The sequence below is a fragment of the Campylobacter sp. RM12651 genome (genome assembly GCF_022369475.1).
In the GTDB taxonomy this organism is placed as follows: Bacteria; Campylobacterota; Campylobacteria; order Campylobacterales; family Campylobacteraceae; genus Campylobacter_E.
Window position 1 is genome coordinate 1,672,472 of sequence record NZ_CP059600.1, and the last position, 115,343, is coordinate 1,787,814.

Below are 115,343 nucleotides of genomic sequence, written 5' to 3' on the forward strand. Positions count from 1 at the left end.
CTTAATTTTAAACATAAATAAAATCATAAAACTAGACTTTTATATCTAAGATTTTGTTATTTACTAAATCTTCTACCACACTAATACTCAAATCAATTTCTACACTATTTGCAATCGCATTTGCACTTTTGCCTAATTTTTCTAAGATTTTATTATCATCACTTGTAAGTGAATTTAAGCCTTGTTGTTTGATTTTTTGAGTTATTTGCATAAGTTTTGCTAAAAGCTCGGCTTGTTCTAATTCTTTTTCTTTTTGCTTGTTTTTGATTTCTTCGGTACTTTGACCTTCTTTTGCAAAATAAGCAATTGACCTTTGAAATTCATTTTGATAGCGTTTTATATCTGTATTTTTCTCTTTTAATTCACTTTTATAATCTTGTTCTTCGCTAATATTTTCAAAATTAATCTCAGCAAAACTCAAAACCCCATCAAAATCCCTATCACTAGATATTACACTATCTAAATACTCGCTAATACTTGTGCCAATTTCTAAAGTTAATTTATCATATGTTTTAGTATTTATAAATCTTTCATCACTTAATTTATTTACTACATAAATATATCCATTAAACTCGCCATAAACCCCAACTTCAAGCCTTGCATTACTTAATTCATCATTATTTATCCTACCATCTTGATTGCTATCAGCTTTTGCAAGTCCTAAATCATAAGCAATTGTTTTAAACCAGCTTGAGACAAAATTAGCAGCATTACCATTTAAAATAAGCTTATCATCACTTAAGATAAAATCAGCTTTATCAAAATGAGCCATTAATTTTTCAATAGTATTTTTACTAAGATTAACTCCTTGAGTATTATTATCAAAACTAAAAACAACATTTATATTGTCTTTATCACTTGTTTTTAAAGCATAATTTTGATTTGTTATATCATCTTTTATAGCATTAATTTGCTCTTGATTTAAATTGTGAAAATTACTCAAATTCGCCTTATGATAGCTAGTATCAAATACTTTTGAAATATCAACATCAAAACCACTAATTCTCATAAAATCTCCTAATATCAAACCTTAATATCAATTAATTTTGTATCGCTTAAATCTTTTTTAAATTCTTTCGTAAAATCTATAAAATCTCCTAGCTTATCACTACTTATTAAATCTTTTAATTTATCTTCGCTTATTTTTAATTCATTACTTATGTTTTGGATATTAAATTTTTGTAATATTTCTTTTTCGTTATTATCTAAAGATTGTGATTTTTTAAGTTTTTCAATTATATTATTAATTTTAATTTGTTCTTTTACTCTTTTAATTTCTTCTTCTGCCATATCAACATTAGCTTGTTTATGGAGTGGAATACTTGTAAAAGGTTGATTATCTAAAAATACTCCGTATTCATAAACAATATCTTTAAAATCATATTTTTCAGCAATTGTTATATAACCATCAAGATTTTTATCCATACTAATAGTTTTATCAAGTACTTTGCTAATACTGCTTACATTATCTTTATTGATAGCAAAAATACTTGGAATATAACTTGCAACTTTAGTAGCTTGTCCTGAACCATCTTTAGTTGGCTCTATATATAAAGCAAATGCATAGATAGTATAATCAATTTCTTTTTTATCTACTTCTCCATCGTTATTTCTATCGGCTGCTAAAAAATTACTCTTATACGCTACATCGCTAAACCACCCAGCTACAAAACTTGCTGCATCTTTATCTAAAATAATGCCTTTGCTAGTATCAATGAAATTATCTTCATTAAAAAATTCTTTTAATCTATTAATATTCTTGTCGCTAAGTTTTACTCCGATATTATCTTTATCAAGTCTAAAAAACACATTGTAATCTTGCTCTTTATTTGTCTTAATCTCAAAATTATTTTTATTTATATTATCTTTTAAATTGCTAATATCTTTAGTATTTAATTCTTTAGTTTTAACATTATCAGCCCAAGACATTGCTATATTTTTTACTTGCGAGATATCTATTTTCATAAGTTTTCCTTAATACTTTTACTAAAGTAATTTAGTAAAAGTATATTAATTTATATTTTAATATCTTGGTAATCTAGGTGGTTTCCAGCCTTCTTTTTGTGGCATTACTCTATCTCTTGCTGAAGAATTAAAAGCTGAACCCCAAGCACCTGACCAAGTAAGAAAGCTATAACCATTTGTATAACTATACCAAGAATACGCACTTACATTCGTAATAAAAGCTAAAATAGCTAAAACTGCTTTTTTCATTGAAAATCTACTTTCATTAATGATTTGAATTATTATAATTTGATTTTAATTAATACTATTATTATTTTATTTAATGTTTTGATATATTGTAACTTTTAGTAATAATTAATTAAAAATAAAAAATTACACCTTAATATCAATTAATTTTGTATCGCTTAAATCTTTTTTAAATTCTTTCGTAAAATCTATAAAATCTCCTAGCTTATCATTACTAATTAAATCTTTTAATTTATCTTCGCTTATTTTTAATTCATTACTTATGTTTTGGATATTAAATTTTTGTAATATTTCTTTTTCGTTATTATCTAAAGATTGTGATTTTTTAAGTTTTGCAATTATATTATTAAGTTTAATTTGTTCTTTTAATCTCTTAAGCTCTTCTTCTGCTATATTAAATTTAATTTTTTTATGTGGAATACTCATAAAAGAGTGATTTTCATCATCATATACAATCCCAAACTCATTTATATAATCTTTATCTTCCACATTCCAATATTCACCCGCTGTAACTTTACCATCTAAGTCTTTGTCCATATCAATTATAATATCTAATGCCTCACTTAAATCAGACTTACCTTCAATACTATGAGCTATTCTATTTGAATCATAAGTTTCATCTATATTTGTTGCCTTTAGGAAATATTCTTTATTTTCATCTTGTAATAATTCATAATTTACATTAACTAAGTCAAACAAATTCCAAGCTTCTAAAGCCGTAATTTCTCCATCATTGTCTTTATCGGCTGCAAGATAATTTCTTGTATATGCCGTATCAGCAAACCAACCCACTACATAAGACGCTGCGTCTTTATCTAAAATAATTCCTTTATTAGTATTAATAAAATTGTCTTCATCAAAAAAGTCTTTTAATCTATTAATATTATTTTCACTAAGCTTTACTCCGATATTATCTTTATCAAGTCTAAAAAATACATTGTAATCTTGCTCTTTATTTGTCTTAAAGCTAAAAGAATTTGAATTAATACTTGCATTTAATTTATTTATATCAAGAGTGTTTAATTCTTTAATTTTTATATCACTTTTCCTAGCAATAGCAGTATTTTTTACTTGCGAGATATCTATTTTCATAAAGTTCCTTAATGTTTATTACCCTAAACTAGCCCATTTTATTACAAAGAATTTAAATTAAAAATTAAGCTTTTATATCAAGTAATTTTGTTTCACTAAGAGTTATTGCAAAATTTCCACTAAAATTTACAAAATCATCTAATTTATTTTCACTTGCTAGGCTTTCTACTTTATCAGGACTTATATTTAGTTTATCACTTATAATCTGTTTTAATTTAAATTCACTCTCATAAGGTGCAGGGTCAATTCCTAGTTGAATTAATACATCTTTATCACTTTGGTCTAACTTATCAACCCCAAGCTTTTTAATCTTTGCTATTACTTCAGTTAATTTTTCTTCAGCTTTTTCGGCAAGCTGCCTAGAATGCTTGGTAAGTCCATTTATCAAATCATCAAGGCTAATTGCAGGAGCACTAGAACCACTTTCGCTCATAAAATCTTCAAAATATCCCTTTTCACCTACATCCATAAACTCACCAAATGTAATAATACCATCAAGATTTTTATCATCTTTTATAGCATCATTGATAGAATTTGAAATATCTGAATAATAACCATCATTTTTTGGTAAAAAATCACTTTTCTTATAAGTTTTTGTAATAGAATTTGAAACTATATATTTTTCTTTGGTTTTTTCATCGCTTATAAGAACTGCATCTTCATCAAATCCACTTAATGTATTCCTTGCTTCTTTGTGAGTTAATTCTCCGTTATTGTCAATATCTGATTCAAGAAATTTTTGTTTATATGCAATATCACTAAACCATCCAGCGACATAAGAAGCTGCATCTTTATCTAAAATAATTCCTTTATTAGTTTTAATGAAATTATCTTCATCAAAAAAATCTTTTAATTTTTCAATACTAGCTTCATTTAATTTCACTCCAATGTTTTCATTACCAAATTTAAAATAAGTATTATAATCTTGTGTTCTATTTGTTTTAACGCTAAAAGAATTGCTCTTTATACTAGCATTTATACTTGCTAGTTCTTGTGTGCTTAACTCTTTTTTAGCAATATTATCTTGCCACATAATTGGAGTGTTAGAAGTATTGTTAATATAGTGTTTCATAAATAATCCTTAATGTTTATTACTTTAATTAAATATTTAAAAACATAACGGCAATAAAGTCTGCCATTAAATCAATAATTCATACACATATACTTGCGATATTTATAGCTATAACCACAATTAATTGGTCTTTAATATCTTTTAGAATACTTACAAAAAAGCTATCTTAAAATACCAAAACTTATGATACGAACTAGTATTTTTGTGAAATTAAATATATTAAAATTGATTTGAATTATTATAATTTGATTTTATTTAATACTATTACTATTTTATTTAATATCTTGATAAATTGTAACTTTTAGTAACATTAAATTAAAAAAAATATTTTAAACCTTAATGTTAATTAATTTTATATTATTTAATTCTTCTAAAAAGTCTTTAGTAAAATCTATAAAATCATCTAATTTATTATTTTTAACTAATTCATTTATTTTATCTTCACCTATTATATTTATTAGATTAATTTCTATATTTAAAGAATTTAAGATTTTTTTCTCATCTTCACTAAGCTTACTATAATCATCATTATTTATTTTTATAAGAGCATTGGCTAAATCGCTTTGTCTTTTAATGTCTTCTTGAGTTGCTTTAGTAATACTTTGTTGCAATTTATTTTTATCAATATTATTCATAATTATTTCTACTACATAATTAATCCCAGCTACTCCGTTTTTCTCCAGACCTGTTATTGCTAAATCATAATTTTTATCATCTTGAATATAATAATTCATCATATTACTAATACTTGTATAGTTTTGCAATTCTCCTAAAAGCTCCAGACAATCTATATCAGTTTTACTAATATTAGTAAAAACATTGCTATTTGGAAATTGAAGTTTTATATCTAACATTTCAGTTTTATTTAAAACACCATTTTTATTAATATCTGCATTTAAATAGTTTTGCTTAAAAGCAACATAATTAAACCAAGAACCAACATAAGAAGCAGCGTCTTTTTGCAAAATCAATTTATCATCAAAATATTTAAAATTATCTTCATTAAAAAATTCTTGTAATTTTTCACGATTTTTATTGCTTAAATCAAATCCTATTGTTTTTTGATTAAAAGAAAAATAAGTATTATAAAAATCATTTTTATTAGTTTTATACTCGGTATTATATATGCTTTTTACATCAGTAGCCTTTACTTGCTCTGCTTGATTAAAAACAACTTGGTTTAAAGCTCTAATATCTTTACACACAACATTCAAAATAGGCTTAGTAATATTAGTATTTGATAATCTCATTTAAACAACCTATAAATATATTCAAATAAATTAATATTATTTATAAAATAATTTTTGCATTATAACTCAAGCTTTATAAAATTATTAATATTATTTTATGATTTATAATTATATTGTTTCGTTTAGTAATAAAAAATATTTAATATTAATCCATAGCAATGCTAGAAATGTTTTAGAATATATCTTATAGCTGTGTTAAATTGATTGTTAATATTAAAATCAGCACTGAAAATTCTTTCATAGCCTAGATTTAATCTCAAATCGTTATTTAGATTATAATCTTAACTAATATTAAAATAAAATTGATTGTTTTTTTGCTTTATAAATTCTAACGCTATAAAAAGGCTTTTTAATAATAATTTTAAAAAGCCTTTTGAAATTCAAATCTCTTTGCCTAATTTAAAGCCAAGTTCTTCTAAGCATTTGCTAAGATAATCTTTATCATCGCAATCAATGATAATTGTTTTTAAATCATCACTAAAAGTAATATTATTAAACTCATCTTCTAAATTATCTTTAATTTTTTTAACACAATGAGAGCAATTTACATTAAATATTTCATATTTTTTCATGAACTTGCTCCTTTTAATTGTTTTCCGTATTTAGGGAATTTAAGTTTTTTAATAGCTGTGCTTTCTATTTGTCTTACACGCTCACGAGTGATTTTTAACTCACTTCCTATCTCTTCAAGAGTTCTATCACTCTCATCATCAGTTAGTCCAAAACGAAGTTTAATAACGGTTTTTTCCCTTTCATTAAGTTGCTCTAAAACTCCATTTATTTGCTCTTTTAAATCTTCTTTTAAAATATGCTCAAGCGGACTAATACTGCTTCTATCTTCTACGCTATCACCAAATCTTCCATCATCATCACTTCCAACAGGTGCGTCAAGACTTACAGGTTCTTTTGCTATTTTCATAACTTGCTTAACCTTATCTTCACTCATACCGATTTCTTTAGCAATTTCATCAATTGTAGGCTCTTTTCCACATTCTTGAACACGCTTTTTACTAAATTTATTAATCTTATTAATCGTATCAATCATATGGATTGGAATTCTAATTGTCCTTGCTTGATCAGCTACCGCACGGCTAATTGCTTGTCTAATCCACCAAGTAGCATAGGTTGAGAATTTATATCCACGCTTATATTCAAACTTATCAACCGCTTTCATAAGACCGATATTTCCTTCTTGAATAAGGTCAAGAAATGCTAAACCACGATTAGTATAGCGTTTAGCAATACTTACAACTAATCTTAAGTTTGACCTAGCCATCTTACCTTTTGCAGTATCGCTAATATTTTTACCACGCTTGATTTGCTCTAAAATCTCTTTTAATCTTTCTTTATCCATATCAAAGCAATTTTCACTAGCTTCTTTTGTCTGGAATAGCTTTTTAATCTCCATATAAGTGCTAACCATAGTATTTTCTAAAGCTAATTCTGTGATTTCTTCTTTACTTAAATTAGTAATATTATCTAAGATTTTTTTATGTCTTTCTTTTAATTCATCACTAAACATAGGCAAACGATATTCTAAGCGTTTTAATTCTTTATCAAAATCTACATCACTTTTTAAAACCGTTTCCATAGATTTTACGATTTCATTAATTAGTTTAGAAGTTGGCCCTAAAGCTAATAATTTTTCTTTTAAAATATTCTTTTTGAAAGCAATATTTATATGATTTTGCAATTCATCTTTGCTAAGTTGCTCTTTATGTGAGCTTTTTAACCATTCTTTTTTTGCCTTTTCTAAAGCTTTAAAGCTTTCAATTACTTTAATTGCTCTTTTATCTTCCTTTAAAGATTTTACAGGCTTTCTTTCTTCATCGCTATCATCTAATTCATCTTCTTCTAAATCTTCTTCATTTTCATCTTCATCATTATCAAAATTCTTAAACAATTCTTTCACACGACGCTCGCGATTAATTAAAGCATCTTTATAGTCTAATATGAAATCAATTAGATAAGGAACGCTACAAAAAGCGTCAATTATAATATCTTCGCCAAGTTCAATTCTTTTGCTTATTTCAACTTCTTCTTCTTTGCTAAGCAAATCAATCTGCCCCATCTCTCTTAAATACATTCTAACAGGGCTTTCACTTCTACTAATTTCGCTTAAATCATAATCTTTGCTTAAATCGCCTTCTAATTCATTTTCTCTTAATAATTCTCTTTGTTTTGCTCTTTCTTTTGCTTCTTTTAGATTTCTCATTTTAGCAATTTCTGCCGAGCTTAGAAGATTTACATTATATTCTTTTACTAAATTCTTAATAGTCTTTATATTTGCTGCTGTTGGAGCTTTTTTAAATAACTTAACTATCATCTCATAAGTTAAATAATCATCTGTATTGTCCTTAAACAAAACCTCTAATTCTTTATCTAAATCTGCCATTTTTGCTCCTTTTTGAAAAAACTTACATTATACAAAAGATTAATAAATTAAGCATTATTAAAAACTATTCTAGCCAATTAATTAGGCTTTTATTTTTTGATTTTAAGTATTCATTACACTTTAAAAAATGTTGATTGTTAAAAAATTTACCCCTTGCAAGTGGGCTTGGATGGGCCGAGCTTAATATTAAATGCCTTTTAGTATCAATATATTTTGCATAATTATTTGCAAAACTCCCCCATAACATAAAGACTAAATTATCATAATCATTATTAATCCTTTGTATAACATAAAGGAAAAAATCTTCCCATAAATGCTTGTGAGAATTAGGTTTGCTCTTTTGCACGCTTAAACTTGCATTTAATAATGCCACGCCTTGTCTTGCTAAATAGCTCAAATCACTTTGTAAAAATACAGCTTCATTTGGATAATCATTTAAGATTTCTTTAAAAATATTTCTTAAACTAGGTGGAATTTTAATACTAGATGAAAACGCTAAACCATCAGCACTTCCATCGTGATATGGGTCTTGTCCTATAATCACTACTTTTGGAATTTTACATAATTTAAAGGCTTTAAATAAATCCTTTTTTTGTGGATAAATTATATTATTTTCATATTCGTAATCTAAAGCCTTTAAAAGCTCTTTACCCTTAGCAGTAGCTAAATAATCATCTACTATATTTAGCACAAAAGCTCCTTCTATGTAATAAACTTAGGCCGTGAATTTTAATAGCTTCTATGTGAGTTTTGGTTCCATAGCCTTTATGAGATTTGTAATCATATAAATTATCATCTAAATTAGCCATAAAATTATCCCTACTAACCTTAGCTAAAATACTAGCAGCCATAACGCAAGGCTCTATCTCATCAGCATTTATTAGAGTTTTTATACCCATTCCATAATCAGTATTACCATCAAATAATAATTCATCTTTTTCAAAATGCTCTATAATTTCTCCTAAAGCTTTTTGATAAGCCGCTCTAATTCCATTTAAATCTATATATTCATTATCAACAAAAACTACTAAATAATCAGAGTTTTGTTTAATTATCTCATACAAATTCTCACGCTTTTTTGCACTTAGTTTTTTACTATCATTTAATTCGTTTATATTTATTTTTAGCTTACAAGCTGCAAGCACTAATGGACCTGCAAACGCTCCACGCCCAGCTTCGTCAATCCCAATCATTTAATTCCTTTGAAATTAGCCAAGTATTTAAAGTAAGTCCTATAAATCTAATTTCATCATTAACGAAATTAAATTGCTCGTTTAATGATAAAACTAAGATATTTTTAAGACCTAATTCTTTGGCTTTTTTGCTTAATTTTTTGCTTTTTAGTTTTATAAAATCTTTATTAGTAAAAGCTTCGCATAGTATTCCTAAACTAGCCGAACTAATAATAAAATTTATATCATCATCATAAAAAATCTCATCATAAACCATCAAAAGTTCATTAGCTATTAAATTCTCATAAGTTTTAGAAAAATCCTTTTTAAAACTAAGTGAGTTTTTTATTGAAAAATCATAAAAATAAGGTTTTTTTAGATTTTTTTTAATATGCTTTACCCAATGCAATAAAAATCTATCTTCTAAAGAATAAACGCATTTAAAAAAATCATTTTTTGCTATTTTTTTATGCTTTAAAAACTCGCTAAAAAGACTTAAAATACTTGTTTGAACGCCTATTTTTAAAGCTAATTCTTTAAGAGTGATTATTTCGTTTTCGCTTAAATGCTGTTTTAAAATAGCTTGAGTATTTAAAGCAGCATTAAGTGGGTCTAAATCCACATTGGCAGGATTTTGCCCTAATAATAAATAATTTGATAAATGCTCGCTAGGGCTATAATTTTTCTTTGAAAATGAAATAAATTCTTCATAATCTAAAAAATTAAGCCTTATTTTAATAAAGTCTTTATAAGAATAATTTTTATTAGAGCTTAATATATAACAACGCTCTAAATTTCCTAATTCAAATTCTAAAAAAGGCTCATTTATTATTAAATTTTTGATTTTATTTTTTTCTATGAAGCTTTTAAAATCAGCATTTATAAATCTTAAATCACTCATATTAATATAAGTAAATTCATCTAAATTATAAAATGCTAAAGATTTTTTACCACTAGAAATTGCCCCATAAATTAGGGCAAATCGTGGTAAGGTATCTAGTTTTCTTGGTTTTAAACCATCTTTGTTTATTTTAAATTGTAAAAAACTATCTAGACTCATAGCTTAGGACTAGCGTCTAAAAACTCATTAGCCTTATCGCCGTATCTTTTGAAATTCTCTATAAACATTTTTGCTAACTTATCTCTTGTAGCTATGAAATCAGCTTCATTTTCCCAAGTTTTAATAGGATTTAATAATCTTTCATCAACCCCATCCAAGCTCTTTGGCACTGCTAAATTAAATACATCATAATTGTAATATTCACAATTTTGAATAGAGCCGTCTAAAATAGCGTTAATGCAAGACCTAGTTGCTTTTATACTCATTCTTTTACCAACGCCATAACTTCCACCGCTCCAACCGGTATTTACTAAATATACATTTACATTGTGTTTTTTAATCTTTTCGCCCAATAATTTCGCATAAACACTAGGACTAAGTGGCATAAATGGTTCGCCAAAACAAGCAGAAAATGTAGCAACAGGCTCTTTTATACCACGCTCAGTTCCTGCAACTTTTGCAGTATATCCACTTAAAAAATAATACATTGCTTGAGTGTTGTTTAGTTTTGATACAGGAGGTAAAACGCCAAAAGCATCAGCACATAAGAAAATTATATTAGATGGATGACCTGCTTTTAAGCTTGGTTCGTGATTTTCAATATGCTCTATTGGATAGCTTACACGAGTGTTTTCTGTCTTACTAGCATCACAAAAATCAACTTCTTTAGTGCAAGTTATAACTACATTTTCAAGTAAAGCATTTCTCTTAATCGCTGCGTAAATTTCAGGCTCACTATTTGGGTCAAGATTAATACATTTTGCATAACAACCTCCTTCGTAGTTAAACACACCATTATCATCCCAACCATGCTCATCATCACCTATTAAAGCACGATTTGCGTCTGTGCTAAGAGTAGTTTTACCTGTGCCACTAAGACCAAAGAATAAGCAAACATCTCCATCTTTACCAACATTCGCACTGCAATGCATACTCATCTTACCTTGTAAAGGCAGCCAGTAATTCATCATAGAAAACACACCTTTTTTCATCTCGCCACCATACCAAGTGCCAAGAATTAATCCTATGTTATTTTCTATATCAAATCCTACGAATACATCGCTATTTAAATCTTGATATTTATACATTTCATTTTTTAATTTGCACGCATTTATGATTACAAAATCAGGTTTGAAGTCTTTAAGTTCTTCATCACTTGGGCGAATAAACATATTTTTAACAAAATGCGCTTGCCACGCAATTTCTGTTATAAATCTTATTTTTTTTCTACTATCAAGGCTAGCTCCACAAAATACATCCATAACATAAAGCTTTTTGCCATTTAAATATTCTTTTGCTCTTCTTAAATTATCATCAAAAATATCTTTAGTGCAAGCCCTATTTACATTGCCCCACGCTATATTTTCACTTGATGGATGAGAATTTACAAAATACTTATCCTTAGGGCTTCTACCCGTAAAAATACCTGTATCAACTGCAAATGTGTCATTTTGACAAACTTCACCTTCACGGCACTCTAACTCGTGAGCTCTTAACTCATCATAACTTAAATTGTAAAAAATCTTCTCCGGCTTTATGCCTAAATCTTCTAACATTTTTAACTCCTGTAAATAAAAATTGCCTAATTCTACTTTAAAAAACTTCCTAAGGGGTAAAAATTATTAATTAATATCAAAATTATTATAATTGGTGTTACAAATCTTAAAAAAATAAAATAAAACTTAGTTAAATTTTTGCCAAATATAGGTAAAAAGATTTTAAAGAATGAATATCTTTTCATTAAAAATCCAGCATAAATACTAGAAAACAACACTCCTAAAGGAAGCATTATATTACTTGTGAAAAAATCTAAAGCATCAAAAGTATTAAAGCTAAGCTTATTCGCCATTCCAAGAAGAGCTAAAATACCTATTATATAAACAAAAATTCCAATAATAATCAAAGCTTTTTTTCTACTCATTTTATTTTCAAGATAAAAAGTAAATGGCTCAATCATAGAAACAGCACTCGTAATTCCTGCAAAAAATAAAGCTATAAAAAAGCTAAATGATAAAATTTCGCCTAAAAAACCAAATTTTGAAAATAAAGTAGCAAGGCTAATAAATACAAGTCCTGCTCCACTCTCATTAGGATTTGCTCCGAATTTAAATACAAAAGTAAAAACAATAAGTCCCATCATAAGACCTATTAAAAGATTTATAAACACTACAAATAAACTTGATTTTAAAATATTAGTTTTTTCATCTAAACTAGCAGCATAAGTGCTAATACAACCTATCCCAAGACATAAAGTAAAAAGACTAAGTCCTAAAGCATCAAGTAAAGAATTAAGCCCTAATTTAGAAAAGTCAGGTTTAAATAAAAACTCACACGCATCTAAAAATCCATCTTGAGTAAAGCTAAAACCTAGCATTAATAAAAGTATTACAAATAATGCAGGCATTAAAATCACATTTAATTTCTCAATCCCATTAATTATCCCGCGACTAACTATATAAATAGTCATAAAAAAGCAAATGCTAAAGCAAATTATGCTAATAAATAAATTCTCGCCTATTGCATTATTAAAAAGCGCTCCTGCTTCATCTAAGGTATTAGGTAAAGAAAAACTTAAAAATATATAGTGAAATACTAAAGATAAAACCACTAAATAAAACGATAATACAAGTATGCCAGTAAGCATAAAAACTCCACCCATTTTGCATAATTTTGGCTTAAATCTAGCAAGGGTAAAATAACTCGTAGCTAAATCACTTTTAGTAATTTTTCCTAATGCAATTTCTGCTAAAAATAAAGATAAACCTAAGGTTAAACATAAGAATAAATAAAGTAAAACAAAGGCAGAACCACCATTAGTCCCAACCATTGTAGGAAATTTCCACGCATTTCCAAGTCCAACAGCACCACCCGCAAGGGCTAAAACAAAACCTACTTTAGAAAAAGTGCTCCTAGCTGAGCCAAAGTAAACTCCTCATAATAATCTCCTTTTTTAAAAAATAAGCCAAAATAATAACCTAAAAGATAGCAAAATGCAAGGAAATTAAAAATTATTTGTATATTTGTAATAAAAATATTAATTTTAATGATATTTTAGGGTTAATTGCCTAAATCAATAAGATAAAAGCTTTAAATAATTTCAAAACTAAGCAAAATAGAATAAGCCGTAAATGTCAATAAACCTACTAAAATCAATACAAATATGATAATTTTGAAAATATTCAAAACAAATTCCTTAGAATATAAATAATTTATTAAATTTTTAAATTGATAATGATTATAATACCCCCCCCCATTAACAAAAGTAAATAAATTAAAAATTTTTTGAAATATTTTTATATTGGAATTTAATTTAAAATAAGAACTTCAGGTTCTAAAAGTATGTTAAATTGCTTTAAAACCTCATCTTGTGCTAGTTTTATCAAATACAATGCGTCTTCAAAACTAGCTTTATTAAAATTTATTAAGAAATTTGCGTGCATTTCACTAATCTTTGCACCGCCTTTTACCTTGCCTTTAAGCCCTGCTTTATCAATCAATGCTCCTGCACTAAAGCCTTGTGGGTTTTTAAAAATACTACCAAAACTAGCACCTTTTGGCTGATTTTCTCGCATTTTGCTAAATTGCTCTACTAATTCAAGGCTAAAACCTTTGTTTAATCTAAGTCTAATAGCATAAATTGTGCCTTTTATATCACTATTTCTATAAGTAAAATTTGGCTTAATCCATTCATTATCAACATTTACTTCTAAAATATAATTTTTTATTTCAAATTCTTTCATTCCTGCATTCATTTTAGTAATGCCGCCCATTTGTCCTGGTAAGTGTGATAAGAATTCTAAACCTGTTAGGTTGTTTTTCTTACAATAATTAAATAATTTATATGAGCTAGTTCTAGCCCCTATTTCTAAATAATCATTATATTCTTTAATATATTCGTATTTTTTGCCTAAAATTGCAAGATTTTTAGGCTGATTGATTAGCAAATTACTAGCATTTCCAATGACTAAATAATCGTGTTTAATCATCTCATCAATTACTTTTACTTCACAATTTGCGCCGATTTTTACGCTTGAGTATTTTGAAAAATCAATTATCATAATCGCCTTGAATGCTTAGCAATTCAAAATAATCTTTTTGCAATTGTGCATTGGTTTTATTAAGCTCGTATATTTGATTTTTTAGCTTTTCTATCCTTGTATCTAGCATCATAGTTGTCTCTATTGATGATTTAGAAAACAATATCGCAAAAAGCCCAAAAAATAAAATAAATACATAAAGGGCAATTTCTAAAATGCCCTTTGTAAAAATCTTTAAATTAGACTTTTTATAATTATGGTTGTCTAATAATTCTTGCATTAAAATCCTGCTTCAATTTCAAGCAATCTATTATATTTAGCTGTTCTTTCTCCCCTTGCAGGAGCACCTGTTTTAATATACTTGCAAACTAATGAAAAATCAGCTATGAAATTATCTTCACTCTCCCCACTTCTATGGCTCATTATAGTATTATAGCCATTTGCGTGAGCTAGTTTAATAGCGTCTATTGTTTGAGAGATTGAGCCGATTTGATTAGGCTTGATTAAAATCGCATTTGCCATACCTTCATCAATGCCTTTTTGTAATAATTTAACATTAGTTACAAATAAATCATCTCCTACTAATTGTGTTCTTGAGCCGATTTTTTTAGTTAAATTAACCCAGCCTTCATAATCTTGCTCTGCAAGTGCATCTTCTATGCTTAAAATAGGATATTTTAATAATTTTTCATACTCATTAATCATCTCATCGCTACTTAGCTTTTTGCCCTCATAATCATATTTTCCATCACTATAAAGCTCACTTGCTGCAACATCTAATGCTAGATTGATTTTGCCACTAAAACCTGCTTTATTAATAGCTTCTAGTAATAATTCAATAGCTTCTTCATTGCTTCTTAAATTAGGTGCAAATCCGCCTTCATCTCCTAATGCTGTGCTTAAGCCTTTTTTCTTTAAAATATCTTTTAAAGTATGATAAGTAATTGCACTTGAGAATAATTTTTCTTTAAAAGTATCAAAACCTGTTGGAAGTAACATAAACTCTTGAATATCTATATTATTATCAGCATGAGCTCCACCATTTAATACATTTAGCATAGGTGTAGGAAGTGCGTTAAACTCTCCACATAAATATCTATATAATGGTAAATTACTAGCATTTGCCCCTGCTTTTGCAACTGCCATTGAAATTCCTAAAACTGCATTAGCACCTAAGCTAGAATAATTACTCGTGCCATCAACTGCTAATAAATGCTCATCAATTTCTCTTTGATTAAATACGCATTTGCCTATAAGTCCAGCTGCAACATGCTTAGCATTATTTACTGCTTTACTTACGCTTTTACCGAAGAAATAGCTCCCACCATCTCTTAATTCTAAAGCTTCATTAATCCCTGTGCTAGCACCACTTGGAACTATTGCTTCGCCACTAATACCATTTTCTAAAACTACTTTAACCTTAACGCTAGGATTACCCCTGCTATCTAGCACTTCAAGTGCATCAATCTTCGCTATTTTCACCAACTTCTCCTTCTAATGTAATATCATCGCCTATACTAGCTTTGATTTTTTCTGCAATTTCATTTGCTATTTCTTTGTTTTCTTTTAAGAAAATTTTAGCATTTTCTCTACCTTGACCTAGTTTATTACCACCATAGCTAAGCCAAGCACCACTTTTATCTACAATATCAAGCTTAATACCATAATCAATTAATTCGCCTTCATAGCTAATGCCTTCTCCATACATAATATCAAATTCTGCTGTTTTAAATGGAGGTGCAACTTTATTTTTAACTATTTTTGCTTTTGTTCTATTTCCAATAGGCTCTTCGCCTTGTTTTAATGTAGCGGTTTTTCTAATATCAATTCTTACACTTGCATAGAACTTAAGTGCATTTCCACCCGTTGTTGTCTCTGGACTTCCATAACCTGTTTGACCTATTTTCATACGAATTTGATTTATGAAAATTACCATTGAGTTCATCTTGCTAACTACTGAAGTAAGTTTTCTTAAAGCTTGGCTCATAAGTCTTGCTTGAAGACCTACATGAGTATCTCCCATCTCTCCATCAATTTCAGCCTTAGGAGTAAGTGCAGCAACACTATCTACTACTATAAGCTCTACCGCTCCACTACTTGCTAAGCGTTCTACAATCTCTAATGCTTCTTCTCCGCAACTTGGTTGAGATACTAAAACATCATCAATATTTACGCCTAAATTCTTAGCATACACAGGGTCAAGTGCGTGTTCAGCGTCAATAAAAGCACAAGTATAACCCATCTTTTGAGCTTGAGCTACGATTTGAAGTGTTAGCGTTGTCTTACCACTACTTTCTGGTCCATAAATCTCTACTATTCTTCCTTTAGGAACTCCACCAATTCCAAGTGCAATATCTAGCCCAAGTGAGCCTGTAGAAATTGGCTCAGCCTTTATTATAGGCTTATCTCCAAATCTAACAATAGCACCTTCTCCACAAGCTTTATTAATGCCTTTTAATGCAGCTTCAAGGGCTTTTGCCTTATCTTCAATTACTGCTGTTTCTTTTGCTTTTGCCATACCTTTCCTTTTTTTAATTTCTTAATTTGATTTTTAACCTAAGATTATAAATAAATAAGAATATTGCAATAAACATAGCTATTAAAAATGCGTCTCTTGGATGATGAAGATTGAAAATATGTTCTAATAATTCATCTATTAATGGACTAGAAAATTGTCCGCTAAATGTCGCAATACTAGCTAATGCCATATTTGTAGCTAGGTTTTGTTTTTTACTTCTAGTGCTAATTTGTGAAAACAAAAATGGTAAGCTAAAGCCAACTGCAAGACCATTTAAAATAGCTGCAATTATTCCTATTATTAGCATTAAATTAATTCCTGCGATTTCTATATGTTCGCTAAATCTTATAGCAAAAAGTAAAAAGGCTAAAATATAAATAAATGCTCCTAAGATTTTGATTTTTGTTCTAATTTTTTTAACAACTTTATGTAAATTTATAGAAGCAATTGCACCAAACAAGCCATTAAATCCCATAATTACACCAATAAAACTTGCGCTAATAATTTGCTCTTTTTGATAAATTATTGAAAAATTATTCGTAAAATTAAAAAACAAAACTTGGACTAAAAATAAATTAATATAAATTCCACTAAGATTTTTTATATTTCTTAAATCTAATTTCTTTTTCTTCTCCGCTATTTTTATATTAGGTAAAAAAATCATATTTAAAACAAATAAAACCAAAGCAAAAAGATATATTAAAAAGCTATATTGCCAAGAAATTGACGCTAAAAAGCCAGAAAAACTAACGGTAATAACTGCTCCTAATTGATTACACATTGCACTAAGTCCCATTAGTTTTCCTTGCTCTTCTTTTTTAAATAAAAAGCCAAGTAAAGAAACGCTTAATGGCATTAAAAAGCCAGTGCCTAAGCCTAAAATCGCTCTAAACACCAAAACCTGAATTATGTCATCTAAGAAAAACGGAGCAACCCCGCCAACTATAAACAATATAAAACCTATAAAAGCAAGTTGCTTAACGCTTAAATAATTTGCTAATTTTGCAAAAATTAAGCTTGAAAAGATAATAAAAAGTGAAGGTAAAGTAATAATTAATTTAATAAGTAATTCACTATCATTTGAAAAATGCTTAGCAATAAGTCCTAAAGCAGGTGCAACGGCAGCTCCACCTGTAACGGTTGCTAAGGAAATACTTAAAATTGAGATTTTTAGCATATTCATTGAAGTTTCCTTAAGATTTATATAAAAAAACTATAATGAAAAAAATCAAATTAAAGGCAAATAATGAGAATTACACTACTTAATTACACCCCACTAAATATCTGTTCTCACGCTATGAGAACTTGTTGGCAAAGCTTTGATAAAGGCGATAACGGAGGAGAAAAAGACTGCGAACTAATAAATCGTATCGGAAATATTTATAAGCATTCTAGCACGCTTGAACATTTAAATTATAATTTTTATATTCAAGGCATTTCAAGAGCTTGTTTGCAAGAATTAGCAAGACATCGCCACGCAAGTTTATCAGTAAAAAGCACTAGATATACTCTAAAAGAACTAAGAAATGAAAGTGAGTTTAAGGAATTTGATTTTGCTAATGCACAAAAATATATTGTGCTAACTGGAAATCGCTTGGTTGATAATGCTAGTATTTGTGCTTTAGAAAAACTAAGAATTATTTTAAATACCGAAGGAATGACACAAGATATTGCAAAATATGCCTTGCCAGAATGTTATAAAACCGAGCTTACTTGGAGTATAAATGCAAGAGCTTTACAAAATTTCTTAACTCTTAGAACTAGTAAAGCTGCACTTAAAGAGATTAGAGAGCTAGCTTACAATATCTATGAAGCTTTACCTAAAGAGCATAAATTCATTTTCAAAGGTTGCTTACAAGAATAAGTGTTACTTATTGTATGTAGATAAATAATCTCTAAGCTGTCATAATCTATAAAAAAATTATGGAGCTTAGATGCAAAAATTATCATATATTTTTTCAAAAAATCTTAAAAAATATAGAACTACTGCTAATTTATCACAAGAAGAATTGGCATTTAGATCGGGATTGCATAGAACTTATATCTCAGCTGTAGAAAGAAATCTTAGAAATATATCTATAAATAATATTGAAAAAATAGCAAATGCATTAAATATTAAAGCTTCTCAATTATTAGAGGAGTAACAATGAATACTCATAATAATTCTCATGGTTTTAAAAATGAAATACAATTTGTTGATTATTTAAATCAAACACACATAAATGATTTAAATTTAAATATGAAAAATTTTATAAAAGATTTATGTGATTACCAAAATATTAGATTTTCAAATGAATTAAAAATTAGTGCAAAACTGGTAACAAATAATAAAGTAAAACAAGATTTTTATATTTTTATAAATGATGTTAAATATGGAATTAGTCTAAAGCTTGGAAGTGGCAATAGCTGTCATCAAGAAAAAGTAGATGAATTTTGTAATTTTATAAAAACCAATTTAAATGCAAGTGATGATATATGTAATTTAATTAAGTTTTTTGTTTATTCAGATGAGACATTTGATGGAAGTGGCGATATATCTAATAGAATTAATAGTAAAGTATTTAAACTTAAATACCCAGATAAAATCAATAGTATTCAAAATTTTTTAAATAAACATAAAAAAGAATTAATAGAACGCTTTATATTTGTAGGAAAATACAATTCAACTGTAGATTTCATATATCATGGCAATATTGAAAATGGAGTATGGTTAAGTAAAACTGAAATTATTAATTTTTTGATAAATACAAACAATAAGAGTAAATCTGCACTTAATATATCTCACTTAAGTTTTCAATCTTGGAATTTATCATTAAGTGGTAACTCAGAACACAAAAGAGGTCAAATTCAAGTCAAATATTCTTCTATGAAAAAAGATTTAAACCAACTTATGATGAAAAAGAGTTCTAATATTGGAACATTTTTTGGTGATAAAGAAGAAGATTTTTTAGTTTCTACTTTAAATAAAAATAAAAGTGATAGCAAATGGAAAACCATATTGCCAAATATAAATAATTATGAAAATATATTTTTAGTCCGTGTCAAAAAAAGAATATATTCTAATCTAAGCCATAAAAATGTAATGCCAAAGGCTGATGTGTATGCTGTTTATATCAATAATATTAATAAAAGCAAATTGTTGCTCAATCAATATATATTGTATGAAAATGAGCAATATAAAAAAATTGAAAAAACAGGAATTTCAATCAAATTAAAAAATTCAAAAAACTACACAATTTGCAAATTTAGCAAAGAATCGTTTATAAAAGCATTTTCTAAATATTGCGATTTTGCGCTTGAATTATTTTTTGCGAATTTAATATATGTAAATGAAAGTGAATTGTTTAAAAATAAATTTATATTAGATAATTTAAAAATTAACTTAACAAACCTTAATAAGTTATTTAATAATAATTACTTTCATGATATAAAATATTATACATATATAAAAAAAGAAAGTGAAAATATTTTAAGAAATATCATTGATTCTGATATAAATTTAAAAAAAGCTATTTTTCAAGGTTTAGGATGGTTTAACGAACCTTATGTAGCACATTTTATATATAAAAATTCAGAGTTAACTAAAAATATCATAACGAATTATACAATAACAACAGGCTCGGGAAGAAGCAAAGGTAATTATACAATTATTATCAAATAAGGATTTTTTTGAAAGTTGTTTCATTATTTTCAGGTATTGGTGGTTTTGAAGAAGGCATTAAACAAGCAAACATAAAACATAAGCTTATATTTTCATCAGAAATTGACAATTTTGCACAAGCTTCATATTTAGCTAATTTCCCTAAGGCTAGACTTTATGGAGATATTACTAAAATAAACGAAAATGATATACCAAAACACGATATTTTATTTGCTGGTTTTCCATGCCAACCATTTAGTATTACAGGTAAACAAATGGGGTTTAGTGATACCCGTGGAACATTATTTTTTCATATAGAAAGAATTTTAAAATCTAAAAAACCAAAATATATAATTTTAGAAAATGTAAAAAATTTAATATCACACGATAAATCAAGAACAATTAAAACGATATTAAAATCTCTTAATGATATAGGATATACAGTTGATTTTGATATATTAAATGCAAAGGATTTTGATATTCCACAAAATAGAGAGAGAATTTATATCGTAGGTATATACAAATACACACAAGAACAAACTCCAAGTACTGATACCATATACAATATAAAAAAAGATTTCACATGTTTTAATTTTTTTAATACATTACATAAATCAAATACATTTAAAGTATTAAATGATATTGTTCTAGATGATTTGGAAAATCATTTACTGCCAAATAAAGTTCAAGAATTTATAAATACAATTAAAATTGATTTAAATATTACAAAGAAAAAAGAAATTATAAAATTATTAGACTTACCAAAAGAAATTCATAATGATTTAGAAAGACAACGAAGGGTTTATTCTGTGCTAGGTTTATCGCCTACAATTTTAGCAAGATCAGATTCTCCAAAAATACTAATTCAAAAAAATACTTCAAAATATATTAAAAAATTAAGTCCAAAAGAATGCTTTTTAATCCAAGGTTTTTCTACAGAGTTCATAAAAAATATCCAAAATTCAAAAATAAGCAATACACAAATGTATAAACAAGCAGGCAATGCTGTAAATCCACCAATAGTATCTGCTATCTTAAAACATTTATTAGGCGATAAAAATGTTTAAATTTATTGATTTATTTTGTGGTATCGGTGGATTTAGAATAGCATTAGAACATTTAAACGCCGAATGTGTATTTAGTTCTGATATTGATAAGTACGCAAGGCAAACATACTATGACAATTTTAATGAATATCCAGCAGGAGATATTACTCAAATAAATGAAAATGATATACCAAATCATGATATTTTATGTGCTGGTTTTCCTTGTCAACCATTTAGTATAGCTGGTAAAAGACTAGGATTTAACGATACTAGGGGAACATTGTTTTTTGACATTTTAAGAATAATAAAAGCAAAAAAACCTCGGGCATTTATACTTGAAAATGTTGCTGGAATAATAAATCATGACAATAAAAAAACAATCAACACTATTTTAGAACTTTTAAAACAAGAAAATTACGATATTTTTTACGAAATAATAAACGCCACCGACTTAGGTATTCCACAAAATAGAAAAAGATGGTATTGTGTGGGAATTGATAAAAACTATAAAGCTAATTTTATATTTCCTAAAAAACTTCCAAAACAAATCAATTTAGAAAACATAATTGAAAAAAAAGAAATCAAAGAATATGAAATTACAAAAATAGCTAAAGAAAATATAAATAAATTTAAAGGCAATATAATAAACAATCAAGATTTAATACTAGCCTATGAGATTAGAAAATCAAGATGTAGTTTCAAAACAGACAAAATATCACCTTGTCTTACTGCAAAAATGGGAACAGGTGGTAATAATGTGCCAGTATTGGTTAATTTTAACAGAAAATTAACCGAAATGGAATGTTTGGGTTTAATGGGTTTTCCAAAAGAGTATAAAATAAAAAGAAATTATTCTCAAAGCTATAAACAAATTGGAAACAGTGTTATTGTTCCTATAATTGAAGAAATAGCAAAGGAATTATTCCAAATTTTAAGGATGAAAAATGAAGCAAATTAGCCTAGCTCATAGCCCTGATGCTGATGATATTTTTATGTATGCAGCAATTCGCTATGGTTGGATAAGTTCGGAGTTTAATTATACTAGCGTTGCTGATGATATAGAAACACTAAATAAAGCAAGTTTAAATAATATTTATGATGTTTGTGCAATTTCTTTTGCTGTGTATCCTAAAATTCAAAGCGAATATGCCTTGCTAAGATGTGCTACTAGTTTTGGCAATGGCTATGGTCCAAAACTAATCACTCTAAAAGATAAGGTTTTAAAACCTAATTTTAAAGTGGCTTTAAGTGGGGAAAATACCACAAATGCTTTAATTTTTAAACTAGCATATCCTAATGCAAGAATTACTTATATGAACTTTTTAGATATAGAAAAAGCTGTTTTAGATGGTAGTGTAGATGCTGGGGTGTTAATACATGAGAGTATTCTTAATTTTAGTGATAAATTAAGAGTTGAGCGTGAGATTTGGGATATTTGGGCGGAGTTTTGCAAGGCTGAATGTGGCGAAGTGCTTACCTTACCACTTGGTGGAATGGCAATACGCCGCTCTTTAATGCTAAGCGATGCAATTAAAATTGAAAATGAGCTAACTCGTGCAGTAAAAGTCGCTACTCAAAATAAAGCTTTATTAAGTCGTATATTGCTTGGCAAAAACGAAGTGAGAGTAAATGAAGATGAGCTTAATAAATATCTAAGTCTTTATGCAAACGATGATAGTATTAGCTTAAAGGATGAGCAAATAAAATCACTTGAAGTATTGTTTAAATTAGGTGAGCGAGTTGGCTTTAGTCCTTGTGATGTAAGGCTTAATCTAATTCCAAGCGAATACGAAAGCTTAAGAAATTCATGAAAAATCTTTTAATAATAGTAGATTTTCAAAATGATTTTGTAACAGGCTCTTTAGGGTTTTTAAAGGCACAGAATTTAGAAAATATCATCTTAGAAAAATATGAAAAATATCTTAAAAACAATGATGAGATAATCTTTACTATTGATACACATAATGATGATTATTTAGACACTATAGAAGGGCAAAATCTACCTATTAAACATTGTATTAAAGGCACAAATGGAATAGAAATTTATGGGAAATTAAATGAGTTTTCTAAAAATCATTTATGCTTTTATAAAAATACTTTTGGCTCAATTGAACTTGGAAATTATCTAAGCAATAAAAATTATAAAAATATTGAAATTGTTGGACTTGTAAGTAATATTTGCGTCTTATCAAATGCAGTGATTGCAAAATCTGCACTTCCTAATGCAAATATTTTTATAGATAAAAACGCAACTGCTAGTTATGATGAAGACTTGCACCAAAAAGCTTTAGATATTTTAAAAAGTCTTCATATAAATATTATTTAAAAAATACTTAATTCAAATTCTAAAATTGAATTTGAATTAAATAATATTAATTTATGCTAGTTTATCTAGTGTTTTATTCTTTAGCAAATCTTTTACTATATCAGCACTATCGTGAGTAAAATCACCTAAAAACTCATCACTTTTTGCCATTTTCTCATCTATATAAGTCTTATCAACATTTAAAAAATTAGCGTAATGCTCGTTAGCTTTATCACTAGCTTTGTTAAATTTCTCTAAAAGTTGAGGATTTTGCAATGAATTTGGGTCAATGTTTAAGATTTCAAGCTTATCTAAATCAGCCTTACTAAGTGCTTTTACCCCGTTTGTATTAATTGTATTTTTAATCCTTGTTAGGCTTGATAGTGCGTTTGCGATTTCTTGCTTTTTCTTTGCTTCTTCATCATCAACATTAGTGCTTTTTATTTCATTTGATGCTAGATTTACATTTTGAGTGCTTGTATTTTGTGTGTTTAGGTTTTGTGGATTTTTATTAGCTGCAAATTCTTCGCTCTCACCTAAAGTTATCGTATCATCAAAATCACTATTTGATAATATTGTTTGATTTAATGCTTCATCAATATTTTTAGGCACAGAATCTAAAATCGTAGTATTATCAGCTAAAAAACGCTCAATTTTTTGATAGCTTTGATAATTTTGCGGATTTGTTCCATCTAAACTAAACTTAGCTACTACATTAAGCTCTAATAATTCATCTTTATTTAAAAAATCATTATTGTTTTTATTAGCAGCTACATATCCCCTAGCATAAGCAATATCACTAAACCAACCACTTATATATTTTTCTGCATTACCATTTAAAATAATACTGCCATCTTCACGCTTATAAAAGTCTTTGCTATCAAAATGGCTTTTTAATTTATCTAAACTCTCATCACTAATACTTGCAGAACTTATGCCATTTTTACTTTCAAAATAGATTTTATTGCCACTATTATTGCCTGTTTTTATATCATCAATTTTATTATTTTTGATATTTTCATCAATTTGTTTTAATTCGTTTTCGCTCTTTACTCCACCAAAACTCTCGCCCATTTTATGATAAGTATTATTATAAATATTAGATAAATTAACTTGCATTAAATCTCCTTTTTAAATAATTAATTTTCGTTTAATTTTATTTAATGATACTTAAAAATTTTTGAAAATTATTACAATAATTACTTATATATTTATATTAAATTTCATTCTTTAAACAAAATGAAAATTCTTTAGCAAAAAAGTTTATATTGATATTTCCTTTTTCACAAGGAGTGATTATTTTGCAATTTTGATAACAAGGCAAAATCCCATAAAATTCTAATACTTTAAAATTATCATTACGAACACTAATTTCATTAATGCCTTGTGATTTTAGCTCTTTTGCTAATTCTTTATTTAAATGATAATTTTTAGCAAAATGCTCGTTTTCATCAACAAATCTATATAAAAATGGATTAAATATCACAAATAAAAAGCTAATCACTAAAGAAATTAATACAAAAAATAATATCACATTATGTTTTGCTCTAAATTGTGGTAAATGCACTTTAAAAGAAGTTAAAAAATTAGCAATTATTAAAGGTATAGCAGGTAGTAAAAATGGTAAAAACTCGGCAATTTCTGGCTTTTGTCTAAATGATAATAATAAGCATATTATAAAAGCACTCGCACTTATACAATATAGCAAGTCCTTTTTACCCTTAAAACTAATATAATAAATCGTATAGAAAAAATACAAAAATAAAGGCGGAGAAAACACAGCCGACATAATAGCAAGTGAGTCTAAAAAATACCCCCTAGGTCTGCCTGAAAAATCATATCCATACATTATAAAAGTAGCAAACATTAGTAAAATTGATAAAATTAATAACTTTGATAATCTATTAAAATAAGCATAAAAAATACAAGCAATATATAATGAAATCATAGCTTTATCAATATAAATACAAGCAATCAATACTCCATAAAATATATAAAATTGCCTTTTTATAGCAAGATATACAAGAAGTAATGAAGTAAATATAATAATTCCTGCAGGATTAATTAGTAATGCTGAAGCAAGGCTTCCTGGAGTAAGATTAAAGATAATATTAGATATATAGGCGTTATTTTTAAGGTATTTAATTGATATTTTATATAGCAAAATATTGCTTAAAATATGCAAGATTATATAAGCAAATCTTATATTTTCATTGCCAAAAACACTTAAGGCAAAATTAGCAAAAAGCCCATTAAAACTATTTGAGCTAAGCTCGTTTAATTCATAAGGGCTAATACTTAAAAAGCTGTTTTGCCACAATAAAACGCATAAATCAATTAATAAAATAACGCCTAATTTATAATTCATCTAATTCCTATTTTAAATTCTCAAGCTCAAGCATTAAATTAAGCCACAATTTAACACCATTTTCTAAGGCATTTTTATTTAAACTCATTTCAGGATGATGAAGTCCAGGAGCGCAATCAACTCCTAAGCCCATAAATGCTGATGGAATGCCTAGTTTAATAGGATAGAAGAAAAAGTCTTCTCCACCAGGTGTAAATTGCTCTTTGATTAAATTCTCTTCTCCTAAAGTATTGCTTATAACTTTTTCGCAAATCTTAGCTAAATCTTTGTTAATTACAGCTGCGGGAATATTGATTAAGTATTCAAAACTCACCTTAGCATCATAAGCATTTGCTATATTTGTTATGATTTTTTCAAGTTTTTCTTTCATCTCTTGCATACTATCATTATATTGAGCTCTTAAATCAAATACCAAAATAGCTTCACTAGGAATTGAATTAGTAACCCCACTATCACATATAAATCTAGTTGCTTTTATACTACTTGGTTTATTTGGGTCTATATAAATTTTTCTCGCAGCATCAATAATACTAACACCTACATCAATTGCGTTAATTCCTAAATGTGGTCTTGCTCCGTGAGCTGCTTTGCCTTTAATAGTAATTTTTATAGCTGAACTTGCTGCATAATACATTGAAGCTATTGCTTTAGGACTTGGGCATTCTTGAATTGGGCGAATATGCATTCCAAAAATAGAGTTTAAACCTTCACAAGCTCCTAATTCTATCATCTTTAAAGCTCCACTGCCTAATTCTTCAGCAGGTTGGAATATAAATCTTATTTTGTTATTTTTAATGATATTTTGCTCTTTTGCCCTTAAAGCTGCACTAAGTAGCATAGACATATGTGCATCATGCCCACAAGTATGCCTTGCACAAGCTTTATCATCAATTATATGACCTAAAGCATCAATATCAGCCCTAAGTCCAATTATCTTGCTACCACTTCCTAACTCCGTATAAAAACCTGTATCTCCTATATTGGTTATACTAAAACCTGCATTTTTAAGAGTAGTTTTTAAATACTCACTCGTTTTAAATTCTTTAAATCCAAGCTCTGGAATTTCGTGTAAATACTCATAATGTTTGATAACTTCCATATTAACTCCTTTAAAAAATATAAATACTAATAACTATTTCTTATTGTTTTCTTAAAAAATATTGTAGAATAAAAACTTTATTTTATTTAAAAGGAGTAGTATGCAAAAAGCTACAGAATTTGAAGTAGGAAAAGTAAAACCTAGTGCTTATCTTGCTTTAATATTTTTAATCTTATTTTTTTCAGGACTTTTAGCAGGACACGATATGCTAAAGGCTTTTGATTTTTCTACTTTAACAGGTGGTTTTGGTAAAATCCCAAAAATCTTAGATGAAGCTAATATAAAAGCTACGACCTTCATAGGAGATGGTGGAAGTGGTGCTAGGGCTGGATTTTTATTTGCATTTAGCTTAATTCCTGCTGTAATGCTTGCACTTGGAGTAATTGAAGTAATGGAGCATTATGGAGCTATTAAGGCTGCTCAAAAATTATTAAATCCTATTTTAAAACCTATTTTAGGAGTTCCTGGATTATGTGGGCTTATATTAATTACTGATTTACAAAGCACAGATGCAGGTGCTGCTATGAGTAAAGAAGCAAGAGATAAAAATTATATAAACGATAAAGATTTAGTAGTAATTTGCGCTTGGCAATATAGTGGGGCTGGTATGATTAATAACTTTTTTGCAATAGGTTCAGCATTATTAGGACATTTAGTATGCTTACCAATAATTCCACTTGTATTAATGCTAATTATGAAATTCGTAGGAGCTATTTTTGTAAGAATAGTTTTAAATACATTTTATAAAAAGGATTTTGAATGAATAATGAGAGCAAAAACCCATTAGATATTTTTATAGTAGGTGCTAAAAAAGGTTTTAATATCGCTTTATATAATCTAATTCCTAATGTTTTAATGGCTTATGTAATAGCTGAAATGTTAAAAATCTTAGGAGTTATGAAATTCTTAGGAGATTATTGTGGCGTTATTATGAATATTTTTGGCTTACCAGGAGAAGCAATTACTATACTTTTATCAGCGTGGCTTAGCACTTCAGCTGGAGTTGGAATTGCTGTTAATTTATATGCAAATGGGATTATTGATAATATTGGCGTTAGCATAGTTTTACCTGCTATATTTTTAATGGGAGCTCAACTTCAGTATTTAGGAAGATTATTAGCTGTTGCAGGAGTTGCTAAAAAATACTGGATACTACTAATAATAACAAGTATTTTAAATGCTTTTATTTGTATGTTTATGATGAAAATTGTTGTTAGTTTGTAAAAGAGTTCAGGATTGCTCCTGAACTTAAGAATTATTTTAAAGTTACGATATAAGCAGCTAATGCTTTCATATCATCTTCGCTAAGATTTTTAACTTGTAATTCCATAGTTTTCTTAGCTTTTCCGCCAAATGTTCCAGCTTTATAACCTTGTAAAGCTTCTAAAATTGTTTTTTCATCTAAAGTATTGATGATAATTTCTGCACCTGGAGCTTTTTTCTCAGCTGCTTTACCATGACAGGCAATACATTTTTTAAATAATGTAGCTCCATCATTAGCCATTGCTGCAGTGCTTAATAAAGATAATGCTGCTAAACTTAATAATACTTTTTTCATTTTGTCTCCTTTTTTTAAAAATGAGTGAAATTGTATTCCTTTTTGATAAACAAACCAAAATTAATTTAATATTTAGAATTTATTTAAATTAATAATTATTTTCATATTATTTTTCTTACTTATTTTTTGTAATATTTTCAATATTTTTTAATTAGGATAACTTATGCAAGATTTACCTTTGGTGTATGTTTTAGAAGATGATTTAAGCATTAATAACTTAATAAAATATGCTTTAGAAAGCAGTGGTTTTAAAGTCATTAGTTTAATTAATGCAAAAGAGCTTTTTAGCGAATTAAACAATCAAATTCCACATATTTTAGTGCTTGATATTATGCTACCTTGCGAAGATGGTTTTAGTATCCTAAAAAAAATAAAATCTAATGAAAAAACAAAAGCTATTGAAGTAATTTTACTAAGTGCGTTAAATCAAGAAAACGATAAAGTAAAAGGTCTTGATTTAGGAGCAAGTGATTATATTACTAAGCCTTTTTCTATTTTAGAATTCCTAGCAAGAATTAGAAATATTTTAAGAAGAATTGATTGTAATAATGAAATCATTTTTAAAGATTTAAAAATTAACCTAAAAACTAGAATAGTAAGCATTAATGAAGAAGAAATAAACCTTACTTTAAAAGAATTTGAATTACTTACAAAACTCATTAAAAACCAAAACATTTGCCTTAAAAAAGAAGATTTATTAAAAGAAATTTGGGGAGCAAATATTTCAAGTAGGACTTTAGATATACATATAAATACTTTAAGAAATAAATTAAAAGATTATGCAAAATACATAATAACAATTCGTGGAGTAGGATATAAAATAGCTTATGAGAACTAGGATATTTTTTGCTATATTTTTTGTTTCATTTTTTGTTTTGATACTATTACAAGCAGCGATTTTTAGCGTTTTTGATAATATTTATTTTATAAATCTTGATTTTAAAATAGAAATTTTTAAAACAATATTTTTAGTATTTTTACTAATAACATTACTTAGCTTAACTCTTGCATATTTTATAAGCAAAAGCATAGTAAAACCATTATACGAACTTGACATAAACGAGCTTGATAAATCATTTCAATACAATGAATTAAAGACTTTTTTATCTCAAGTAAAAGAACATAATAAACAATTTAAAAAGATAAGAGCTGAGTTTAGTGCAAATGTTACTCACGAGTTAAAAACTCCACTTACTTCAATAATGTTAAGCTCTGAAATGCTTAAAAATAATCTAGTAAAAAAAGAAGATGAAAAGCAATTCATAGATACAATTTACAATCAATCAAGTGCTTTACTTGAGATGATTGATGAGATTATTAAATTATCATTTTTAGATGAAGTTAATAATTTTGAGATGACAAATGTAAATATAAGCAATGTTTTAAGTCAAATTATTAAAGAATTAGATTTTAAAATCCGTGAAAAAAATATAAAAATACTTATGAATATAGATGAGTTTATATTTTTTTCCAATGAAAAACTAATAAAAACTATGCTTTATAATATAATTGATAATGCGATTAAATACAATGTAGATAATGGCGAAATATTTATTAGTTTAAACATTAATAAAAAACATATAATTTTATCCATAAAAGACACTGGTATAGGCATTAGCAAAGATATTCAAAATAGAATATATGAGAGATTTTTTAGACAAGAAATAAGCAGAAACAAGCAAATAAAAGGTACAGGTTTAGGACTTTCAATAGTAAAAAAGATAGCTAGAATACATAAAATTAAAATAATGTTAAATTCCGAACTAAATAAAGGGAGTGAATTTACTTTTTATTTTAAAAAAATTAAAAATTAATTTTAATTAATTGTTTATAATATAATCAAATCAAATTCACAGGCAAGGAAAAAGTATGAAATTAACAAACAAAATTCCATTATTAATTAGTGTGCCTTTAGTTATTTGCTTTATTGTATTAGGCATTACAAATTACGAAAATTCTAAAGAAGATGCTATTGGCTACTCAGGAATTGGAAAAAAGCACACACTAGAAGCTACTATGCTTTATGCAGATACATTTTTTGTAGATAGAACAAATTTTATTAATAGTTTTTCTAAAACTCTTGGTAAAGCAGACTTATACAAAGAAGAAGAATTAATCAAACAACAAATTAAAAATGTGTTTTTAACTTCTGGATTTAACGCTTTATATTATTCTAGAAATGACAATGGAATGGCTTATTATATTAGTCAAGAAAATGATGATGAAGTTATAGTTTTACCTGATGAAGGTGATAGGGCTAAACAATGGTATAAAGAAGCAGTTGAAAAAGGACAAGCAATTATTGCTGATGAAGTTTATTACGATAATAAAATCAAGTCAGTAGTAGCAACTATATCAGCTCCAATCATCAAAGATGGTAAATTATTAGGAGTTTTAGGCGGGGATTTATCTTTAAAAAATATGAGAAATAATATTCTTTCTATTAAATATTCTCCTACAAATGCGGTATTTGCATATGATAAATTATTAAGATTTACAATTCATCAAAACGAAGCTTTAGAGCTAAAACCACACGATGTTTTAAAAGAAATTGATGCTAAATTCAAAAATGCAATGTCAAATGCGTCAAATAATTCAAATAAAATCACTCAACTTGAATATGTATTTAACAATGCAACAAAATTAGCTGTATGTAAAAAATATGATAAATTAAATTGGACTTTTTGTAGCACAAATGAATATAGCGACTATTCTAAAGAGCTAAATGATATTATTATTTCAAATTTAACTATGTTTGTTATATCTTTAATTGTAATTTTAGCTATTTTATTGGTATTAATAAGACGCTCATTAAACCCAATTAATGTTATAGAAAAAGGTCTAAGAGAAGTATTCGCACTAATAAATCACGAAAGAAAAACAGCAAGTAAGATTGATTTAAATTCTAAAGATGAATTCGGAGATATGGCTAAAGCTATTAATGAAAACATTGAAAGAACAATCAACTCACTTACTCAAGATACAAACGCAGTAGAACAAAGCGTTCAAACAGCAGCAGCAATTGAAAGCGGAGATTTAAAAGCAAGAATTACTTTAAATCCTGCAAACCCACAATTAATTGAATTAAAAAATGTCTTAAATAAAATGCTTGATACTTTAGAAGAAAAAGTTGGAGCTAATACAAACTCAATTGAAAAGATATTTGATGAATATAGCCAAAACGACTTTAGAAATGAAATAAAAAATGCTAAAGGTAGAGTAGAACTTGCAACTAATATGTTAGGTAAGCAAATAAGAGATATGTTAAAAACAAATCTTGAAACTGCAAGAAACCTACAAGATAAATCTAAAATACTAAAAACAAGTGTTAGTGATATAAACGAAGGTGCAAGAAAGCAAGCAAGTAGCTTACAAGAAAGTGCAGCAGCAGTAGAAGAGATGAGTGCATCTATGCATGCAGTAAATCAAAAATCAAACGAAGTTATTAAAAACGGAGAAGATATTAAAAATGTTATTACTATGATTAGAGACATTGCAGAACAAATTAATCTACTTGCACTTAATGCTGCAATTGAAGCAGCACGTGCAGGTGAGCATGGGCGTGGGTTTGCTGTAGTTGCTGATGAAGTAAGAAAACTAGCTGAAAGCACTCAAAAATCACTAACAGAAATAGAAGCAAGTGTTAATGTATTAACTCAAGGTATAAATGATATGAGTGAAAGCATTAAAGAACAAACTCAAGCAATATCTCAAATAAATGAAGCAATAAGTAGTATAGATGAGCTAACACGTGCTAATGTAGTAGTAGCTGATAATACTAATAAAATATCAGATGAAGTAGATTTAATGGCTAGCATTGCTGTTGAAGCTGTTATGAAGAATAAATTCTAATACTAATTATTCTTAAGAACTTTTATTTATTAAGTTCTTAAGAACTTATCTAAAGCTAGAAAGTAAAACTTTTTAGCTTTATTGTTTTTATGAGTTTTTGTCTTTTTACTTAGAGATTGTTTTTTAAAGCTTATTATTTTTTACCTTAAACCTAAAAGTTTTTTATATTTTTAATTTTTATAATTTTTCTTAGTGATTATTATCCTAAAGCTTTTATGTTTTTATAATCTTTACCTACCACCTAAAAAGCTTTTAATTTTAATAATCATTACTTAAGACCCAAAAAACTTTTTATATTTTTAATTTTCTTTTATCTTTTTTACCTATTCACTCTCATTATTATTTATAACTAGCAATTCATTTGCTAGTTATAAATAATAGTCTCAAGAGTGGAAAAAACACACTGAAAAAAAGAATTTAAAACAGGAATTTTAATTTTAAAACTAAAACCACAAATCAAATTCTTAATTCAAATTCCATAATTTTTAATGTTAAACACTCAAAATCTTACCAATTTTTACCAACTTAATTAGCGTTGGTTCTTTTTGGAGTTAAAACCAAATTCTTAGTTTAAATTCTTTATTTTTAAAATTATTAAAAATACACCTAAAAATACAATGAATTACCTTAAAACTTTTTCAATTCATAAATATTACAAATTCTAATTTCACTCTCATTATTATTTATAACTAGCAATTCATTTGCTAGTTATAAATAATAATCTCAAGAGTGGAAAAACACACTAAAAAAAGAATTTAAAAAAGGAATTTCAATTTTTTAAATCCAAAAACAAAAGTAAATTCCTAAATTAAATTCTTTTCTCTTTTTATTTTTTTTGTTTGATTTTTAAGATTTTTTATAATAAAAATATTTCTTTAAATTTAAAATCTTTCAAGGGGAAGGGAAGAAGACTTAAATTGCGAAATCAAACCTTGCTTTACCCTTAAACCACTTCCAATCCACTGACCACGCTCTGTAGGGAAAAACTGTCTACAATCCATAACCTGCTTTGCTAACGCTTCGTAGCTTGATGGATTTTTAACGGCAGTTTTTCATAATTTAATTGTTTTAAGCATAAAGAATTTGGATTAAAAATTTAGCTTTTAAAAATCTAAAATTTGTATTTTAAATTCTATATTTTTTAATGTTAAATTTTTTTATTTTTATCTAATTTGTAACTAATTTAAATTTTAAAAAGACTTAGAATTTAGCGTAATTTTATGAGCGTTAACAAATAAAATTACTTGTAGCTCAAGTTATTTGCTTTATTTTAAGAATATTGAAGTTTTATGGTTTTAAAATTTAAATTAGAAATTTCATTTTTCAAATCCACAGCAAACTTGCAAATGATTTAACACCAATTTTCACTATCTTTTAATTATAAATTTTTAAAAACTAAATTAAAATTAAATCTTTTTCTTTATATTAATAATTAATCAGAAAATCTAATTTATCAATAATTTTAGTTCTTTTTAGTAGCCTTAGATTTCATATAAAAATAAATTAAAATCGTAGATATTAAAGCAATAGCAAGAGTTAAAGTGCTATTGTGAATATCTCCTAATTTTAAAAAGCAAAATTTAAAAAACGCATTTAGAATACTAAATAAGGTAAAATAAAATAAAAAGCCTAAATCTTTCTCGCCTTTATAAAAATTAATAATATTTTTACAATAGATTTTAGTCGCAGATATACTAAAATAACTCCATATCATAAGCAACAAAAAACCTAACAAAAAACCTCGAGCATAAGCATCATCGTCATCTATAAAAAACCATGGCAATAAGTATCTTAATGGTATTAAAGTAAGTATAAAAGTATCCATATATAACATTAAAAAAGACCAAGAAATTACATACAATAAAACAATAAATATCAAAACTTTAAAGCAAGTTGCAACAAAAACTTTTATTAATTTATTATATATCCATTCTATCACATTAGCCCTTATAAAATATGCAAATTAATATAGTGAAATTATAAGAATTTAAATCTTAAAACTCAAAATATAAAGCACAAAATTACTAGATACTTTTAATTATTTTAGATTAATTTAAAAAATTGATAAATCTAAAGCTTTAGATAAACCCTCTAATATCCTAACACCACCTATTGAATTACCCTTGCTATCAAGTGCTGGCCCATAAACCCCTATACCAAATTCTCTAGGGACAAGCGATACCATACCACCGCCCACACCACTTTTACATGGAAGTCCTACCCTTACAGCTATTTCTCCTGATAAATCATAAGTTCCACAAGTTAGCATTAAACTCTTAATCGTTCTAGCTATTTTTTTACTAACTATTTGCTTACCATCTTTAAGCCCATCATTAGCTAAAAATAATCCTAATTTAGCTAGGCTTTTTGTGTTAGCTAGTATTGAGCATTGTTTAAAATAAACTTCTAAAGCCACCTCAACATCATCACTAATAATCCCATCATTTTTCATAAAATACGCTAAGGCTCTATTTTTATTGCCTGTTTTATTTTCGCTTTCGTATATTTTGGTACTTAATGACGCTTCATTATCATCAGTAATCAAACGAAAAAACTCAAGCACTCTATTAAATCTCTCTTCAGCATTTTTGCCTTTAATCATAGAAGCAACAGCAATAGCACCTGCGTTTATCATTGGATTAAATGGCTTTTTATTGTTTGATGTTTCAAGTTTCATAATTGAATTAAAGGCATCTCCTGTAGGCTCAACACCTACTTTTGAGAATACATACTCATAGTCATTATCTAATAAAGCTAACATTAAAGTAACTATTTTAGAAACACTTTGAATACTAAACCTTAGCTCACTATCACCCGAGCAAAAAACATTATAATCCTTATCAATCACGCAAACTCCCAAAGCGTCTAATTTAGCCTTGCTAAGCTCTGGGATATAATTTGCCAATCTTCCTAATTTTGTATATTTAATATTATCTTTTACTAATCTATCTAACAACTCTTGCATATTTAAATTACATTTCCTATCGCACTAATTAAACTACTTCCGCCTAAAATCACAGAAATTAAAGCGATGATAATACCTAAAAATATTTTAATATTGCTATTTTTATGATTTTTTAAAACCTTACTGCTTGATGTAATATACACCAAATAAACAACAATTACAGGTAGTATTATGCCATTTAGAATTTGAGCTGTAAATATTAAAGTTATAGGATTAAATCCGGTTGAAGAAACAATTACTCCAATTAATAATATTGCAGAACAGGTTAATTTAAAACGAATATCGTTATGCTTATAATCCCAACCTAAAAAAGCACTCATAACATAAGCAGCTCCCATAGGAGAACTGATAGAACAAGCAAGTCCAGCAGCAAATATACCAACACCCAAAACTATTTCAGCATAATTACCTAATAATGGTCTAAGTTGTATAGCCATATCAGAAGCATTTTTTACTTCCATTCCTATCATTGCAACACCAGCTGTAATTACAACAGCTGCTGTAATAATTCCACCTGTGGTTATAGAAAAATATATATCCCATTTTGATAGTTCTAATTCACTAGCATCTTTCCAAGTTCGTTTAGCGGTTGCTGAATGTATAAAAAAATTATAAGGCACAATAGTTGTCCCTATAATTGCAATGATAGTAAATAAACTGCCATCAGGAAAAGTAGGTAATAATAATCCTTGAAAAACTAAAGAAAAATCTGGCTTAACAACAAACATTGTTAAGATAAAAATCAAAGCCATTATAATAACCAATAGCATAAAGATTTTTTTGATAATATTAAAACTACCCATCCATAATAATACAAATACAAACAACCCCATATAAGGAGTAAGAGAAGTTATATTTATCCCAGTTATCGTTGATAGACCTAGTGCAGCACCAGTTAAATCCCCTGCATTATAAGCAGCACAACCTAAAACCACAGAACCGCCCACTAAAATTCCACTTAATATTTTTCCAATCTTACTTTTAAAAGTGTTTAATATGGCTTCGCCTAATCCCTTTTGAGTAATTATTCCAAGCCTTGCTGACATTTCTTGCAATATAATAGTAGCTATTATTGAAAATAAAACAGCCCAAAGTAAAGCAAAGCCAAATCCAGCTCCAGCCTTAGTGCAAGTTGTAATTGTTCCAGGGCCAACAAAAGAGCCAGTAACTACAGCTCCTGGCCCTATTGCTTTAATTTTATCCTTCCAAGTATATTTATTTTGCATAATTCCCCTTTATGTTTTTATATGTTATTTAATATTAAATCTATACTTAGTAAGACCTGTTAAAAAATATATACTCATCCACACTGCTACATGCCCTGAAGTATTTTGTGGGTCTTTTCCTGGATATAATTCAACAAAATCAAACGCACTAGCACCTGCTTTTCCACATTCGTGCAACATCATAGCAAGTTCATATGTGCTAAGACCACAAGGATCAGGTGGGCCTGCCGGATTAAATGCTATATCTAAAACATCAGAGCATATAGTTACATAAATAGCTTCTGTGCCATTACTTGCAATTTTAATTGCTTCGCTTATAGCAGCTTTCCAACCCATTTCTTTTACTTGCATTCCAGTAATTACATGAGCTCCAAATTTTTTTGCTTCTTTTAAACCATTTGGATTGTTTCTAGGTCCTCTTATTCCAAAATGCACCATTTTTGTAGGGTCTATATAAGGGTCTTCGTATAATCTATGAAAAGGAGAACATCTAGCTAATTTTTCTTCGCCAAATTTATCCATATTATCCATATGTGCGTCAAAATGAATAATGCCTATATTTCCATTATGTGCCTTAGCAAACTCACTAATTAACGGAAATGATATTGAGTGATCACCTCCAAATACTACAGAGATTTTTTTGGCTTTCATTATTTTAGAATACTTATCTTTTATGCTATTAAAAGAAAAATCATAATTACCATTTTCTATAGCACAATCACCAAAATCTCCACCAGTAAAATAATCAAATACATCTAAATCAAATTCTGGTAAATATCCACCATATCTAACAGAAGCAGCTCTAATATTTTTTGTAGATAACTCACAACCTGAATAATTACCATAAGTGCAAACCCCTTCCCAAGGCACACCCATTACTACAATATCATAATTGTTTAGTTCTTCATCATTATGAATCTTAGGTAACCCTAGAAATGATGGAACACCACTAAAAACTTCGCCAATTCTTCTACTAGGAACATAACAAATTGGTTTATCGTTCATAATCACTCCTTTTTTTAATATAGACTTTTATTATGGAATGAAATTATGTTTTTTATGATTTTTTTGATTAAATTTGATAAAAATCAATATTTTGTGTTACTTTTTGTAATTTTATTGAATAAGCTAAAATATTTTATAGAATAAAAAGTATTTAAAATCAACTCTAATGCTTTTAAATCCATTGAAATATACTTCCTTTATTTTTATTTTCATTTTTATTGATTAATTTTTCTAATTTTTCTAAATCGCTTTTATTAAATTTATTAAAGGAAAGCTCATAAGATTTATAAAAAATCTTAAATCTTTTTCGCTTTAAAAAAATTCTTATAGTATTTTTAAAATTTGTTTTAAGAAAATAATATTCCTTAATATCATCATATTTTATTTTGCTAACTCCTAAGCCTTTTACAAACACCAAGCAATCTTCATAGCAAATCACTCTTTTAACACCACAAAATATAATTAAAGTGCATAATATAATTACTACGCCGATTATTTTATAAATAATTAATTCATCTTTTAAAAAGCTTACAATACTAATAAATGAAAGCAGCATTAAAAATCCAAAAGTTATATGAACTAAATCAAATCTTTTTGGATTAATCACATAAATCGCATTGCTTGTATCAACTTCTCTTAATATATAAATTACAAGGATATAAATAGCGATAAAAATCATAAAATATAGCCAATTTTCTACTACAAAAATAAGCGAAATTAAACTAAATAAAACAATGGCAAAAAATTTTGATTTATCATAAAAATACTTCATTGATAAAACAAAATAATGAACAAACATATAAACAAACATTAAAAACAAATAATTTTCAACAAAACAAGATTTAATTGCAAGATATATAAAAACAGCATTTATAGGAGTTAAAGTAAATATAATTATAAATTTTAAAATTTCTTTAATCATTTAATATTTTTTATCTAATAATGTGTATTTTACTTGTTTATCTTGATTATAAATATCTAAGATTTCTTTTAATAAATAAATCACTTCTTCTTCGCTAAGTAAATTATTACCCGCAATATCTATGATTACAAATATAGCAGTATCAGTTGATAAACGCTTTTTATGCACAAGAAGTATTTTAATAATATCTGTTTTATATTTTAAAATCCAAAATATTCTATTTGAATTTAAATCACAATCAATAAAAAAACAATCAAGCTCTTTATTAAGTAGTATGGTTTTTGTGTTGAATATGGTATCTTGTATATTATATTTAGCAAGTGCTTCATTTATTTTATATTTTTCATAAATTTCGTTATCAATTTGTATAGTTTTAAAATCTAATTTAAACTGCGTATTGCCTACAAAACTTGATTTACTTTTAAAGAATTTCTTATATAACATTACTAATAAATAATAATACATAAATGGCAAAATCAAAGCTATTATTCCGCCTATTGATAAGGTCCAAATAGGAATATAAGAAAAACAAAACATAATAGATAAAAATATTAAACATAACTCTTTTGATATCTTGCTATATATTATATGAGTTAAAAAACATAAAGGTATAATAAATATTGAGCCTAATAAACTTCCATAAGGTGCTTGTGTAATTGATAAAAACATATAAAAAGTATCATATACAAAAAAAATTATCGTAAATAAAAAACAACAAATAGACAATATTACAATTGACATCACAATTTTTACAATACTTTTTTCTATCATAAAATCTCCTTTTGTTTATATGTATTCTCCTAGCACTTCATCTATTATATATGCTTTAAATTCTTTATCATTATTTAAGCTTCCGTCCCATTTATAAACAACTAATATTTCTTTCAATAAAGCTATTATTTCTTTTTCATTTAATGTTTTATTATCTCTTATAGAAAGAATTTTATAAACTCTATTATAAACTACATTATAAATCTCTTGTTTGATATCATAATCTAAAATTATCCTTATATGCTCGCCTTTATAATATAAAATCCACAAAGATTTATTAAGTTTTGCATGGTCTAGTTCTGGGTCATCAAAATACATACAATTCATAAACCAGCAGTCTAACTCTTCATCTATTACAATGCGTTCTTCAAAAGGAAATTTATGATGTTGTTTGAGATACCAATCATTAGTATGCTTAATACAAATATCTACAAAAGAATATTTCTTCTCTAATCTATCATCAATAATTGCGTTTTTAAAAGCCATTTGCTTACCTTTTTTAAACCAAATTCCTACTTAAAATTCCACAATTTTTAAAGAATTTGAATTAGGATTTAAAATATTTATTCTTTTATTATTTCATCTCTTAAATAAACTTTATAATCTTCTTCAATTTCGCCCCAGGCACCAGCCACATTATAAACATCTAATATTTCTTTAAGAAGATTTATAACTTCTTTTTCGCTTAATAATTCATTGTTTTTAATATCAAAAATACTCCAAACTTTATCGTATAAAACACCATCTATTGTTATATCAAAATCATAATCAAGTATAACTTCAATCAAATTACCTTTATAATATAAAACCCACAAGCCTTTACTAAGTCTTGCACGCTCTAATTCAGGGTCTAAAAAATTATAAGCTTGTATTATAAAACAATCTAATTCTTCATCTATTACTATTCTTTTCTCATCAGGCAACATACGATTTTGTTTATAGTATAAGCTATCTGTATAATTGCAAAAAATATCTGTCATTTTGTATTTTTCATCAAGTTCTTTTGTAACTACTGCGTTCTTAAAAGCCATTATTTCTCCTTAATTTTAACTATTAAGTAAATATTATAAAAATTATTTTTTGTAAAGTAAAGAAGGTCTGAAGATATTCAAATTCCAAAATCGGAATTTGAAATTAAAATTATTTTATTCTTGAGCGTCACGCCATTCGTTTAGAACTTTTACTTCTTCATCGCTTAAAAATCCACTAAATGCAGAAAATCCACTAAGCGAATAAGCAGGGCAATCAATACTCTCATAATTTTTCTTAGCTTGATTTAATTCATAGCTAAATATTGAAAACACACCTTTTACATCTAATCCGTGAGACCTAGCAGCACCAACAGCAGCAATACTTGAACCGCCACTTGAGATTAAATCTTCTAGCACAACGCAAGTGCTTCCGTGCTTAAAGCTTCCTTCAATCATCTTTGCTCTTCCGTGGGTTTTGTTTTTTGATAATATATATACTAATGGTTTGTTTAATATATCAGCCACCCAAGCTCCGTGAGCAATAGCTCCAGTAGCAGTTGCTGCTATGTAATCAACATCTCCTGCTTTTTCTTTAATCAAATTCGCTAAATGATTTGCTATGATTTTACGCTCTTTTGGATAGCTAATTAACACACGATTATCACAATATATAGGGCTTTTAATACCACTTGAATATGTGAAAAATTCTTTAGTATTAATAAATATTGCTTCACAATCTTTTAATATTTTTACAACTTCACTTGCAACTTCTTTATTCATTTTCTTCTCCTTTTATACATTGAAAATAAGCTCTAATAGGATTAGAACTCTTTGTAATCATTCTACCAGCTACAATATAATCAATATTGTTTTCTATAGCAAATTTTGGCGTAGCAACCCTTGCTTGGTCATTTGCATCATTGCCTAAAAATCTAATGCCAGGCGTAAGAGCCTTAAGTCCTAAATCTTTAGCAAATTTTGCTTCATAAGCACTACTTACTATGCCATCAAGACCTGCTTTTTTGCTGATTAAACAGCGTTGTTTTACGCAATCATTAATGCTTCCATTAAAGCCTAAATCATTTTTAAATTCTTCTTCTTCAAACGAAGTTAATACAGAAATTCCAAATAATTCACACTTGCTACCTAATTCATTTTTAGCATTAACAGCAGCCTTTAAAGCTTGCTCGCCTGCAAAAGAATGAAGGCTTAAAATATCAATATCATTTTTTAAAAGTGTCTTAGTAGCATTATAAATAGTATTTGGAATATCAATTAATTTTAAATCTAAAAATATATTAAAACCTAAGTCTTTTAGCTCTTTTAAAAAGTCATTTCCAGCTGTGTAGTATTGCCACATACCGACTTTTAAATAAGGCATAATTAATTTTAAATTATGCTCTTTTGCATAGTTTTCAAGATTTTTTGCTGATAGTTTTGATACAAATTCACGGCTTTGCTCTAAGGTGTCAAAATCTAATGCGATTATGGTTTTCAAATTATCTCCTTTGATTTAATAAAATTATCTCTTTTTAACTCTTTACGACTTAGCATTATGCAAAAATTTATTAAATAAAACATATTGAATTTGTATTTTTAAAAGTTATTTATTACATTATTTAAATAATATAATACAAAAATCAAAAGGAGAAAAAATGGACTTTTTAGACTCATTAAAACAAATCAAAACAGATATAAAAGAAAATGAAAAGAAAAAAGAGCAAGAATTAGAACTAGCAAAAATAAAACAAAAAGAAGAAGAATTAAGACAAGATTTCATAAATTATATGAATGAAAGCGGAGTTAAAAAAATCTAATTAAGATTTAGAAAATCTAAATCTTAATTAATTGAATTAAGTTTGTCTAATTCAAAAGGTGTAGTTTGATATACATAATAATTTAGCCAGTTGATATAAACGCAATTTGCGTGAGCTCTCCAAGTAAGTTTTGGGGGATTGTTTGGATTATCATCTTTATAATAATTATAAGGAATATCAACATCTAAGCCGTTTTTAATATCTCTTTTATACTCATTATCTAAAGTAGTGCGAGAGTATTCAGGATGACCTAGGACAAAAACTTGTCTTCTATCAGAACTTCTTATTAAATAGCTTCCTGCTAAATCGCTTTTAGCTAAAATCACTAAAGATTTATGATTTGCTAAGGCTAATTCATCAATTCCTGAATGCCTTGAATGTGGAGCTAAAAACACATCATCAATTCCCCTTAAAATCTCATCTTTACTATCAATTACATCGTGATAAAACACTCCGCTTAATTTCTTTTTTAAAGGAATTTTTGCAATATTGTAATGATAATTTAGCCCAAACATCGCACCATAGCATATATGAAGAGTGCTAAAAACATTGCTTTTGCTCCATTCTAAAATACTAACTAATTCATCATAATAAGTTATTTCGCTAAATTCATATTGTTCTAGCGGAGCTCCTGTTATTATCATTCCATCAAATTTTTTATGCTTTATCTCATCAAATACCAAATAATGCTCGTTTAAGTGGCTTTGACAAGTGTTTTTGCTCTCGTGACTTGCTATTCTTAAAAGCGTGATTTTTACTTGTAAAGGCGTATTAGAAAGCATTCTAAGTAATTCTAATTCAGTTTCTTCTTTTATTGGCATAAGGTTTAAAATCACAAGCTCTAATGGACGAATATCTTGAGAATTTGCTCTTGCTTCATCCATTACGAAAATATTTTCATTTTCTAATAAAACTTTTGCTGGAAGGTTAGTTTTTATATTAACGGGCATTTTTTCTCCTTTTTTAACTAATTTTGCCATTTTTTACTTGCTAAATACTTAAAATAAAGTTAAACTAATATTTTTTTAAAGGAGAGAAAATGTTAAAACAAGATACTTTATGTATTCACGCAGGTTATGAGCCAAAAAATGGCGAAAGTAGGCAAGTGCCAATCATTCAATCAACTACTTACAAATACGATTCTTGTGAATTTATGGGAAAATTATTTGACTTAGAAGAAAGTGGATACTTTTACTCAAGAGTAGCAAATCCTACAAATGATTATGTAGCTAGTAAAATTGCTAAATTAGAAGGAGCAATTGCTGGGGTGCTAACTTCTAGCGGACAAGCAGCTATATTTTTTGCAATTACAAATATTTGTAAAGCAGGAGATCATTTAGTTTGCGTAAATGAGATTTATGGTGGAAGTATAAATCTAATAGGCGTAACGCTTAAAAAATTTGGAATTGATTGCACCTTTATTAGTGCAAATAGCACAGATGATGAAATAAGAGCAGCTATTAAAGAAAACACAAAATTAATTTACGCTGAAAGCGTATCAAATCCTGCTTTAGTAGTGCTTGATATTAAAAGATTTGCAAATATTGCTCACGAAAATGAAATTCCATTAGTAATTGATAATACTTTTGCAACTCCTATTAATTGTCAGCCTATAAAACACGGAGCTGATATTGTTATTCATTCAGCTACTAAATATCTCGATGGGCATTCAAGTGTGATTGCTGGGGTTGTGCTTGATAGCGGTAATTTTGATTGGAGTAAGTATCCTAAAAAATTTGCAGATTTTAACACCCCTGATGAGTCATATCACGGATTAATCTATACGCAAAAATTTGGCAAATTAGCGTATATTGTAAAAATGATTGTTCAATTAATGAGAGATATAGGTGCTTGTTTACCTGCAACTAGTGCATATATGCTATCAACTCATATTGAAAGCCTACCTTTAAGAATGGCAAAACACTGCGAAAATGCGAAAAAAATTGCAGAATTTTTAGAAAATAATGAATATATTGAAAGCGTAAATTGCCCTATGCTAAAAAGTAGTCCTTATTATAATCTAGCTTTAGAATATATGCCTAATGGGGTTTGTGGGGTTATTAGCTTTACATTAAAAGCAAATAAAGCTAAGGCAGTTAAGTTTTTAGATAGCTTAAAATTAATAATGATAGCAACTCATGTAGCTGATGCAAGAAGCTGTATTTTACACCCTGCAAGTCATACTCATAGACAATTAAATGAAGCTGAATTAATAAAAGCTGGAGTTAGCGAAGGTCTTGTAAGGCTTTCTGTTGGTATTGAAAATGCTGATGATTTAATAGCTGATATTAAACAAGCATTAGAGGTTACTTTTAAGTAATTCGTATTTGAAATTCTTATAAAATTATAAGAATTTCAATCTATATTATTTATCTTTTAAGTCCATTTACGATTGATAGCATTTCATCACTTGTAGTGATTGCTTTAGAGTTTGCTTCATAAGCTCTTTGACCTGTGATTAAATCAGTCATTTCCTCTACTAATTGCACGTTACTCATCTCTACGAAGTTTTGCTTAATTTGACCAAAACCATTAGTCCCACCAGTGCCAACTACAACTGCTCCACTAGCACTAGTTTCAAGGAAATTATTATCCCCTAATGCGTGTAAGCCACTAGGATTTATGAAGTTTGCTAATTCAATTTGACCTAGTTGCACTGCTTCAGGATTACCCGCTTGAATTACACTTACAACCCCATCAGTTCCTATCCCAATAGCAACTGCATCTTCAGGAATTGTAATTTCAGGGATTAATCTATATCCATCACTATTTACGATAGTTCCTTCGCTATCTAGCTTAAAAGCACCATTTCTTGTATATGCCGTAGTGCCATCAGGTAGCTGAACTTGGAAAAAACCATTACCTGCTATTACCATATCTAATTGATTGCCTGTTTCTTTGAAATATCCTTGTGTAAATTGCTTTGTAATTGCTGTTGGGCGAACTCCAAGACCTACTTCAATACCTGTTGGACTTTGCGTTGTTGTGCTTGTGCTAGTGCCTGCGTATTCCATTACTTGATACATTAAATCAGCAAATTCTGCTCTATTTTTTTTGTATCCCATAGTATTTACATTGGCAATATTATGAGATGTTGTATCAATTTGTGTTTGCTGTGCTATCATTCCTGTTGCTGCTGTATATAAAGACCTAAGCATTTTTACTCCTATTTAACATTTGCTAATTTATTTATTGCGTCGCTATTTAGCTCATCCATATGGCTAGTCATTACTTTTTGATACATTTCAACTAAACGATGAGTTTCTATAAGACCTACCATTTCATTAACGGCATTTACATTACTCATTTCTAAAAACCCACTCGCAAGTGCATTTGAGCCCTCGAAATCCTGCATTTTAGTTAAATCATCTAATTTATAAAGATTATCTCCTATCTTTTCTAAATCCCTTGTATCATCCATCCTAGCTACAAAAATCCTATTTGCTACTTCACCATCTAAATAGACATTTCCATCTGAATCAATAGTTAATCTTTGATTATCTCCTACTTGAATGCCATCATTTGCAGGGTCTTCAAAATAATTCGAGCTTAATAATCTATCTCCATTTTTTGTAACTATAAAGCCATCTTCATCTAGGCTAAATGCTCCATTTTTGCTAAATTTCACACTACCATCTGATGAGCGAACCATAAAAAAACAATCACTTCTTTTGATTGCAATATCTAAAGGATTGTTGGTCGGACGGATTGCACCTACGCTAAAATCTGTGTATTCTATATCAATATTAGGAACTCTATTTATGGTTTGATTTATATATTTTGCAGCTTGTTTTGTATGATTATCAATTGGCATATTTTGCATTTCTTCATCATAAAGCCTTTTAAAATCAGCAATTACTACATTATCTCTTTTATAACCTGCTGTATTTACATTAGCTAAATTATTAGAGATAACATTTAAGCGATTTAGTTGAGTAACCATTGCTCCTGTAGCTTGATAAAATCCGTTTTGCATAACTTTCCTTAAATATTTTATATTTTGATAAAAGCAAAACTTATTCCAAAATAAGATAAACTTCTAAAAATTTTTAGAGTTTATCTTAAAATCAAATTCTTTATTTTTTATTTTTCATAATTTTGTCAAAAAATACAGAATTTAAAAAAGCCATTAAGCATATGAAAATAATGTAATATCCACTACCAATATCAAATTTTCCGTGTGATTGAACTACGATAATTGGAGTTAAAAATCCTGCTATCGCATAAGCTAAATTATAAGAAAATCCTATGCCTGTATATCTAATACTAGCCTTATAAAGCCTACACATAAATAATGATGTAAAATTAACAATACCACCAAAAAACGCAGAAGCAAAATAAAATATACAAGTTAAAGCAAAATCCTTTAAAACATATAAAGAATAAAAATACATAGTGCTAGTAAAAACTAATAAAATAGCAAAAATTTTGCAAACTAAACTAGCTTTAAATCTATCAGCCAATGCCCCACAAACAACAAGCCCAATCATCATAAATATACTCGCAATAATTTGTAAGCTAGTATTTAAAGCAGGATTAATATTTAAAATACCTTTCATAAAATTAGGCATCATTATTAAAAATACTAAAACACAAGCAGTAAGAACAATAGTTAAAAACATTGATAAAATTATTTCTATTTTATAATCTTTTATGACTGATTTTATAGGAAAATCGCTTAATTGTTTTTCAGCTTGAAGTTGCTTAAAAATAGGAGTTTCTTGCAAAAATCTTCTAAGATAAATGCTAATTAGACCAAAAATACCGCCGATTAAGAAAGGAATTCTATACGCATAATCTTTTATTTCATCTTCTGTGAAATTTAGTTGAAGCAATAACGCACTTAAAGCTCCTAAAGTAATACCACCACAAACCCCACTAGTTAAAACTCCTAAAAATAATGCCTTTTTATTATCAGGACTATGCTCATATATAAAAGCCCAAGCACCAGGTAACTCTCCACCAATTGCAACGCCTTGAACTAATCTAATAGCTAATAAAATAGCAATAGCAAAATAGCCAATTTGCTCATAAGTAAGCATAATCGCAAAAATAAATGTAGGAATTACCATTAAAATAATGCTTAATAAAAACATATTTTTCCTACCAAACTTATCTCCAAAATGTGCCATTATAACTCCACCTAATGGACGAGCTAAATACCCTGCAGCAAAAGCTCCATATGTATTTAATAATTTTATACTCTCATCAAGCTCTTTTGGAAAAAAATGATGTGTAAAATACGGAGTAAATAATGCAAATATAATAAAATCATAAAATTCTAATGTCCCACCTAATGCACTTAATGCTAAGGTTTTTGTATCTTTTTTTGTAATAGTTTTCATTAAATTCCTTTAAATTTCTTTGTTTTTTTATTTCTAATTTTGATTTTGTTAATGATTATTAATTTGAGTAAGAGTATATAGGTAAGGCTTTGCCTTACCAATAGATATAAGTTTTTGTAGATTTAATATCTGCGTAGTTTAAAATTGTGCCATCTTCTAAAGTGATTTTTTCATCATCAGCACTAAGTAATTTTGAGATAATTTCTTCTTTTTCTTTAGTTTTGATTTTTAATATCTCACCTATACTAAGTTTAAAATGCTCTATTTTAGTAAGCTTTCTTTCAAGTCCAGGAGAGCTTACTTCTAAAAAGTATTTTTCATCTGTAGGTGGATTTAAATCAAGTATAGGAGAAATCAATCTACTAAATTGCTCGCAATCATCAAGGCTAACTGATTTATTTTCTCCATCTTTTAAGATGAAAATTCTATAAATAAAGTTATTGCCTTCTTTTGCTAATTCAGTATCATAAATCACTAAATTAAGCTGTTTAGCTAAATTCTCTAGCTCCATTTATTTCTTTTCCTTATTAATTTGCTTAAATAATTCTTCTATTCTATTAATTTTATCTAAACTATCGTCAAACCTAAAATGAAAATTTGGACATCTATACATACCAAGTGCTCCTAAGCAATGAGCTTGCAATACTTTACTAACTCTTTTTAGCTTAGAAAGCACTAAATTTTGTTCATCTTTTGTAAGCGACATTTTATCTAAATATATAAAAGCATCATAACGACCCTTTTTGCAATCTACATCATTTACTAATAGACCACTTAATAAAGGATCATCTAAGTTTGCTAAAGCTTCTCCTACTAATTCCTTTAGCAAACTTTGTGTTCTTAGGCGTTTTATTTGTGCTTTATCATTCATTATAAACTAGCCTTACTTTGAACTTCTTTATAACTTTCTATAAAATCGCCTTCTCTCATATCATTAAATCCAACGATACCAACACCACATTCATAACCTTTGCTAACTTCTCTAGCGTCGTCTTTAAAGCGTTTAAGTGAGCTAATCTCTCCTTCAAACACTACAACACCTTCACGAATAACACGGATTTTAGCCCCTCTTACTATGCTTCCATCAGTTACCATACATCCTGCTATTTGTCCTACTTTTGGCACATTGATTACTTGTCTAATTTCAGCTTGTCCGAGTTGCTCTTCGCTAATAATAGGACTCATTAAACCACCTAAAATAGCCTTAATTTCATCAATTAGATTGTAAATTACATTATATGTTTTAATCTCAACCTTAGCTTCTTTTGCTTTTTCCTTAATATCCCCTGTTGGACGAACATTAAAGCCAACTATAACACCACCGCTAGCTTGTGCTAAAGCAATATCTCCTTGAGATATTCCACCAACACCACCTAAAACAATATCAACTTTTACCTCATCATTTGAAAGCTTTTCAAGACTTCCTCTAATAGCTTCTAATGTTCCACCTACATCGGCTTTTAAAATAACAGGTAATGATTTTAAATTCCCTTCTTTAATTTTTGCACTTAATTCATCAAGGCTTACTTTTGTTGATTTGCTTAATTCTTTTTGTCTTAAATATTCGTGGCGTTTTTGTGCGTAATCTCTTGCTTCTTTATCAGTCGCAACACTAATTAATGTCTCACCTGCATCAGGAATTTCATTAAGACCCATAATTACACCACACTCGCCTGGTAAAATCTCTTTTAGTGCGTTACCTTTGCTATCTGTAATGCTTTTTACCCTACCATAAGCAATACCTGCTACAACGGTATCTCCTACTCTTAGCGTTCCATTTTCCATAATCACAGTAGTTACTACACCACGACCTTTTTGTAAAGAACTTTCAACTATATTTGCTTTTGCAGCTGTATTCTTATTTGCTTTAAGCTCTAAAATTTCAGCTTGCAATAAGATAATTTCAAGTAAATCTTCAATTCCAGTTCCCTTTAAAGCACTAATATGAACGAATTCATGACTTCCACCCCACTCAGTTGGCATAATATCAAGCTCTGCTAATTGAGTTTTAACTCTATCAGGATTTGCTGCTTCTTTATCTATTTTATTAACAGCAATAATGATTGGAACACCCGCTGCTTTTGCATGCGAAATTGCTTCTTTTGTTTGTGGTTTTACACCATCATCAGCTGCAACAACAATAATTACTATATCAGTAACACTAGCACCCCTAGCTCTCATCGCTGAAAATGCTTCGTGACCTGGAGTATCAATAAAGGTTATATTTTTACCATTTTTATTAACCATATAAGCACCAACATGCTGAGTAATTCCACCTGCTTCGCCACTTGCTACACGACTATTTCTAATATAATCAAGCAAACTTGTCTTACCATGATCAACATGCCCCATAATTGTTACAACAGGAACTTTAATATCTTTTAATTCTTCTTGATTTTCTTCATAATCAGCAACATAATCAAATTGTGCAGTCTCATCAAAAAAGCTTATTTCAATTCCAAACTCAAGTCCTAAAATCTCAATAGTTTCTTCATCTAAGAAATCATTTTTAGTAGTCATCATTCCTTGCATAAATAGTTTTGAGATTAATTCGCTATCTTTTTTACCTAACTTCTCTGCTAATTCATAAAGTCTTATTTCTTTAGGAATTTTAATACTTGTAATTTCTTCGCTACTTTGTTCTTTTTTATATGCTTTTGATTTTTTACGGCGAGACCTTGCTATTGAAGTATTTGTAAATTGATTGATTTGGTTATTAAATGCACTTCTTAATGAAGTTTGTGCCTTTGCAGGCTTTTCAATATCTTCTTTTCTTTCATTAAATGAAAAATCAGGCATAACCACAACATCATCTTCATCATCATTAATCTCTGCAAAATTAGTATCAAAATCCATCTTAGATGAACTTTCTTTTCTTGCTGCTGGAACTATTTTTTTAGCTTTTTTCTTTTTTAAGCTTTCATCTGTGCTAAATATTGAAGCAAACGATACGGGCTCTTTTGATTGAGCTTTAGGCTTAACCTCTTCTTTAACTTCTTCTTTTGCTGCATTTTTCTTCTTAATAATTACTAAGCCACGGCGTTTTTCAAGCCCACTTCTTGCAAGACTTACAGGTTCTTCTTGCACTAATTCTTCTTTTGCTATTTCTTTGCTTTTCATTTCTTCTTTAACTTCTACCTTAGTGATTTTTTCTTCTACTATTTTTTCTTCTTTAGTTTCTTGTTTATCTTCTTTGGTTTCTTCTTTAAGAATTTCTTTTTGTTTGCTTTCAGTTTTTTTTGTTTTTTCAATCTTTTCAGTCTTTGTACTTTTTTCAGCTTTTTCAGTTTTACTTTTTGTAGTTTTAGAAGTAGTTGATTTTGTACTAGATTTTTTGGCACTTTTACTTGATTTTGCAACTTCATCTTTTAAAATTTGTTGAATTGTTCCATTTTTTAAATACTCATATATTGCTGCTGCTACATCTTCACTTACAGCTTTTTGAGGTGATTTATAATCAAATCCTAATTCATTAATTTTTTCTAAAGTTTCTTTATTTTGATAACCTAATTCCGCTGCTATTTCACTAATTTTTATATTCGCCATTTAAAAACCTTTCTTTTAATTTACTAGCAAGTTCTTTTTTATCTATATTAATTTTTATAACTTTTTGCAAAGACTTTAAAAAATCACTATCATCTTTTTTAAGGCATTCATCACATAAATACATACTTCTACCGCTATTAAATTGAAATAAAACTTCATTTAAAGACACTTGAAAACGCTTTAAATCAGTTTGATTTTTTCTAATCTTGCAAATAATACACATTCTAATAGGTTTTGCTTTTTTCATAATCTTTTAATTTTAATTGTTTTTGCTTAACAGAAGTCTTAAAAGCTTTATTTTCAAACATTTTAATTTTCTATTCTAAATTCTTTAAAAGATTTAGAATAGAAAGAATAAAAATTAAGATTTAGATTTTTCCATACGGCGTCTTAGAGTTGGGTCTAAATAACGCTTTCTAATACGAATATTAATTGGAGTTACTTCTACTAATTCATCTTCTTCAATCCACTCCATAGCACGCTCTAAAGTAGGTTTTCTAGGTGGAACTAATTTAATAGCATCATCACTACCACTAGCACGAACATTGGTTAGGTTTTTACCTTTTATAGGATTTACATCAAGGTCATTCGGACGGCTATGCTCGCCTATAATCATACCAACATAAGTTTTTGCTTGAGGGTCTATAAATAAAACACCTCTATCTTGAAGATTCCATAATGAATAAGCTAATGCAACACCATTTTCCATACTCACTAATGCTCCATTTTGGCGTTTTTCAACACTACCAACAAAAGGTCTAAATTCCATAAAACTATGATTCATTATACCTTCACCTTTTGTATCTGTTAAAAACTGACTTCTAAATCCAATTAGCCCACGAGCAGGAATTTCAAACTCAAGTCTAGTTTGTCCATCTCCTGTTGGAACCATACTTTTCATCTCAGCTCTTCTTCTTCCAAGCTTTTCAATAACCGTTCCACTAAACTCATCAGGAACATCAATAACTAGATTTTCAAAAGGCTCTGTTTTAACTCCATTTTCAATCTTTACGATAACTTCAGGGCGTCCAAGACAAAACTCAAAACCTTCTCTTCTCATATTTTCAGCTAAAATCGTAATTTGTAATTCACCACGGCCACTTACTTTAAACTTACCTTCGCCAATATTTTCATATTTCATAGCGATATTTGTCTTCATTTCGCTTTCTAATCTTTCAGCGATTTTATTACTTGTAACATGCTTTCCTTCAGTTCCTGCTAAAGGTCCATCATTTACGCTAAATACAACGCTTAAAGTAGGTTCTTCTATATGCAGTGGGTCAAGTGGCATAGGATTGCTAGGATCAACTACGCTATCTCCAACATCTAAAGCATCAAAACCTGCAATTGCTACGATATCTCCTGTGCTAGCACTATCAATATCCATTTTTTCTAAACCTAAAAATCCAATTAGTTTTGAAATTCTTCCTGTGTGTTTTGTCCCATCAGCCTTAGCTAACATTACATTTTGATTTTTTGAAATTGTTCCATTGAAAATTCTAGCAATTCCAATTTTACCAACGAAGTTATCATAACCTAATGTAAATACTTGTAATTGTAAAGGATTTTCATTACTACCACTTGGTGCTGGAACATGCTCAATTATCTTGTCAAATAAAGGTTGCATATCCTTACTATCATCATCTAATTCATTTTTTGCAATACCTTCTTTTCCAATTGCATAAATTACAGGGAAATCTAATTGCTCATCAGTTGCATCAAGTGCAGCAAAAAGGTCAAATACTTCATTAATTACTCTATCAGGTTCAGCTGCAGCTTTGTCTATTTTATTTACCACAACTATTGGTCTAAGACCTAATGCTAATGCTTTTTTAACAACGAATTTAGTTTGTGGCATAACACCTTCTTGAGCATCAACGATTAATAAAACCCCATCAATCATCTTTAAAACACGCTCAACTTCTCCACCAAAATCTGCGTGGCCTGGAGTATCAATTATGTTAATTTTTGTGCCTTTATAATTAATTGCTGTGTTTTTTGAAAGAATTGTAATTCCACGCTCTTTTTCAATATCATTACTATCCATAACGCGTTCATCAACTTGGTCTCTTTCGCTAAATGTTCCTGATTGTTTTAATAACTGATCAACCATTGTAGTCTTACCATGATCAACGTGTGCGATTACTGCTATATTTCTAATACTCAATGTTTTCTCCTTGATTTTAAAGTAAAAGTTTAATTAATTTAGGTTAATTTTTAAATATGAAATCACAAAAACTTGGAACGAATTTTGCTAAATCTCATTAAGTTTTAAACAAGGATTATTATGAAAGATTTATTAATTTTACAAGATGTAAAAAATCTAAATTCTAAAAAAGGTAAAGGCTCTAAAAAGTCTGGCGGAGAAGGTTTTGCTGATTTATTATTTAATCAAACCGATGTAAAAGATACTAAAAATTTATTGGTAATGCAAAATGTATTTAAAGCAAAAAATGAAATAAAAAATAAAGATATAAAACAATTTAGTAATATAAATCTAGCTTCAACTTTATTAAATGAAAAAACAAGCAAACAAGAGCCAAATTTATTAGCAAGTCTTTTACAAAATCCAAAAACTCTACAAGATAAAGTATCAAAAATAGTGCAAAATGCAAAAGAAATGAATGAATTTTTACCTAAAAGATTGCAAATAAGTGATGCTGAAATTATGCAAGATATTAAGACTTCTATGGAAGATGTTGAATATGGAAAAGAACTTTTAGATGATTTGAATTTCGTTCAGATTTTAGATTTTTTAGACATATTAAAGCAAGATAAAAAAAATGTAAAATTAAATGATTTTTTTAACTTAAAAAATATTGTTAATAATAAAGCTAGTTTAGAAAGTTTTGCAAATACAAATAGCGTTCATTCATTAGTAGAACTTGCAAAAGAGCATAAATTAGGGCTTAGCAATATAACTTATGAAAAAATTAAAAATAATGAATATAACGAGCAAATTTTTGCTAAACCATATCCTAAATTATATGAGCAAAATTTCTTCTCACACGCATTAAACAAAAATACAAAAATTGAAGAGAATTTAAAAAATACTGAAATTAAAAAACCAAATTTAGAAAGTTTATTATCAGTAAAAAGTGAAAAAATTGTATCTAATAATACAAACGAACCTATTATAAACGCTGAAAAAACTCTAAAAACTGGGGCTTTAAATGAGTTATTAAGCAAAATTGCAAATGATGATAAAAAACAAACTAAAGATATAAAAGAAGAAGCATTTAAAATCGTTTCAAAAGATATAGAAACACAAAGTCCAAAAATTACTCCGAACACAATTAAAAATGATATAAAAGATATACAAATTCAAGCAAATAAAACTCAAATTCAAACCCAAGAAACAAAAGAAAATGAAAATAAAATTCTACCTGAATTAAATATAGTAGAAGAAAATTTACAAGATAATTTAGATGAAAACTCAAGCCAAACTCAAGATAATAAAGAAAAGCTAAATCTACCACAAAATCTTAAAGTTGATTTTTTAAATCCTAATAAAGAACTTAGTAAAGAACAAACTAAATTAGTAATTGATAATTTTACAAGAGATTTTAAGGAAGAAATAGAAAAATTCAAAGCTCCAAGCCATAAAGTTAGCATTAATTTAAATCCTAAAGAATTAGGAGAAGTTAATGTTACTATGATTGCAAGGGGTAATAACTTACATATAAATCTTAATTCAAACAATGCAAATACTCTAAATCTTTTCATAGCAAATCAGCAAGAATTTAAAAATAGCCTTGTAAATATGGGCTTTACGGGTCTTGCTATGAATTTTGGAGATAAAAAAGAAGGTTCAAATCATCAAGAGCAGCAAAAAGCTCGTAAAAAATATGAAGAAATTGAAGAATTAGAAAGCACAAGTGATATGCCAAGTGGAATTAATGCTGTGCTTTATAGATATTTTTAAAGGGGTAAAAAATGTTGGTTTCAATTTTATTAATAAGTTCAATGATAATTTTAGCAGTAAGCTTTGCTGCTAAAATATATTTTAAAGATAGTTAAAATAATTAAAGCCTTTATTATTTAGGCTTTAATTAAATTCTTAAAATTATTTGCAAATAAACATATCTATTTTTTGATTGTTAGTATTATCTATAAATACTGAAGTTCCGTTGTTAAATCCGTGAGTTTTGATATTGATTTTGATACCTTGACAATCTAAATCCTTGCCTGAATTATAAATATTTAAAATCTCTTGCTTTAAAGCTCCACTTGAATTATCTAGGCTAGTATATATAAAACCAACTATAAAAGTAACAACTATTAATGAAATAACAGCCACATAAAGCTTAGAATTAAAATGATTTTTATAATAAATACAAACACCAATTAATGCAAAAAACAATATTAAAAATATTGCAAATCTAATCATTTTAAGCCCCTTAATTTATAGGTCAAATCACCTGCGTTAAATCCAACCACTACGCCTTTATCTAAAGTAATTTCTCCTAAATTACTAAATAATTTTAAAGAATTATCAACTCTTTTTATATCGTCTATGAAACAAGCATTAGGAAAATGCTTAGCTAAATCAATTTTAATTTCATCTTCATTAGCACTATAAACAGGCAAAATAAATAGCTTTGAAAAACCTTCAAAACAAGTTTTAAAACCTTCTAAATTATCAAGCAATCTTGTGTATTTATGTGGTTGCCAAATCGCTATAGTATCATCTAAATTTAGTGCTTTTGCATAAGAAAATATGCCTTTTTTAGTCTCTCTTACTTCGGTTGGATGATGAGCGTAATCATCAATTATTACAAAATCCTTACTAGCATATAAAACATCAAAACGCTTTTTAATACCACAAAAATCTTTTAAATTTTGCTTAATCTCACTTAAGCTTAGTCCAACACACCTAGCAGCAAGTATTGCTAAAGCAGTATCAATAGCTATACATTCGCTATGACCTTGCACGCTAAAACGACCAAAATCTCTTAAATCAAAAGATATAAAAGGCAAATAATCCTTAACTTCAAATTCTAAGTTTTTAATATCTTCGCTAGGCACTAGTCTTTCACAATCTAAATCAATTGTAGCTAAAAACTCATCTTCAGCATTAATTACTCTAATTTTGCTTTGTTTTAAAAAGTCTGTATAAGCTTTATAAAAAGCGTTTAAATCGTGATTATAATGCTCTAAATGTTCAGGTTCAGCATTAGTTACTATACTTAAAGCAGGATTTAAATTCAAAAACGAACTATCACTCTCATCAGCTTCAAAAACTAATTTTTCACTAGTTTTATACACCATATTTTTACCAGCTCTTTTATCCACTGCACCGATTATAAAAGAGCTTTGCAAAATATTTGCTAGGATACTACTTGTAGTGCTTTTGCCGTGTGCACCTGCAACTGCAAAAAGCATTTTGTTTTCTAAAATAAGTGGCAAGGCTTCTTTTCTTGATAGAACTTTTATGCCTAGTTCTTTTGCTTTTTTTATTTCAGGATTGTTTTCACGAATTACTGCTGAATGCACTACTAAATCAATATCGTTGCTTAAATTTGATGCACTATGACCTATAAAAACCGCAATTCCTTCTGCTCTTAATTCTTTTACTAATTCACTCTCATAAACATCGCTTCCTAAAACACTAATTCCACGCTCATTTAAAAATCTAGCCAACGCACTAAGACCAATGCCACCAATACCAATAAAAAATATTTTTTTCATAAAAATCCTTTAAGAAAATGCTAGAGCAATCAAAATTAACCCTGCTCCTAATAATTGTAAAATTGTAAATACTTCTCCATAAAAACTTCCTAAAATTCCAGCCGAAATTGGCTCAAGTAGTAAAATCAATGCGACTTTACTTGGATGAAGGTGCTTTTGAGCGTAATTTTGAGCAAAAAAACAAAATATTGTAAATATCAATGCTGATACTAAAATAAGTATAAAAATCTTAGAATTTAAAATAGGAGTTAAACTTAAATCAGCAAAAATTAAAGCCGATAATAAATACATTATCGTGCTACCTACAAATTGAAAAAATATAAAGGTATTTAAATCATTTGATTTTAAAAATTTATCATTTAAAGCCACTAAAAGTGCAAAAAACACAGCACAAATTATCGCTAAATATTCGCCTTTTCCAAAATTATCAAAATTCGCATCACTAAATAAAAACATACCAAAACAAGCAAGTAAAGCTAGGAAAAATATCTTAAAACTAAGCTTTGCTTTGCTTATAAAAAAGCATAAAAATGGAGCAATAATTCCTTCTAAACCAGTTAGAAAAGCTACATTAGAGCTTTGAGTAAAGCTTAGTGCTTGGGTTTGAAAAATAAAGGCAAACGCCATACAAAAACCAGTGATTAATCCATATAAATAAGTATTTTTATAATGTTTTAAAATATCATTTTTAACCAAGAAAAAAAACACAATAGAAGCTAATAAAAATCTATAAAATAATAATTCATAGCTATTTATGTAGTTTAATACCCACTTAGTAGGTAAAAACGATGCTCCCCAGATAACTACAGCAAATATTAATAAAAAAAATGATTTTTCTTGATGGTTCATAAATTAAACTTATTAAGATTTAAAATATCTTTTGAAAAATCAAAATAATATAAATAATCAAGTTTTACTTCATAACCTGCTAGATATTTTAATGCCAAAATACTTGCAAAAGTAGCACTAAACATAACAAATGGAGTTGCTTGAGGTTTTATCCTTTTTATTTCATTTTTGAATGCTATTTTTTTATTTTTTACAATACTAGCACTTATGAAAAACTCTTCAACACTAGCAAAAATCCAAGGAATATTATTAGCTTTAGCGTAATTATCAATTTCAGCTCTAACTGATAAATTATCAGTCGCATCCATAATCAAATCAGCACTAGGTTTAGTAGCAAAAAATTCTGCCGCACTCATTTTATAAGTTTTTATATCACAAAATGAACGCTCTTTTAATTTATTAAAACAATCAACCTTAGCTTTACCTTCATCGTTAAAATTAAACATAATTTGCCTTTGAATATTGCTAAAGCTAACTATATCAAAATCAACTACACTAATACTCTTTATACCACTACTAGCAAGTGCGTATGCTATACTTGAGCCAAGACCGCCTGCACCTATTATTATGATTTCTTTGTTTTCTAAATTCTTTTGCCTATCTTTTAATAATAAAGTTTGTCTTTCATAAAAGTCGCTTGTTGATTTCATTTCTTACTTCCTTAAATTGCCAAAATTTAGCAGCTTCACTAGGTTTGCTAATTTCAGAAATTAATACTTCTTCAGCGTCGCTTAATTCTTGAACTATATCTCCATAAGCATTGCATAAAAAACTATTACCATAAAAATTCCACTCTAATTCATCTACTTCGCTAACACCGATACGATTTACTCTTAAAATATTAGTATTATTTAAAAATGCTCTCATTTTAATAAGTTCGCACCATCTAGAATTTGAATTATAAGTATTTGCCGTAGGAATTATCAATAAATCTAATTCATTTGCCTTTTTAAAAAACTCATCAAAATGTATTTCATAGCCAAATAAAACGCCTATTTTAAAATTATCACATTTAAAAGTATGCAATTTAATAGCTTTTGTTGAATTTATAAAAAAATCCTTTTCATTCCAATGTGAATACGGCATAAAAACTTGCTGATTTATATATTTGATTTTACCTTTATTTGCTACTAAGCAAGTTTTATTAAAACCTTTATTAGTGCTAAGAATTATAGGAGCAACTATACATAAATTATATTTAGCACTATATTCTTTTAAGGCTTCTAATTTTACTTTGCTTTGCTCTTTTACTAAATCAACTGGCATTTGCTTTAATTCAGTAAAAAAATTATTTAAAACATACTCGCCTAACGCTACTAATCTAACATCTTTTTGCTCGCAAATTCTTAAATAATAATCAAGCCTTGCATTACTTAAAGCTTGAGTGCTTAGTTGAAGTGCTGCTATTTTCAAAATGGCAATCTTTCTGTATCAATACTTAAAGAATTATTTTGTTTAGTTTGTTCAAATTCTTCAATATCTTTACTAGCCTTATCTAATAATTCTCTAGCTTCATTTATTAGTTTCATACCATCTTTATACGCATCTACTAAATCAAATAAAGGCGTTTGCTCATCTTCAATTATTTTTAATTTTTCATCTAAAATTTCACAGATTTGTTCGTAAGTTTTTTTCATTGATTTACCTTATAATTTGGTGCTTCTGCAGTGATTGTTACATCATGAACATGGCTTTCTTTAAGCCCTGCACTAGTAATTTCTACAAACTCGGCTTTTTCTTGAAAATCCTTTATATTTATAGCTCCGTTATAACCCATTGAGCTTCTAAGACCACCAAGTAATTGAAACACTACATTTTTAATACTTCCAGTATGTGGAACTCTTCCTTCAATTCCTTCTGGCACGAGCTTTTCTTTTGCTGTTCCTTCTTGAAAATATCTATCAGAACTACCCTTTGCCATAGCCCCTAAGCTACCCATACCGCGATACGATTTATATTGTCTTCCTTGATATGTGATAAATTCTCCTGGACTTTCATCAGTCCCTGCTAAAAGCGAGCCTATCATTACACTACTTGCACCTGCTGCAAGAGCCTTTGCAATATCTCCTGAATACTTTATCCCACCATCAGCAATTATAGGCACATTAAACTCTTTAGCAGCATCAGCACAATCACTAATAGCAGTAATTTGCGGCACTCCAACTCCACTTACTATACGAGTAGTGCAAATACTACCTGGTCCAATACCAACCTTTATAGCATCTGCTCCTGCTAATGCTAAATCCCTAACCGCCTTAGGATTAGCGATATTGCCTACTATTACATCTATATTTAATTCTTTTTTGATTTCTTTTAAAGTATCAATTATGCCTTTACTATGTCCGTGAGCACTATCCATAACCAAGACATCAACACCTGCATTTACTAAAGCTCTAGCCCTATCAAGTTGCCCTACTCCAATAGCAGCACCTACTACTAATCTTCCTAATTTATCCTTATTTGCATTTGGATATTCTTTACGCTTTTTTAAATCCTTTATAGTAATAAGACCACAAAGAGTATTACTCTCATCTACTAAAGGCAATTTTTCTATTTTATTTTTACTAAAAATTACTTCAGCTTCATCTAAGGTGCAGCCTTTTTTAGCAGTAATTAAAGGCATTTTTGTCATTACTTCATCAACTATTTTTGAAAAATCAGTCTCAAATCTCAAATCACGATTAGTTAAAATTCCTAATAATTTTTTATCATTATCTACAACAGGAACACCTGAAATACTATATTCATTCATAATAGCTAAAGCATCACTTACCTTTGCTTTAGTATTAACATAAACAGGGTCATATATAATACCACTTTCACTTTTTTTAACCCTGATTATTTCTCTTACTTGGCTTTCAATATCCATATTTTTATGAATTATTCCAATTCCACCAAGCCTTGCCATCATTATTGCAGCCCTATGCTCTGTAACCGTATCCATAGCAGCCGAAATTAAAGGCATATTTAAATTAATATTTTTAGTAAGCTTTGTGCTAATATCAACTTCTTTTGGTAAAACTTCTGAATATTGCGGAACCAATAATACATCTTCAAATGTTAGAGCTTTTTTAATAATATTCACTGGATTTTCCTTTCGTAGTTTATTTTATTATAAGGGCTATTGATTAATTAAAGCCCATTTTAATTTCTTTAGAAAAATCGCTATTTAGTTCTTTTTGAATACTTTCTTTAAAATCATCTAATCTAAAAATTCCATCGCCTTGAGCAACTTTTATAGCAGTATTTTTAACAACCATTTTAATCTGTGCTCCACTTAATTCATAACTTTTTAAATCTTCTACTTTAAATCCTGATTCAAATTCCGCATTTTTTGGTAAGTGTAATTTCCAAATCTTCTCACGCTCTATTTCTGTTGGATTTGAGAATTTGATTTTATACTCAAATCTCCTTGAAAATGCTGGGTCTAAACTATCTAAAAAGTTAGTTGTAGCTATTACAATGCCATCAAATTTTTCTAGTTGTTCTAAGAAAATATTTTGCATTTGATTATGCATTAATTCACTTCCGTGACTTGCTACACTTCTAGTGCTTAAAAATTGATCAGCCTCGTTTAATAATAAAATAGGCGGAGTTTTAACGCTTTTGCTAATTATTTTATAATTATCAAAAATAGCACGAACATTTTTCTCACTCTCTCCTACATATTTATCTAATACTTTAGAACAATCTAGTGTGATAATTTCTCTTTTTAAAGTTTTTGCTAAATAACTAGCACTCATAGTCTTACCAGTGCCTGGAGGTCCATAAAAAATTATATTAGCTCTTAAAACATCATCTTTTACTATGCCCCAATCTTTCAATCTTTTTGCCACACTTTTGGTTGAGCGTTTTTTAAGACTTGTTGCTAAATCGCTAATATCTTTACTAACTATTAAATCTATTTCATTTATTTCTAAATATTCAAAGAAATTTAATTCTTCTACAATAGCTTTAATATTTTCGCCTTTATTTGGGAAAAAGTATTTTAAAGCATTATCACTTATAATAAATCTATTATCATTACCAACATATTCAATTAATTCATTGCTAAGCAACTTAGAATCATCACTTAACAATTCATAATTTCTAATCTTTTCTAATTGATAAGGATTAATTATGCTTAATAATTCTTCATAATGAAGTGGTTTTTTAGAGCCTGTTAATTCTTCTTTTAATAAAGCCATTAATATAAGAGTTTCTTCGGCACTCAAATCATAATCTTTCATAATTTCATTAAAAGGATTATGAAATTTTGGACTATTTTTAAGCCTTGTATTAATCAAATCAAGTCTTAAATCCGATGTTAAAAACTCTAATTTGATCCTAGCATCAATCATATCAAAGCAATCATTTAAATAAACGCTTAAATCAGTATAAGGCTTATGTTTATATTCTTCTAATTCATTATCACTAATTAATCTTGCCCCATCAAATTCATTAGCAAGGTTAAAAAATACATGAGCATATCTTGTAAGTGCTATTGATTGAAATAAAATAAGCCCTGCATTATCTTTATAATTAAACTGCTTTCCGCTTGCTTCTTGAATAAATTTTTTCTCATATAGCTCAACGAAATTTGGTAAATACGAAACCATTTGAGCAGTAGTATTAGCATTAAAAGCATCTTCTACAATACTATGAAACTTTATCCCAAAACGAGATTTTATAGTTTTGTTTAGCATTGTTCTTAATATAATGCACGCTTCTTTAGATAGACCTTGATTTAATAACTTTAAATATAAAAAACTCTCTTCGTAATTATTACTTAAAAACTCTTTAATTTTTTCCAATTTCTAACTCTTTTTTTAATTCTTTTTTCAATACTTTTCCAGCAGCATTTTTTGGTAATTCGCATTTAAACACAATTGTTTTAGGAACTTTATAATTTGCTAAATACTTTTTAAGATACTTTTGAATTTCTTGAGCACTTAGTTTAGCACCTTCTTTTAAACAAACATAAGCAACAACGCTTTCATCTAAATCACTATCCTTAACACCTATAACAGCACAAGAATCAATTTCATCTAATTGCATAATAATATCTTCAATTTCTCTTGGATATATATTAATCCCCTTTGCAATTATTATGTCTTTTTTCCTATCTACTATATAAATAAATCCATCTTCATCAAGTCTTGCAATATCACCTGTTTTAAGCCACTCGCCTTCTATTACTTCATTGGTTAATTCAGGTTTATTGTAATAGCCTTGCATTACACAATCACCCTTTACAATTAACTCTCCTACTTCTCCGATAGGTAATTCTTTTAAATCATCATCTACTACTTTTACTTGATACCCGTGTAATGGCAAACCTACTGAATTAACCTTTTGCTTATCTAGGCGATTTACCGCAACTACTGGAGAACATTCGCTTAATCCATAGCCTTCTAAAACTGCGGTTCTTTTAAATTTTTCCTTATAGGCTTTAAGAGTTCCTTCACTTAAGGCACTAGAGCCTGATACTATAATTCTAATTTTATGAAACCACATAAAATACCAAGGTAACTTTGCCTTTAATAAAGCATTTAGTATCACAGGAACTGAAAATAATATCGTAACTCTTTTTAATAGAATTTGTTTTATAACATTTGAAAAAGGTAAAACAGAACGCTCAATTACAAGCGAGCAACCCGAAAGTAAAGGTAATAAACAAACTGCTGTTAAAGTAAAACTATGAAACATAGGCAAATACGCTATGGCTCTATCTGATGATTTTATTTTAAAATCGTGTTGAGCTGATTTGATATTTGATAAAATATTTTTATAGCTTAATAAAACTCCTTTAGGAAGACCTGTTGTTCCTGAAGTGTATATTATATGAACGCTATCATCAATACTAGCTTCACACTTAAAATTATAAACAGGTGCATAATCTAAATAACTCGCTAAATATCCATCTTTTAAATTATCATCAAAAGAATGGTATATTAAAATATCTTTAAATTCATTAGCTAATTCAGCAGCTTCTTTAATATCTTTTGAAACTATTAATAATTTTGCATCGCAGTCTTTAATAATATACTCATATTCTTCACATTTTAGCATAGTATTAATAGGAACTGCGACTGCTTTTAAAGATGCTATTGCAAAATATAAAATCATAAATTCTTTACAATTACTCATAATAAAAGCTACATTATCACCACTTTTAACGCCTTGATTTTGCAAAAAAGCTATCATTTTATCTACATGAGTTTTTAACTCTTTAAAGCTTATTTTTCCATTTGCATCAAAAATAGCAACTCTACTTAAATTAGAATAATGTTCTAAGTATTCATAATAATTTTGCATTTACATCCTTTAATTAAAACTCATAATTGATACCAACATTTACAATCTGATTTGATTGATTTGAAAACTTACCTTTAGTCTGTATCAAAATATTATCAGTAACATTATTTACTTTAACATCAGCATAGTGTTGATATGCTCCCGCTCCTGTTACTTTTAAGTTTTTGTTTAATCTATATTCAAGTCCTAAAGAATACATATACATTCTACTATCTTTTGCTAAAAAGCTTATTTTCTCGCGTCTTACCGGACTATCTTCTGTATAAAAACCTAGCATAAATGATAATTCTTTATCATAGTTATATCTATAACCAAAGCTAAGTAATGTTGTATCTCTCCAACCTTGTTCTAAACTATTTTGTAAAAATGATGATAAAAAATACTCTTCAATAGCTTGCTTATCTTTAGGGTCTAAAGTAGCACTTATACTCATAGCAACTTTTTGAAAACCTTCAATAGTATTACAATTATTACCAGATGCTGCACACTTTTGCATAAATTGCATTGTTGCGAGCTTTAATGATTGTGGAATTTCTGGTGAATTTATTTTTAAATCCAATGTTTTTGCTTTACTCCAAAATGTTCTTCCCATATTAAACATAAACTCGTGTTTACCATATTCATAGGCAATACCAAAATTAGCATTAGCAGGATATAAGAAATTAGCACTCACATAACCATTATAACCAACTTTACTATCTTGAGTAGGTAAAGTTCCAACTATAGAACCAGTGTTAGGGTCTATTTTATATACTTCACTCATAAGACCAGCCAATCCAATACTCATAGCTGCTAACTCTTGAATAGACATTTGCATAGAATTAAATTGTTCTTGATTTTTTGGAGATAAATTATTTGCAAAATCAAACATTCCAAACTTTGACATTTTAAAATCAATATTACCTTCAAACTTATTTTTATAAGAAGAATTATAAAGTAATGAAAATCTTAATTTATCATCAAAATATTTAGGAACATAAGTTAAAGATAATTTGTATCCAAATTTATAACCATTATCTACCCTAGCATCTCCTTCATATACCCAAGAATAAGGATGTGCATTACCTTTTTCATCAACCCAAACTCTATTTACACTACTAATATCTGCTGGAATATATCTAGGATTTTTTGCATTATCTTTTAAAATATTAAATTTGATTCTAGTATGATTTAATGTTAAACTTGCACCCAAACTTAATTCATCAATAGGCTTATAAGCATAGGAAATAGCTGCAGTTCCACCACGAATATCCATATTATTAGCAAGTGCTTTTGCATAATCACTATTCCATCCATAAACAGCAGCAAAATCAGTATAACCTGCAAATCCAACAAAATGTTGCTCGTTAATAGGATAAACAAATGCAAGTGTTGGTATAAAGAACGAAAACTCTTTTCCGTGTGCATCAGTGGCGTTATAATATGGTTCGCCATCTAAACCATTTACCAATTCATTTGTAAATCTTGAGCCAGCAGCATTGTAAAAATTTGAACTAAAATGCAATTGTGGATTTTGTCCTAAAAATCCCATATTTGCTGGATTTATAAAAGCCGCATCGGCACTAAAACTCTTTGCTAAATTTGAGCTAGATAAAGCTACTCCATCAGCACTCAATGGAACTAGCTTATAATTTGATGCTAGTAAGCTACCACTAACAACAAATGATAAGAAAACCTTATTCATTGACTCAATTTGTCCTTAATTTTTAAATAAAGTTTCGATTATATATTTTTAAAATTAATTTTTCTTTACAAAGGATAATTTTTACCTTATTAAGCTAATTATACAAATAAATGTAGATTAAAAATATTTTGAGTAAAAATAAAGATTAAAAAGTGATGTTAAATTACTATTCAACACCACTTAACATAGGAACAAAAGTGCAAGAATCAAGAATGATTTCTTCTATTCTATCTTTATGCTTAATATATTTAGTAATATATTGTTTATTTTCATTTCCAACAGGAGCTACTAAAATTCCACCAACTTCAAGTTGAGTAAATAATACATCAGGAACTTTATTTGTATATGCAGATAGTAAAATTCTCTCATAAGGTGCATAATTTTTAAGCCCATTATTTCCATCGGCGTGGCGAACATATACATTTGCCTTGATTGTATCAAGATTTTTTATTGCTTTATTTGATAATTCCTTTATTCTCTCAAGAGAAAAAACTCTTCTAATAAGATTACTCAAAAGTGCGGCTTGATACCCACTACCACAACCAATCTCAAGCACACTATCAGCACCAACAGGCTCTAGTGCTGCTGTCATCTTTGCAACAGTAATTGGTGAGCTAATCCATTGATTTGAGCTAAGCGGCATTGCGTGAAGCTCATAAGCAAAATTACTCATAGGCATAAAAATTTCTCTTGGTGTATTAGCAAATGCTTGTTTAATCTCATTGCTAATATTAACTTCATTTGCAATATTTTCAGCAAGTCTAGCACATTTTTGCTGTTCGTAAATATCCTTAAAAATCATCAAAACTCAAGCTTCCTTTACTATAATTTGTAACTTTACTTTCAAAAAAGTTACTCTTTTGGTCGTTAAATTTAGAAAAATCATCAACCCATTTAATAGGATGTTTTGCATTATATTTTTTATCAAGTCCGATTGAGCTAAGTCTTAAATCTACTAAATAATGAATATATTCAGTAATTATATCGTCAGTAAAGCCCATAATTTGATTTTGAGTAATGTATTTACCCCATTCAATTTCAAGTTCTGCAGCTCTTTCAAACATTTCATAAATTTTAGCAATTGTTTTTTCGTTAAATAAATCAGGTCTTTCTTTTCTAACTGAATTAATCATATTTTGAAACAACAATAAGTGAGTGATTTCATCTCTTTGGATAAATCTTACCATTTGAGCAGAACCTAGCATTTTACCTGCACGAGCTAGTGCGTAAATTGCAGTAAAGCCACTATAAAAATAAATTCCTTCTAGAATTTGATTCGCAACCATTGCATATAGTAACTTTTCATCAGTTACATCTCCTGCAAGTTCTTCATATAAACTTGAAATAAAATCATTTTTCTTTCTTAAAGTAGCGTCGTGCTTTTCCATTTCATATATTAAATCAGTGTCATCACAAATAGCTTCAACCATTACTGCATAACTTTTTGAATGATTTGCTTCTTCGTAAGCTTGTCTTGCTAATACTGCATTAATCTCTGGAGCTGTTATATAAGGGTTGATATTGTCAGCAAGGTTATTGGTTTGAAAACTATCCATAGAAATTAGTTGGCTCCATACTAAATCATACATTCTTTTTTCACTTGAAGTTAAATTACATTTATAATCAAGTGCATCTTTTGTAGTATCAACTTCTCTAGGAAACCAAGTATTAGCTTCCATTAAATCCCATAATTTTAAAGCCCACTCATATTTTGCTTTTGTAAAATTTAATATACCTTGTGGATTTCCACCAAATACTCTTCTTGATGTTAAATCTTCATTACTTTGTGGATTATAAATTCTTTTTCTATCCATCATTTGTTCTCCTTAAGGACTATTGTGTTTGAAAATAAATCGTGTATATATTGCCTATCTTTTCTAAAAAATGGAAATAAAATACCAAATAATAAAGAAAATGTAAGCACAAACAATACCAATCTAATAAAAACTTGAAATAAACTTGCTTTTTTACCATTTTTATTTCTTAAATGCAAACCTAAATATTTATACCCTAAACTCTGACCTTTAAAAAATAAAAGCAAAAATAAAACTAAAAGATAAGTAATGGTTGCAAATAATATAAAAGATTGATTTTGTCTATACTCACTAGCACTACCTACTAAGATATAGGTAGTGAAGTATTGTATTGGCATCATTATCATAAACATATCAACAATGCCAGCTTTTAATTTATCATAAAGGCTAGCTAAACTTACCTTAGCCTTTGCCATTTTTAAACTTTAAGTAATTGTGTTTCTTTTTCTTTAACTAATTCATCAGTCTTAGCTATTGCCGCATCTGTTAATTTTTGAACTTCATCGTAAGCTTTTTTAGCTTCATCTTCGCTTACTGCTTTATCTTTTTCTAATTTTTTTACAGCATCATTAGCGTCTTTTCTGATATTTCTAATAGCTACTTTGCATTTTTCTCCCATTGCTTTTGCAGCTTTAGCATTTTCTTCTCTTTGCTCTTTAGTCATTGGTGGGAAAAATAATTTAACTCCATCAGCATCAGCATTAGGATTTACGCCGATATTTGCTGCTTTTATAGCAGTATCTATAGCCTTAATCATAGATTTTTCCCAAGGACTAATAGTAATTGTCGTTGCATCAGTTGCCAACACGGTTGCAACTTGATTTAATGGAGTTGGGGTTCCATAATAATCTACAAAAACATTATCTAATATAGAAATATTTACTTTACCTGTTCTTAAAGTCATAAAATCTTTTTTTAAAGAATTGTGAGCTTTTTCGTTTTGTTCTTTTTGTTTTGAATAAATATCATTTAACATTAGTATTCCTTTTATTTAATTGATTCTGGTAATGCTTTAGGCTGATTAGTGTCATTAAGTTGTTTGCTAGCATTTTCTAGTTTATTTACTAGACTTTCACCAGTTTTAGTGTTATAACTATAGCTTAAATAAATAGTATTAGCTACTAGCAAAACTCCTATAATAAAAGTAAATTTTGCTAAAAAACCAGCAGGACCTTTAGCTCCAAATAAGCTCTCATTAGAACCACTATAAGCACCTAAGCCTATACTTGAGCTCTTTTGCATAAGAACGCAAGCACAAATAATAACTACTAAAATAAATTGAATTGCGATAAAAATTGTGTTCATATTACTTCTTTCGTTTAAAAATAAAGTTTGTATTATATGTTATAAAATTTAAAATAAGTTAAAGCCTTCAAAATTGAAGGCTTAAAAATTAGTCTCTAATGCTTCTTAAGATATTTAATAAAGATATAAATAAATTAATAAAGTCAAGGTATAAAGCAATTGCACCTTGAATTGGTGTTTGATAAGCTCCACGAATTATCATTTGAGTATCATAAATGATAAAGAAGCTAAATACTATTGCTCCAACACAAGAAACTATTAAATGTAAAAGGTGGCTTTGGAAAAATAGGTTTAATAAAGACGCACCTATCATAATTAATAAAACTATAAAAAATCCTTTAGCAAAAACGCTAAAATCCCTTTTAGTTGTAAATGCAAAAACACTAAGACCTGCAAAAGCTAAAGTTGTTAAGAATAAAGCTTGAGCAATAATTGTAGCACCTGCTTGACTTTGTAAAGTAATATAAATAATTCCAGTAAGGCTTAATCCACTAATAAATGCAAATGCAAATAACATAGCAATAGCACCATTAGTTACCTCACTTTTTCTATTTAATATCATAATTAAGGCAATTTCTACTATAAGCGTTCCTATACTAGCCCAAATATTGCCAACTAAAAAACTAGCTAAATAAGTAGCACCTAAATAAGCTCCTAAAGTAGCTGCAACTAGTGAAAGTGCAAAATACATATATGTATCTCTTACAAAAATAGCAGCATCTGAGCGAATTGCTGAACTAGTGCGAGTTCTTTCGTATAAACTCATAATTGTCTCCTTGTTATTATTAAATGCACTTGATTATAACTAAGTTAGTTAATATCTCATTGAAATTTTTTTATATAATTTCGCTTTTTAACAAGGATAAAAAATGGATAAATTAATAAAAGGCGCATTGCAATTTATGCAAGAAGGGTTTTTAGAACATAAAGACTTATTTAAAGACTTAAAAGAAGAGCAAAATCCACATACATTATTTATAGGTTGTGCTGATTCAAGAGTAATTCCTAATCTAATAACTTCAACAGTTCCAGGAGAATTATTTGTTGTAAGAAATATAGCAAATATTATCCCACCATATCGTGTAAAAGATGAATATTTAGCAACAACTTCAGCTATTGAATATGCTTTATATGCGTTAAATGTTGAAAATGTAATAATATGTGGGCATAGCAACTGCGGTGGATGTAAAGATATTCCTAGTAAAAAAGCAGAACTTTTACCTAACGTAAAAAAATGGGTTTCTTTAATTGATGATATTAAACAACAAGTTGATTTTACATTAGAACTAAACCACTACGAAGGTCAATACGCATTAAGGTCTTGGATGATAGAAAAAGCAAATATTTTAAATAGCTATGAGAATTTATTAGGCTATCCTGAAGTTCAAAAAAGAATTGATGAGAATAAATTAAAAATTAGAGCTTGGTATTTTTTAATAGAAACAGGAGAAATCTATGAATACTGCCCTAATGACGGACACTTTAAGCCATTAAAGGATATTAAATGAGAATTTTATTTATACTATTATTTGGGGTTTTTTTATATTCTAATGAGCTATTAAATAATATTGATAATTTTTCTACTAAAAACATAAAAATAGAAGAATTAAATAAATTTTTAGCTGATGAAAAAGATGAAAACAGCCAAAATAAACTCAAAATAAATTCTGAAATCAAAGAATTAAAAAATGAAAAAAATCAAATACTAGCAGTATTTCCAACCCTAATTACACCAGAGAATTTAGACAAAAACATATTAAAAGATATTAAAAAAACTAATAATGATAAAATTTTACAAGCAGTAGAACAAAATTTTTATGAATGTTTATTAGAAATTATTTCTTATCTAAATTCTAAAGAAGAGCATAAAACAGATTTAAAAAATCTAATAGATGAACGCATAAAAACGATTAGTAATTATACAAGTGATAACCAAGAAGTAAAAATTAAAATCAATTCTTATACAGAACTTTTAACATATCTTAGACTAAATACAGATATATTTACCACTAATGATATTTTTAAGCAACTAGATACTAATAAATTTTTAAGTAAATTTAATTCATATTTTCCAGAAGAAGTAAATAAATATATAAACCCTGGCAAAGTGATAATATGCACTCTTATAATGCTATTTATATTTTTATTAAAAAAATTAGTTCTTAAAATAATTTTTGCAATAATTTTAAGAGTATTTAAGAAAAACCATGATGATCATTCATTGCAATTATTACAAAAATCAACAAAACCATTAATTGCTTTATTTTATATATATGGTTTATGGTTATGTTTTCTAATAGCATTCTATCCTGCTCCAATTATGACACTTATACTAACGCTATTTGGCATTATTAATACTATGGCATTTACTTGGTTATTAATAACTATCTTAGATGGATACGGAGTAATAATTATTTCAAAAATTGCTAAAAGAAGCGGTAAAAAAGAAATAATAAATCTTATGCTAAAAATACTATATTTTATAATAGTATTCATCTCTATATTAATCATACTTGCTAAATTAGGTTTTGATATTTCAGCAATTATTGCTTCATTAGGTATTGGTGGTTTAGCAGTTGCACTTGCTGCAAAAGATATTATCGCTAACTTTTTTGCTTCTGTTTTAATGTTATTTGATAATTCATTTTCTCAAAGTGATTGGGTAGAAATTAACGGAATAGAAGGAACAATAGTTGAAACAGGTCTTAGAAAAACAACCATAAGAACTTTTGATAACTGCTTAGTATTTATCCCAAATTCTACGATATTAAATGGAAACATAAAAAATTATTCAAAAAGAAAATATGGTAGAAGAGTAAGAATGAGCGTTGGCTTGACATACGACGCAAGCACAGAGCAAATACAAAATTTTATAAACGATATAAAAGAATTGCTGACAAGCAATAATATAATTGCTAACGAAAACGATGATGTATTTCAACACAAAAACAAAAATTATTACAAACAAAATTTAATTTCTGTCAATGATTTAGAAGGCTTTAAATCATCAATTTATGTTTGGCTAGATGATTTTGCTGCAAGTAGTATCAATGTAGAGCTATACTTTTATATAAAAAGCGTTAGTGCTAAACAATATTATGATGAAAAAAGCAAAATATTAATGGAAATTATGAAAATAGTTGAGAAAAATGGTCTAAGTTTTGCTTTCCCTTCAACTAGCCTTTATATTGAAAAACTTCCAGATACAACAAAATAATTCAAATATCCTATTTTAAATTCAAGAATTTAAAATAGGAATTTTAATTTTATTTTTAAATTATTAAATAATAAAAATTATTATCTTTTATAAACTTTTATTTATTTTTTTTAATTATTATCAGAGTAAATATCGCTTTTAAAACCTTTATAATTCTTTAAATCAAGCATTTTTTACTAAGAATGTTTTATTTAATTTATTTAAAAGGAGAGAAATGTTATCAAAAATCAAAAACAACGAACTTTTACCTGCATTTTTATTATTATTTATGACATTTTTAGCAATATTTTTAAAAAATTCTTCATTTAGTGAATTTTACAATGCTTGTTTAGAAGCTAGAGCATCTGTTAGCTTTTTAGATTATTCTTTAAGCAAACCATTATTTTTATGGGTAAATGATGGATTGGTTGCTATATTTTTCTTTTGGATTGGACTTGAAGTAAAAAAAGAAATTCTATGTGGAGAACTAAATACAAATAGCAAAAGATTATTACCGCTTGCTGGTGCTTTAGGTGGAATTATTGTTCCTGCTTTAATATATTCTATATTTAATTTTTTTGATACTTATAGATTAAGTGGATTTGCAATTCCAACAGGAACTGATACAGCGTTTGCTATTGCTATTTTATTAATGCTAAAAAACTATGTTCCAAATAGTGTAAGAGTATTTTTATTAAGCCTTGCAATATTTGATGATATTGCTGCAATTATTATAATTGCGATATTTTATACAAATGACCTTTTATATATTTCTCTTGTTTTAGGCTCTATTGGTGTTGGGTTATTATTTATATTAAATATTTTCCATTGCACTTACAAAATGTTTTATTTAATAGTAGGTGCTTTTATTTGGGTTTGTGTTTTAGAAAGTGGGGTTCATACTACTTTAGCTGGAATGCTTTGTGCATTTTTTATCCCTTTACATACTAAAGACAATAAAGAATTTTTAGAGCAAATTATGCACGATTTAACCCCTTATGTAAATTATGCAATATTGCCTATATTTGCTTTATTTAATGCTGGGGTATTGCTTGAGTTTAATTTAGATAATTTAAATAGTGTATTTTTTGGAATATTTTTTGGTTTATTTATTGGAAAGCAATTAGGAGTATTTAGTTTTTGCTTACTTGCTAATAAACTAGGTGCAACCTTACCATCTAGCAAAAAGATTTTATACGGAGCTAGTATATTAACAGGAATTGGCTTTACAATGAGCTTTTTTATAAATACATTAGTTTTTGAAGGAAATGAAGCAATTTTTAATAGTGCAAAATTAGCAGTTTTAAGTGCTAGTTGTTGTTCTGCTGTGCTTGGATTTTTATGGTTAAGATTTAAGATTTGAATTCAGAAAAATCTGAATTCAAATCTTATTTGCATTTATAGCCTTTAACTGCAAAGAATAAAATATATAAATAGCAAATCGCAGGAATAATGAAAGATATATGTAAATTAACAATATCAGCAAGTATTCCTTGAATAGGAGGGATAATAGCTCCACCAACGATTGCTATACAAATAATTCCTGAAGCTTGAGAAGTGCAACGACCAAGTCCATTTGTAGCAAGTGAAAAAATAGTTGGAAACATAATAGAGTTAAAAAATCCAACACCTAAAACTGCGTAAGCGCCCAATTCTCCACCAATTAAAATAGCACACAATAAAAGCGTCATAGCAATAACTGCATTGAATGCTAAACAATAAGCAGGTTTAATATAATTCATTATATAACTTCCAATAAAGCGACCTACCATAGCTCCACCCCAATAATAAGCTATCATACTAGCACCTTCTACTTGAGTGATATTTAAAATAGGCATTAAATAAAGAATTAAAAATGAGCCGATAGCAACTTCAGCACCAACATAGCAAAAAATCCCAATAGCACCTAAAACTAAGTGTTTATATTGCCAAGCACTTGTTCTTGTATCGTGTGCGTTTTCGCTGATTTCTTCTGCTGTAATTCTTACATCAGGTAATTTTATGAAAAACTTCACAAAAATTCCTAAAACAATTAGTGCAACTGCAATTCCTAAATAAGGTAATTGAACTGAGCTTATTTTTTCTTCTAAGCTTAAATTTGTAGTTGAACTTAAAATAAATAAGCTACCAAAAAATGGTCCAACGGTTGTTCCAAGTGAATTAAATGCTTGAACTAAAGCTAAATTTCTTGCTTCTTTACCACTAGGTGATAATAAAGTAACGAACGGATTTCCTGTAACTTGAAGTAACACTACCCCACTAGCTAAAACAAATAAAGCACCTAAAAATATAGCATAACTATGAGTTCCTGCTGCAGGATAGAATAAAATAGCACCTAATGCGGCTAATAAAAATCCACCTACAACACCATTTTGATAGCCAATTTTTTGAATTAGCTTACCAAAAAATGCAGAAGTTATAAAATACGCTCCAAAAAAGCAAAATTGAACTAAAGATGATTGAAAATAAGTTAATTCAAAAAGTTCTTTAAGATGTGGGATTAAAATATCGTTTAAAACGGTTAAAAAGCCCATCATAAAAAATAACGCTGTTAAAATAACAAGCGAAAATGAGTTGTTTTGCGTTCTCATAATAATCCTTTGATTAATTTTAAAAAGCTCATTTTAAAATAATTTTTAACATTTTTAATAACTTTTTGTAAAAAAATTCAAAAAGTGTGTAGTTTATACACATTTTAATGTTAAAACCGAAGATTTAAAAGCATTCACATCAGCTAAATCGTGAGTTACCATAATGCAAGTTAAGTTTAAATTGTTCAAAAAATCCAAAACAAATGTCCTAACACTAGAGCGTAAATTAGCATCTAATGCACAAAAAGGCTCATCTAAAAGCAATAATTTAGGCTTTTGAGCAATACACCTTGCAAGTGCGACGCGTTGTTGCTGACCACCGCTTAAAGTCTTAGGATAAGAATTAAAAAGATTTTTTATATCTAAAGAATTTAAAATATCTAAGGCAATTTGTTTTTTATCTTTATCTTTTATACCAAACATAACATTTTCTAATACATTTAAATGTGGAAATAAAGCATAATCTTGAAATAAAAATCCTATATTTCTTTTATAAGCTGGAATTTTGCTAATATTTTCATTATCTAAAAAGATTTCTCCTTGTTTTAGCTCGTTAAATCCTGCAATTAGCTTTAAAATTGTGCTTTTACCACTGCCGCTTTCTCCTAGGATGGCTAATTTTTCTCCTTGTTTTAAACTAAAGCTAAGATTTGTAAAAAGTGGCTTTTCGTATCCAAAACTCACATTTTTAAACTCAAAATAATTCATTTTCTTTCCTTAATCAAATTAAATATAACTAATAATATAAAGCAAGTTAATACAACCACAAGTGCAGGAGCACTAACCATAGCAAGCTGCTCATCACTTGCATATCTATCCATCTCAAACGAAAGGGTTTTAAATTCACTCGTAGCAAGCAAACTTGCTAAAGGCAATTCTTTAATCACTTCAATAAAAATCAATATAAATGAACTAAGCAAACTAGGGATTATCAAAACAAACTCAACCTTAAAAAAGCCTTTAAAAGGATTTATCCCCAAGCTATGCCTTGCATTAGTTAGTGAGCTAGGCAGTCTATTAAGCCCTGAATTAATTGAATTAAAACCTAATGATAAAAATCTAACAACATAAGCAAATATCAAAATCACAGGACTTAAAGTTAAAAATAAACTCTTATTAATCCCCAAATAAGCATAAAAAGAAGCCAAACTTCTATCTATGAAAATAAACATTACAAGCATACAAACAGCCACAACAGAACCAGGAATACTATAGCCCATATTTGCTAAAGAGCTTATTATTAATTTTGATTTATTGTTTTTAAAGCGTTGATTTGCTGCTAAAAATAAAGCAATTATCAAAATAATCACACTAGAAACTACACTTAAAAAAAAGCTATTTTTGCTAAGAGCAAATAAATTAGCATAATCAACATCAAAATAACTTCTCTTAAACCATATTAAAATGTGAATAACAGGCAAAATAAAGCTAATAAATAAAATTATAAAAAACAAGCTAAGCACAATTATTTCGGCTTTTTTGCTAAGTTGTGTCCTTGTTAGTGCATATTGTTTTGAGCCTAATTCATAAGGTCTTTGAGTGATTTTTTCAATAAATAAGATAAAAAATACTATTAATAATAAAATCACAGCTAATTTAATAGCAGCATTTAAATCCCCATATCCAATCCAAGCTTTGTAAATACCTGTACTAAATACATGCAGACCATAATAATTCGGCGCTCCATAAGCATTAAGCGTCTCCATAGCACACAAACTTGCACCAGCTACAATAACAGGTCTTGATAAAGGCAAAATGACTTTAAAAAATATCTCAAATTCATTTTTACCTAGACTTCTTGCACTATAAATTAAACTAGAAGCAAATCTAGCTAAAAATCCCCTTGTAAGTATGTAAGTATAAGGAAAAAACGATATTGAAAATACAAAAATAACTCCATAAATATTCATCATATCAAAATGGATTTTAATATTAAATGTATCTCTTAAAAATATATTAAACCAAGAAAAATAAGAGAAAAAATCAGCATAAACATAGGCAAACAAATAGCTAGGAATTGCAAAAGGTAAAACCAAGCAAAACTTAAAAAATTTCCTAAATCTAAACTCATAAAAACTCTCAAAATAAGCTAAAAATACCCCAATAATCGTAGAAAAAATCAGGGTAAATAACACAATAATTCCTGTATTTTTTAGATATTCTACTAAGTAGCTATCAAATAACACAGCCGTATTTTCTTTAATCGGCTGTGTTATAAAAAATATAATATAAAAAATAGGAATTAATATTATAAATAATATCAAATAAGCTAAAAAATCGCTTAATCTTCTCACTTCCATAAAGCCTTATCAGCTACTACTTGAGCGGTTTCAAGATTTTTTGCTATTTCGTTAAAATCAATTTCACTTGCTTTAAACTCACCCCATGATTTAACCACATCAGCAGGACTTGCTTCGCTATTTACTGGAAATTCGTAATTTGTTTGAGCTAAAATCTCTTGAGCTTCTTTACTTACTAAAAACTCCATTAAAGCGGTTGCTTCTTTTACATTTTTAGCATATTTTGTAATACCTGCTCCACTTATATTTATATGCGTTCCACCATCGTTTTGATTTGGGAAGAATATTTTAAGATTTTTGAATACTTCTTGTTCAATCGGGTCTTTTGATACTGACATTCTACCTAGATAATAGCTATTCATAATAGCAATTGCCCCTGTGCCACTTACAATTGCTTTTGCTTGGTCTCTATCATTGCCTTTTGGCTCTCTTGCAAAATTAGCAACTAATTTTTTAGCCCAATCTTGAGTTTGGTTAAGCCCATCTTTTGCTATCATAAATGCTATTAAATGGCGATTATACGAAGCTGTTGAAGAGCGAGTTAAAACCTTGCCCTTAAACTTCTCATCAGCTAATGCTTCATAAGTGCTAAGGTCTTTTTCGTTAATTTGTTTTGGGTCATACACAAATACTCTAGCTCTATAGGTTACTCCTGCCCAAGTTTTGTCTTTATCACTAAATTTTGCAGGAACTTTTTCATCAACTATTTTTGATGAATAAGGTTGTAATAAGCCTTTTGATTTTGCTTTGTATAAATCCCCAGCTCCAACTGTCATAAACAAATCAGCTTGAGTATCTTTGCCTTCTTGCTCTAGTTTAGTAATAAGTGGGTCAATTTTATCCTGAACTAAATTAACCTTGATACCTGTTTTTGCTGTAAATGCGTCAAATACTATTTTGTCCGAATCATAATGCCTTGAAGTATAGACATTCACCACACCATTTGCCAAAAGCACACTGCTTGCTAGAATTGTTAAAGCTAACTTTTTCAATTTTTCTCCTTAAATAATATTTTAAAGTATTGAAATATTAGCAAGAAATTTATAACAATTATTATTTTTATTTTTAAATAAATTAAAAATTACTATCAATAATACTAAATTGCTGAATAATATTTAATTATAATAAAATAAGATACTTAAAAAAAAGGAGAAAAAATGAAAAAAATATTATTAATCGCATTAATTAGCGTAATTGCTTTTTCGCAAGATTATTATAAAGAAGCTTTAAAATATCACAAATGTTTAGGCGTTGAATGTGATTTAGAAAAAGCAAAAGAACTATACATAATCTCTTGTAATGAAAAATCATATAAAGCTTGTAATAATTTAGCAACTATTTATAATGAAGAAAACAATCCAGATAGCTTACAAAAAGCTGAATATTATTATAAATTATCTTGTGAGTATAATAACAATGATGGAATTTCTTGTGGGAATTTAGGTATATTTTATTCTAATACTTTAAAAGATGATATTAAAGCAGAACCATATTTATTTAAAGGTTGTAAAGCAAACATAAAAGATGCTTGTATGCAATTAGCCTTCGTATATATAAATACAAATACTAACTTAGATAGAACCGCTAAAATATTTGAACATTATTGCAAGTTAAATGACCAAAATTCTTGCTTTAATTTAGGGCAATTATATTTATATAATGATAAGATGAAAAACGAAAAATTAGGTTTTGAAAATCATTTAAAAGCTTGTAATATGGATAATGCGATTTCTTGTAAAAATATAGCTATTTTGTATGTAAAACATAATAATTTATTTAAAGCGTTTAAATATTTTAAAAAATCTTGCGGCTTAGGAGAGCAAGAAGATTGCAAAAAAGCCTTAAGTATTGTTATACATTTTATTAAGAATTTAAAGAACTAGAAATAATTCTAGTTCTTTTTTACTTATTTACTAAGTGCTTTGCCTAAATCAAACGGCCACGCTTGATAGCCTGTTGTATCTTTTAATTGGATTTCAACGCTAGGAGTGGTTGAGCCATATTTAAATTCCATAATGTATGGATTTGGTGCTGAAGTGAATGCTCCATTTGCTAAATCAAAATTAGCCCCCGCAGTAGCCGAATATGCAAAAATTGAGTTTTTATCTGCATTATATTGAGCTAGAGAAGTTACAGGGCTATACCATTCATGACCTCTTTGTTTGCCGTATTCCCAAACTTGTTCAACGCTCATTTTTTTCTCATCTATTTTATAAACAACTGCACGAGAGTATTTATCAGTTGGAAACGCAGGTTGTTCCATACCACGACTATCTCCGTTATCAAATACGGTTATATAAGTAACGCCTTTTTTACTTAATTCATGAATTCTATAAGCTGTGTGTTGAGTCCAAGTGAAGTCAAATCCACCTTCAGGATTTTCATATCCTGGACATTTACTATATTCATCATCACACTCAATTTTTTTACCTTTATTATCTACAGGTTGTAATAAGTATTTTTTAAACTCATCTTTCCAACCTTTGTGAGCACCTAAAATCCACTTGATTTTTTTATCACGACCAATTTTTACAACCGCATTTTGATGGCGAGATGAAATGATAATACTATCATCACTTGGGTCATAACTAACGCTATTTACATGAGCCCAGTTGCGACCTGCTCCAGTTCCAACAATATCTCCAAATTTATCGCTACTATCAAGTTTTGCTAATTCTTCAGCACTTAAAGTTTGACCTGCTTTATTTGCATCAATATTTAAACATACTGCACCTTGGTCAAGAACTTTTAATGCTATATCTCTATATGGGTCAAGTATTTCGTATAATCTCCAATCATCAACCACATTACCATCTCTATCAATTTCTACGATAACATCTCTTACCGTTCTTACATTTTTACCATCAGGGCGAAGTGTATTTGCACTAGCAACTCTTAAAAAATAATTTCCATTAGCTGCAACATCAAGTTGGTGTGAATAGTCAATATAGTTTGCAGGTAAGCGACGATTGAAAATCTCTCTTCCCATTATGTCATATTTTGCATATCTTTGACCATATCCCCAAACTAAAGCACCATCAGTATCTTGTTTAAAGCCCATCATAACACCAGCCATAGTTGAGCTATCAAGGTCATAAATTGGAGTAGCTAACATATACCATCTAACTTCTCCTGTTGTATCAATAATAAAGTTTTGCGGATAGTAATTCCATTCTAATGCCCCACCTGTTGGGTTATTCCATACTACTTTAGTTCCTGCTCCACTTTTTTCTTCAATATTATTTACAAAATAAAGTCTATCTTTAAATTCTGGGTCAATTTTATTTACTTTAGCTTCACTAAATAATGCAGCTTTTTGGAATTTAATTCCACTAGCTTCTACATAAATAGCACTAGCATACATTTCATAAACTTCGTTTTCTACTCTTTCTTTTTTGCCATTTGCTTCTTTTGTATAGCTAACCTTAACTGTATTGTAATAATTAGGATATAGTCCAAAAACTGGAATTCCCCCGTGAGTTAATAAAAATTTATTAGCAACATTATATTTTAAAGGAACTCCGTTTTCCTTAGGAACAATTTCAACACTAACATCACTTAATTTATAACCACCATTTTTAATAACTGCAGTAAGGGGAGCGATTTTATAAGGGTTCATTACTAATTCACCGATTTTGCCTTGTTTATGATAATCAGTCTTAGCACCACTAGCACCACCTATAGCATAAGCACTTGTTGAAAGAATTGCAGCTGCTGCAAATAAACTCAATACCTTTTTCATTTTAATCTCCTTTAAAAAATTCCTATCTTAAAATCCAGCTGCCATTGAAGCAATTTTTGCTGCTTTAATAGCATTTCCACCAAAAAATAATATCAAAGTAACAGCTATTACAATAATAGCACCAATTTTTGCACATTTGCAAGGTTTTGATATAAAGCCTATAAACATTGCTAAAAGTGCAACAAAACAACATACAAAGCATAATAAACATGCAATTGCCATATTCATAAAATGCAAACTAGGTATTAAATACCAACCTTGCGAATAAAATCCATCTTCAAAATCGCCCGCTTCAGTTCCTACGAAAAATTGTTGAAAAGAACTTAAAGTAGCATAAGCATCTTCAGGCACGATAGGATTGTCAAGACCACATTCTCCAGTAGGTAAAAACCAACCTGGTGCTAATTCGTGTAAAGGCAATGCAAAAGGATATATTGGAATTTCTCTACAACCTTGCACTCCACCAAAAGCATTTGCATTATGCACTGCTTCGTGAATTTCATTTAAAGTTATACAAAATCCAAAACCTATTAAACAACCATAAAAACCTAAAGTATATCCAATAATTCTAGTTAGTTGATGTGGATAAATAGCTGCTATTATGCCACCTATTGCCATTACTATCATTGCATATCTAATATATACGCATTGTTCGCAAGGCTGCATATATAAATAATCTTGAAAGAAATAATGTGCTACACAAGTAAGACCTAGTGTAACAATAACCATTAATATCCATAAAAGCCTACCTTCTTGTAGGCTTGTTAATTTATTAAGAAGCTTCATAGCAAAACTCCTTACATACTAAGTAATTCTTTAATAACCTCAACTAAAGCTTCAGGCGAGCCAATTTTTGAAATATTTACTTCATATTTTCCATTAACTACAAAACCTGGAGTTCCGAAATTCTTTGAAATAGGGTCAGCGATTTCATAAGAAGCAATGATTTCTTGAGCCTTAGGAGTAGCTAAAAACTCATCTAATTTTGCTTTATCAATTCCTAAAGCTTTTAGACCTGTTTCATAAAATTTATCTGGCTCAGCACCATTTCCCCATCTTTGATTTTTCTTAAAATAAGCTGAAAAATAAGCATCACTTACTTTATGGTGTAAGCTATGTGCGTCAGCAACTTTTCTTCCTGCTTTTTCATCTTCATTTTGTGCATAAGCTAAAACTTCAGCAGCTTGCTTGCCATAATCTCCCATAGTTTTTACTAATAAATATCCAACTTTTACATCAGGGAATGCAGCTTGGATTTTTTCCATAGTTTTTGCTTTATGATGTGAATAGCAATGTGTGCATCTATAAGACCATACTTCATAAACTGAATTTTGAGCATTTGGGATAGGAGTGCTTAATGTAATGTATTCATTACCTTCGCTTAAAGCAAATAAATTACCCCCCCCCATTAGCATAGTAGCTAAAACCAATGAACTTGAAACTTTTTTTAAGACTTTCATCTTAATCTCCTTAAATTAAAATTATATTTTTATTTTAATTATTTAATTTTAAAATAAACTGAAAAATTATTTTAAATTCTAATAATTATTATTATAAAATCCATACTATTTATTTAATTTATAATTACTTTAAGTGTTTAGTAAAATAAATTAATTAATCTAAAAAATTAAGCAAATAAAACAGCATTTAAACTATAATTGCCTAAAGGATTAATATGAGTAAAAATTATGGGGTAATTTTAGTTTTTTTAGGTGGAATTTGCTGGGGATTTAGTGGTGTTTGTGGAGAATTTATATTCTTAAAAAAAGGCTTAAATGCTGATTTTTTAGTGCCATTAAGATTATTATTTGCTGGAATATTAATGCTTTTATTTTGTTTAGTAAGAAAAATCAAAATTAATTTTTTAATTTTTAAAAACACAAAACACCTATTTACATTATTAATATTTTCATTTTTTGGCATTTTTATGTGTCAATATACATACTTTTACGGAATTGAATTAAGCAATGCTGCAATTGCTACCGTAATTCAATATACAGCCCCTGTTTTTATAGTGCTAATCGTATGTTTTGAACAAAAAAGATTTCCTAACATATATGAAATTCTAGCTTTAATTTGTGTATTATGTGGAGCTTTTTTGCTATCAACTAATGGTGATTTTAATAAATTTGTAATATCTACTAAAGCTTTAATTATATGCTTTTTATCATCAATTGGAGCAGTTTGCTATGCAATTATTCCTAGAAAAATTAATATGATTTATTCTCCTTTACCTAATTTAGGTTTTGCTATGCTTATTGCAGGAATTGCTTTTTGTCTATATCAAAAGATTTGGGAATTTGAAGTGCAAATTGATTTAGAATTAATACTTGCTATGTTAGGAGTAATTGTAGTTGGAACTACTATGGCTTTTGGTTTTTTTATGGTTGGTTTGCAAGAAATAGGAGCAAGTAAAGCTAGTCTAATATCATCAAACGAACCATTAGCTGCTGCAATTATTGGATATTTATGGTTAGGGACAAGCTTATTAATCGTTCAAATAATTGGATTTGCTTTAATTATGATTGGTATTTTAATAACAATGTTAAAAAAGGAAAAATCTTGAAAAAATTATTAATTCTTATGAGTTTAATCTCTTTTACTTACGCACAAGATTGCAGCGCTTATTTTGCTAGCCAACAAATACAAATGGATAGAAAGATAGAAGAATTAGACGAAGCAAAACAAGCATTAGAAAGCTATAAGGCTGCCTTTTTAGCTATTCAAAAAGAAAAAGAAGAAAAAAACTTAGCAATGTTAGAAGAGATAAAAAAAGAACAAGATAAATTAGATGAAATTAGAAACAATAATGCAAAAATTTTAGCCGAAATTAGGCAATTAAAAAATGAAATTACAGAAAATAAAATAAATAAAGTATCAAATGCCTATGCTAAGATGAAAGATGCAGCAGCAGCGGCTATTTTAGAAACAATGGATGAAAAAGAAGTTATAAAAATATTTTTAAGTCTTGAAGCTAAAAAAATATCATCAATACTAGCAAAAATGACCCCAGCAAAAGCAGGAGAATTAACAAGATTATTAAGTGAAAATAAATTACAAAATTAATCTATTTTCTTATAAATTCGGTTTATCTAATATTTTTTGTTTAATAATTAAATATGATATTAGATTTAGCATATAGGTTTTAATTAAGATTATTTTTAAAAATTAATTTAAAACTTCGTTGTATTAGAGTTATAAAAAGTTTTTATAAAATATTTTTTTTAAGTTTATTTAGTTAAAACCTTAAATTACTTTCAACGCTAATTTAATTTCGTGCGTTTTATGAAGTTTTATAAAAATTATATGTGTTATTTATATATTAGTTTTTATACTTTTAAAAGTTATTTAAAGTCCCATACATAAAGCTTTAATCTATTTTATAATCAAGTAAATTTTTAAAAAATTGCTACTTATATGCAATATATCTACTTCTTAAAATATTTGATTTTAAATTCTTTAGCAAGATTATGAGTGATATGTAATAAGAAAAATTAAAATAGGAAATAAAAATATTTCCTATTTTGTAATCACACTGGAATTACTCTAATGTTTGGACTAAGATTTTCTTGAAGAATATTTTCAATAGCATATAATGTCCCAGTGCTTCCACTAGAACAGCCACTACATGCACCTAGATATCTAATATATAAATCGCACATTCCATCGCTACTTTTTTGAATATCAATTACTTCTAAATCTCCACCATCCATATGTAGCATTGGGCGAATTTCAGTATCTAATAATTCTTCAACTGCTTTAATTTGTTTTACAACGGTTAAATCATCAAAATTATCACTTAAATTAGCTTTTTTCAAGCGTTCTTTATCCATTTCAGCTCTAGTTTCAGCCAATATATCAACCAAATAATACTCTCTTTTTTCATGACCGCCAGGTCTTACACAAGATTTACAAAAGCCACCTGCTTTAGTATATTGAGTAATTTGCTCAACTGATTTTAAATCATTTAATTTTATTACTTCTTTAATAGTTTTTAGGCTTACTCTAGCACATTCACAAACTATAATCTCATCTTCAAAATCTTCAGGGTTAATACCTTTATATTGAGCTGCTGCAGCTTTTATAACATCATACGCCATTACACTGCAGTGCATTTTTTGAGGTGGAACTGCAGGAGTATCAGGATTATCACGCATTGCAAATTCCACATCTATATTTGTAATTTTTACAGCTTCATCAACACTTTTACCTATACAAAGTCCTGCCATTGTATCACTACTAGCAATTGCAGTCCCACAGCCAAAGCTTTTAAATTTTGCGTCCTTAATAATATTAGTAGCTTCATCTACTAACCAATAAAGCCTAACAGCATCGCCGCAACTCTCAGCTCCAAAATCTGCAACTATTAATCTTGTATTAGTAGCTTTTGCGTCTTCTTCTGTAAGCTCACCCATATGAATTGGATTATTCATTAAATCTTGAACTTTTTGTGAATATTCATCCCAAATTGAACCACTTATTAAATTATTTTTTGCCATTATTTATCCTTTTTAAGCCAGCTTGGAGAATAAGCGTAAGTGCTAGAAATTGCTCTTAAACGCTTAGCTGCTGCTTTAATTTGTTCTGCTGCGTAATCAATTTCACTTTCTGTATTAAAACGACTAAGGCTTAATCTTAAAGCCGTATGAGCTAAATCAGCTTCAGCTCCTATTGCTTCCATAATAGGATTACTCTCAAGAGTTTCAGAAGCACAAGCACTTCCTGTACTTGCTGCAATTCCAGCCTTATTTAAATCCCATAGCATCGCTTCACCTTCAACACCCTTAATACTTGCTAAAATAGTATTAGGAACTCTATTTGCCCTACTTCCTACTACACTAACATCAGGAATTGTTAAAATCTCATCTTCTAATTTATCTCTTAATCTTCTTATATGAGAGTTTTCGTAGTCAAGCATTAAATTAGCAAGTCTTAACGCTTCTGCCATTCCAACTATTCCAGCTACATTTAATGTCCCACTTCTACGACCACCCATATGCTCTCCGCCGTGAAGTAATGAAGTAAGTTTTAAACCTTGTTTTATATAAAGACCACCAACGCCTTTTGGCCCGTGGAATTTGTGTGCTGAAAATGACGCAAAATCAACTCCTGCACTTCTAAAATCAACTTTTATTTTACCCACTGCTTGGGTTGCATCAGTGTGAAATAAAGCTCCATGCTCGTGTGCAACTTGAGCTAATTCTTTAATAGGGAAAATCATTCCTGTTTCATTATTTGCCCACATAACATTCACAAGTGCTGTTTTATCGCTTATCATTGCTTTTAAATCATCAACATTGCAAGTGCCTTCACTATTTACAGGTAAAGTTTTAACCTTAACACCTAATCTAGCTTCTAAAAAAGCACAGGCTGCACCAACTGCTGGGTGTTCAACTCCACTTATAATGATTTCGTTTTTATCTTTATTTAAAATCTCATCAAAATAAATTCCTTTTAAAACCCAGTTTATGCTTTCAGTAGCACAAGATGTAATAATCACATCATCTAAATCACTCGCTCCTAATCCGCTATATAATTTATTTAAAGCATCATTTAATGCTTTATGAGTAGCTTGACCATAGCGATGAAGTGAATTTGGATTACCATATATATTTTCTAAATACGGCTTCATTAATTCAAAAACGCTTGGGTCTATCATAGTAGTAGCGTTATTGTCTAAATAAATTTCTTTCATAACCTTTCCTTTTCCTAAAGCTTTTTTATCCATTTTTAAAATGGGATAAAAATTATCTTTTATAAATAATATTCCAAATTATTAAATGAATTACTATTCTTCTATTCTTATTAAATTAATTTCATCTTTTACAAATTCTTGAACTTGTAATTCTTGCAATAATTTATTGATTTTTGCTTCATTTGCAAGATGAGTTGTAATAAAAATTGTCCTTGATTGATTTTTTGATGGGCGTTGCATTAGACTATCTATGCTAATTTCATTATTACTCATTAAACTTGTAATTTTATTTAAAACACCTATCTTATCATCTACACTTAATCTTAAATAATATTTAGAAGTTATATCGCAAGTTGATACTAAAGATACCACTGGTAATTCATTATATCCTAGCATTTTACGAGTTTTATTATCAGCTATTTGCATTAAATCGCTTAAAACAGCACTAGCAGTCTCAAGACTTCCTGCACCTGCTCCATAATACAAACTCTCTCCTAAAGCATTATCGTTAAGTAAAATAGCATTCATAGAATTATTTACACTAGCTAAGATATGATTTTTATCTATTAATGTTGGATGAACTCTAATTTCTACCTTATCATTATTTTGTTTTGCAATTGCTAAAAGTTTAATTCCAAATTCAAATTCTTTAGCAAAATAAAAATCATCATTGCTAATCTTATCAATTCCTTGAACCAAAATATCTTCAGGTTTTATATTAACTCCATAAGCAAGACTTGCTAAAATGGTTAGTTTATGTGCTGCGTCCATTCCGTTAATATCTAATGTAGGATCAGCCTCTGCATAGCCTAATTCTTGAGCTTGTTTTAAAGCTATTTCATAACTTAAGCCTTCATTTTGCATTTTTGTAAGAATGTAATTTGAAGTGCCATTTAATATACCTTTAATACAATTAAATTTATTCGCACTTAAACCTTCTTTGATAATTTTAATAATAGGCACACCGCCAGCAACACTTGCTTCATAGCCAAAATATTGATTAGGCTTTAGCATATTTTCAATATCATAACGATAATAAGCAAGTAAAGCTTTATTAGCTGTTATTACATGTTTTCCTTTTTCAAGAGCTTTTTTAATGCACTCATAAGCAAATGTAGTCCCGCCCATTAATTCACAAACTACATCACAATCGCTATTTAAAATATCTTCAAAATTACTTGTTTGAGTATAAGGACAATTTGCCTTATGCTCTCTTGTATAAACTAAAGAAATTTCTAATTTTTTGCCTAGTCTTTTTTGAATTAATTCAGAATTTGTTTTGATTAATTTTGCTACACCACTAGCAACCGTTCCATACCCTAATAAAGCTATTTTCATTACATTCCCTTTATATTTAATCCTAATCTAATATTTTCTAGCGTAAAAGCATCTCCTACTATCATATAAGCACACATTTTAGGAACTGCTACATTTAATTCTTTAAAATTATTTTCACTTTTATAAGTTGAAATAAGATTTAAATTCTTATCCAAAAATTCAATCTTTGGATACCAAATATTATTTAAATTTCTATCAATTACGAGCTTAGAAATATTATTCACTTTTATAAAATACGCATCAAGTGGTTTAGTAAGCTCTAATAAATCGCCTTTATTTAATTCAAAATCAGCTTGTATATTTGCTCTACTAAAATCAAGTTCGTAACTAAATTCATTCTGATTTCTTCTAGCATCTATTATATATACCCCTGTCTTTTTTAAAGCTTCGTATAAAGCACCTGGGTCTATACTAAATTTTGAATTAATCGTAAAAGCAACACTAATTTCATCATTATTTTTTACATATTCACTAACTAAATAATAATTAATTCCTATTTGCTCATAAGCTTTTGTAATAGCCTTTAAAAATATCCCTGCTTTTGCCTTTGCACTAAATTTAATTTGCATATTTGTAGCGTTTGAATAAGCATAAGTTAATAAAGAATTCATTTTTAAAACTTGAGTAATTGCTTTAATATTTGGCATATTTCCTTGCATATAAGACCCACTAGGAAATAATAATCTAAGCTTTGCATCTTTGCTATCGTCATTTACTAATTTTGAAGCTATTTCATAAGAAGAAGTAGCATAAGAAAAACTAGCTAATACAAATAAACATATTAATTTTTTCATTATTTTGCCTTATCTAATTTTGTATATTCTTTTTGACTTAAAAAAGTAACTTTTCCATCTTTAAATAAAATATATCTAGCATCATTTGTGCTAGGTAATTCTATCTTAGAACCATCTAACTCAAGAGTGAATAAGTTATTACCAACAAAAATTAAAGAGTCTTGAGTAAAACTAGTGCTTTTTATCAACATATAATTTTTAGTTTCTTTTGTTTTTAAATTCTTAACACTAACCCAAACCTTAGAATTTGGACTTAATAATAATTTATTATCTTTTTTAATCTCTGCTTTAGGCTCTATAATCTCTGCTTTTTCTTCTTTAATTTCATTAGATTTTACTTCTTGAACTTTAACTTCTTGAGTTTTAATCTCTTGTGGTTTTATTTCAGGAATAAGCTCTACTTGTGCTGGAATTTGAATTGTTTCTTCTTTTGTATTGATTTTACTCTCTTCTAAATTTTCAGGCTTTTTATCTTCTTTTACTTCTTCAGGCTTTTTCTCTACTAAAGGAGTAGCTGGTTTTATTTCTTCTTTTACTTCTTTAATAGGTTCTATTTGAGTTTTGGTTTGTGTAGAATTTTCTTGCTGATTTACTTGCAATTCTTCTATTGGTTTTTCTTGAGTTGTGGTATTTTCTACTACTTCTTGAGAATTTTCATCATAATAATTAAAATAATAAAAAACCCCAGCTATTACAATAATAGTAGCTAAACTAAGATATATAAAATAAGCTAAATTACTATTTGATTCCTTATCAGAGTTATAACCCATTACTTTAGGTTTTACTTTTAAAGAATTTTTTTTGTCCTTAAAATGATTGTTTTTATATTCATTATATTCATTTAACCATTCGCTAAAATCAATATTATATTCACGCTCTAAAATCTTTATATTCATTGCAATATTAACACTACTTAAATTCTCATAATCTTTATTAATTATTGCTTTAATTCTAGCTTCATCTAAGTGAGTTTTTAAAGCTATTTCTTTAACAGAAAAACTTTTTAAATAATCTACTTCATTCATTTATCATCCTATCGCCTAAAATAGCAAAAGCATTACTAACATTTAGGCTATCAAAATTATTTTTCATAGTAATTTTTACTTCTTCATTACAAGATTTAATAATCTTAGAACTAAGTCCATTACCTTCGCTACCCATAACTAAAACCGATTTTGTAGCATATTTTATTTTATTATGCTCTTTAGCATTTTCTGAATTATTTGCAGCATAAAAGCTAAAACCAACTTGCTTAAATTCATTAACCAAGCTTAAAATATCCTTAGTAAATGCTAAATTTAATTCAAGTAAAGCACCAGCACTAGAACGCATAACTGCTTCTATATTAATATTATTTCCTGAATGAATAATCCCATCAAACCCTAAAGCATAAGCACTTCTAGCAATTGAGCCTATATTTCCAACATCGCTTAATTCGTGCAATAAAACAATTTTTTCAAATTTTTTAAACTCATTTATATTTGCTAATTCATATTCGCTAACTTTTGCTAAATAGCCTTGATGATTTCCACCCTTTGCCATTGCTTGAGCTTTAATAAAATCTAACTTATGGATTTTTTTGCCTAATTTTGTAATTTGTCTAAAGCTATCTTTATCTAAATCTTTTGCTAAATATATTTCTTCTATTTTTTCAGGATGTTTTGTAATATAGTGCATTAGCACTTGTTTGCCGTAAATTATCATTTTTCACTCTTTAATAAATTTTCATAATTTTGTTTTGGGCTAAGCCCATTTAATTTACTCAATAATTTCGCTTTATCTTTTAAACTTATATTAAGATTTAAAATATCTTGAGAATTTATATTAGAATTTGAAATAGAATTTTCATTATTTATAATCACTACCCATTCGCCTTTTAAATTCTCATTTTTTAAAATATTTGCTAGATTTTTAGCAGTATCTTTATAGGTTTTTTCATACATTTTTGATATTTCTTTAATTAAAAATAATTCTTTATCTTCATCAATTTTTGCAATATCTAATACTAAATCCAAAATCCTTGTAGGAGCTTCATATATAATAGTTGGATAGCTTTGATTTAGAGCATTTTCTATTTGAGCTTGACGATTTTTTTTGATATTTAAAAATCCTAAAAATATAAATTCCTTATCAGAAAACCCACTTGCAACAAGTGCAGTAATAGCAGCATTTGCACCAGGCAAAACACTATATTTTATATCATTTTCTTGAGCATATTTTACTAGTGAAATTCCAGGATCACTTATGCAAGGCATACCTGCATCACTCAAATAAGCTATATTTTTAGAAAAATCAATTTTAGAAAAATCAAAATCTTTTTCATTGTGTGAATGTAGCGATATGAAATTATTTATGTTAAATTCTATATTATATTTACTACTTAATAAATTAAGTAAAGCCTTACAAACTCGCACATCTTCACAAAAAATTAACTCGCAAACTTGTAAGACTTCTAAAGCACGATATGAAATATCGCCTAGATTTCCTATTGGTGTAGGAACGAAATAAAGCATTATTGCATTGAATATTTTTTCTTAAACTTCTCAACTCTACCTGCAGCATCTACGATTTTTTCACTTCCTGTGAAAAATGGATGACAACTTGAGCATATATCTACTCTTAATTCTTCTTTATTTGATTTAGTTACAAAAGTATTTCCGCAAGCACAAGTTACAGTGCATTTTTTATAATCTGGATGAATGTCTTTTTTCATAATATTTTCCTTTTTGGCATAAATAAAGCTGTGATTGTATCTTAAATTACATTAAATCTACATTAAAATTTTTGAACTTATGCTTATAATAGCCGTTTTTGCTTTTAAAATATTTGTAATTTTTAGACCTTGAGTTTTAAATAAATTCCTTTCTTTTTCACTAAAACCACCTTCAGGGCCAATTACATATAAACAATCTTTATTAAACTCGCATAAATCATTTTTATTAAAATCAATTAAAACAAAATCATTATAAAGTTTTTTAAGTTCGGCTAAATTATTTAAAATTGTGATTTTTAAAATATCAGCCCTAGCACATTGTGAGCTTGAATTATGCAAAATCTTTTCAAGTTTAGCTAGTTTTTTATCATCAAATTTATAAGATTTTTGAGAAAAATCTGTATAAACTAAAAATAATTCTTCTAATCCTAATTCATTTAAATAAGGTGCAATTTCAAAAATACTATCAATTTCTATCATAGCAAGTGCAATTTTTACACCACTTTTATTTGCTTTAAATTCACATTGTTCTAGCATTTTTAAAATGATTTTATTTCTTTGCATAAATATTATTTCATATTTGTATAAAAACCCATCTAATCTACTTATATTTACTATATTTCCTATTTGTTCTCGCCTAGCTTTAAAATGAGATACTAATTCACTATCTAAAACAATTTCTTCACTACCTGCTAAATCATTAAAATAATAAAACATTGTTAAATCCTGCAATTAAAATAGCAAATAATTTTATAAGCTCTAAAAATAAACTTAATTTTTTAAATTTTAAATATTCTTTGCTTTTTCTATATTTTTTAAATTTAATAAATTGAAATATAGAAATTCCTAAAATTAAAATAACAGCAAATAGCATTAAAAATCTAAAATCATTAAAGCCCTTCATAGCTTCAATAATAATGCCTGTAAAAAAAACACAAACAATTATCGTATAATAAGCAGGCAAAAGCACTCTAATTCTAAAAATATATTTATGAATGTCCTTTAAATATTGTGAAAAAACAAAATATAAAAGTTCTAAAATTATTAAAATATATACAAAAAACAAATGCACACTTATAAAATCACTCATTAAAAACTCCGATTAAAATAATAAAGAATTTGTAACACCGGCAAATATGATTAAAAATATTTTTAAAATCTCAAAAGCAATACTGAATAATTTAAAATTAAATTCTTTTTTCGCCTTTTTCATCTTATTAAATATGATAAATTGCCTAATGCTAAGATAAAAAATCAAAATCCAACTTAAAAATAAAAAAATCTTAAAATTAAAAAATGCCTTAGTAGCTTCAATAAACATACCACTTAATAACACCAAAACTAAGGCTATAATTTGTATTGGACTAATAATTGAAATTCTTGAAATAAATTTATTAATATCCTTACAACATTGAGAAATAAACAAATAAGAAAATTCTAAAGCTACCAAGCAATACACAAAAAACATATGAATGCCAATAATACTCATTAAACTTCCTTTGGATTTATAAAAATCTCATTATTTTTAATTTTTTCAAATAAATTTGTATCACTAAAATCTTCTAAAATTGCCTTAGAAAAAGTTATTTCATTTAAATTAATTCTAGGCTCATCATTATAAAAAGCATCATCATATTCACATTCAGCCCAGCCTGTTCTAGTCTCATTTAGCCTGATTTTATCTACTCTTACATTCTCATCATTGTGCATTTTTGAATTTTGTAAAATCTTAGAAATTAATATAAAAAACACTATGCTAAGATTTTCTGCACTGATATTACAAGGTAGCTCAACCCACCTAGCTGAATGCTTTTTAATATCATTTACATACTCTAAATCATCGTATTTATAAACACAAGTGCTATGGTCAAACGCATCTATTATTTGCTTAATATTTCCTTTTAAAAGCCCGAAATCATAAACCATTCCCGCTTTATCAAGAGTATTTGCATATAAAATTAATTCTAATTTATAAGAATGTCCGTGAATGCTAGTTTTACATCTTTTTGAACTACAAAACCTAACTATATGAGCATTTTCAAACTCAAATAATTTACCTATTCTCATACACCCTCCAAATCATCATAAATTCTAATATGTATCCTATCTGTATAATTAAAGCCATTTTTAATAGCAAATTCTAAAACGCTCTTAGCATTCGCTCTTAATTCATCATTAGTAGCACCCTTTGGCATTAGATAAAAATTAGCGTCTTTATAAGCATTTCTTAATTCAAATAATTCTTGATTATCTTCTAAATCCGCTTTATCTAAAACGATTTTAAAAAATGCTTGTTTTGATTGCTTTAAAATTGAATTAATTGCTTCATAATTTATTCTTTTTTCCTTTGGCATTTTGCTATTTGCAAGTTTTACTCCCATTGCAAAATAACAATTTTTATAAAAATCGTATTCTTTTAAACAAATACTAGCATTAGTCTCAAACTGCACTAAATATTCATTTTTTACCAAATATTCTAAAAGCTCTATAAATTTAGGATTTTCTTGATGAATTAAAGGCTCTCCACCAGTAATTACTATCATAGGTTTATAGCTAAATGAGTTTAATTTATTGATTATATTTTCTATTTTAAATTCTTTATACTCATCACTAAATTCATTAGTATAAACAGCTCTTAAAGTATCGCAACCAATTAATGTTTTATTATTTTTGCTCTTAACAACTCCAAATCCATAGCAAGAGAAATTGCACCCTGCAAAACGGATAAAATAAGCAAGTCTTCCTGCAAATATCCCTTCACCTTGAATACTTAAAAATTCTTCAACTAATTTCATCATCCACCCGTTTGTGAAAATGACCTAGCAGAGCTTTTATTATCTTCTTCGCTCCATTTATTTTTCTCAGGTTTGTTTTCTAAAACCGTATTTAAAATCTCTAAAGCCTTATTAATATCTTTATTTCTTAAAGCCTTTTTAATACTCATAGCTTCATCAAAATAAAGGCAAGGTATCAAAAATCCTTCCGCACTAAGTCTTAAACGATTGCAGCTATCACAAAAATCGTGCTTGTGTGGATTAATCACACCAAACACATAATCTAACTCATCAATTTTATATAAACTAGCAGGAGAATTTGGCTCTTTCTCAAGTGCATTTATGCTAAATCTTTGCTTGATTTTATCTAGTATTTCAGCTTCTCTTAATCCACATAATTGCCCATAAGCGTGTTCGTTTTCCATAAATTCAATAAATCTTATTTGAATATTTTTTTCTTTGCAAAACATAATCAAATCAATTAATTCATCTTCATTAATACCCTTTAAAGGAACGCAATTAATCTTTACTTTTAACCCTACTTTTAAGGCTTCTTCTATACCTTCTAAAACTTCTTTTAAAATATCTTTTTGAGAGATTAATTTTGCTCTTTGTGGCACTAAAGTATCAAGAGATACATTTATTCTTACAAGTCCTGCTGCTTTTAATTTTGCCGCTTGTTCTTTTAATAAAAATCCATTAGTTGTAAGTGCTAAATCCAAATCGCTCTTATAATCAATTAGCATTTTTATGAATTTATCTAAATCAGCTCTTACAAGTGGTTCTCCACCAGTTAAACGGATTTTATCTACACCCTTATCCATACATAATTTTGCAAATAAAAATAATTCTTCATAGCTTAATAAATTTTCTTTAGGAACCCAATTAAAAGGAACTTTTGGCATACAATAAAGACAACGGAAATTACATCTTTGAGTAAGTGAAATTCTTAAATAATTTATCCTTCTTCCATACGAATCAATTAACATTTTTAGTCCTTATAAGCTTTTTAAAATAATATTAATTGCTTGTGGGCTTTTGTTTAGAAGTAATGCTATTTCTTCTACGCTTTTACCATCTCCAAAAAGTTTTAAAATCTGCATTCTTTCAGCGTCTTCATTAGGACTTAGCCTAGTGATTGGCTCGTTTGCAAGTTCTAAATTTGCAATTCTACTATCTTGGTTTTTTGTAACTTCTTGAATACTTTCTTGAATAATACCTAAATCACTATTTAGCTCATTAATTCTTTCATCAATAATTGAATGTATTAAAAACTCACAATTTTGCATAATATTATCATTAAAATCATTTTGTTTAGCGTTATTTATCTCTGCTAGTTTTAATTTTTCTACATCTTTTTCAAGTCTATGAATAGATTTATAATTCTCATCAATAGCCTTTAAAACCCCATCTAATTTATCATTTAAATCTCTAAAACTAAGTCTTACATAAACAAATAATAAAACTATAAAAATTATAAATACAATATAAATTAATAAATCAATCCCCATTTTTTTCCTTTTTAATATTAATTAAATTCCTTTGAATATCAGCTACAAATAAATTAAGCCCTTCTGTATCATATCTTTTAATTTGAGTGATTTTAAAAGTATGCTCATCAATTGCACTAACAAAACAAGATATAGTTCTATCAACTAAAACAAGCCTTGCGTAATATGTTTGATTAGGTTTTAAACTATCTTCAACACGAATATATTCATAATTTATTGAATTTGAATAAGTGCTATTATCTAATTTTATAAATTCATCTTTTTTAAGATTTTTAATTTCTAATAAATCTTTTTTAATATCACAAAGCATTTCAAAAAACAATTTATCTTCAGGATACATATCCATTTTACTAGCTCTGTGCCTATAATCTTGTAAAGATTTATGATAATTAATAGCATTATATTCTTGTAAAAATCTATCTTCTAATTCTTCACATTCTTGATAATCAATCCTAAATCTTGCTTCATACATAATCATTAGCCAACCTTTAAATCTATTATAAAAAATATCAAAAACACTATGCTAACAATAGCGTTTATATCAAAAAAAGCTCTTTCTATTTTTTCTGTATTTTTTCTCACTATAAAATGCTCTATTATTAATAAAATTCCTACGATTATCAATCCTAAAAATCCATAAAATCTAGCATTTACACTAACTAAAAAAACAAACCAAAACAAAAATGCAATCAAATGAAAAATCGCAGCTATAAATAAAGTAGCCGTTTTACCAAAACAAGATGGTATAGAAAATAAATTATTTGCTTTATCAAATTCTAAATCTTGCAAAGCATACAAGCAATCAAACCCAGCAGTCCAAAAACAAACCGCAAAACATAAAGCAATAGAATAAGCACTAATAGAATTTGTAAGCACAATTTCACCTGCTACACAAGCAAATCCTAAAGATAAGCCTAAAATAATATGAGCTAAATAAGAAAATCTCTTAAATAAAGAATAAGAACCAAGTAAAGCTAAGGCAAAAAAGCTAAGATAAAAGCAAGTAGTATTTATAAAATACGCTAAAAGCACGAAAATTACAGCATTTGCGATTATAAATAAAAGCAAATTCCCACGCCCTACTCTACCATCTACACTAGGACGATTTTTTGTCCTTTCGTTTAATATATCAATATCAGCATCAAGTAATCTATTAAGTGCCATTGCGTAATTTCTAGCACAAACAGCACAAAAAATAGCTAAGATAAAATTAAGCCAAATTGATGATAGGCTTAATTCATATAATTTTATAGCAGCAAGCATTGAAATAATTAAGAAAGGTAAAGCAAAAATACTATGCTTAAATACGATTAATTCTAAAATGTTTTTTAATTTATTCATAACTCTTCCGTTTTTAATCTAGTTTATAATATTTTAATTAAGATTTAAGGATAAAGATGAAAAAAATTGCTCTCATAGGAACAACTGCAAGTGGCAAAACAAACTTAGCTCATAAACTTGCTAAAGCTTCAAATTCTATAATTTTAAGCCTTGATAGTTTATGTCTTTATAAAGAATTAAATATTATAAATGCCAAGCCAGATAATCAAATGCTAGAAGAGATTAAATACTTTGGAATAAATCTAATTAGCGTAAATGAAAATTATAATGTAGGGCTTTATTTTGATGAATACAAAAAGGCTTTAGAATTTGCAAAAAATAATGAAAAAAATCTAATTATAACAGGTGGAAGTGGATTTTATCTAAAAGCAATGCTTGATGGATTAAGCCCTAAAATTAATGATATTAATCATAATTTAAGCCTTGATGAAATCTATAATCTAATGCTAAAAATTGATAAAAACTCAAACATATCAGCAAATGATACTTATAGGCTAAATAAATGGTATAGCATTTATAAAAGCACAAATGAAATTCCTAGCCTTTGGCTAAAAGCAAATACTCAAGAAGCACTTATTAAAGAGCTTAAAATATACGATATTTTATGGGATAAAGATATTTTAAACGAAAGAATTAGGCTAAGGACCAAACAAATGCTTAGCTTAAATGCTTATGATGAAGTTATAAATTTATATAAGATTTATGGCGATACAAAAGCATTAAACTCTATTGGAGCTAAAGAAATAATTGATTGTTTTAATCAAAAAATATCTAAAGATGAATTAGAAGATTTAATCACAATTCATACAAGACAACTAGCAAAAAGACAAAGAACTTTTAATAAAAAATTTAATGCAAAAGTTTTTAATATAAAAAGCGAAGAAGATTTGCAAAACGCATATGAAAGTATTTTAAGCTCACTTTAATAAAAATATTTTTAATCCAAATTCTAAAAAAGAATTTGAATTAAAATAAAAATTATTTAAACCAAGATTTAATAGTATCAAATATCCCGTGTTGTTGCTCTTTAGCATCATTTTTGATACCAAAACTCTCATTTAATTTTTCTAATAATTCTTTTTGTTCTGCATTTATATGTTTTGGATACATAATACTAAGTTGGACAAATTGATCCCCTGTTCTTCTTGTATGATGGTTTTTAACACCTTCGCCACTAATTTTTACAAGTTGTTTATCGCTTAAGCCAAATGGAATTTGAATACTAGCTTCTCCTCTAATAGTAGGCACAATGATGGTAGAACCTAATGCTGCTTGGGTAAATAAGATTGGAACATCTATATAAATATCATCACCTTTTCTAACAAACCTATCATCTCTTGCTACACGAAGTTTTATATACAAATCAGAACGCTCATTAGAGTTAATCTCATTTCCTTTATTAGAGCATTTTAAAGTTACTCCGTTATCAACTCCTTCAGGAATAGTTACTTCTAATTCTTCTTTTTTATTTTCTTTTCCACTACCTTGACAAGATGAACATTTATCTTTTACTACTTTACCTTTACCGCCACACACATCACAAGTGCTAACCATTTGGAAAAAGCCTTTTCTAATAGCTATTTTGCCCTTGCCATTACATCTTGAGCAAGTAGTTGTAGTTTTACTTGCCGAGCCTGTTCCATCACACTTAATACAATTTGCTTTATAAGAATAATTAACTTTCTTTTTACAACCAAAAATAGCTTCTTTAAAACCTAATTCAAGAGTAATAAATAAATCTTCATCAATTTCTTCATCATCACTATCGCCAAAGCCACCAAAAATATCACTAAAAATATCACTAAAATTTGAAAATCCTTCAAATCCAAAGCCACCAGCACCTGAACCACCATTAAGACCAGCTTCGCCGTATCTATCATATCTAGCTCTTTTAGTGTCATCACTTAAGGTTTCATAAGCTACATTGATTTCTTTAAACTTTTCTTCAGCATCTTTATCGCCTTGATTTCTATCAGGATGATATTTCAATGCCAATTTTCTATAAGCTTTTTTAATTTCTTCAGAACTAGCATTTTTACTAACTCCTAGAATTTCATAAAAGTCACGCATCTTTTTCCTTTTGCAATTTATCATTTATAAATTAATTATTGTTAGAATGGAAAGACTTTAATAAATAAAGGTGAAAAAATGATTAATGTAATTATGATTGAAGACGAAGTGGAATTCGCTGAGTTGATTACAGAGTTTTTAGCAAGGTTTAACATAAAAGTTACAAATTACAGCACTCCTGCTGAAGGTTTAACTGCTAACTTTAGTAATTATGATTGTCTAATTTTAGACTTAACTCTACCTGGAATGGATGGATTAGAAGTATGCAAGGAAATTCGCAAGAAGTATGATATTCCTATTATCATTTCAAGTGCTAGAGGGGATACAAGTGATAAGGTTTTAGGACTTGGATTAGGGGCTGATGATTATTTACCAAAACCTTATGAGCCAACTGAATTGCAAGCAAGGGTATCATCACTTGTTAGAAGATACAAAAAAAGCTTACTACCACCTGAAGAAGAAGTAAGCACATTATTCAAAGTTGAGCATGAAAAACATGAAATTTACTATGATAAAAAACCACTAAGCTTAACACCGGCTGAATATGATATATTAAGTTATCTAGTGAAAAGACATAGCTATTCAGTATCAAGAGATGAGCTAGCTAATAGCTGTAGGTCATTAAGAGAAAAAGATAGCAAAAGCTTAGATGTAATTATAGGAAGATTAAGAAGTAAGATAGGCGATAGTTCAAAAGACCCTAAACATATATTCTCTGTTCGTGGTATTGGTTATAAGCTTCTTGGCTAATGCTGTTACACTCTATTCTTAGTAAGCTAATAGCAGTTTTTGCTATTAGCATTATACTTACTATTACAGCTATTATACAAATAACTCAATACTCCAATAAGGCTTTAAGAGCTGAAAGTATAAGTAGGCTTTATTTTGCAATATTAGCTATTAATAAATTGTATGCTAGTGGTGCTGGTGTAGAAATTGATAAATACTTACAAGATATTGATTTTCAAGAAATCACAGACAAGCGTTTTATGCGTGAGCTTTGCACAAGCAATGATAAGCCAATAGACCATAAAACTAATTTTGGACTAATTCAAGGAATTGTTTATAAAGACAAATATTATTTAAAACTCATAAATCAAAAAAATAATTCATTAAAAGTTTATGAAAACACCCACAATAATAATATAAATGATGGTTTAATTAAATTATTAATATCATTAATTATTATGATGTTTTTCGCTTCTTTAATATATTGTTATAATTTAATTCAACCATTAAAAGGTCTTACAAGACATATTAGAGATTTATCAAACGGAAAAAATAGCAATTTTTCTTATTATAAAAATGATGAAATAGGATTATTAACTAAAGAATTTAATAAAGCTACTAAAAAAAATAATGAATTGGTATTGGCAAGAAGATTTTTTTTAAGAGCAATTATGCACGAGTTAAAAACACCTATTGCTAAAGGAATGTTTGCAGCAACTATGCCAGAAAGCGAAAAAAATAAAAAAATCTTAATAAGTGTATTTAAAGGTATGAATGCTTTAGTAAATGAATTTAAGCAAGTAGAAGAAATATTATCTAAAAACCATGAAGTAGTCTTAAAAGAATATTCGTATTCATATTTATTAGAGCAATCAATCAGTGCTTTATATTTAGATAATTTACAAATTATTGATGTAAAAATGAACGAAGATAGAACAATAATAGTAGATGGAGCTTTGTTTATAATATTAATTAAAAATCTATTAGATAATGCTATTAAATACTCAAGCAACCATAAGTGTATAATTGAATTTCAAAAAGACTATATTAATGTAAAAAACATAGGAGAAGAAAAAGACTTTAATACAGAAGAGTATTTTAAACCATTTGCAAGGGGTAATGCAGAGCAAAGTGGATTTGGATTAGGACTTTATTTAATAAAATATATTTGTGATACTCAAGGATTTGAGCTTAAATATTTTTACGATGATGGCTATCATAACTTTAGGATTATATTGTGATACATTTTGATAATTTATGCAAAAGCATAGGAAAAATTCAAGGAATTGGCAAAAAAACTTCTTTAAAAATGGCTTATTATTTGTGTTATGAAAATAAAAATTTATTAGAAGAACTAATGAATTCTTTAGAGAATGCTAAAAAAAATATAAAAGAATGTTCTATTTGTGGTTGCTTAAGTGAAAATGAACTTTGTGATTATTGCATAAATGATGAATTAGATAATACAATTTGCTTAGTAGAAAGCCCAAAAGATGTATTTTTTATAGATGAATGTAAAGTATATGAAGGTAGATATTTTATACTTTCAAAAACCAATGAATACTATTTAAAAAAATTAGAAAAAATGATTTGCAAATACAATACAATAGAACTAGTTTTAGCCTACACACCAAGCGTTAGCACGGATACGGTGTGCTTTTATTTAGAAGATTATTTTAAACACTACAATGTAAAAGTAAGCAAAATCGCTCAAGGCGTTCCAAATGGTATTAAAATTCAAGATATTGATATTCACTCTTTAAGTAGTGCAATTTTAAATAGGGTAAGTATTGATGGGTAAAAAAACTATTATATTATTTTCATTATTAGCCTGTATTAGCGTAATATTAAATAGCATAGATGTTTATATTACACTTGATAAAAACTATCAACTAAAAGACAATGAAGGCACTAAAAATATCATCGCAAAACAAGCAAAAGCAATAGTAGATAAAATAGATAATTATGCAAAAAATCTTCCAAATTCTTTAAATTATAAAGAAAAAATTAATCTAATCAAAAAAGAAATTAATACGATTAATTTTGATAATTATCAAGAAAAAGCCTATGCTTTTAATGAGTTAGGATTTTATATAGCTCATTATTCTAAGGACTATGAGCATCAAAATATTTTTTTAGAAAAAGACACAAATAATAAATTTTATATAAAAGAACTGCTAGCAAAAATAAAAGATGAAGGATATACAAAAGCTAATATTTTTTGGACTAACTACTCAATAAGACATATAATAACTTATATCAAAAAAGATAAAAATTTAAATGTATATTATGGTTGCACTATTGATTTAGATAAAATTAAAAACTTTAAAAAAATAAAGGCAAGTTATAACGATAAAGAAAAAATACTAATTATTTTTAGCACATTATTTATTATTTTTACAATCATATGTTTTACTCTTATACAATATAAAAAAACAAGGAAAAAACAATGAAATTTATTATAAATATTTTAATATTTTGCGTATTAGCAATTGCAAATCCACTACCACCAAATGAAGCATTTAAATTCCAACTTGAAAATAACTCTCAAGCAAATTTTATAAAACTTAATCTAAATCCTGATATTTATTTATATAAAAACGAAATAAAAGTCTTATTAAACAACGAAAATATCACAAATAAATTTGACTTAAGCAATGCGGTATTAAAGGATAATGTTGAAGTCTTTTACAATACTTTAGAATTTGATTTCCCAAATTTTACATTAAAAAATAATGACAATATTAAAATTTTTTATTTAGGTTGTTCTACTGAAGGATTATGTTATCAACCACTTGTAGCGTCTTTTAATTATCAAAATGATAAATTGGTTTTAGAATACGATAACAAAGAAGCTTTAAAACTAAAAAAAGAAAAACAATCTACACAAAACGAATATGAAAGCAAGCTTTTAAATTCTTCATTTTTAATAAATATTTTAACTTTTTTTGTATCAGGAATACTATTATCTTTAACACCTTGCACCCTACCAATGATACCTATAATATCTAGTATTTTGGCAAAAAGTAGTGGTAAAAATCCAATAATTTCAAGCATTATTTATGTATTAGGAATGGCTATTAGCTATACAATAGCAGGAATAATAGCAGCTTTAGTAGGAAGTGGGGTTCAAGTATTTTTTCAAAATCCAATTGTAATCATTCTATTTTCTTTAATTTTTGTAATTTTATCATTATCAATGTTTGGCTTATTTGAACTAAAAATGCCTAACTTCATTGTAAATAGCGTAAATAAAAAAAGCTCAAAATATAGTGGAATTATCGGGGTATTTTTAATGGGGGTCTTAAGTGCTTTAATAGTAGGACCTTGTGTAGCTGCACCACTTGCTGGAATTTTAATTTATGTAGCAAATAGCAATGATGTATTGCTTGGAGCTTTTTCATTATTTTTTATGAGTATAGGTATGGGAATTCCACTAATAGCAATTGGTTTTGGTTTTAAATTTATAACTGGTTCTTGGATGCAATATGTTAATAAATTTTTTGGATTTATTTTATTAGGAATAGCAATATTTTTCTTAGAAAGAATAATAAATGAGAATATTACAAATGTCTTATATGCCTTACTTGGTATTAGTTTTGTAGTATTTTTTGGCTTATTTGAAAATACTAAAAATAAATTCTTTTTATTTTTTAAAATTATTTTAGTTTTAATATTAGCTTATAGTTTTATATTATTAAACAAAACTTTTAATCCAAGTAATAATATTTCTCAACAGAATTTAGAATTCACACAAGCAAAAGAAAAATTAAATCTAAGTTCAAAAAATATTGTATATTTTACAGCTAGCTGGTGTGAGAACTGCAAAGTTATGCAAAATACTACTTTTAAAGATAAAGAAGTTATAAATGAGTTGAAAAATTACAATTTAATCAAAATAGATTTAACTAACCCAAACCAATTTGAACAAGAAATGGCAGAGACTTATAAGGTTTTTGGACCACCAGTTTTACTTGTTTTAAACGATAAAGGCGAAGTGCTAAAACAAATAATAGGATTAGTAGATGCAAAAACTTTATTAAAAGAACTTAATTTTTAAAGCTTAAATTAATTTATTTTTGTATAATATGAGCTTTTATTTTAAGGAGATTTAATGCAAAGAACTTTATCAATCATTAAACCTGACGCTGTTAAGAAAGGTGTTATAGGTCAAATTTTAAGTCGTTTTGAAGCAAATGGCTTAAGAATTGCAGCTATTAAAAAGCTTTATTTAACAAAAGAACAAGCAGGAGAATTTTACGCAGTTCATAAAGAAAGACCATTTTATAAAGATTTAGTTGAATTTATGACTAGTGGTCCTGTTGTAGTATCTGTGTTAGAAGGCGAAAATGCAGTTGCTAAAAATCGTGAATTAATGGGAGCAACTAATCCAAAAGAAGCAGCTAAGGGAACAATAAGAGCTGATTTTGCTGAAAGTATTGACGCAAACGCAGTGCATGGTAGTGATAGTTTAGAAAATGCTAAAATAGAAATAGAGTTTTTCTTTAATAAACTTGAAATAAATTAAAATGAAAATTGCTTTTAGTAAAATTAATTCGGTAAAATACCCTTTTAAGTTAGATTTTGATAATTTAATATTAGAAGGCTTTTTAAAGAGAAAAGATAATAAAATAGTTACGCTAGACGCAATTTTAGTAGGCAATGTAATTCATTATTGTGATAGTTGTGCTGCTGAAATTGAGATTGAAATTAATGAAAAAATTAATTTAGATTTGAGCGATGGTGTATTTAAAGATGAAGAAAACGAATTAAGCGACACTATGGAATTTTATGATGGTGAAATAGACTTAATTGAAGTATTAAAAAGCGAATTAGCTTTATATTTAAGCGATTATTTTTATTGTCAAAAATGTAAATAAGGAGAATAACATGGCAGTTCCAAAGAGAAGAGTTAGTAAAACAAGAGCAGCAAAAAGACGCACTCATTACAAAATTGAGCTAGTAAGACCAATTAAAGATAAAGATGGTAGTTGGAAATTACCTCATAGAATTAATCCAACAACTGGCGAATATTAATACCTATGATAAAAGTTGCTGTTGATGCTATGGGTGGAGATTTTTCTTTCCCCCCAATAATTAGTGGAGTTATAAAAGCGTTAAAAGAAAAAGATAATTTTAGCGTTATTCTAGTTGGGGATGAAGAAAAAATAAAAAGTCAAATTCCATCAGAATTATCAAATAGAGTTGAATTTGTTCATACCACCGATGTTTTTGATATGGATGAAAATTCTACAGATGTTTTAAAACGCAAAGACAGCAGTATTTATAAAGCAGTTGAATTAGTAAGAAACCACGAAGCAAATGCAGTTGTTTCGGCTGGGCATAGTGGTGCTACAATGAGCCTTGCAACCCTTAGAATAGGTAGAGTAAAAGGTGTTTTAAGACCTGCTATCGCAACTTTAATGCCTACTTTTAACGGCAGGGTTTTGGTATTAGATGTAGGTGCTAATGTTGATTGCGAAGAAGAAAATTTATTACAATTTGCAATAATGGGCGAAGCTTATGCAAAAGAAGTAATGAATATAAAAAATCCTAAAATTGCACTACTTTCAAACGGAGAAGAAGATTGCAAAGGAAACAAACTTACAAAAGACACACATAAATTATTAAGAGAACATTTAAGCAATTTTATAGGCAATGTTGAAGGCGGACATATATTTGCTGGAGAATGTGATGTGGTAGTTTGCGATGGATTTACTGGAAATATATTATTAAAAACTGCAGAAGGTGCTGTAGGCATTTTTGCTAAGTTGTTAAAAAATGAGATTAAAAAATCATCATTGTCAAAACTTGGTTATATGCTTAGCAAAGGTGCATTTAATGCTTTAAAACAGCATTTAGACTACGACCAATATGGTGGAGCTCCATTATTAGGAATTGATGGATGTGCTATCATTAGCCACGGAAAAAGCAATGAAGAAGCTATAAAAAATGCAATTTTTCAAGCTTTAAAATTTGCTAATTCAAATGTAAATAAAGTGATTGAAGATGAAATTAAAAGCTTGCATTAAAAGTATTGCTTCGTATTTACCAGAAAAAACACTAACAAATAAAGATTTTGAAAGTTTTTTAGATACAAGTGATGAATGGATATTAAAAAGAACAGGAATTAAGCAAAGATATATTGCTAGTGAAACTGAAAATACTAGCGATTTAGCATATAAAGCAGCTATAAAAGCTATACAAAGAGCTAAAATTCAAACTAATGAGATAGATTTAATAATAGTAGCTACATTAAGTCCTGATTATTTTACTATGCCATCAACTGCAGTAGTTGTAGCAAATAAACTTGGATTAAAAGGTGTAAGTGCATTTGATATAAGTGCTGCTTGTTCGGGATTTATTTATATGCTTGAGCTTGCTCGTTCTATGGTTGAAAGTGGTGCTAAAAAAAATGTATTAATAATAGGAGCTGAAAAAATATCTTCTGTTCTTGATTATACAGATAGAACTACTTGTGTTTTATTTGGAGATGGCGCTGGAGCTTGCGTTGTAAGTGCAAGTGAAGGTAAAGGAATTATAGATATTCATACAGGAAGCGATGGAGAATTTAAAGATTTATTATGCACTAAGCGTTCAAATCAAACAAAACAATTAGAGCCTATTAAACTTGAAATGAAAGGCAATGAAGTATTTAAGGTAGCTGTTAAAACATTATCAGATGATGTGTCGTATTTATTAGATAAAAACAAACTTAAAACAAGTGATATAGATTTATTTATACCACATCAAGCAAATCTTAGAATTATCTCTTATGTTCAAGAAAAACTTGGCTTAAGCGATGAGCAATGTGTTGTATGTGTTGATAAATTTGGTAATACTTCAGCTGCGTCAATTCCAATAGCTATCAATGAAGCTTACGAACAAGGTCGTTTAACAAATGGCAAATTAATGCTTTTAGACGCATTTGGCGGCGGATTTACTTGGGGTAGTGCTTTAGCTTATTTTGATGGAATTGATTATAAGAATTTATAAAATTCAAATCATATTACTATTTATAAAAGAATTTAATTAAGTATATTTTTGTTATAAAATCTTGAAAGTATATTTATTTAACTTATTAATTAAAATTTTTGCAATATTTTTATGAACTTTATTATTCAAATCTTCTTTATTTTCAAGAGATTTAGTATAAATATTATAAATTGTTTTAATATTAATTTTAATTTAAGTTTTAAAATGTATAATCCAAACTTATTTTTATTTTAAGTCTTGTTAGCTCAGCAGGTAGAGCATCTCACTTTTAATGAGGGGGCCGCTGGTTCGAATCCAGCACAGGACACCATTTTTTTGATCCAGGTTTGAGACCCTTTCGTCTAGTGGCTCAGGACGCCATTCTCTCCGTTTGGAAACGAGAGTTCAAATCTTTCAAGGGTCGCCATGGTCGCTTAGCTCAGTTGGTAGAGCGCCACCCTTACAAGGTGGATGTCATAAGTTCGAGTCTTATAGCGACCACCATTCATTAAATTCGGTTGCGGCGGTAGTTCAGCTGGTTAGAATATCGGCCTGTCACGCCGGAGGTCGCGGGTTCGAGCCCCGTCCGCCGCGCCATTTAATTTCGCTTAAGATAAATCAATTTTCCCAAGTTTTTTAATAAGTCAAATTAATTTTTGTATAAATATTTTCTAACTCAATAATAACTACAAATATTTTAAAAACACATTACTAAAAGCAACAATAAAATATACTTATAAAAACCTAAATTCAAGTTATTATAAAACTTTTAAAAATATTAAAATTATTAATTCAAATTCTTTATAAATTTAAACGCAAAATATATTTATCATTTAAGCTAGAATTAAAAATGGGGGGGGGTATAATACTTTTTTTAATTTTTTAAAAGGAGTTTTTATGTCTTATGTAGAACAAGTTTTAGGTGCAGATGAAAGCGTTGTTTTAAAAGCCAAAGTTAGTATTTTTGCTTTTATAGGTGATTTATTTGCTATTTTAATTTTAGCAATTTTAAGTATTGCTATTCATCCTTTTATTGCTATATTTATCATCTTTCTTTTACTTCGTATGTTCGTTATCATTACAACAACAGAACTTGCTTTAACAAATAGAAAAGTTATAGCTAAATTTGGCTTTATTAGAAGAGATACAATAGAGCTAAGATTAGAAAAAATAGAAAGTATCAGAGTTGGTCAAGGAATTCTTGGTAGGATTTTTAATTTTGGCACAATATTTATAAATGGTGCTGGTTCTTCTGCACCTGTTCCTTTTATTGGTGAACCAATAAAATTCAAAAAAAGTGTAGATGAATATATAGAAAATAAATTATCAAAATAAGCCCTATTTCTAGGGCTATTTTTTAAAACGAATATCTTAAAGTTCCGTTTATATTGTAGTTTGTATTATATTTTCCACTAAATGATTTTTCAGCGTCTAAACTAAACTTAGTATTTTTACCTAAGTTAAAATTAGCTCCTACACTTGCAAATCCACGACTATCTTTAAAGCCTTTTTCAACTCTTATAGTTGTGCCATCGCTTAAAGTTATAGTAGGAGTATTATTTAAATCAAACGCCCCGCCAACACTAGCTCTTAAACCAAAAGTATCATTAATATTTGCACCAGCACTTAAAGCAACTTTTGCTGCTCCCATAAATTTACCTTCGCTTTTTAAAGTAACTTTATCATTACCCTTTAAACTAGCCATAGGAACATAGCCAAGGATTAATTCAGCACTAGGCTCAAGATAAAAATCACTTCCCATTCTATATCCAGCCTCAACGCTACCTAAAAATCCACTTCCACTATCTTTTAAATCGCCTAACCAAACATTATCTTTAAATGTTGATTTATGATGAGTATATCTTGCAGTTGCATCAATAAATAAGCCATCATTACCAACTAAGCTAACATAAGCACCAATGCCGTGATTTTTCACCTTAGAATTACTTGAATTACTTGTGCTTTGACCTATATTTGCCATTACACCTGAATATAATTCGCCATAATTTGTGCTAGTTTGCTTATCTGCACCAAATTGCACTTCATAGTATTTTATTTTAGCACTATCAATCTTGACTTCACCACCAAAACTTCTAATCCAAATTCCAGCATTTTTGCCATCATTATTTCTTAGTTCACCCATTCTTTTGTTTAGATTGTTCCATTCACTAACATAAGAATAATAAGTCTGATTTAGCATATTTTTTGCATCTGTTAAAGCCTTAGTATTAGCACCTTTTAAAGTAAGTTCAATCTCATTACCATTAATGTTAGACCCTACTTTAATAGCTTCTTCAATTGCAGCGTTTTTAATATCTTTTTGTGCTTCTTCAATTGCTTTATCAAGGCTAGTTTCACTTGCTACAATCTTGCTTGTATCATTTGCAACTTTATTAGCATTTGCCATTACCTCATCACTTGCAGTTCCTTTTGCAACTTCATTTGCTTTTTGAGCAATTGCACCTACGCTTGAGCTTGCATTATCTAAGATACTCTTATCAGCACCACTTTTGCTATCAGCACTAAAATTATCACTTGTCTTACTAGCATCAGCCCTACTTGCAGCCGCATTAACAGGATTTGCTACAACTGAATAATAAATATAATCCTCATCTCCTTGCTTTAATGTCCCGCTTAATATATTTTTCTTATCTAATGAATATACACTTAGACCATCATAAACTCCGATTTTTGTAACGAAGTCTTCTGCTGTTGCATTTCCATTTCCAATCTTTAATAAAGCTAGTGGAAGATTTGCTAGATTAGTTGCATCAGCTTTGCCATTATTTACACTTAAACCAAGTAATCCTATTTCATTTGCCTTACCACTTGTGCTATTTCTTGCAATCATTGTGCCTAAGAATGTATTGTTTGTGCCACCCATAATAAATGTATTATTACTTGCATTTAAATCATTTGCTAAAATTCTACCTGTAATCTTAGAATTATTCACATTTAATTTATCAGCTTTCATATCGCCAAATACAATAGCGTTATTTAAATTAATGCTTGAACCTTTTGAGATAGGGTCTTTATAAAAATTCGCAGCACTAACTTGATTTGCCAATACACCAGTAGTTAAATCATCACTAATATCAGCATTACCTATAACTTGAGCTTTGATAGCTGAACTATTGATATTTATATCTTTTGCTTGTAAAAGAGTTGTATTAGCACTCTTATCTAATTTATAAGCACTCTCTATACCTGTTAAGCTTAGATTATTTGAAGCTGCGATATTAGCGTCATAGCTAATCTCTCCGTGATACACTCTAGCTTCTTTATCTAGCCTTTCTACATCTTCAACGATACCACTTAAGCTTAGATTTCTAGCCTTAACATCTTTATCAAATGATGAACTAACAGCATTGATTGAGCCGTAGTTTGTAACGCTTTCTCTAAATAAAGCTTTATTAGCATTTACATTAAACTCTGCGTCTTTTAGATTTGTTCCGTGTGTAAGCTTATTTATAACTGCATTTTTAAGAGTAATTGTTTTAGAACTTGTAGCTTTATCGTTTGCTATGATATTTTCTGCATAAGTATTTGTTAGGCTTATATTTCCATCATTTACATTGATATTTGCAAATCTTGACATTGTATTAATTGCATCATCATTGTCAATATAAGAAAATGCAGGATTATACTCTTGATTGCCGTTTTTATCTTTTACTCTTTCGCCACTTTCATCTCTTTTTTCTTCTAACAAATTCCCTAAAGCTTTTAAATCGCCCTTAGCAATATTTACATTACTTGTAAAACTTGAGTTATTAGCATTTAAATTACCTTCTGTAATATAAACACCGCCTGTATTTTCAAAACTACTAACAATAGTATTTATATCGCCTTTAGTAACTTTTACAACCCCATCTCCACTAATTTCAAAACCAGTTGTATCAATACCACCATTAGCTATCAAATCTCCAGTTTCCATCTCTTCACTATCTACATATTTTAAAGCATCTTTATAAAATGTAGTGCTATCAATATCATGAGAATTTGAAGTTGCTGCTTTAATCAGTGGTAAGAACTTTTCTTCATTATTCATTATCTCATCAAGTCTCTTCATATCTTCAGCACTTGCTATTTTTTCGCTATTTAAAAGAGTTGAGAAATGCTTATTCGCTAATTCTTTTTGATGAGCTCCACTTATGAATTTTCCATCAGTTTCTACATTACCATTTATTTTTGTTCCATAAATTTCTATATCGCCTTTACTCTTAACTCCCTTTTTAATGTCCGAAAGGATAAATCTAGCTTTGCCGTTTTGATTATCAATAGCACCTTGAAAAGTTGTGTTAAAGCCATAGAATGAATTATTTGCACTTGCTTTAGTATTTGCTGTAACTTTACCACCGATTACAGCTGTTTCAAATTTAACTAAATTAGAGCTTGTTATATCTCCACCATATAAATCACTTGTTTGTTCGCCATGTTGGATACTAGGCTCTCTTGCTATGTATGGTTTATCATTTCCAACTGGTGTTCCCATTACATATAAATCTTTAGCACTTACGCTACCATTTACATCAGCTTCAAGTAAAATTACATCTCCATTGCCACTAATAGCTACACCACTGCTACTTTCAATAGCACCTTCATCTAAAACAAATAAATCATTATTCTCAATTGTAGTTCCTACAGATTTAATTTCTATATTTGATACATGCAAACCACTATTGTTTGTAATTTTTTTACCTTCTGCAAGATCTATTTGAATTCCATCAATCAAACCATTGATTTTGTAGTTTTTATTGGTATTTAAAAGTTTTTTAAAAAAACCTACTTTCTCTTCTGTAAATTCTGGGTCAATTAAAGCACGATTAAAATCAACTAGGCTTTTATTATTTGTAAAACTACCTTTTAAAATGTGTTCTTTATGAACGCCACCACCTTCATGGTCTAATAAAAACGCTCCATTATTTACAATATCACCTGTAATTGTTTTAAGACCTATATCTTCTTGAAAAGTTGCTTTTCCGTAGTTTTTAATAGTAATATTTTCAGCAATATCACTTGTAATTTTGTAGTAGTCTTTCTCAGCTTCTGCGTGAGTAGCTTTGTTTAACTCTAAAGCGTTTAAGCTAGTGCTAAGAATTAATGCACTCGCAACTAATGAGAGCTTAAATACCCCCCCCCGTAATGTGTCTAGCCATGACATCTCCTTAAAAAAATAATTTTGCCTAAGCAAGTCGTGATGATAATTTATATAAATTAAATATAACTTAAATTATGTTTGATTATAAAAAATAATCAAACATAGAATTTCAATTTGCATTATTATGTAATTTATGCGGCATATTTAATCTAACTTCAGCAGCTTTATTATTAGAATCTATATCAAAAGCAGCACCAAAGCCTTTTACAAATCTACCTGATTTTATACTTAATTGTATAAAATGAAAATCTAGCATTTTGCTAAAAATATTTACCTCATTTCCATATTTTTCTTTTAAAACTTCAAATAATTCTTCTCTTCTATCATCAACTATTTTTGCATTTACTTGATATTTGAGCCTTTTTCTTGCAAATATTGTTTTAGCTTTACTCTCGTCTTCTAAAAACATTATTTCTATATTGTTAGAGTTGTTTTTAATACTTGAAAAATGTTCAGCAACTTCGCTTATGAAAATAAACATTTCATCATTTTTAAAAATTATTGGAGCATAAGAGCAAATAACTTGATTATTTTTGCTAACACTAGCAATATTTACACTTTTAAAAGAATGTTTAAAATTTTTTATTTCTTCATCTAAATTATTAGAATTTATTTTTGTTTCGCTAACTAGTTCTATTACACTATAATGAAGTGTATCTTCACTAGCCTTAGTTTTATAATCTAAATGTAAAATTTCTCCATCATACAAAATATCCATTCCGCTATAAGTTATATCTATTAACTCCACATTTTGAGCATCTTTATTTGTATGATGCTTTACTAGTCTAAATAAAGAATCTTTATGGTCTTTATTCATATGTTCTTTTGCTTGTTGTAATTTCATGATTTTTTCCTTAATATAAATTGTAAAGTTTTTTGTTATTTTTAAATCGTTTTCATCGGGATGTTTTTTGCTATTTTTCCATAATTTCTCCTTTTCTTTTGTAATAATATAATTAGGGTTTTCTTTAGCTAATTTTTTTGCATTATTTATATATTCATCACTAATAGCTCCATTTACTGCTTGTATGCCTAGCACTTGATTATTTTTATTAAAAATATTAAAAAACATTTCTTTTTTATTTTTTATATATTCGCTGTTTTTATCTGCTCCACAAGTAAAAATTATGCCTAAAATCTTATTTTGTATTTTTGGCATATTGCTTGTGATATTGCCTTTTTCTAACCAAAATACTAAGAAAATATACCTATGCTTATCAATGCCTTTATAATGCTCTAAATTAAAGCAATCAATATTTAAAAGTTTAGCGATTTCTAAGGCTATTTTTTTACTGCTATTATTTTTGCTAAGATATAAAACAACCATTAATTCATCCTATATTCTATATTTTTTAAAAATACACAACCTAAAGCTTGCTTATCTAGTATTTTGTATTTCATATCTAAAATTAGTTTTTTTGTATGATTTGCAAAGAAGCCATTTCCAGTAATGCTTAAAATATTTATCCCGTTGTTTGAAATGCTAAATCTAACGCTAACTTTACTTATCCTTTCAAGTTTTAACATTTTTGCTTTTTTAGGATAAGAATTATCAAGTTCATTAAAAATTATATTACTTTTGCAAAATTGTGAATTTGTATTTTTAGGATATTCTTTAACCATATTAATCTGATTGTTAGTAATAAGATTTTCTTTAGTTTCTTCTTTGTTTTCATTTGCTGTATTGCTTGTGCTTTTAGTATCTTGTTTTGCTTCTTTTTTAATTTTTACTTTTTTATTTGCTTTTAAATTTGTATTTTTTATATTTATTTCTTTTTTTATAACTTGCTCTGATAAATTATTTTGTTGGTTGAAAATCTCTTCTTGAATGATTTTTTGATTATTTAAAAAATCTTCTTTTTTTGTTTCAATTATTTCAATATTAATTTTTTTATTATCAATTATAATTTCTTCAGTGCTAAGTGGTATCGTTAGTGCGACAATATTTATTATCAAAGAAATTATAAAAAATCTCATTATAATTCCTTTGACAATTCTTTCATATTTATAATAATTCTCGGACTTGCCCTAAGCATTGATGAAGAATTTGTTTTTATTAGATTATTGTTTTTGAATGCTTTAGTATGTTTTAAAAAATTGCTTATAATTTTTAAATCTCCGTCATTAAAATAAAAAATATAATCAGGATTTTTGCTTATTATATATTCTTTATTTACTATTGGCGTTTGTTCTTTTAAATCACATATATTTTTCATACCAAAAGCTTTAATAACATCATTTGCTAAATTGTTATCACAAAATAACATTATAGGGTTTGATGAGAAAATAAACATAGCTGTTTTATCTTTTGCAAGATTATGAAATTCTTTAATTCCTAATTCAAATTCTTTGATGATTTCTTGTGCTTTATCTTTTTTGTTTGTAATTTCTCCTAATTTAGCAATATTGTTTTTTAGCTCTTTGAAAGAATTAGCTTTAAAATCTAAAATTTTTATATTAAATTCTTTTAATTTTTCTAATCCTAATGAATGTTGACTTGTTATTACAATATCAGGTTTTAATTCTATTATTTTTTCAATGTTTGGTCTTGTGTATGTTCCTACGCTTGGTAATTGTTTTGTTTTATCTTCTGGATAAATGGTAGAAGTGGTGGTGTTAGCTATAGCTAAAATATTATTAAAACTATCTAGCTCATATAATATTTCTACAGCACTAGGTTCTAAGACAACTAATTTATTTGCATTTAAATTAACTAAAATTAATAAACTTAATAAAATTTTTTTCATTTTTTCTCCTAAAATATAACATTTAAATTATTTTTATTTTCATAAATATCACAATCAAATTCAAAAATATTTTTAATGTTTTCTTTATTAAAAACTATTCTTGTTTTGTCGTAAAATAAAATATTTTTATCTTTAACAAAAGCTATCTCATCACAAAATCTAATACTTGTGAATAAATCATGTATTACCATTAATATAAGCAAACCATCCTTTGCTAAATCTTTTAATAATTGCATTAAAAATATAGAGTAATTAATATCAAGTGGAGCACAAATTTCATCTAATAATAAAATTTTTGGTTTTTTTATTAAAGCTCTTGCTAACATTACTTTTGCAAATTCTCCACCACTTAAATTATTAGTAAGATTATTTTTATAGTTTTGTATATTTAAAAATTCCATTATTTCATCAAGTTTTTTGTAATCATTTTGTATATAAAATGAATTGTTTTTACTAAATAAGCCCATCATTATAAAATCACTCACGCTAATAGGCATAAATTGATTTGATTTTTGTGGAACATAAGAGATTAAATTACTTAAATCTTTATGATTTAATAGTTTTAGATTTTTATTTTTAAAACTAATTTCGCCTTTATACGAAAGCAAATTGATTATACATTTAATTAAAGTGCTTTTACCACAACCATTTTTACCCATTAAACCTATAAAATTTGATGAACTAAAATTTATATTTAAATTACTAAAAATTATTTTGTCTTGATATGAGAATGAAAAATTTTTAATTTCAAGCATAGTTTTTCCTTAAAGCTAAATATATAAATAA

General features: G+C 27.9%; 119 protein-coding genes, 4 tRNA genes and 2 pseudogenes (1 of these 125 cut by a window edge). 37 read left to right on the top strand and 88 right to left on the bottom strand.

Translation table 11 applies throughout. The annotated features are described in order from the left end of the window. Positions 1 to 31: 31 nt before the first annotated feature. From AVBRAN_RS08250 to AVBRAN_RS08335, 18 genes and pseudogenes are all read right to left on the bottom strand, one after another. Positions 32 to 1,009, bottom strand: a complete 978-nt coding sequence (locus AVBRAN_RS08250) for a hypothetical protein (RefSeq protein ID WP_214118697.1) — start codon at positions 1,007 to 1,009, stop codon at positions 32 to 34. Between the two features lie 14 nt (positions 1,010 to 1,023). Then, a complete protein-coding gene (locus tag AVBRAN_RS08255) occupies positions 1,024 to 1,965 on the bottom strand; it encodes a hypothetical protein (protein ID WP_239803015.1) in 942 nt (313 codons plus the stop codon). A gap of 57 nt (positions 1,966 to 2,022) precedes the next feature. Next, positions 2,023 to 2,214, bottom strand: a complete 192-nt coding sequence (locus tag AVBRAN_RS08260) for a hypothetical protein (protein ID WP_239803016.1) — start codon at positions 2,212 to 2,214, stop codon at positions 2,023 to 2,025. A 123-nt stretch (positions 2,215 to 2,337) separates the two neighbouring features. Further along, on the bottom strand, positions 2,338 to 3,303 hold the full coding sequence (locus AVBRAN_RS08265) for a hypothetical protein (RefSeq protein ID WP_239803017.1): 966 nt from the start codon (positions 3,301 to 3,303) through the stop codon (positions 2,338 to 2,340). 64 nt (positions 3,304 to 3,367) lie between these two features. Beyond that, positions 3,368 to 4,375 (bottom strand): hypothetical protein, encoded by a 1,008-nt coding sequence (locus tag AVBRAN_RS08270; protein ID WP_239803018.1) that lies wholly within the window; start codon positions 4,373 to 4,375, stop codon positions 3,368 to 3,370. Between the two features lie 329 nt (positions 4,376 to 4,704). Beyond that, a complete protein-coding gene (locus tag AVBRAN_RS08275; protein ID WP_214118587.1) occupies positions 4,705 to 5,625 on the bottom strand; it encodes a hypothetical protein in 921 nt (306 codons plus the stop codon). A 380-nt stretch (positions 5,626 to 6,005) separates the two neighbouring features. Further along, positions 6,006 to 6,197, bottom strand: coding sequence for a hypothetical protein (locus tag AVBRAN_RS08280; protein ID WP_214118591.1), 192 nt, complete (start codon positions 6,195 to 6,197; stop codon positions 6,006 to 6,008). Next, a complete protein-coding gene (gene rpoD, locus AVBRAN_RS08285; RefSeq protein WP_214118593.1) occupies positions 6,194 to 8,020 on the bottom strand; it encodes an RNA polymerase sigma factor RpoD in 1,827 nt (608 codons plus the stop codon). The genes AVBRAN_RS08280 and rpoD overlap by 4 nt, the downstream gene beginning before the upstream one ends. A gap of 64 nt (positions 8,021 to 8,084) precedes the next feature. After that, positions 8,085 to 8,711, bottom strand: a complete 627-nt coding sequence (locus AVBRAN_RS08290) for a uracil-DNA glycosylase (protein WP_239803019.1) — start codon at positions 8,709 to 8,711, stop codon at positions 8,085 to 8,087. After that, positions 8,692 to 9,213: a ribonuclease HII gene (locus AVBRAN_RS08295; protein WP_239803020.1), complete on the bottom strand. Its 522-nt coding sequence runs from the start codon at positions 9,211 to 9,213 to the stop codon at positions 8,692 to 8,694. The genes AVBRAN_RS08290 and AVBRAN_RS08295 overlap by 20 nt, the downstream gene beginning before the upstream one ends. Then, the gene (locus tag AVBRAN_RS08300) at positions 9,200 to 10,252 is read right to left on the bottom strand and encodes a hypothetical protein (RefSeq protein ID WP_239803021.1); all 1,053 of its coding nucleotides are present in this window, start codon (positions 10,250 to 10,252) and stop codon (positions 9,200 to 9,202) included. The genes AVBRAN_RS08295 and AVBRAN_RS08300 overlap by 14 nt, the downstream gene beginning before the upstream one ends. Further along, positions 10,249 to 11,808 (bottom strand): phosphoenolpyruvate carboxykinase (ATP), encoded by a 1,560-nt coding sequence (pckA, locus tag AVBRAN_RS08305; RefSeq protein WP_214118600.1) that lies wholly within the window; start codon positions 11,806 to 11,808, stop codon positions 10,249 to 10,251. Before pckA ends, AVBRAN_RS08300 begins: the two co-directional genes overlap by 4 nt. 32 nt (positions 11,809 to 11,840) lie before the next feature. Then, positions 11,841 to 13,163: pseudogene (locus AVBRAN_RS08310) on the bottom strand (sodium-dependent transporter); the annotation flags it as partial. A gap of 394 nt (positions 13,164 to 13,557) precedes the next feature. Then, complete coding sequence (locus AVBRAN_RS08315; RefSeq protein WP_239803022.1) at positions 13,558 to 14,310, bottom strand: UDP-N-acetylmuramate dehydrogenase; 753 nt, start codon at positions 14,308 to 14,310, stop codon at positions 13,558 to 13,560. Then, a complete protein-coding gene (locus AVBRAN_RS08320; RefSeq protein ID WP_214120447.1) occupies positions 14,300 to 14,569 on the bottom strand; it encodes a hypothetical protein in 270 nt (89 codons plus the stop codon). The genes AVBRAN_RS08315 and AVBRAN_RS08320 overlap by 11 nt, the downstream gene beginning before the upstream one ends. Next, on the bottom strand, positions 14,569 to 15,774 hold the full coding sequence (gene eno / locus AVBRAN_RS08325; RefSeq protein WP_214118607.1) for a phosphopyruvate hydratase: 1,206 nt from the start codon (positions 15,772 to 15,774) through the stop codon (positions 14,569 to 14,571). Before eno ends, AVBRAN_RS08320 begins: the two co-directional genes overlap by 1 nt. Next, on the bottom strand, positions 15,752 to 16,807 hold the full coding sequence (gene recA / locus AVBRAN_RS08330; RefSeq protein ID WP_214120448.1) for a recombinase RecA: 1,056 nt from the start codon (positions 16,805 to 16,807) through the stop codon (positions 15,752 to 15,754). Before recA ends, eno begins: the two co-directional genes overlap by 23 nt. A 13-nt stretch (positions 16,808 to 16,820) precedes the next feature. Further along, positions 16,821 to 17,990 carry an MFS transporter gene (locus AVBRAN_RS08335; protein WP_239803023.1) on the bottom strand — a complete coding sequence of 390 codons (1,170 nt, stop codon included), beginning with the start codon at positions 17,988 to 17,990 and terminating at the stop codon, positions 16,821 to 16,823. 63 nt (positions 17,991 to 18,053) lie between these two features. Here AVBRAN_RS08335 and thyX point away from each other — a divergent pair, with 63 nt between their 5' ends. The 7 genes from thyX (at position 18,054) to AVBRAN_RS08370 (ending at position 23,819) form a co-directional block, all read left to right on the top strand. Further along, the gene (thyX, locus tag AVBRAN_RS08340) at positions 18,054 to 18,671 is read left to right on the top strand and encodes an FAD-dependent thymidylate synthase (protein ID WP_239803024.1); all 618 of its coding nucleotides are present in this window, start codon (positions 18,054 to 18,056) and stop codon (positions 18,669 to 18,671) included. Between the two features lie 70 nt (positions 18,672 to 18,741). Further along, positions 18,742 to 18,951, top strand: coding sequence for a helix-turn-helix transcriptional regulator (locus AVBRAN_RS08345; protein ID WP_239803025.1), 210 nt, complete (start codon positions 18,742 to 18,744; stop codon positions 18,949 to 18,951). 2 nt (positions 18,952 to 18,953) lie between these two features. After that, positions 18,954 to 20,468, top strand: a complete 1,515-nt coding sequence (locus AVBRAN_RS08350; protein ID WP_239803026.1) for a hypothetical protein — start codon at positions 18,954 to 18,956, stop codon at positions 20,466 to 20,468. A gap of 8 nt (positions 20,469 to 20,476) precedes the next feature. Next, on the top strand, positions 20,477 to 21,514 hold the full coding sequence (dcm, locus tag AVBRAN_RS08355) for a DNA (cytosine-5-)-methyltransferase (protein ID WP_239803027.1): 1,038 nt from the start codon (positions 20,477 to 20,479) through the stop codon (positions 21,512 to 21,514). Then, on the top strand, positions 21,507 to 22,451 hold the full coding sequence (gene dcm / locus AVBRAN_RS08360) for a DNA (cytosine-5-)-methyltransferase (RefSeq protein ID WP_239803028.1): 945 nt from the start codon (positions 21,507 to 21,509) through the stop codon (positions 22,449 to 22,451). Before dcm (AVBRAN_RS08355) ends, dcm (AVBRAN_RS08360) begins: the two co-directional genes overlap by 8 nt. Beyond that, positions 22,438 to 23,304: an MqnA/MqnD/SBP family protein gene (locus tag AVBRAN_RS08365; protein WP_214118615.1), complete on the top strand. Its 867-nt coding sequence runs from the start codon at positions 22,438 to 22,440 to the stop codon at positions 23,302 to 23,304. Before dcm (AVBRAN_RS08360) ends, AVBRAN_RS08365 begins: the two co-directional genes overlap by 14 nt. After that, the gene (locus tag AVBRAN_RS08370; RefSeq protein WP_214118617.1) at positions 23,301 to 23,819 is read left to right on the top strand and encodes an isochorismatase family cysteine hydrolase; all 519 of its coding nucleotides are present in this window, start codon (positions 23,301 to 23,303) and stop codon (positions 23,817 to 23,819) included. Before AVBRAN_RS08365 ends, AVBRAN_RS08370 begins: the two co-directional genes overlap by 4 nt. Positions 23,820 to 23,870: 51 nt before the next feature. Here the strand turns inward: AVBRAN_RS08370 and AVBRAN_RS08375 are convergent, their stop codons facing one another. From AVBRAN_RS08375 to AVBRAN_RS08385, 3 genes are all read right to left on the bottom strand, one after another. Beyond that, complete coding sequence (locus AVBRAN_RS08375) at positions 23,871 to 24,917, bottom strand: hypothetical protein (RefSeq protein WP_239803029.1); 1,047 nt, start codon at positions 24,915 to 24,917, stop codon at positions 23,871 to 23,873. Positions 24,918 to 25,014: 97 nt separating this feature from the next. Continuing rightward, positions 25,015 to 26,166 (bottom strand): hypothetical protein, encoded by a 1,152-nt coding sequence (locus AVBRAN_RS08380; protein ID WP_214118621.1) that lies wholly within the window; start codon positions 26,164 to 26,166, stop codon positions 25,015 to 25,017. A 7-nt stretch (positions 26,167 to 26,173) separates the two neighbouring features. Beyond that, entirely contained in the window at positions 26,174 to 27,265 is a 1,092-nt protein-coding gene (locus tag AVBRAN_RS08385; protein ID WP_239803030.1) for an amidohydrolase, read from the bottom strand. A 100-nt stretch (positions 27,266 to 27,365) separates the two neighbouring features. On the opposite strand from AVBRAN_RS08385, the gene AVBRAN_RS08390 reads away from it, so the two are divergent. Next, complete coding sequence (locus AVBRAN_RS08390; protein ID WP_239803031.1) at positions 27,366 to 28,028, top strand: hypothetical protein; 663 nt, start codon at positions 27,366 to 27,368, stop codon at positions 28,026 to 28,028. Beyond that, complete coding sequence (locus AVBRAN_RS08395) at positions 28,025 to 28,489, top strand: YjiG family protein (RefSeq protein WP_239803032.1); 465 nt, start codon at positions 28,025 to 28,027, stop codon at positions 28,487 to 28,489. Before AVBRAN_RS08390 ends, AVBRAN_RS08395 begins: the two co-directional genes overlap by 4 nt. A gap of 31 nt (positions 28,490 to 28,520) precedes the next feature. Here the strand turns inward: AVBRAN_RS08395 and AVBRAN_RS08400 are convergent, their stop codons facing one another. Continuing rightward, positions 28,521 to 28,823 (bottom strand): c-type cytochrome, encoded by a 303-nt coding sequence (locus AVBRAN_RS08400; RefSeq protein WP_214118628.1) that lies wholly within the window; start codon positions 28,821 to 28,823, stop codon positions 28,521 to 28,523. Positions 28,824 to 28,986: 163 nt separating this feature from the next. On the opposite strand from AVBRAN_RS08400, the gene AVBRAN_RS08405 reads away from it, so the two are divergent. From AVBRAN_RS08405 to AVBRAN_RS08415, 3 genes are read left to right on the top strand one after another with little or no spacing between them, the layout of a single operon-like run. Then, positions 28,987 to 29,661, top strand: coding sequence for a response regulator transcription factor (locus tag AVBRAN_RS08405; RefSeq protein WP_239803033.1), 675 nt, complete (start codon positions 28,987 to 28,989; stop codon positions 29,659 to 29,661). Next, complete coding sequence (locus AVBRAN_RS08410; RefSeq protein WP_239803034.1) at positions 29,651 to 30,637, top strand: HAMP domain-containing sensor histidine kinase; 987 nt, start codon at positions 29,651 to 29,653, stop codon at positions 30,635 to 30,637. Before AVBRAN_RS08405 ends, AVBRAN_RS08410 begins: the two co-directional genes overlap by 11 nt. Before the next feature lie 55 nt (positions 30,638 to 30,692). Further along, a complete protein-coding gene (locus AVBRAN_RS08415) occupies positions 30,693 to 32,675 on the top strand; it encodes a methyl-accepting chemotaxis protein (RefSeq protein ID WP_239803035.1) in 1,983 nt (660 codons plus the stop codon). A 1,462-nt stretch (positions 32,676 to 34,137) separates the two neighbouring features. On the opposite strand, the gene AVBRAN_RS08420 is transcribed toward AVBRAN_RS08415, so the two are convergent. The 10 genes from AVBRAN_RS08420 to pyrF all read right to left on the bottom strand — a co-directional run bounded on the left by AVBRAN_RS08420 (position 34,138) and on the right by pyrF (position 42,033). Continuing rightward, entirely contained in the window at positions 34,138 to 34,614 is a 477-nt protein-coding gene (locus tag AVBRAN_RS08420; RefSeq protein ID WP_239803036.1) for a hypothetical protein, read from the bottom strand. Positions 34,615 to 34,728: 114 nt separating this feature from the next. Beyond that, positions 34,729 to 35,640 (bottom strand): glutaminase A, encoded by a 912-nt coding sequence (glsA, locus tag AVBRAN_RS08425; protein WP_214150556.1) that lies wholly within the window; start codon positions 35,638 to 35,640, stop codon positions 34,729 to 34,731. Between the two features lie 2 nt (positions 35,641 to 35,642). Next, on the bottom strand, positions 35,643 to 36,866 hold the full coding sequence (locus AVBRAN_RS08430) for an Nramp family divalent metal transporter (protein ID WP_239803037.1): 1,224 nt from the start codon (positions 36,864 to 36,866) through the stop codon (positions 35,643 to 35,645). A 24-nt stretch (positions 36,867 to 36,890) separates the two neighbouring features. Continuing rightward, entirely contained in the window at positions 36,891 to 37,871 is a 981-nt protein-coding gene (locus AVBRAN_RS08435) for an agmatinase family protein (protein ID WP_239803038.1), read from the bottom strand. A 172-nt stretch (positions 37,872 to 38,043) separates the two neighbouring features. Then, positions 38,044 to 38,793, bottom strand: coding sequence for a hypothetical protein (locus AVBRAN_RS08440; protein WP_239803039.1), 750 nt, complete (start codon positions 38,791 to 38,793; stop codon positions 38,044 to 38,046). Then, entirely contained in the window at positions 38,794 to 39,564 is a 771-nt protein-coding gene (locus AVBRAN_RS08445) for a hypothetical protein (protein WP_239803040.1), read from the bottom strand. It abuts the gene before it with no gap. A 15-nt stretch (positions 39,565 to 39,579) separates the two neighbouring features. After that, positions 39,580 to 40,050, bottom strand: coding sequence for a hypothetical protein (locus AVBRAN_RS08450; protein ID WP_239803041.1), 471 nt, complete (start codon positions 40,048 to 40,050; stop codon positions 39,580 to 39,582). 77 nt (positions 40,051 to 40,127) lie between these two features. Next, positions 40,128 to 40,595, bottom strand: coding sequence for a hypothetical protein (locus tag AVBRAN_RS08455; protein WP_239803042.1), 468 nt, complete (start codon positions 40,593 to 40,595; stop codon positions 40,128 to 40,130). Positions 40,596 to 40,709: 114 nt separating this feature from the next. Further along, positions 40,710 to 41,315, bottom strand: coding sequence for an orotate phosphoribosyltransferase (gene pyrE, locus AVBRAN_RS08460; protein WP_214116805.1), 606 nt, complete (start codon positions 41,313 to 41,315; stop codon positions 40,710 to 40,712). After that, positions 41,308 to 42,033, bottom strand: a complete 726-nt coding sequence (pyrF, locus tag AVBRAN_RS08465; protein WP_214116806.1) for an orotidine-5'-phosphate decarboxylase — start codon at positions 42,031 to 42,033, stop codon at positions 41,308 to 41,310. The genes pyrE and pyrF overlap by 8 nt, the downstream gene beginning before the upstream one ends. Before the next feature lie 157 nt (positions 42,034 to 42,190). Between pyrF and AVBRAN_RS08470 the strand changes: the two genes are divergently transcribed. Then, positions 42,191 to 42,352, top strand: a complete 162-nt coding sequence (locus tag AVBRAN_RS08470; RefSeq protein WP_214116808.1) for a hypothetical protein — start codon at positions 42,191 to 42,193, stop codon at positions 42,350 to 42,352. Positions 42,353 to 42,375: 23 nt separating this feature from the next. Here the strand turns inward: AVBRAN_RS08470 and metA are convergent, their stop codons facing one another. Beyond that, entirely contained in the window at positions 42,376 to 43,302 is a 927-nt protein-coding gene (gene metA, locus AVBRAN_RS08475) for a homoserine O-succinyltransferase (protein WP_214149860.1), read from the bottom strand. A gap of 89 nt (positions 43,303 to 43,391) precedes the next feature. Between metA and AVBRAN_RS08480 the strand changes: the two genes are divergently transcribed. After that, positions 43,392 to 44,672: an O-acetylhomoserine aminocarboxypropyltransferase/cysteine synthase family protein gene (locus tag AVBRAN_RS08480; protein ID WP_214116812.1), complete on the top strand. Its 1,281-nt coding sequence runs from the start codon at positions 43,392 to 43,394 to the stop codon at positions 44,670 to 44,672. A 49-nt stretch (positions 44,673 to 44,721) separates the two neighbouring features. On the opposite strand, the gene flgG is transcribed toward AVBRAN_RS08480, so the two are convergent. From flgG to typA, 8 genes are all read right to left on the bottom strand, one after another. Then, complete coding sequence (gene flgG / locus AVBRAN_RS08485) at positions 44,722 to 45,510, bottom strand: flagellar basal-body rod protein FlgG (protein ID WP_214116814.1); 789 nt, start codon at positions 45,508 to 45,510, stop codon at positions 44,722 to 44,724. 8 nt (positions 45,511 to 45,518) lie between these two features. After that, on the bottom strand, positions 45,519 to 46,328 hold the full coding sequence (locus AVBRAN_RS08490; protein WP_214116815.1) for a flagellar hook-basal body protein: 810 nt from the start codon (positions 46,326 to 46,328) through the stop codon (positions 45,519 to 45,521). 100 nt (positions 46,329 to 46,428) lie between these two features. After that, the gene (locus AVBRAN_RS08495; RefSeq protein ID WP_239803043.1) at positions 46,429 to 47,697 is read right to left on the bottom strand and encodes an MFS transporter; all 1,269 of its coding nucleotides are present in this window, start codon (positions 47,695 to 47,697) and stop codon (positions 46,429 to 46,431) included. 94 nt (positions 47,698 to 47,791) lie between these two features. Then, entirely contained in the window at positions 47,792 to 48,208 is a 417-nt protein-coding gene (locus tag AVBRAN_RS08500; protein WP_214116819.1) for a ribosome maturation factor, read from the bottom strand. Further along, the gene (gene rbfA / locus AVBRAN_RS08505; protein WP_214116821.1) at positions 48,209 to 48,568 is read right to left on the bottom strand and encodes a 30S ribosome-binding factor RbfA; all 360 of its coding nucleotides are present in this window, start codon (positions 48,566 to 48,568) and stop codon (positions 48,209 to 48,211) included. It lies immediately after the preceding gene. Next, positions 48,568 to 51,243, bottom strand: coding sequence for a translation initiation factor IF-2 (infB, locus tag AVBRAN_RS08510; protein WP_214119782.1), 2,676 nt, complete (start codon positions 51,241 to 51,243; stop codon positions 48,568 to 48,570). Before infB ends, rbfA begins: the two co-directional genes overlap by 1 nt. Beyond that, positions 51,224 to 51,490 (bottom strand): DUF448 domain-containing protein, encoded by a 267-nt coding sequence (locus AVBRAN_RS08515; RefSeq protein ID WP_214116825.1) that lies wholly within the window; start codon positions 51,488 to 51,490, stop codon positions 51,224 to 51,226. Before AVBRAN_RS08515 ends, infB begins: the two co-directional genes overlap by 20 nt. A gap of 114 nt (positions 51,491 to 51,604) precedes the next feature. Next, positions 51,605 to 53,410 (bottom strand): translational GTPase TypA, encoded by a 1,806-nt coding sequence (typA, locus tag AVBRAN_RS08520; RefSeq protein ID WP_214116827.1) that lies wholly within the window; start codon positions 53,408 to 53,410, stop codon positions 51,605 to 51,607. Between the two features lie 120 nt (positions 53,411 to 53,530). Here typA and AVBRAN_RS08525 point away from each other — a divergent pair, with 120 nt between their 5' ends. Next, complete coding sequence (locus AVBRAN_RS08525; protein ID WP_239803044.1) at positions 53,531 to 55,168, top strand: flagellar hook-length control protein FliK; 1,638 nt, start codon at positions 53,531 to 53,533, stop codon at positions 55,166 to 55,168. Between the two features lie 141 nt (positions 55,169 to 55,309). On the opposite strand, the gene AVBRAN_RS08530 is transcribed toward AVBRAN_RS08525, so the two are convergent. From AVBRAN_RS08530 to AVBRAN_RS08605, 16 genes and pseudogenes are all read right to left on the bottom strand, one after another. Beyond that, entirely contained in the window at positions 55,310 to 55,633 is a 324-nt protein-coding gene (locus AVBRAN_RS08530; protein WP_214116831.1) for a hypothetical protein, read from the bottom strand. Beyond that, entirely contained in the window at positions 55,630 to 56,934 is a 1,305-nt protein-coding gene (gene murC, locus AVBRAN_RS08535) for a UDP-N-acetylmuramate--L-alanine ligase (protein ID WP_214116833.1), read from the bottom strand. Before murC ends, AVBRAN_RS08530 begins: the two co-directional genes overlap by 4 nt. A 9-nt stretch (positions 56,935 to 56,943) precedes the next feature. Beyond that, a complete protein-coding gene (locus AVBRAN_RS08540; RefSeq protein ID WP_239803045.1) occupies positions 56,944 to 57,783 on the bottom strand; it encodes an EamA family transporter in 840 nt (279 codons plus the stop codon). Beyond that, positions 57,780 to 58,433 carry a ThiF family adenylyltransferase gene (locus AVBRAN_RS08545; protein WP_214119787.1) on the bottom strand — a complete coding sequence of 218 codons (654 nt, stop codon included), beginning with the start codon at positions 58,431 to 58,433 and terminating at the stop codon, positions 57,780 to 57,782. Before AVBRAN_RS08545 ends, AVBRAN_RS08540 begins: the two co-directional genes overlap by 4 nt. After that, positions 58,408 to 59,199 carry a carbon-nitrogen hydrolase family protein gene (locus tag AVBRAN_RS08550; RefSeq protein WP_214119803.1) on the bottom strand — a complete coding sequence of 264 codons (792 nt, stop codon included), beginning with the start codon at positions 59,197 to 59,199 and terminating at the stop codon, positions 58,408 to 58,410. Before AVBRAN_RS08550 ends, AVBRAN_RS08545 begins: the two co-directional genes overlap by 26 nt. Continuing rightward, positions 59,193 to 59,420: an exodeoxyribonuclease VII small subunit gene (locus AVBRAN_RS08555; RefSeq protein WP_214116840.1), complete on the bottom strand. Its 228-nt coding sequence runs from the start codon at positions 59,418 to 59,420 to the stop codon at positions 59,193 to 59,195. The genes AVBRAN_RS08550 and AVBRAN_RS08555 overlap by 7 nt, the downstream gene beginning before the upstream one ends. Then, the gene (gene guaB / locus AVBRAN_RS08560; RefSeq protein WP_239803047.1) at positions 59,417 to 60,868 is read right to left on the bottom strand and encodes an IMP dehydrogenase; all 1,452 of its coding nucleotides are present in this window, start codon (positions 60,866 to 60,868) and stop codon (positions 59,417 to 59,419) included. Before guaB ends, AVBRAN_RS08555 begins: the two co-directional genes overlap by 4 nt. A 43-nt stretch (positions 60,869 to 60,911) precedes the next feature. Next, entirely contained in the window at positions 60,912 to 62,576 is a 1,665-nt protein-coding gene (locus tag AVBRAN_RS08565; RefSeq protein ID WP_239803048.1) for an ATP-binding protein, read from the bottom strand. Next, entirely contained in the window at positions 62,563 to 64,080 is a 1,518-nt protein-coding gene (locus tag AVBRAN_RS08570) for a long-chain-fatty-acid--CoA ligase (RefSeq protein ID WP_239803049.1), read from the bottom strand. The genes AVBRAN_RS08565 and AVBRAN_RS08570 overlap by 14 nt, the downstream gene beginning before the upstream one ends. Positions 64,081 to 64,093: 13 nt before the next feature. After that, the gene (locus AVBRAN_RS08575; protein WP_239803050.1) at positions 64,094 to 65,764 is read right to left on the bottom strand and encodes an outer membrane protein transport protein; all 1,671 of its coding nucleotides are present in this window, start codon (positions 65,762 to 65,764) and stop codon (positions 64,094 to 64,096) included. A gap of 166 nt (positions 65,765 to 65,930) precedes the next feature. Next, positions 65,931 to 66,566 carry a protein-L-isoaspartate(D-aspartate) O-methyltransferase gene (locus AVBRAN_RS08580; RefSeq protein ID WP_214116849.1) on the bottom strand — a complete coding sequence of 212 codons (636 nt, stop codon included), beginning with the start codon at positions 66,564 to 66,566 and terminating at the stop codon, positions 65,931 to 65,933. After that, positions 66,556 to 67,578: a ribonucleotide-diphosphate reductase subunit beta gene (locus AVBRAN_RS08585; RefSeq protein ID WP_214117055.1), complete on the bottom strand. Its 1,023-nt coding sequence runs from the start codon at positions 67,576 to 67,578 to the stop codon at positions 66,556 to 66,558. The genes AVBRAN_RS08580 and AVBRAN_RS08585 overlap by 11 nt, the downstream gene beginning before the upstream one ends. Further along, complete coding sequence (locus AVBRAN_RS08590) at positions 67,578 to 67,994, bottom strand: RDD family protein (RefSeq protein ID WP_214116851.1); 417 nt, start codon at positions 67,992 to 67,994, stop codon at positions 67,578 to 67,580. Before AVBRAN_RS08590 ends, AVBRAN_RS08585 begins: the two co-directional genes overlap by 1 nt. 2 nt (positions 67,995 to 67,996) lie before the next feature. Next, positions 67,997 to 68,554, bottom strand: coding sequence for a ribosome recycling factor (frr, locus tag AVBRAN_RS08595; RefSeq protein ID WP_214116854.1), 558 nt, complete (start codon positions 68,552 to 68,554; stop codon positions 67,997 to 67,999). 74 nt (positions 68,555 to 68,628) lie between these two features. Then, a pseudogene (secG, locus tag AVBRAN_RS08600) lies at positions 68,629 to 68,883 on the bottom strand (preprotein translocase subunit SecG); the annotation flags it as partial. An 88-nt stretch (positions 68,884 to 68,971) separates the two neighbouring features. Next, positions 68,972 to 69,649 (bottom strand): Bax inhibitor-1/YccA family protein, encoded by a 678-nt coding sequence (locus tag AVBRAN_RS08605; protein ID WP_239803051.1) that lies wholly within the window; start codon positions 69,647 to 69,649, stop codon positions 68,972 to 68,974. A 103-nt stretch (positions 69,650 to 69,752) separates the two neighbouring features. On the opposite strand from AVBRAN_RS08605, the gene AVBRAN_RS08610 reads away from it, so the two are divergent. The 3 genes from AVBRAN_RS08610 (at position 69,753) to nhaA (ending at position 73,442) form a co-directional block, all read left to right on the top strand. After that, positions 69,753 to 70,391 carry a carbonic anhydrase gene (locus tag AVBRAN_RS08610; RefSeq protein WP_214116860.1) on the top strand — a complete coding sequence of 213 codons (639 nt, stop codon included), beginning with the start codon at positions 69,753 to 69,755 and terminating at the stop codon, positions 70,389 to 70,391. Continuing rightward, positions 70,388 to 72,100, top strand: coding sequence for a mechanosensitive ion channel family protein (locus AVBRAN_RS08615; RefSeq protein ID WP_239803052.1), 1,713 nt, complete (start codon positions 70,388 to 70,390; stop codon positions 72,098 to 72,100). Before AVBRAN_RS08610 ends, AVBRAN_RS08615 begins: the two co-directional genes overlap by 4 nt. A 214-nt stretch (positions 72,101 to 72,314) precedes the next feature. Beyond that, positions 72,315 to 73,442: a Na+/H+ antiporter NhaA gene (gene nhaA / locus AVBRAN_RS08620; protein WP_239803053.1), complete on the top strand. Its 1,128-nt coding sequence runs from the start codon at positions 72,315 to 72,317 to the stop codon at positions 73,440 to 73,442. A 25-nt stretch (positions 73,443 to 73,467) separates the two neighbouring features. Here the strand turns inward: nhaA and AVBRAN_RS08625 are convergent, their stop codons facing one another. The 4 genes from AVBRAN_RS08625 to AVBRAN_RS08640 form a co-directional block, all read right to left on the bottom strand. Further along, positions 73,468 to 74,670, bottom strand: coding sequence for a sugar MFS transporter (locus AVBRAN_RS08625; RefSeq protein ID WP_214149894.1), 1,203 nt, complete (start codon positions 74,668 to 74,670; stop codon positions 73,468 to 73,470). 93 nt (positions 74,671 to 74,763) lie between these two features. Further along, entirely contained in the window at positions 74,764 to 75,378 is a 615-nt protein-coding gene (locus AVBRAN_RS08630; RefSeq protein WP_214149893.1) for an ABC transporter ATP-binding protein, read from the bottom strand. Then, on the bottom strand, positions 75,375 to 76,964 hold the full coding sequence (locus AVBRAN_RS08635; RefSeq protein WP_239803054.1) for an iron ABC transporter permease: 1,590 nt from the start codon (positions 76,962 to 76,964) through the stop codon (positions 75,375 to 75,377). The genes AVBRAN_RS08630 and AVBRAN_RS08635 overlap by 4 nt, the downstream gene beginning before the upstream one ends. After that, positions 76,961 to 77,962 carry a Fe(3+) ABC transporter substrate-binding protein gene (locus tag AVBRAN_RS08640; RefSeq protein WP_214149892.1) on the bottom strand — a complete coding sequence of 334 codons (1,002 nt, stop codon included), beginning with the start codon at positions 77,960 to 77,962 and terminating at the stop codon, positions 76,961 to 76,963. Before AVBRAN_RS08640 ends, AVBRAN_RS08635 begins: the two co-directional genes overlap by 4 nt. A 165-nt stretch (positions 77,963 to 78,127) precedes the next feature. Between AVBRAN_RS08640 and AVBRAN_RS08645 the strand changes: the two genes are divergently transcribed. Continuing rightward, on the top strand, positions 78,128 to 78,853 hold the full coding sequence (locus AVBRAN_RS08645; RefSeq protein WP_214119797.1) for a tetratricopeptide repeat protein: 726 nt from the start codon (positions 78,128 to 78,130) through the stop codon (positions 78,851 to 78,853). Positions 78,854 to 78,876: 23 nt separating this feature from the next. On the opposite strand, the gene AVBRAN_RS08650 is transcribed toward AVBRAN_RS08645, so the two are convergent. From AVBRAN_RS08650 to AVBRAN_RS08660, 3 genes are read right to left on the bottom strand one after another with little or no spacing between them, the layout of a single operon-like run. Continuing rightward, entirely contained in the window at positions 78,877 to 80,712 is a 1,836-nt protein-coding gene (locus AVBRAN_RS08650) for an aryl-sulfate sulfotransferase (protein WP_214116876.1), read from the bottom strand. Between the two features lie 27 nt (positions 80,713 to 80,739). Next, the gene (gene dsbI, locus AVBRAN_RS08655) at positions 80,740 to 81,498 is read right to left on the bottom strand and encodes a protein-disulfide oxidoreductase DsbI (RefSeq protein ID WP_239803055.1); all 759 of its coding nucleotides are present in this window, start codon (positions 81,496 to 81,498) and stop codon (positions 80,740 to 80,742) included. An 11-nt stretch (positions 81,499 to 81,509) separates the two neighbouring features. Then, positions 81,510 to 82,172, bottom strand: a complete 663-nt coding sequence (locus AVBRAN_RS08660; RefSeq protein WP_214116882.1) for a thiol:disulfide interchange protein DsbA/DsbL — start codon at positions 82,170 to 82,172, stop codon at positions 81,510 to 81,512. Between the two features lie 215 nt (positions 82,173 to 82,387). On the opposite strand from AVBRAN_RS08660, the gene AVBRAN_RS08665 reads away from it, so the two are divergent. Beyond that, complete coding sequence (locus tag AVBRAN_RS08665; RefSeq protein ID WP_214149889.1) at positions 82,388 to 83,278, top strand: EamA family transporter; 891 nt, start codon at positions 82,388 to 82,390, stop codon at positions 83,276 to 83,278. Next, complete coding sequence (locus AVBRAN_RS08670) at positions 83,275 to 83,778, top strand: nucleosidase (protein WP_214116887.1); 504 nt, start codon at positions 83,275 to 83,277, stop codon at positions 83,776 to 83,778. The genes AVBRAN_RS08665 and AVBRAN_RS08670 overlap by 4 nt, the downstream gene beginning before the upstream one ends. A 464-nt stretch (positions 83,779 to 84,242) precedes the next feature. Here the strand turns inward: AVBRAN_RS08670 and AVBRAN_RS08675 are convergent, their stop codons facing one another. The 17 genes from AVBRAN_RS08675 to AVBRAN_RS08755 all read right to left on the bottom strand — a co-directional run bounded on the left by AVBRAN_RS08675 (position 84,243) and on the right by AVBRAN_RS08755 (position 96,878). Then, positions 84,243 to 85,211, bottom strand: a complete 969-nt coding sequence (locus tag AVBRAN_RS08675) for an iron-sulfur cluster assembly scaffold protein (protein ID WP_214116889.1) — start codon at positions 85,209 to 85,211, stop codon at positions 84,243 to 84,245. Beyond that, on the bottom strand, positions 85,211 to 86,407 hold the full coding sequence (locus tag AVBRAN_RS08680) for a NifS family cysteine desulfurase (protein WP_214116891.1): 1,197 nt from the start codon (positions 86,405 to 86,407) through the stop codon (positions 85,211 to 85,213). Before AVBRAN_RS08680 ends, AVBRAN_RS08675 begins: the two co-directional genes overlap by 1 nt. 93 nt (positions 86,408 to 86,500) lie before the next feature. After that, entirely contained in the window at positions 86,501 to 87,745 is a 1,245-nt protein-coding gene (locus AVBRAN_RS08685) for a homoserine dehydrogenase (RefSeq protein WP_214116893.1), read from the bottom strand. Further along, positions 87,745 to 88,539: a hypothetical protein gene (locus tag AVBRAN_RS08690; protein WP_214116895.1), complete on the bottom strand. Its 795-nt coding sequence runs from the start codon at positions 88,537 to 88,539 to the stop codon at positions 87,745 to 87,747. The genes AVBRAN_RS08685 and AVBRAN_RS08690 overlap by 1 nt, the downstream gene beginning before the upstream one ends. Next, positions 88,539 to 89,564, bottom strand: coding sequence for a hypothetical protein (locus AVBRAN_RS08695; protein WP_239803056.1), 1,026 nt, complete (start codon positions 89,562 to 89,564; stop codon positions 88,539 to 88,541). The genes AVBRAN_RS08690 and AVBRAN_RS08695 overlap by 1 nt, the downstream gene beginning before the upstream one ends. Further along, the gene (locus AVBRAN_RS08700; protein WP_239803057.1) at positions 89,557 to 90,243 is read right to left on the bottom strand and encodes an RNA methyltransferase; all 687 of its coding nucleotides are present in this window, start codon (positions 90,241 to 90,243) and stop codon (positions 89,557 to 89,559) included. Before AVBRAN_RS08700 ends, AVBRAN_RS08695 begins: the two co-directional genes overlap by 8 nt. Next, positions 90,240 to 91,052 (bottom strand): 16S rRNA (cytidine(1402)-2'-O)-methyltransferase, encoded by an 813-nt coding sequence (rsmI, locus tag AVBRAN_RS08705; RefSeq protein WP_239803058.1) that lies wholly within the window; start codon positions 91,050 to 91,052, stop codon positions 90,240 to 90,242. The genes AVBRAN_RS08700 and rsmI overlap by 4 nt, the downstream gene beginning before the upstream one ends. Then, complete coding sequence (rpmE, locus tag AVBRAN_RS08710) at positions 91,052 to 91,252, bottom strand: 50S ribosomal protein L31 (protein WP_214116903.1); 201 nt, start codon at positions 91,250 to 91,252, stop codon at positions 91,052 to 91,054. The genes rsmI and rpmE overlap by 1 nt, the downstream gene beginning before the upstream one ends. Before the next feature lie 57 nt (positions 91,253 to 91,309). Then, entirely contained in the window at positions 91,310 to 91,969 is a 660-nt protein-coding gene (locus AVBRAN_RS08715) for an RsmE family RNA methyltransferase (protein WP_214116905.1), read from the bottom strand. Then, positions 91,953 to 92,342 (bottom strand): hypothetical protein, encoded by a 390-nt coding sequence (locus AVBRAN_RS08720; RefSeq protein WP_214116907.1) that lies wholly within the window; start codon positions 92,340 to 92,342, stop codon positions 91,953 to 91,955. Before AVBRAN_RS08720 ends, AVBRAN_RS08715 begins: the two co-directional genes overlap by 17 nt. Before the next feature lie 12 nt (positions 92,343 to 92,354). Further along, a complete protein-coding gene (locus AVBRAN_RS08725) occupies positions 92,355 to 92,741 on the bottom strand; it encodes a hypothetical protein (RefSeq protein ID WP_214116910.1) in 387 nt (128 codons plus the stop codon). Further along, positions 92,741 to 93,319, bottom strand: a complete 579-nt coding sequence (locus tag AVBRAN_RS08730; RefSeq protein WP_239803059.1) for a 6-carboxytetrahydropterin synthase — start codon at positions 93,317 to 93,319, stop codon at positions 92,741 to 92,743. The genes AVBRAN_RS08725 and AVBRAN_RS08730 overlap by 1 nt, the downstream gene beginning before the upstream one ends. Continuing rightward, positions 93,316 to 94,047, bottom strand: a complete 732-nt coding sequence (locus AVBRAN_RS08735; RefSeq protein ID WP_239803060.1) for a 7-carboxy-7-deazaguanine synthase QueE — start codon at positions 94,045 to 94,047, stop codon at positions 93,316 to 93,318. The genes AVBRAN_RS08730 and AVBRAN_RS08735 overlap by 4 nt, the downstream gene beginning before the upstream one ends. Then, positions 94,047 to 95,015 carry a GTP 3',8-cyclase MoaA gene (moaA, locus tag AVBRAN_RS08740; RefSeq protein ID WP_214149883.1) on the bottom strand — a complete coding sequence of 323 codons (969 nt, stop codon included), beginning with the start codon at positions 95,013 to 95,015 and terminating at the stop codon, positions 94,047 to 94,049. The genes AVBRAN_RS08735 and moaA overlap by 1 nt, the downstream gene beginning before the upstream one ends. 9 nt (positions 95,016 to 95,024) lie before the next feature. Then, the gene (locus tag AVBRAN_RS08745; protein WP_214116919.1) at positions 95,025 to 95,537 is read right to left on the bottom strand and encodes a helix-turn-helix domain-containing protein; all 513 of its coding nucleotides are present in this window, start codon (positions 95,535 to 95,537) and stop codon (positions 95,025 to 95,027) included. Further along, positions 95,527 to 96,015, bottom strand: coding sequence for a hypothetical protein (locus AVBRAN_RS08750; RefSeq protein WP_214116920.1), 489 nt, complete (start codon positions 96,013 to 96,015; stop codon positions 95,527 to 95,529). Before AVBRAN_RS08750 ends, AVBRAN_RS08745 begins: the two co-directional genes overlap by 11 nt. Further along, positions 96,015 to 96,878, bottom strand: coding sequence for a UbiA-like polyprenyltransferase (locus tag AVBRAN_RS08755; protein WP_239803061.1), 864 nt, complete (start codon positions 96,876 to 96,878; stop codon positions 96,015 to 96,017). Before AVBRAN_RS08755 ends, AVBRAN_RS08750 begins: the two co-directional genes overlap by 1 nt. 56 nt (positions 96,879 to 96,934) lie before the next feature. Here AVBRAN_RS08755 and miaA point away from each other — a divergent pair, with 56 nt between their 5' ends. Beyond that, on the top strand, positions 96,935 to 97,804 hold the full coding sequence (miaA, locus tag AVBRAN_RS08760) for a tRNA (adenosine(37)-N6)-dimethylallyltransferase MiaA (RefSeq protein ID WP_214120269.1): 870 nt from the start codon (positions 96,935 to 96,937) through the stop codon (positions 97,802 to 97,804). Between the two features lie 52 nt (positions 97,805 to 97,856). On the opposite strand, the gene dnaJ is transcribed toward miaA, so the two are convergent. Further along, positions 97,857 to 98,948 carry a molecular chaperone DnaJ gene (gene dnaJ, locus AVBRAN_RS08765; protein WP_214116926.1) on the bottom strand — a complete coding sequence of 364 codons (1,092 nt, stop codon included), beginning with the start codon at positions 98,946 to 98,948 and terminating at the stop codon, positions 97,857 to 97,859. A gap of 78 nt (positions 98,949 to 99,026) precedes the next feature. On the opposite strand from dnaJ, the gene AVBRAN_RS08770 reads away from it, so the two are divergent. From AVBRAN_RS08770 to AVBRAN_RS08840, 15 genes are all read left to right on the top strand, one after another. After that, on the top strand, positions 99,027 to 99,698 hold the full coding sequence (locus AVBRAN_RS08770) for a response regulator transcription factor (RefSeq protein WP_214116928.1): 672 nt from the start codon (positions 99,027 to 99,029) through the stop codon (positions 99,696 to 99,698). After that, positions 99,698 to 100,918 carry an ArsS family sensor histidine kinase gene (locus AVBRAN_RS08775; protein ID WP_214116929.1) on the top strand — a complete coding sequence of 407 codons (1,221 nt, stop codon included), beginning with the start codon at positions 99,698 to 99,700 and terminating at the stop codon, positions 100,916 to 100,918. The genes AVBRAN_RS08770 and AVBRAN_RS08775 overlap by 1 nt, the downstream gene beginning before the upstream one ends. Further along, positions 100,915 to 101,478, top strand: coding sequence for a recombination protein RecR (locus tag AVBRAN_RS08780; protein ID WP_214120267.1), 564 nt, complete (start codon positions 100,915 to 100,917; stop codon positions 101,476 to 101,478). The genes AVBRAN_RS08775 and AVBRAN_RS08780 overlap by 4 nt, the downstream gene beginning before the upstream one ends. Beyond that, the gene (locus AVBRAN_RS08785; protein ID WP_239803062.1) at positions 101,471 to 102,130 is read left to right on the top strand and encodes a hypothetical protein; all 660 of its coding nucleotides are present in this window, start codon (positions 101,471 to 101,473) and stop codon (positions 102,128 to 102,130) included. Before AVBRAN_RS08780 ends, AVBRAN_RS08785 begins: the two co-directional genes overlap by 8 nt. Next, a complete protein-coding gene (dsbD, locus tag AVBRAN_RS08790) occupies positions 102,127 to 103,737 on the top strand; it encodes a protein-disulfide reductase DsbD (RefSeq protein WP_239803063.1) in 1,611 nt (536 codons plus the stop codon). Before AVBRAN_RS08785 ends, dsbD begins: the two co-directional genes overlap by 4 nt. A 54-nt stretch (positions 103,738 to 103,791) precedes the next feature. Next, positions 103,792 to 104,205: a nucleoside-diphosphate kinase gene (gene ndk, locus AVBRAN_RS08795; protein WP_214116937.1), complete on the top strand. Its 414-nt coding sequence runs from the start codon at positions 103,792 to 103,794 to the stop codon at positions 104,203 to 104,205. Between the two features lies 1 nt (position 104,206). Continuing rightward, entirely contained in the window at positions 104,207 to 104,557 is a 351-nt protein-coding gene (locus AVBRAN_RS08800) for a hypothetical protein (protein WP_214116939.1), read from the top strand. 10 nt (positions 104,558 to 104,567) lie between these two features. Further along, a complete protein-coding gene (rpmF, locus tag AVBRAN_RS08805; protein WP_214116941.1) occupies positions 104,568 to 104,714 on the top strand; it encodes a 50S ribosomal protein L32 in 147 nt (48 codons plus the stop codon). Between the two features lie 5 nt (positions 104,715 to 104,719). Further along, a complete protein-coding gene (plsX, locus tag AVBRAN_RS08810; protein WP_239803064.1) occupies positions 104,720 to 105,709 on the top strand; it encodes a phosphate acyltransferase PlsX in 990 nt (329 codons plus the stop codon). Beyond that, positions 105,687 to 106,673, top strand: a complete 987-nt coding sequence (locus tag AVBRAN_RS08815) for a beta-ketoacyl-ACP synthase III (RefSeq protein WP_239803065.1) — start codon at positions 105,687 to 105,689, stop codon at positions 106,671 to 106,673. The genes plsX and AVBRAN_RS08815 overlap by 23 nt, the downstream gene beginning before the upstream one ends. Positions 106,674 to 106,907: 234 nt before the next feature. After that, positions 106,908 to 106,983: transfer RNA gene (locus AVBRAN_RS08820), tRNA-Lys, on the top strand. A 20-nt stretch (positions 106,984 to 107,003) separates the two neighbouring features. Next, positions 107,004 to 107,079, top strand: a tRNA-Glu gene (locus AVBRAN_RS08825). A 1-nt stretch (position 107,080) separates the two neighbouring features. Further along, positions 107,081 to 107,156, top strand: a tRNA-Val gene (locus AVBRAN_RS08830). Positions 107,157 to 107,172: 16 nt separating this feature from the next. Then, positions 107,173 to 107,249 (top strand) — tRNA-Asp (locus AVBRAN_RS08835). Between the two features lie 300 nt (positions 107,250 to 107,549). Beyond that, entirely contained in the window at positions 107,550 to 107,987 is a 438-nt protein-coding gene (locus AVBRAN_RS08840; RefSeq protein WP_214120264.1) for a PH domain-containing protein, read from the top strand. A 22-nt stretch (positions 107,988 to 108,009) separates the two neighbouring features. Here AVBRAN_RS08840 and AVBRAN_RS08845 read toward each other — a convergent pair whose 3' ends face one another. The 6 genes from AVBRAN_RS08845 to AVBRAN_RS08870 form a co-directional block, all read right to left on the bottom strand. After that, positions 108,010 to 111,813 carry an autotransporter outer membrane beta-barrel domain-containing protein gene (locus tag AVBRAN_RS08845; RefSeq protein ID WP_239803066.1) on the bottom strand — a complete coding sequence of 1,268 codons (3,804 nt, stop codon included), beginning with the start codon at positions 111,811 to 111,813 and terminating at the stop codon, positions 108,010 to 108,012. A gap of 106 nt (positions 111,814 to 111,919) precedes the next feature. Next, complete coding sequence (locus AVBRAN_RS08850) at positions 111,920 to 113,137, bottom strand: flavodoxin family protein (protein ID WP_239803067.1); 1,218 nt, start codon at positions 113,135 to 113,137, stop codon at positions 111,920 to 111,922. Further along, positions 113,137 to 113,787 (bottom strand): energy transducer TonB, encoded by a 651-nt coding sequence (locus AVBRAN_RS08855; protein ID WP_239803068.1) that lies wholly within the window; start codon positions 113,785 to 113,787, stop codon positions 113,137 to 113,139. Before AVBRAN_RS08855 ends, AVBRAN_RS08850 begins: the two co-directional genes overlap by 1 nt. Then, positions 113,787 to 114,557, bottom strand: a complete 771-nt coding sequence (locus AVBRAN_RS08860; protein WP_239803069.1) for an ABC transporter substrate-binding protein — start codon at positions 114,555 to 114,557, stop codon at positions 113,787 to 113,789. Before AVBRAN_RS08860 ends, AVBRAN_RS08855 begins: the two co-directional genes overlap by 1 nt. A gap of 8 nt (positions 114,558 to 114,565) precedes the next feature. After that, a complete protein-coding gene (locus AVBRAN_RS08865; protein WP_239803070.1) occupies positions 114,566 to 115,312 on the bottom strand; it encodes an ABC transporter ATP-binding protein in 747 nt (248 codons plus the stop codon). After that, positions 115,305 to 115,343, bottom strand: the final stretch of a protein-coding gene (locus AVBRAN_RS08870) for an iron ABC transporter permease (RefSeq protein WP_214150175.1). The gene runs 942 nt beyond the window's last position; only the last 39 of its 981 coding nucleotides appear in the window; its start codon lies beyond the right edge, outside the window; the stop codon is at positions 115,305 to 115,307. Before AVBRAN_RS08870 ends, AVBRAN_RS08865 begins: the two co-directional genes overlap by 8 nt.

Excerpts from the sequence above, each read along its gene's own strand:
- AVBRAN_RS08785 (WP_239803062.1), top strand. The coding sequence starts at position 101,471 with ATGGGTAAAAAAACTATTATATTATTTTCATTATTAGCCTGTATTAGC.
- AVBRAN_RS08630 (WP_214149893.1), bottom strand. The coding sequence starts at position 75,378 with ATGAATTATTTTGAGTTTAAAAATGTGAGTTTTGGATACGAAAAGCCA.
- AVBRAN_RS08320 (WP_214120447.1), bottom strand. The coding sequence starts at position 14,569 with ATGCAAGAATTATTAGACAACCATAATTATAAAAAGTCTAATTTAAAG.
- AVBRAN_RS08440 (WP_239803039.1), bottom strand. The coding sequence starts at position 38,793 with ATGATTAAAGAAATTTTAAAATTTATAATTATATTTACTTTAACTCCT.
- AVBRAN_RS08265 (WP_239803017.1), bottom strand. The coding sequence starts at position 3,303 with ATGAAAATAGATATCTCGCAAGTAAAAAATACTGCTATTGCTAGGAAA.
- AVBRAN_RS08755 (WP_239803061.1), bottom strand. The coding sequence starts at position 96,878 with ATGAATAAATTAAAAAACATTTTAGAATTAATCGTATTTAAGCATAGT.
- rpmF (WP_214116941.1), top strand. The coding sequence starts at position 104,568 with ATGGCAGTTCCAAAGAGAAGAGTTAGTAAAACAAGAGCAGCAAAAAGA.
- AVBRAN_RS08745 (WP_214116919.1), bottom strand. The coding sequence starts at position 95,537 with ATGGGGATTGATTTATTAATTTATATTGTATTTATAATTTTTATAGTT.
- miaA (WP_214120269.1), top strand. The coding sequence starts at position 96,935 with ATGAAAAAAATTGCTCTCATAGGAACAACTGCAAGTGGCAAAACAAAC.
- rbfA (WP_214116821.1), bottom strand. The coding sequence starts at position 48,568 with ATGAATGATAAAGCACAAATAAAACGCCTAAGAACACAAAGTTTGCTA.
- AVBRAN_RS08715 (WP_214116905.1), bottom strand. The coding sequence starts at position 91,969 with ATGTTTTATTATTTTAATGATTTAGCAGGTAGTGAAGAAATTGTTTTA.
- AVBRAN_RS08490 (WP_214116815.1), bottom strand. The coding sequence starts at position 46,328 with ATGCAAAACGGATTTTATCAAGCTACAGGAGCAATGGTTACTCAACTA.
- rpoD (WP_214118593.1), bottom strand. The coding sequence starts at position 8,020 with ATGGCAGATTTAGATAAAGAATTAGAGGTTTTGTTTAAGGACAATACA.
- AVBRAN_RS08615 (WP_239803052.1), top strand. The coding sequence starts at position 70,388 with ATGAGAATTTTATTTATACTATTATTTGGGGTTTTTTTATATTCTAAT.
- AVBRAN_RS08675 (WP_214116889.1), bottom strand. The coding sequence starts at position 85,211 with ATGGCAAAAAATAATTTAATAAGTGGTTCAATTTGGGATGAATATTCA.
- AVBRAN_RS08555 (WP_214116840.1), bottom strand. The coding sequence starts at position 59,420 with ATGAAAAAAACTTACGAACAAATCTGTGAAATTTTAGATGAAAAATTA.
- dsbD (WP_239803063.1), top strand. The coding sequence starts at position 102,127 with ATGAAATTTATTATAAATATTTTAATATTTTGCGTATTAGCAATTGCA.
- metA (WP_214149860.1), bottom strand. The coding sequence starts at position 43,302 with ATGCCCGTTAATATAAAAACTAACCTTCCAGCAAAAGTTTTATTAGAA.
- AVBRAN_RS08530 (WP_214116831.1), bottom strand. The coding sequence starts at position 55,633 with ATGATTAGATTTGCAATATTTTTAATATTGTTTTTTGCATTAATTGGT.
- AVBRAN_RS08380 (WP_214118621.1), bottom strand. The coding sequence starts at position 26,166 with ATGAATTATAAATTAGGCGTTATTTTATTAATTGATTTATGCGTTTTA.
- AVBRAN_RS08335 (WP_239803023.1), bottom strand. The coding sequence starts at position 17,990 with ATGAATATGCTAAAAATCTCAATTTTAAGTATTTCCTTAGCAACCGTT.
- AVBRAN_RS08500 (WP_214116819.1), bottom strand. The coding sequence starts at position 48,208 with ATGGAGCTAGAGAATTTAGCTAAACAGCTTAATTTAGTGATTTATGAT.
- AVBRAN_RS08415 (WP_239803035.1), top strand. The coding sequence starts at position 30,693 with ATGAAATTAACAAACAAAATTCCATTATTAATTAGTGTGCCTTTAGTT.
- dsbI (WP_239803055.1), bottom strand. The coding sequence starts at position 81,498 with ATGAAGCTTCTTAATAAATTAACAAGCCTACAAGAAGGTAGGCTTTTA.
- rsmI (WP_239803058.1), bottom strand. The coding sequence starts at position 91,052 with ATGCTTTATTTCGTTCCTACACCAATAGGAAATCTAGGCGATATTTCA.
- AVBRAN_RS08775 (WP_214116929.1), top strand. The coding sequence starts at position 99,698 with ATGCTGTTACACTCTATTCTTAGTAAGCTAATAGCAGTTTTTGCTATT.
- AVBRAN_RS08280 (WP_214118591.1), bottom strand. The coding sequence starts at position 6,197 with ATGAAAAAATATGAAATATTTAATGTAAATTGCTCTCATTGTGTTAAA.
- AVBRAN_RS08570 (WP_239803049.1), bottom strand. The coding sequence starts at position 64,080 with ATGCAAAATTATTATGAATACTTAGAACATTATTCTAATTTAAGTAGA.
- AVBRAN_RS08395 (WP_239803032.1), top strand. The coding sequence starts at position 28,025 with ATGAATAATGAGAGCAAAAACCCATTAGATATTTTTATAGTAGGTGCT.
- AVBRAN_RS08580 (WP_214116849.1), bottom strand. The coding sequence starts at position 66,566 with ATGATTTTTAAGGATATTTACGAACAGCAAAAATGTGCTAGACTTGCT.
- AVBRAN_RS08400 (WP_214118628.1), bottom strand. The coding sequence starts at position 28,823 with ATGAAAAAAGTATTATTAAGTTTAGCAGCATTATCTTTATTAAGCACT.
- AVBRAN_RS08470 (WP_214116808.1), top strand. The coding sequence starts at position 42,191 with ATGGACTTTTTAGACTCATTAAAACAAATCAAAACAGATATAAAAGAA.
- AVBRAN_RS08855 (WP_239803068.1), bottom strand. The coding sequence starts at position 113,787 with ATGAGATTTTTTATAATTTCTTTGATAATAAATATTGTCGCACTAACG.
- AVBRAN_RS08610 (WP_214116860.1), top strand. The coding sequence starts at position 69,753 with ATGGATAAATTAATAAAAGGCGCATTGCAATTTATGCAAGAAGGGTTT.
- AVBRAN_RS08590 (WP_214116851.1), bottom strand. The coding sequence starts at position 67,994 with ATGGCAAAGGCTAAGGTAAGTTTAGCTAGCCTTTATGATAAATTAAAA.
- AVBRAN_RS08585 (WP_214117055.1), bottom strand. The coding sequence starts at position 67,578 with ATGGATAGAAAAAGAATTTATAATCCACAAAGTAATGAAGATTTAACA.
- AVBRAN_RS08445 (WP_239803040.1), bottom strand. The coding sequence starts at position 39,564 with ATGATAGAAAAAAGTATTGTAAAAATTGTGATGTCAATTGTAATATTG.
- murC (WP_214116833.1), bottom strand. The coding sequence starts at position 56,934 with ATGAAAAAAATATTTTTTATTGGTATTGGTGGCATTGGTCTTAGTGCG.
- AVBRAN_RS08690 (WP_214116895.1), bottom strand. The coding sequence starts at position 88,539 with ATGAAAAAATTAATATGTTTATTTGTATTAGCTAGTTTTTCTTATGCT.
- AVBRAN_RS08730 (WP_239803059.1), bottom strand. The coding sequence starts at position 93,319 with ATGAGAATAGGTAAATTATTTGAGTTTGAAAATGCTCATATAGTTAGG.
- AVBRAN_RS08645 (WP_214119797.1), top strand. The coding sequence starts at position 78,128 with ATGAAAAAAATATTATTAATCGCATTAATTAGCGTAATTGCTTTTTCG.
- AVBRAN_RS08850 (WP_239803067.1), bottom strand. The coding sequence starts at position 113,137 with ATGGTTGTTTTATATCTTAGCAAAAATAATAGCAGTAAAAAAATAGCC.
- AVBRAN_RS08735 (WP_239803060.1), bottom strand. The coding sequence starts at position 94,047 with ATGAAATTAGTTGAAGAATTTTTAAGTATTCAAGGTGAAGGGATATTT.
- AVBRAN_RS08625 (WP_214149894.1), bottom strand. The coding sequence starts at position 74,670 with ATGAGAACGCAAAACAACTCATTTTCGCTTGTTATTTTAACAGCGTTA.
- AVBRAN_RS08255 (WP_239803015.1), bottom strand. The coding sequence starts at position 1,965 with ATGAAAATAGATATCTCGCAAGTAAAAAATATAGCAATGTCTTGGGCT.
- recA (WP_214120448.1), bottom strand. The coding sequence starts at position 16,807 with ATGGCAAAAGCAAAAGAAACAGCAGTAATTGAAGATAAGGCAAAAGCC.
- AVBRAN_RS08315 (WP_239803022.1), bottom strand. The coding sequence starts at position 14,310 with ATGATAATTGATTTTTCAAAATACTCAAGCGTAAAAATCGGCGCAAAT.
- rpmE (WP_214116903.1), bottom strand. The coding sequence starts at position 91,252 with ATGAAAAAAGACATTCATCCAGATTATAAAAAATGCACTGTAACTTGT.
- AVBRAN_RS08660 (WP_214116882.1), bottom strand. The coding sequence starts at position 82,172 with ATGAAAGTCTTAAAAAAAGTTTCAAGTTCATTGGTTTTAGCTACTATG.
- AVBRAN_RS08840 (WP_214120264.1), top strand. The coding sequence starts at position 107,550 with ATGTCTTATGTAGAACAAGTTTTAGGTGCAGATGAAAGCGTTGTTTTA.
- AVBRAN_RS08480 (WP_214116812.1), top strand. The coding sequence starts at position 43,392 with ATGTTAAAACAAGATACTTTATGTATTCACGCAGGTTATGAGCCAAAA.
- moaA (WP_214149883.1), bottom strand. The coding sequence starts at position 95,015 with ATGTTAATTGATTCGTATGGAAGAAGGATAAATTATTTAAGAATTTCA.
- ndk (WP_214116937.1), top strand. The coding sequence starts at position 103,792 with ATGCAAAGAACTTTATCAATCATTAAACCTGACGCTGTTAAGAAAGGT.
- AVBRAN_RS08845 (WP_239803066.1), bottom strand. The coding sequence starts at position 111,813 with ATGTCATGGCTAGACACATTACGGGGGGGGGTATTTAAGCTCTCATTA.
- AVBRAN_RS08815 (WP_239803065.1), top strand. The coding sequence starts at position 105,687 with ATGAAATTAAAAGCTTGCATTAAAAGTATTGCTTCGTATTTACCAGAA.
- frr (WP_214116854.1), bottom strand. The coding sequence starts at position 68,554 with ATGTTAAATGATATTTATTCAAAACAAAAAGAACAAAACGAAAAAGCT.
- AVBRAN_RS08800 (WP_214116939.1), top strand. The coding sequence starts at position 104,207 with ATGAAAATTGCTTTTAGTAAAATTAATTCGGTAAAATACCCTTTTAAG.
- AVBRAN_RS08525 (WP_239803044.1), top strand. The coding sequence starts at position 53,531 with ATGAAAGATTTATTAATTTTACAAGATGTAAAAAATCTAAATTCTAAA.
- flgG (WP_214116814.1), bottom strand. The coding sequence starts at position 45,510 with ATGCTTAGGTCTTTATATACAGCAGCAACAGGAATGATAGCACAGCAA.
- AVBRAN_RS08545 (WP_214119787.1), bottom strand. The coding sequence starts at position 58,433 with ATGAAATCAACAAGCGACTTTTATGAAAGACAAACTTTATTATTAAAA.
- AVBRAN_RS08365 (WP_214118615.1), top strand. The coding sequence starts at position 22,438 with ATGAAGCAAATTAGCCTAGCTCATAGCCCTGATGCTGATGATATTTTT.
- AVBRAN_RS08385 (WP_239803030.1), bottom strand. The coding sequence starts at position 27,265 with ATGGAAGTTATCAAACATTATGAGTATTTACACGAAATTCCAGAGCTT.
- dnaJ (WP_214116926.1), bottom strand. The coding sequence starts at position 98,948 with ATGCGTGACTTTTATGAAATTCTAGGAGTTAGTAAAAATGCTAGTTCT.
- AVBRAN_RS08430 (WP_239803037.1), bottom strand. The coding sequence starts at position 36,866 with ATGCAAAATAAATATACTTGGAAGGATAAAATTAAAGCAATAGGGCCA.
- AVBRAN_RS08375 (WP_239803029.1), bottom strand. The coding sequence starts at position 24,917 with ATGCAAGTTAATTTATCTAATATTTATAATAATACTTATCATAAAATG.
- AVBRAN_RS08695 (WP_239803056.1), bottom strand. The coding sequence starts at position 89,564 with ATGAATGAAGTAGATTATTTAAAAAGTTTTTCTGTTAAAGAAATAGCT.
- AVBRAN_RS08575 (WP_239803050.1), bottom strand. The coding sequence starts at position 65,764 with ATGAATAAGGTTTTCTTATCATTTGTTGTTAGTGGTAGCTTACTAGCA.
- AVBRAN_RS08275 (WP_214118587.1), bottom strand. The coding sequence starts at position 5,625 with ATGAGATTATCAAATACTAATATTACTAAGCCTATTTTGAATGTTGTG.
- AVBRAN_RS08865 (WP_239803070.1), bottom strand. The coding sequence starts at position 115,312 with ATGCTTGAAATTAAAAATTTTTCATTCTCATATCAAGACAAAATAATT.
- AVBRAN_RS08605 (WP_239803051.1), bottom strand. The coding sequence starts at position 69,649 with ATGAGTTTATACGAAAGAACTCGCACTAGTTCAGCAATTCGCTCAGAT.
- plsX (WP_239803064.1), top strand. The coding sequence starts at position 104,720 with ATGATAAAAGTTGCTGTTGATGCTATGGGTGGAGATTTTTCTTTCCCC.
- thyX (WP_239803024.1), top strand. The coding sequence starts at position 18,054 with ATGAGAATTACACTACTTAATTACACCCCACTAAATATCTGTTCTCAC.
- AVBRAN_RS08770 (WP_214116928.1), top strand. The coding sequence starts at position 99,027 with ATGATTAATGTAATTATGATTGAAGACGAAGTGGAATTCGCTGAGTTG.
- AVBRAN_RS08540 (WP_239803045.1), bottom strand. The coding sequence starts at position 57,783 with ATGAACCATCAAGAAAAATCATTTTTTTTATTAATATTTGCTGTAGTT.
- AVBRAN_RS08750 (WP_214116920.1), bottom strand. The coding sequence starts at position 96,015 with ATGATTATGTATGAAGCAAGATTTAGGATTGATTATCAAGAATGTGAA.
- AVBRAN_RS08405 (WP_239803033.1), top strand. The coding sequence starts at position 28,987 with ATGCAAGATTTACCTTTGGTGTATGTTTTAGAAGATGATTTAAGCATT.
- AVBRAN_RS08700 (WP_239803057.1), bottom strand. The coding sequence starts at position 90,243 with ATGATAATTTACGGCAAACAAGTGCTAATGCACTATATTACAAAACAT.
- AVBRAN_RS08260 (WP_239803016.1), bottom strand. The coding sequence starts at position 2,214 with ATGAAAAAAGCAGTTTTAGCTATTTTAGCTTTTATTACGAATGTAAGT.
- AVBRAN_RS08370 (WP_214118617.1), top strand. The coding sequence starts at position 23,301 with ATGAAAAATCTTTTAATAATAGTAGATTTTCAAAATGATTTTGTAACA.
- AVBRAN_RS08665 (WP_214149889.1), top strand. The coding sequence starts at position 82,388 with ATGAGTAAAAATTATGGGGTAATTTTAGTTTTTTTAGGTGGAATTTGC.
- pyrE (WP_214116805.1), bottom strand. The coding sequence starts at position 41,315 with ATGAATAAAGAAGTTGCAAGTGAAGTTGTAAAAATATTAAAAGATTGT.
- AVBRAN_RS08250 (WP_214118697.1), bottom strand. The coding sequence starts at position 1,009 with ATGAGAATTAGTGGTTTTGATGTTGATATTTCAAAAGTATTTGATACT.
- AVBRAN_RS08295 (WP_239803020.1), bottom strand. The coding sequence starts at position 9,213 with ATGATTGGGATTGACGAAGCTGGGCGTGGAGCGTTTGCAGGTCCATTA.
- AVBRAN_RS08680 (WP_214116891.1), bottom strand. The coding sequence starts at position 86,407 with ATGAAAGAAATTTATTTAGACAATAACGCTACTACTATGATAGACCCA.
- glsA (WP_214150556.1), bottom strand. The coding sequence starts at position 35,640 with ATGCAAGAGTTGTTAGATAGATTAGTAAAAGATAATATTAAATATACA.
- AVBRAN_RS08725 (WP_214116910.1), bottom strand. The coding sequence starts at position 92,741 with ATGAGTATTATTGGCATTCATATGTTTTTTGTGTATTGCTTGGTAGCT.
- AVBRAN_RS08300 (WP_239803021.1), bottom strand. The coding sequence starts at position 10,252 with ATGAGTCTAGATAGTTTTTTACAATTTAAAATAAACAAAGATGGTTTA.
- AVBRAN_RS08435 (WP_239803038.1), bottom strand. The coding sequence starts at position 37,871 with ATGAACGATAAACCAATTTGTTATGTTCCTAGTAGAAGAATTGGCGAA.
- AVBRAN_RS08450 (WP_239803041.1), bottom strand. The coding sequence starts at position 40,050 with ATGGCTTTTAAAAACGCAATTATTGATGATAGATTAGAGAAGAAATAT.
- AVBRAN_RS08345 (WP_239803025.1), top strand. The coding sequence starts at position 18,742 with ATGCAAAAATTATCATATATTTTTTCAAAAAATCTTAAAAAATATAGA.
- infB (WP_214119782.1), bottom strand. The coding sequence starts at position 51,243 with ATGGCGAATATAAAAATTAGTGAAATAGCAGCGGAATTAGGTTATCAA.
- AVBRAN_RS08495 (WP_239803043.1), bottom strand. The coding sequence starts at position 47,697 with ATGAAAACTATTACAAAAAAAGATACAAAAACCTTAGCATTAAGTGCA.
- AVBRAN_RS08270 (WP_239803018.1), bottom strand. The coding sequence starts at position 4,375 with ATGAAACACTATATTAACAATACTTCTAACACTCCAATTATGTGGCAA.
- nhaA (WP_239803053.1), top strand. The coding sequence starts at position 72,315 with ATGTTATCAAAAATCAAAAACAACGAACTTTTACCTGCATTTTTATTA.
- AVBRAN_RS08860 (WP_239803069.1), bottom strand. The coding sequence starts at position 114,557 with ATGAAAAAAATTTTATTAAGTTTATTAATTTTAGTTAATTTAAATGCA.
- pckA (WP_214118600.1), bottom strand. The coding sequence starts at position 11,808 with ATGTTAGAAGATTTAGGCATAAAGCCGGAGAAGATTTTTTACAATTTA.
- AVBRAN_RS08410 (WP_239803034.1), top strand. The coding sequence starts at position 29,651 with ATGAGAACTAGGATATTTTTTGCTATATTTTTTGTTTCATTTTTTGTT.
- AVBRAN_RS08720 (WP_214116907.1), bottom strand. The coding sequence starts at position 92,342 with ATGAGTGATTTTATAAGTGTGCATTTGTTTTTTGTATATATTTTAATA.
- AVBRAN_RS08515 (WP_214116825.1), bottom strand. The coding sequence starts at position 51,490 with ATGAAAAAAGCAAAACCTATTAGAATGTGTATTATTTGCAAGATTAGA.
- AVBRAN_RS08455 (WP_239803042.1), bottom strand. The coding sequence starts at position 40,595 with ATGGCTTTTAAGAACGCAGTAGTTACAAAAGAACTTGATGAAAAATAC.
- AVBRAN_RS08350 (WP_239803026.1), top strand. The coding sequence starts at position 18,954 with ATGAATACTCATAATAATTCTCATGGTTTTAAAAATGAAATACAATTT.
- AVBRAN_RS08390 (WP_239803031.1), top strand. The coding sequence starts at position 27,366 with ATGCAAAAAGCTACAGAATTTGAAGTAGGAAAAGTAAAACCTAGTGCT.
- dcm (WP_239803028.1), top strand. The coding sequence starts at position 21,507 with ATGTTTAAATTTATTGATTTATTTTGTGGTATCGGTGGATTTAGAATA.
- AVBRAN_RS08685 (WP_214116893.1), bottom strand. The coding sequence starts at position 87,745 with ATGAAAATAGCTTTATTAGGGTATGGAACGGTTGCTAGTGGTGTAGCA.
- AVBRAN_RS08650 (WP_214116876.1), bottom strand. The coding sequence starts at position 80,712 with ATGAAAAAGGTATTGAGTTTATTTGCAGCAGCTGCAATTCTTTCAACA.